The organism is Robbsia andropogonis (genome assembly GCF_000970345.1).
Lineage (GTDB): Bacteria > Pseudomonadota > Gammaproteobacteria > Burkholderiales > Burkholderiaceae > Robbsia > Robbsia andropogonis.
Map to the genome: position 1 here is coordinate 1 of NZ_LAQU01000003.1, position 115,343 is coordinate 115,343.

Below are 115,343 nucleotides of genomic sequence, written 5' to 3' on the forward strand. Positions count from 1 at the left end.
TATCTTTCGATTCGCTACAGTAAGCGTCTGAGCACTGCTGGCATCGAGCCGTCTGTTGGAAGTCGCGGCGATAGCTACGATAATGCGCTGGCCGAGACCATCAACGGATGGTACAAAGCCGAGGTAATTCACCGACGCAGCGCGTGGAAAACGCGCGAATCGGTGGAAGTCGCCACGTTGGAATGGGTCGTTTGGTTCAATCATCGTCGTCTGATGGGGCCACTCGGATATATCCCTCCAGCCGAAGCTGAGGCAAACTATCACCGCCACGGCAAAATTAACGTAACCGAGGCAGCGTTAACTTAAACCAACCCGCCTCCACAAATCCCGGCGGGGTTCAGCATGCCTTGTATCTGAAACAATAGCAGACACAATATCGAAATGGACTACTGCAACGCTACCTCGGTCGCACATTGACAGATGCCTACCTGAGCGGAGCCATCAGTTGGAAATCATCGTTGAGACGTATGTGCCGTTTGGGGAACGTTCATCGGCGGGCTTGCGCGTCAGACCCCTTCCAGGTCAGGGCGTAGACCCAAGCCTCAAAGTAGAGTGCAGTCGCTCAATGCGACAACAGCATCCCGCTGGTTCGCTGTTTCGACTATCCGTGAAGCTGACCGACCGAAAAGGAACGCAATTCTTATATGCTCCCCCTAATGCACCATTCGAGCATGTGACCTACGAGGAAGCAGAGCGATTTATCTCAACCATGTTCGGCACTTAATCGACCGGCGTGCTCCCTCAAGAATGCTACAGCCCGCGTAGCCAAACCGTCATAGAGAACGGTACTGCGTCACTCACAATCTTCAAAAGTAACGTTACGAAGCGGAAATATTATATGGGGCAAGCGGGAGATGATCCGAGGGGCGTCATGATGTGGCAGATGACCTGCGTATGGCCACACTGAAGCCGCTCCCGCACGTGCATATCCGGCACGCAGCAATCGACAAGACATCGCCCGACCGGATGTGCCATTAAAGCAAAGTGGAAGGTCCTAGAGTAGGACCTTCGTGCGGACATTTTGAAAAAACGCGACGCGAAATTGGGGGCTAGTCGCCTCTCGCCGATTTTCAAAAACCATCGGAAACAGATATTTTTTAACCACTTATTTTATTGGGGTTTTCGGAAATCTCCCCCCCAATCTAGCCATCCAAGCTATTTTAAAAAGCTTTCTATTTCCGGCCTACACACACGCCTCGTGAAGTGCCCCCCCTTTCACTCCACCGTAACCGACTTCGCCAGATTCCGTGGCTTATCCACATCAGTCCCTCTAGCACACGCCGTATGATAAGCAAGCAATTGCAGCGGCACGGTATGCAGAATCGGCGACAACAGCCCGTAGTGTTCCGGCATCCGGATCACATGCACGCCCTCATCGCTTTCAATGTGCGTATCGGCATCGGCAAACACATAAAGCTGCCCGCCTCGGGCGCGCACTTCCTGCATATTCGACTTCAGCTTTTCCAGAAGCGAGTCATTCGGCGCCACGGTCACCACTGGCATCGCTTCGGTCACCAGCGCCAGCGGTCCATGCTTCAGCTCTCCTGCGGGATAGGCTTCAGCATGAATATAAGAAATCTCCTTCAGCTTCAACGCCCCTTCCAGCGCAATCGGGTAATGCAAACCACGCCCCAAAAACAGTGCATTTTCCTTACGTGAAAACTCTTCCGCCCAGGAAATGATCTGCGGTTCCAGCGCGAGCACGCTATTCAGCGCCGCCGGCAAGTGACGCAATTGCGCCAGATACTTCGCCTCAGCCTTAGCGTCCACATGACCCCGCAACTTGCCAAGCGTCGCAGCGAGAATAAACAACCCCACCAACTGCGTCGTAAATGCCTTGGTCGACGCCACGCCGATCTCGGTGCCCGCGTGCGTCAGGAACTTCATCTTCGTCAGCCGCACCATGGCGCTGGACGCAACGTTGCAAATAGCCAGCGTATTCTGATGCCCCAGCTCCTGCGCGTATTTCAGCGCGGCAAGCGTATCGGCCGTCTCCCCCGACTGCGAGATCGTCATCACCAGCGCATTCGGATTTGGCACGGACTCACGATAGCGATATTCGCTGGCCACTTCCACATCCGCGGGAATCTTCGCAACCGACTCCAACCAATACTTCGCCGTCAAACCGGCGTAATAGCTGGTACCACACGCCAGAATCAGCACCCGATCGATCTTTGACAGAATCGCCGGAGCGGCCTCGCCAAACAGCTTGGCATCAAAGCCATCAATGGCCGGAATCGTGTCATTGATCGCGCGCGGTTGCTCGAAGATTTCCTTCTGCATGAAGTGGCGATACGGCCCGAGCTCGACGGCACTACCATACGCTGCCACCGTACGCACTTCCCGTTCGACCGTTTGATCGTGCGCATCGACAATCGTCACGCCGTTCAATTGCACGTCGACCACATCGCCTTCTTCCAGGAAGATGAAGCGATCGGTACTACCCGCCAGCGCCAGCGCATCGGACGCGATGAAGTTCTCATGCTTCCCTGACGCGCCAATACCCACCACCAATGGCGATCCGGCACGCGCACCCACGACCCGATGCGGCTCGTCTTTATGAATCACACCAATCGCATAAGCACCGCGCAGCAGCTTCACTACTTTCCGCACAGCCGCGAACAGATCGCCCGCATAATGCAGATGCACCAGATGCGCGATGACCTCCGTATCCGTCTGCGATACGAAGGTGTAACCTTTCGCGATTAAATCCTGACGCAGCGGCTCGAAGTTCTCGATGATCCCGTTGTGTACCACGCCCACCGTGTCATGCGAGAAAATCGGATGCGCGTTGTGCGTGACAGGTGCACCATGCGTCGCCCATCGCGTATGCGAGATACCCGTTTCCGCTTGCAGATGTTGCTCGCGCACTTGTGCATCGAGTTCCGCAACCCGCGCCGTGCTGCGTGCACGGGCCAGTTGCGCATCTTTGATGATGGCCACGCCGCAGGAATCATAACCGCGGTATTCAAGCCGCCGCAGACCTTCCACCAGTACATCGACGATATTCCGCTGCGCTACCGCGCCTACAATCCCACACATGGTTTGTCCTCGATATCACACGTCAATCCGCTTCCGCGGCAAGCCGATGGCCCGCATGCCGGAAGCGGGCGGCGTTACGCCTTCCTCTGTTTTACCGGCCGCTGATAACCGGCCTTCGCAAGCTGCGTCTTCTCGTTCAGCGTCAGCGACGCGGCGGGCACATCTTTCCACACCGTCGTTCCAGCGGCCAGCGTGGCACCTTTGCCAATCCGTACCGGTGCGACCAGGCTTGCATTCGATCCCACGAAGACGTCGTCCTCGATGATGGTTCGATGCTTGTTGGCACCATCGTAGTTGCACGTGATCGTACCCGCGCCCACATTCACGCCACTGCCGATATCCGCATCGCCGATATACGTCAGATGGTTGGCCTTCGACCCCTTGGCGATGGTCGCGTTTTTCACTTCTACAAAATTGCCGATATGCACATCGTCGGACAATGCCGCGCCGGGACGCAGACGCGCATACGGTCCGATAACCGCTCCCGCACCGATCTTTGCACCTTCCAGGTGGCAGAACGCATCGATGCGGGTGCCCGCGGCAATCTCGACATCACGCAGCACGCAGTTCGGCCCGATACGCACGTCATCACCCAACACCACGCTGCCTTCGAACACACAGTTCACATCGATCGATACATCGCGGCCGGTTTTCAAGACACCACGCACGTCCACTCGTGCCGGATCAGCCAGCGTCACACCGTCGTCCAACAGCGTAGCCGCAATCCGCGCTTGAAACGCCCGTTCCAACACGGCAAGCTGCGCACGGCTGTTGACGCCAAGCGTCTCGGTCTCGTCGGACGAGGACACGGCGTGCACAGCCAAGCCATCGGCAATGGCGGATTCGACAAGATCGGTCAGGTAATACTCGCCTTGCGCATTGTCGTTGCGCAGCGCCTCGAGCCAGCCGCCCAGCTTTGCAGTAGGCAGCACGACAATGCCCGTGTTGACTTCCTGGATGGCCTTGGTTGCCGCATCGGCATCCTTCTCTTCAACGATCTTCGTCACGGCACCGGATGCGTTGCGCACGATACGACCATACCCCGTGGGGTTGTCCAACGTGACGGTCAACAGCCCATAGCCTTGCGGTCCGGCGGCATCAATCAAACGTTGGAGCGTAGCGCCGGTCGTCAACGGCACATCACCGTATAAAACAAGTGTCGGAACGGAAGGATCGAGCGCATCGAGGGCTTGCTTTACAGCGTGCCCGGTACCCAGTTGCTGGGTCTGCTCGGCAAAGACGATATCGGAAGCGGTCACGGCGTCTCGTACCACAGGGGCGCCGTGCCCCACCACCACCACGATACGCGTGGGCCGCAACGTGCGTGCCGTGTCGATCACATGGGTCAACAGCGGTCGCCCCGCCAGTGGATGCAGGACCTTCGGCAAGGCGGAACGCATCCGCTTACCCGAACCCGCGGCCAGAATCACGATGTTCACGTGGCACCCTTCGGTCAGAATGAGCGCTCCATTCTAGCACGCGAAGGGGATGGCAAAACCGTTCGGCGGGGCCCAAACCGGCCCCCTCGAACCCGCAAATCGCGGTGCAAACAACGGTTCGCCCAACCGCCGCGAACCCGTCACGCACCAGTCAATAATCGATCAGGCGCATTGCTTGATCGCACTGCGCATCGCCTCGGCCAATTCCGCCGCAACGAATTTCGCGACATAGCCGTTCGCGCCTACCTTGCGTACGTGCTCTTCATTAGCCGATCCAGACAAGGACGAGTGGATGACCACGGGAATGCGCTGTAGCCCTTCCTCCGCCTTGATACGGCGCGTCAACGTGAAACCATCCATCTCGGGCATTTCGAGATCAGTCAAGACCAGGGCGATTTCGTCGCTGATATTCCGGCCTTCGGAGCGCGCCTTCTGGTTCATCGCATCCAGCACGTTCCAGGCTTCCTGCCCGGTCTTGGTCATGATGAACGGCACGCCCATTGCGGTCAGGCTCTGTTCCAACAGACCACGTGCCACGGCGGAATCATCGGCCGCCAGCACCTTCGCGCCCTTGCGCAGCTTCAACGCACCGGTCTCCTGCTGGTCGATTGGCGGACGTTCTTCCGGCATCACGTCACGCAGAATCTGCTCGACGTCCAACACCTGCGCCAGCAAATTCTGATCGCCGGGCAAGCGGGCGAAGCTGGTCACCGTCTTGCTGCGCGAATGTGATTCAGCCGACAACACGTTGCTCCATTCCAGGCGCACGATATCGTCTACCTCTTCCACCGCAAAGCCCTGCGTGGTCCGCGCAAACTCGGTCACCAGCAAGATCTTCAAGCCATTACGCGGTTCGCATCCGGTGATACGCGCCAGATCGATCACCGGAATGATTTGGCCACGGATATCGGCAACACCGAGCATTTCGGGACCGGCCCCCACCAGGGCGGTCAGCTTCGGCATGGCCATGATCTCACGGATCTTGAACACATTGATGCCGTACAGCTCGCGCTGATCCGTGCCCGGCGATTCGCCAAGCCGGAACAGCAGCAGCTCGAACATATTGTTACCGGCCAATCGGACCCGTTGTTCGATGTCCTGTTGCGTCGTATCCATGCTTTTCTCCCCCACCGCCTTGAAATGCGCCTGGTGCCGCCAGCAACCTGATATCGCACATCATGCGGCGGCAGGTTTCCGAGGCGTGCCACGCACGCTATATCTGAAAACAGAAATTAAGACACTAATGAACGATGCAAAATCCGGCTTAGAAGGTTTCCCACTCATCCGCCGAAGCCGGCTTCGGCACTGCCACGGAACGCGTGCCCGTCTGCATTGGCGCAGGCGTGCGCAACACTTCCTCCGCCACGGCAACGGACGCCGTTGCCGCCACCGGTGCGGCCGCCGCCATCGATGTGCGCGGCGCGGTTCGCGCCGGGGCCTTGTTCACGCCTTTCGACCGTGAACCCACCGGCGTTTTCCGTGCGCGCGTTGCCGTCGTCCCGGCAGCAGATGCTTTCGGGCGCGACGCACTACTGATCGCCACCGGCGATGACGACACAGGTATCGATGCCAGCACCTTCGCGGCAACCTCGACGTTGCGATCGACCTTGAACGTGGCGACGAGCGACTTCAATGCACTCGACTGCGCGGCCATCGACTGCGCCGCCGCCGATGCCTGCTCGACCAGTGCCGCGTTCTGCTGCGTCACTTCGTCCATCTGCGCCACTGCTTGGTTGACCTGCTCGATACCCGTTTGCTGCTCGGTCGACGCGGCGGAGACTTCGCCCATCAGGTCGGTCACGCGCCGCACGGACTTCACGACGTCCTTCATCGTCGCACCGGCTTCATCAACCAACGCCGAGCCGGCTTTCACGCCCTCCACCGATTGGTTGATCAGCCCGGTGATTTCCTTCGCGGCCGCGGCACTACGCTGCGCCAGCGTGCGCACTTCGCCGGCCACCACCGCAAAGCCACGCCCCTGCTCGCCGGCACGAGCGGCTTCCACCGCCGCGTTCAAGGCGAGAATATTGGTCTGGAATGCAATGCCTTCAATCACCGAGATGATCTCGGCAACTTTCTCGGAACTGGTGGTGATGCCGCGCATCGTACCCACAACCTTCTCGACCACGTCACCGCCGCGCTCGGCAATTTCCGATGCATCACGCGCCAACATATTGCCTTGCTTCGCGTTCTCCGCGTTCTGACGCACGGCGGCAGTCAGTTGCTCCATGCTGGCCGCGGTCTCTTCCAATGCGGAGGCCTGCTCTTCCGTCCGCTGACTCAGGTCGCTGTTACCCGCGGCGATTTCCGAAGAACCGGTGGCAATACTTTCGCTGCTATCGCGTACACGGCTGACCATCGATGCCAACTTTTCGTTCATGTTCGACAGCGCGCCAAGCAATTGCGCCATCTCATCACGGCCGCGCACCTCGATGCGCCGGGTCAAGTCGCCACGTGCAACGGTCTCCGCCACGTCCACAGCCTCACGTACCGGCGCGGTGATCGAGCGCGTGATCAGCACGGCAATGACGCTGCCGCCCAGGAAGGCCAGCAGGACGATCACCACCGTGGTCGTCAGCGTTTCGCTGAACGCACCTTCGGCGTCCGCGACGGCGGCATCGCCGCCCTTCCGGTTGAATTCGATATCCTCAGCGATAGCGTCGACCAAGGTGCCAAACGCCACTGTCGCGCCATTAAGCGCCAATTCACGGGCTTGCATCATCCCCGCATCACCGGTAGCAGCGAGATCGGCGACCTGCTTGTCGACCTCGCGATACACCGTCCACGCCTGCTGAACCTTGTCAGAGAGTACTTTTTCGTCGCCGTTGGCCGAGAGCTTTACATAGTCTGCCCAGGCACTGTCATACGCCTTGAGTGAAGCGTCACGCGTCTTGTTGTCTTTCGCGCGCCCGGCGTCACTCGTTTGCAGCAAAATCTTCAACTGCGTCCGACGCACGGTGTTGGCGGTATTCTGAAGTGTTCCCAGCGCCTGGATACTTGGCAACCAATCCTTTGCCAGGCTCTCCGTGCCGCGATACACACGCGATGTCTGCATATAGGACAAAACGCCCATCAACGCGATCAACAGCAGCGTGATGCCGAATCCCAATCCCAAGCGGGCGCCAATCTTCAAGTTGCTCAGAAACTTCACGACAGCTCTCCATGAGTATGCAGTACGGTGAACGGCCGCCAGAAAGCTTACTGAAGGTCTTGAGCGATATTTATTTAGCCATGCCGGGGCTTTCACTGCCGATGCATCGAAAAAAAACCAGCCATTAAGCGGTTTTTACCGATTTCGCACCACCTCCGTCATACCAACTATTAATATCAATCATGCCGCGCCGCCGGGGCGTCGTTATCGATGCAATGCCGCGATCACACGCTGGCGGCGCGATCGCCTTATCGTATTTTTATTTAGTGGAAAGCTTGCCGAAAATGGATAGAAAAAAGCGCCGCCATCATCGATGGAGACGCTTTTTTAAACGCATCGAGACGTACCGGTCTGTCTTGTAAAGACCGTCAACCCTCTCGCTTGCCGAAGCGAATCACCTGCTCACGGAGCCCAGACGACGGGGTAGTGCGTATCGATGCCTCGTTCGTCGCGCGGGTAACGGCGTCAACATCAGCATCCTCTTCATCATCGGCAAGCATCAAGGGCCGCGCCACGTCGCTGCCACAGGGATCTTCATCGAAAGCGATATCGCCATCCGGATCAGGGCTGCCGCTGGCACGCAAGCCGGTGAAGTTGAACAGATCCCGATCCATCAGATGCGATGGCACCACGCTCGACAGCGCGTTGAACATATTGTCGACGCGCCCTGGAAAACGTTTATCCCAATCGCGGATCAGCGCCTTCATCTCGGCGCGCTTCAAATTCGGCTGGCTGCCACACAGATTGCAAGGAATGATCGGGAACGCACGCAGAACCGCGTATTTTTCAAGATCAACTTCCTTCACATACGCGAGCGGACGGATGACGATATTGCGGCCGTCGTCCGATTGGAGCTTGGGCGGCATGCCCTTGAGCTTGCCGCCATAGAACATGTTCAGGAACATCGTCTGCAGAATGTCATCACGGTGATGGCCGAGTGCGATCTTCGTTGCGCCCAGTTCGCCCGCCACGCGATACAGGATGCCTCGACGCAGTCGCGAACATAGCGAACACGTGGTCTTGCCTTCCGGCACCAGCCGCTTGACGATGCTGTAGGTATCCTGGTTTTCGATGTGAAACGGCACACCGCGCTGCGTCAGGTACGCAGGCAGGATGTCCTCCGGAAAACCAGGCTGCTTCTGGTCAAGGTTGACGGCGATGATCTCGAAGTCGATCGGCGCGCGCTCACGCAGCCGCATCAGAATGTCGAGCATCGCATAGCTATCCTTGCCGCCGGACAGGCACACCATGACCCGATCCCCGTCCTCGATCATGTTGTAGTCGCCAATGGCTTGGCCGACCTGACGCGCCAGACGCTTGAAGAGCTTGTTGTTCTCGTACGCGTCGCGTTCCTCGCGCCGCGTGGCCGCACGTTCTGCACGAATCACGGCACCGGGGCTAGCGTCCGGCGTGGTCTGGTCCACCGTCATGTCGGCGGGAATATCGTCAGGCATTTACGCCTCCTTGAATCGGAATACCTCAACGCCCACGGACTGGCAGTCCGGATAGACGTCGATCTTCTCAGTGATGACACGCACCGCGCGCACACGCGCATCGGCCAGCAATCGCGCCGCCAGTCCATCACACAGCGTTTCCTGCAAATGCACATGCCCGTCGCCGATCGCCTCGGTAATGGCGTCACGAATGATGTCCGTGTTGACGATCTCTTCGAGCGCGTCGCGTTGTGGTGTTGAGATGGCCAGTGGCACAAACAGCTCGACATTGAAACGAACCTTTTGCGGTCCGTGCTTTTCCCGCTCGTAGGCGCCAATATGCATTCGGACTTCATAGTCGCGAACGAACAAGCGGCGGCAGTCGGCAAGACGAGGGTCGATCAGCACGCTGGTCATCGCGCGGCTCCACAGGAAACTTATCGGCGGCGGACGTAAGACCACGAAGCCGAAGGCCGGCAATGATCGGAAACATCCAGCGTAAAAACGAAAAACTTCAATAATATCAATCGCAACCGCATTTCGGCAAACAGGCATGGCCGCCGCCGCGGTAAATCAATCTGAATCGAAGCGATTGCACCAGACGACGCTTCACGCTGACGCGTTTGCACCACAGCGCGCCGCTTGGAAGCGCCAGCGAGCGTCTGGCAACCGCAGCACCATCAAGGAACATTCGCGTAGCATCACGCGGCGTAGCCAAAACCCGTTTGCAACCACGCCGGGGGACACCGGGCCGCCAGTTTACTCGCTCCTGGCAACTTGGGTTGGCACGCCGCCTAGTCGCAACGTTGCACCCGTGATCGTGCTGGCTTGCGCGCCATAGTACAAGGCTTGCGCCAACGCCGCGTCCGCACCGGCCCGTTCGTCGCGATCACCACCATCATGCAACGGCGCACTGACCGCGCTGACGCGCATCCCCGGCGCATATGCCCGTGCCAGGCTCGGCACCGTCGCATGCAAGCCGGCTTGCGACGCCGCGTACGGCACGGTCTCGATATCGACGAGCCGCTGCAACCCGGCTGTATCGAGCAGCACCAGGATCGACGCATCCTCCACCGCGAATCGCTCCGCATCAGCGTCCGCCGGAGGCGACTTTTGCCCCCGCCAAGCCTGCCACGCCGCGTGCTGCGCGCTCATCAGACACAAGGGGATGGTCAAGTTCGCCTTTTGAAAGCGGCTTACTTCCTCGCCGTCCGTGCCATGCGCGGTGTCGGAACGCGGACCTGCGGATGCGGGACGGCCGCCCTGTTCCACCGCGTGCCGCGGGTCCACAAACGCCGATGGGGCAACGATCAGACAACGTGCCGGCGCACCAAACCCCGTGACGGCGGTACAGGCGCCGATCGTCCCGGCCGCCGCCGCATTGGCGGAGGCGCCGCCTGAATCCAATCCGAAGTAGCGCAATTGGCATGGATGACCTGTCCGTTCGGCCAGCGCGAGAAGCGCCGCGCCACGCGGCGAGTCAGCCAACGCGACGGCCGGGACCGCCGACGCGAGCGGCGTACCGTAGAACCCGACATCCCATCCGGCCTCGACGAACGCCCCCGCCACGCGCGCCGCGCGTGCGCCGATGACATTGGCTGCCTCAATGCCGCGCCTGGCACCTCCACCGCCAGCGCCGCCGTCGCCATCCGGTTTGTCAGGCCATGATGCGGGGCAGCGCTCGTCGGCGTCCCAATCGACACCGATACGCGCAGGCAGGAGCACCACCGGTGCGCGGCTGGTGCCTCGCGATGCGGATAAAGCAGGCAAAGGCGTAGCCCCCGGGCTGTCGGAGCCGTGTGCGTGGGTCGATAAAACGGGGGAGCGGGAAGATTCGCAGGTCATTTACAATGTCGCGATGAACGCCAATCATCCTGCCAGTTTACCTGTTCCCGACGCCGCCGCCCTCGCCCGCAGCACATCGTTGCGCGCGCGCATTGCCGCGGAGGTCAGCGCGCACGGCGGCTGGCTGCCTTTTTCGCGCTATATGGAATTGGCGCTCTATACGCCAGGCCTTGGTTATTACAGCGGAAACAACGTCAAGTTCGGTCGCGGCCCCGCCGACGGCAGCGACTTCATCACCGCGCCAGAATTGACATCGCTGTTCGGCCAGGCGTTGGCCCGTCCCGTTGCCCAGGCGCTGCGGATGGCCGATGCCGATGCCGTGCTGGAGTTCGGAGCTGGCAGCGGGAAACTGGCCGCCGATCTGCTACTGGCGCTGCATGGCATGTCGAACGATGACAATGCGGGCACACCGATCTGCAGCCGTTATACGATCGTTGAGCTGTCGGGTGAACTCCGCGCCCGCCAACACGACACACTGGTCACCTTGATCGCCCGTGCCGGCGCCGGTGGCCCGGCCGCTTCGGCCGAAACGGACGCAGTATGCCGCTGGGTGGACGCGCACGTGACCTGGATCGATCGCCTCCCGGAGACATTCAGCGGTGTCGTGATCGGCAACGAGGTCCTGGACGCAATGCCGATAACGTTGCATCCGCTCACGAAGGGACGCTGGCACGAACGCGGCGTGGGGCTCGATGGGGCGCATCTGGTGCACCGCGATCGCCCCTGCGCCGCGCCGGACACACTCGCGCCCGCATTGCGCGCGCTCTTTGAACACGTCGGACGGATGGGGCAAGACTACCTGGTGGAAACGCACGGCGCCGCCAGTGCCTTTGTCGCCACCGTCTGCACAATGCTCACGAAAGGCGCGGCGATTTTCATCGATTACGGGTTTCCCGCGCACGAGTACTACCACCCGCAACGCACGGCCGGCACGGTGATGTGTCATTACCGTCACCAGACGCACGGCGACGCACTGCTGTATCCCGGACTGCAGGACATCACCGCGCACGTGGATTTCAGCGCGATGGCGCAAGCCGGGATCGACGCTGGCGCCGATATCCTCGGCTATATGTCGCAGGGCCGGTTCCTGATCAATTGCGGGATTGCGGACATCCTCGCGCGCCAGGTCAGCCCGGAACACCCTGCCGCCTATCTACCAAAGGCCAGCGCCATGCAAAAGTTGTTGTCCGAAGCGGAGATGGGGGAGCTGTTCAAGGTCATCGGCTTCTCGCGGGCACTCGACGACATTCCCGATGCCTTCCTGACCGGCGACCGCTCCTGGACGCTGCTGCCGGATGGCGATGGCGATGGCGATGGCGATGGCGATGGCGATGGCGATGGCGATGGCCGGAACGATGCATCATGATCCGCTGGTTCATCACGTCATTTATCGCGACGATGTTACTGAACGGGTGCTGGCCCTGGCTCAGCAAGATTGGCGTGGGGCGTCTGCCCGGCGATCTGCGTGTCCGGGCGTTCGGCCGCGAGTACGCATTTCCCTTCATGTCGTCGATCGTGATCACCGCGATCGGCTTCGCGCTGGCGCGAATACTCTGACACGGTTGCCGATGATGGGCACCCGCACACAGACGCAACCACATAAGCGGACCTGGCAGCATGACCGGCGCTTCCGCGTCCTTGCGCACGTCAGCGGTCAGGTACCTTTCAGCGCCTCGGCCACGGCGGCGACGCGTGCGTCGTGTACCGCATCCTTGATCCGCGCCGGTTGCGATGCAAAGTGGGCCGCAACCGCACCCGCATCGACACTGCGCGCCGCGACCAACGCCAATCTCAGACGCTCGGCCTGCGGATAGGGATGCGATTCGAAACCCAATCGCCCACGCGCATCGGACTCGCACGCTTGCAGCGCTTCCGCGAAACGCGCCGGCTTGCGCAATGCATCGCAGCGCTCCAATAAGCGCACCAACGCCGCCGCGCCGAACTCGGCGACACGATGGATATTGCCATGTTCACGCGCAACCATCAGCGCGAGGTCGCGGCATTCATTCGGCACGCGCAGGCGTTCACATAGCGGCTTCAGCAGATCGACGCTCCGCCCCTCATGACCGATATGACGCGGCAACACATCCGCCGGTGTTTGCGCCTTGCCGAGATCGTGCGTCAGCGCGGCAAACCGCACGGGCAACGCATAGCCCGCACGCGCCGCGTAGTCGGTGACCATCATCACGTGCACACCGGTATCGATCTCCGGGTGATAGTCCGCGCGTTGCGGCACGCCGAACAGCGCGTCGACCTCAGGCAGTATCCGCGCCAACGCCCCGCATTCGCGCAATACCGCGAACATCCGCGATGGTTTCGCCTCCATCAAACCGCGCGACACCTCCTGCCATATACGTTCAGGCACCAGCGCGTCCACTTCACCCGCGGCGACCATGTCGCGCATCAGCGCCATCGTTTCATCGGCCACGGTGAAATCGACAAAACGTGCGGCAAAGCGTGCCAGGCGCAGCACACGCACCGGGTCCTCCTGGAACGCCGGCCCGACATGCCGAAACACGCGCGCCGCCAGGTCGCGGCGCCCGCCGTAAGGGTCGACGATCTCGCCGGTCAAGGTACCGTCCGGCGCAACCGCACGCGCCATGGCATTGACCGTCAAGTCACGACGCGCCAAATCCTGCTCCAGCGTCACATCCGGCGCGTAATGGAATAAAAAGCCGTGATAGCCGGCGGCGGTCTTGCGTTCGGTCCGCGCAAGCGCGTATTCCGCTTGCGTCCGTGGGTGAAGAAACACCGGGAAGTCCTTGCCGACGGGCCGGAAACCTTGCGCCGTCATCTGCTCCGGGGTTGCCCCCACCACCACGTAGTCGCGGTCTTTCACTTCCAGACCCAGCAACGCATCACGGATCGCGCCGCCCACGGCGTAGATTTCCACTTACAACACCTCGTCGTAGCGTGCGATGCCCTCTTCCTGCTCGGCGGCGGCAATCCATGACTGCACGGCCGGCAATGCAATCACCCGCGCCATGTAGTCGGCCGCGGCCCGCGACAACACTGGACCATAGGTCTGAAAGCGCATGACCACGGCAACATACATCGCATCGGCGATGCTGAACTCGCCGAACAGGAAAGGACCGCCCGAATGCGCGAGTGCCTCGGACCAGATGGCATCGATGCGGCGGATGTCGGCATGCGTATCCGCATCCAGACGTTGCAGCCGATCCGCACTGGCACGTGCCCGGATGTTCATCGGCATGTTGTTGCGCAGCGCGGCGAAACCGGCATGCATCTCGGCGCTGATCGATCGAGCCCGCGCGCGCGCGACCGGATCGGTCGACCACAACGTTTTTTCTGGAAAACGCTCGGCAAGGGTTTCACAAATGGCCAGCGAATCCCAAACGGTGATCCGTCCGTCGATCAAACAGGGCAGGCGTCCACTTGGCGAGTAGCGACGGATGATTTCGGCCGTATCCGGCTTCGCAAGCATCACGAGTGTTTCCTGGAACGGCAGGTCGAAGTGCGTCATCAGCACCCAGGGCCGCATGGACCAGGACGAATAATTCTTGTTGGCGATTACCAATTGCATCATTGCACCACGCTCCCCGATGTATATAGGCGATTCACCCCGCGGCTCAGGCGGACGGTGTCCATCGCTGTCCCACCGGCAGCCCACGCAGATACGCGCCGGCAACCGATTCCAGCGAGGCCGGCGTCAGCCGTAACAGCGGATCGAGCGGGCCGCTGAGCACGGAATCCTCTCGCATAGAATCAATATTGTCGCGGGTGATCGGCGGGTTGGGAAGATGTTCGAAGATGGCACCCTGCAAACGGCCGGCCCAGTAAGGCAAACCGATGACCGGACGGCGATGTCCGCTGGCCTCCCCGGCAAAGCGTACCAACTCCGCCAGCGTATAGACATGCGGACCGCCCAGTTCGAAAACCCGCGGCACGGTGGGCGCATCCAGTTCAATCGCATTGACCAGCGCCTGAGCGACGTCCTCGACATAGATAGGCTGGTAGCGCGCATGCGCACACGCAAGCGGCATGAACGGTGCGAATTTCAGCACCTGCGCGAACAGGTTCAGGAATTGATCGCCCGGCCCGAAAATCACCGATGGTCGGAAAATCGTCGCCCGGAACGGCGCACCGCCCTCGGCCTGACTGGCCGCGACAGCAGCATTGATCCGCTGTTCGCCGTCCCCCTTCGAGCGCAGATACATGCTGGGCCCGTTCGAATCGGCATGCAGCGCGCTGACATGCAGAAAACGCTCGATACCAAGGGCGCGACTCGCGGTGCAGATCTTCTCCGGCAGCGCGACATGCGCACGTTCGAAGCCGGGACCGTATGGCATCGCCCGCTTGTCCTGCAACACGCCCACCAGATTGATCACGACATCGGCACCATCGAGAAAAGCCGATAGCTGCGCGGGCGCGTGCACGTCGCACTCGGTGATCGAAATCGGCAACATTTGAATCGGACGAGCCCGCGTGCGATAGCGCGTTGCCACGCGCACCGCGTACCCAAGCGTCAGGAGCTTGGGTATCAACGACCGGCCGATAAAGCCGGTTCCCCCAATGACCGCGACCGTTTGATAACGCATGTCACCTCTCCTTGTCAGACGCAGCGCATGGGCGCGGCACTCAGGGCGCGATGATGCCCAGGCGCTCGCGCAACGACTTCGGCCGGTTTTCAAACAACGCGCCGTAGTAGACGGTGTTCGACAACACGTTCTCCACATAATCGCGCGTCTCGTTGAACGGAATCGTCTCCGCAAAAATCGCGCCTTCTTCCGGCCGCGTCAACGCCGCGCGCCATTGCCGTGAACGCCCCGGTCCGGCGTTATAGCCAGCCGACGCCAGCACCGGCGATTGGTCGAACTGGTTATATACCATCGACAGGTAATTGGTACCCAGCTTGATGTTGGTATCGAGCTCATTGACCTGTGCACGCGTGAGCTTGCCCATGCCCAGCTTTCGTGCCACCAGATCCGCGGTACCCGGCATCAACTGCATTAATCCCGATGCGCCCACACCTGAACGCGCGTCATAGATAAAGCGCGATTCCTGTCGCATCAGTCCGTACGCCCACTCGACGTCCAGGCCCGTGCTGGCTGCATAGCGGTCGACAATCGGGCGGAACGGCGCGAGGTAGCGCAGTGTGAAATCATGCTCGACACGCGTCCGATCGGCAGTGTTCACGGCACGATCGAACAGTTGAATCGAATTCGCGTAATTCGCGGCCGCCAGCAACTGACGATCGGTCATCCCGCGCAACTGCCAGTTCCATTCACGGTTGCCTTCGAAACGCATATTCAAATCGTAGAAACGGCGCGCCAGTGCAAAACCTGGATTCTTTCCGGCATCGGCGATCTCCTGCGCGCTGACAACCGTGCGCGGCGGCACCGTAATCAGCCCGCCCAGCGCTTCCGTCGCCAACTGACCGTAAAAGTTGTACTGGTTCGAGATCGATTGATACAAGGTCTGTGCGCTCGCGGCATCGCCGCCCTGTTGCATTGCACGGGCACGCCAGTAAACCCATACGGGCTGATCCCGGAGCACCGGCGGCATCTGCTCGATCGACCAGCGGACCATTGTCCAATCCTGCACGCTCAACGCCGCACGGGTGCGCCATTCGTACTCACCCAGCGTCAACGGGGCGTTGGCTGTCAGCCGATACCAATCGACAGCCGCCGGCATCTGCTTCAACGCCGCCCGGTAGGCAATCGCGCCCCAGCCGATGCCACGTTCGATGGCCGTGAGACGCGGCTCTACGTTCGCGTACGCGACCGCCGCCTGCGCCGGATCATTCGCCGCCATCCGGATTATGGCCAGCAAGGCGAGCTGATGCGCCGGGTCGTTGATGCGGATTGGTTGCGCGAGATAAATCGGCGGCTTGTCCGTCGCCATCGACAAAGTCTGATCGCTTGGCTTGACCGGTCCCAGCGCATCGGCAATGCGGCGGCCCAGCGAGGTGTAATTGCCCTCGTAGGCCAGGCGCATCTGCGCCCAGACATCGTCGGAAGTGAACTGCCCGGACGACGCCAGCGCCATGATCAGGTCGACACACCCATCGCCATACCAGCGCGGATTGGTGAGCAGTTGTCGCGCGGCATCGGCGACGTTCTCGTTACGTGACGCGCGCGCTTCCAACGCATAGCACTTGACCTGCGTGTCGTCGTCGAGCGCGAAACGCGGATACTGGGCCATGAACGTCCGCCAATCGTGGCGCGCGCCCAGTACGGTCAGGTAGTCGTTGCGAAGCCGGTCCGCGATCGCGGTACCGTCGTATTGCTGCAGAAACGCCAGGATCTGATCGTCAGGTGCGTCGAGACGCGCCTTGCCCGATTGATCGAACATCTGCGGTTTGATCCGGTAATACGCTACATAGCTCGGGACCGGATAATCCGGAATCTGCGCGGACAATTGCGCCGCCGCCGCGGCGTCGTTGCGGCGTGCCGCATCACGCAGTTGCAAGAAGATCCTATCCGCCACGTCCGGCGTCATGGTCGCGGACTGCGCGCGAACCGCCCCTGGAGAACTGCATGCCGCCAACACGACCGCGACGAGACCCGCCGCCATCGCGCGATATACTCGCACCATTATCTCTGCCATCTTGTGTTCTTTTGAATATGAACAGCATATCACGCGACCCTGCCCCTATAGCCATGCTCGCGCGCACGCGCGGCATGTCGTGCCCGACGACATGACCGCCGACACGCCGTCACCGACCGCACGTGGGAGTGCCGGGCCCACTCGTGCGGAAACCGTCCACCTTGAAAAACAGGCGCTACGTGCGCGCCTGCTTCCTTTGCGACAACAGGCCTTGTCGTCAAATCCGGAAACTTCGCGGGCAATCACCGCAGGCGTGCGGGCATGGCTCGATGAACAGAGGGTGCGTTGCGTTGGCTTCTATTGGCCGTTGGCGGGCGAACCGGATGTGCGTGCCGCGGTGACAGATTGGCTCGCCGCCGATACTGATCGCCGCGCCGCCCTGCCTGAGGTCGTACACGCCGCGACAGCGTTGCGATATGTGGCGTGGACGCCAGAAACCGCCATGCGCAAGGGCCGGTACGGCATCGCCGTTCCGGAAAGCGGCACAGAAGACGCCTCGACAAATAACATGACGCCCGATGCCCTGCTGATCCCCTGCGTCGGTTTTGACGGGCGCGGCTTTCGACTGGGCTATGGCGGCGGCTACTACGACCGGACGTTGGCGAGCGCCGCCTGTCGACCTGCCACCTTAGGCGTTGCGCTGGACGCCACCCGCGTGGTCACATTACCCACCGATGCATTCGATATACCACTGGATGCGATACAAACTGAGCGGCAACGTTATTATCGGTGAATTCAAGCCAGAAATGGCAGTTGTGCCTGTCGATTTCGTTGGACGCGTTGACTGTGCCGGTCTCACAGGCGCCCCCTCTTTCCGCCCAGACGTTCGCGCATCGCCCCACGTTCACCGCTTCGTTACTGATTGCAACGGCGCGGCGGGACGCATTGCGACACATCTCATTGCGCCGTCGTTACGCTCCGCTATCCTCATGGTAGGGCATTGGGGGAAAACCAGAATCAGTGCGTGCTATGTAAGCCTCGGTCCTCCAGGCACCTTGATGCCTGTCCTAACCTAAGCACGCCAGTTTTACGCAATGTTCACTACGACAAACATCCAGCGTCATCAAAGGCCATCGATTCATGTCAGATTTCGGCTCAAACCGCACGGTTCTTTCGAGCGCTCTCTTTCGCTCTTCGCCATTGGTTGATCTTGTCCACGAGTTGAAACCACTCGCGCAATGGTTAAGTGAGACCAGTGTTTCATTCGGATCTCGCCCCAACGATTTGCGGGTGGTCGACAACGCCTATGGCGCGCTGATAGCGGCCGATCGGGGTGCTGCCGCAGAGGGAGACCTGAGGTCGCGGGCCATCGAACTGCACGGAAAACTCGAAATCTATATTAATCAGCGCAAGAAGCGCGATAGCCATCTCGCGAACATCAAGCGCGATTCTAAAGGTCTCGTGACAGACCTCTACAAAAAGTTGACTGATGTGCTGGATCTTCACCTGCGCCCTGTCGACGTAAACAGAATAAACAACGCAATCGAGCGCGACACCGTTCACGCACGATTTGGCATTCTGTATCTCCTTCAAGACACCGACATACGTTACTCGACAGCCTCCATTATCCAAACCGTTTTCAAAAGTTCAATGGCGGCGGGAAATGCTGTCTTGGAAGGATTCAACATTTCGTCGTGGCAAGCGCCGAAACCGGCATTCCTGGGGTCTTCCAATCAAATCGAGACGCCCCTCATCGCCGAACTAGTTCACAGCAATGGATCATCGGCAGGAAATCTCATATCAGCAAAGCTGAAAAAACAACTCGCTGCTGACGCGCTGCTATCCACCATAGAAAACCCCGTGAGCGATATACTGCGGAAGAGCCGAATCGCACAGGAGCGCCCTTCAGGGCAATCTCTTTTTAAAAAAATAGTTAAATACATCTGGGACCAGTTGCTTGCGTTTATCAAGCACATTCCTGGAGCGTGCGCTAATTTTGTCGTAGCGGAAATGCGTGCGCTGGTGTTTTATATCGCTGAAAAGATCGCCGGCCATGCAATACCTTTTCTGAAAGACAGCTACGAACTCGTCAAGGACATTTACGCAGTGATCAAGGAAACGTGCAATACCCTGGCGCAGCGGGCCCAGTTTGCCACGTTCAGACTAAAGCCCGGGTATTCGACTACGCTGGCGAATGTGTGCGCCAGCTTGCGTAAATGGTCGAAGCTACAGACGCCCCTTGCCAGTGCCGGCTGGCATACCATTGGCATTGCAAGTAGTATCGCCCTTCCCGGATTCGGCGGATTGCTAGCCAGCATTGGCAAGGCTATCACGTTACTGTGCGACGTTGCCGCGCAGATGGTAGAGGCCCGTCGAATTCGCGCGTTCCTGCGCCAAGCGCAAGCTCGCTTCGCCGAAGAACCTCGTGAGAGTGAACACGCGGAATATAAACCGGGAACAAGCGGTGGGCTCAGCAACGACGGCGATGCGTTTGCAAAGTTTTTCTCAGAGGCATGCAAGGCCAGTCCCGCAGTGGCCTTTCTTATCCTCAACAGCGCTCTTGCCGGCCCTTTATTCACCCGCATAGAAACGCAAAACGAAAACAATACCCAACTCATTAGTGCGCATGTTTATAACGAGGCGTCGAAATGGTTCTCGGAACTGAAAGTGTTTGGGGCCGAATATCTACGCACGCGCATTTATTATTTTAAAAGCTTTACGGAACGCGACGCCCGGCGAAAGGGCGACGCCATCCCCCCAAGCTTTCAGGCGCTGGCAGCAAACTACGGTGCTAGCCTTCCAAGCTAATACCAAGCAACGCGGCGTACTGCCGTGTCGATATGTCGTCGCGCAAGACCTCACTCATGATTTCGTCAAGCGGCTCGTTCTCCCAGCGAACCGCTTTCTCGATCAGGTAAGGGACCGGGCTATGAGGCTCCTGGCGTCGCAGGAATGCCGCAATCTCCGCAAGCATGCGGTAGGCGCCCGCCCGCGTCCATTCACTCCGTGTCGTGCGCATGGAAGCCACGGGTTCCGTCGATGCATGTAACCCGGCAATGTCCGCGGCCACACCGCCCGATTCTGCCTCCATGGACAATCCCGCCGCCATTTCAGCCCGTACAGTCTCATCGATGCCCTCCGCATGCATCATTTCCCACGAGGCGTGACGGCCGTCGAGAATACCGCTTATCGCGAGACAAACCGCCTCGATGGCACGCTCTCCCTGACGCAATGCCGGCGCCTGCATTGACGCATCTGCTGGCGCATGAGCCGCGACACAAACGTCCAGCGCCGCACGCAACGCCTGCCAATGCTTACCAAGCGCCGTTAATGTCGCGCGAAGCCGGTGTAGCGCATCAACCCCGTCAGCATCGGTCTTAGCCCGCCATGTAGCCGCATCGGGCATACCAGCCCCGCCCTCCCCGGCAGTTACCTGCTGCCAGCGCTGCGCGGTCAACTCACGCGCCATGTCGCTCTCCGCCCCCCCGGTGTCGTCTTTGAAGTCTACGGAAAACGTCATCGCAGGACGCAATGTCAGTTCGCTGCGCAACAGACGCGCCATTTCCTCGTCCAGCCAATCGAACACATTGAACCGCGCGTCGCAATCGTCCCGCGAAATGGTAGGAAACGCGTCGCGCCAGTAACGCGATACGAGCGCCGTCATCGTCGCGATACCGGCCTGCAATCCAGGAACGCCCGACGTATGGAACCACCCCTCGCACAGCCAAGCGGCCACTTGATAGTCTTTTCCAGTTTCGCCGAGCGCACGCTGGCACAGTGTCACCACCTTGCCCCAATCCGCTTTCTTTAGCGCTCTCACCCATTCGCCCTGCGGTAACGACGGATCATCCGAAGCACGCGCCACATTGATCTCGCGAAAGATCGGGTGGTAGCGTAAAGACACGCCAGCCGGCGCACCATCGCCAAGTGGAGCGACAACGGCCGCCATTGCAGCGGCAAAAGGCGCAATCGCCTCATCGTCGTGCCATGCCGCGATCATCCGTGTCACGCAGTCCTGCAACGCGTTAGGCGGCAAGGTCGGTTCCACTGTTGATTCCGATATTTGTTCCACGATCCGCTCCGATGACGCGCCCCGCATAGGCGCACCTTCACCATGCCGGTGCATGTGATGGACGCTGCGCTGGCCAGTCGACAGCGCGTGGCGTTGCTACGGACCGCGATCCATCGCCTGCGCGAAGTCCGGCAATGGACCCTGAGCCATCCGGCGGCAGTCCGCCCGCTTGCAACAACGTCAAACCGATGAAGACGCGCGCGTTAAGTACCGATGAAGGCCCGGAGGGCGCGTCTTGCCGTAGCGCATCCGCCGCCGCCAATGCGGCCTTGGACAGCGGCGCACGGCAGCCCATCGTCTCGTCGCGCACGCAGGGCGTCACCGGGAAACTGAATGCCAATGTGATGCCGTCCGTCCCGGTGGATGCACGGTGGCGATCGATCATCGACAACAGCGCCCATGTGTCGTCGAAACGGAAGATGACGGTCCTGCCATCGGTTGCCATCGCCGATTGACGAGGGTCTGCGCCTATCCGTATCTGCGCCTCGTCGGCCAATCGTAGCGTTAAGACGATGGGGTCACCTGGTCGCCAAGCGAGCGAGGCGGACGCCTTTGCTGGAAGGGCATCACGTTGTTTGGACACACGCTGCGCACCAGATGCGAACGTCCAGTCTATGATCTGGTTACCGTACTGCTCCAACTGCTTGTTCACGCGAAACGCTACCTTCAGGCCGAGGCCGCCTGGCGTGCCGGTGTCTGCCGATACCAATGCGGACATATCGTTGCCCCCCGCCGTGGCAGCGCTGGCCAACGATGGTTCCCGCGGTCCGTCATTGGCAGGTAATCCGTCTTTCCCACGGAGCCCGGAACCGGACGACTTCGACTCTGCGCCCCCCGTCAACGGCGTGAGTATCCTTGACATCATGTCGAACTGCCGCGCGAAAGCGCTCACCGAGGAAGGCATGACAGACGAACCGCGATTGCCATCGAACACTCCCGCGCCGGCTGAAACGGTCGCCCCTTTGAAACGCCGGAAAAGCATAAGGGCTTGCGCCACCTGTGACGGGTTCGCCGCCTCTGGCTGCCGCTCCCCGGATCCTCGCAACGGCGACGCAAACGGCGAATGCCCTGCGAGGTAGGTATTGAAAACAGTTTGAAAAGCCCGCCAATCGGCACGGCGCCGCATCGAGGAAGCGGCCTGACATTGTGTGGATAGCCAGCGATAAAGTCGCCACTGCGTTTCGCTGAAATAGTCTTGCGACGCTGACCTGGGTGCGGTGGAGGCGAGGCGCGCACAGGCGCCCCCATCGATCGGGGCGCCCGCCCCAGGCGGCCCCGCGGCGAGGATGAATTGCTCGAGTTGGAGTAGCGACGACATCGGGCTGCGCACTGCATAGCGGGCCAGATCCTCGACGATCCCGCGCCATTTGCGCGCCAGCGCGGTGTTCGCATCGGCAGTCGTCAATAGCGGCAACAGCGTCGTCGCTTGCCCGCCCCAATCGACTATCGTTGCGGACTGCTCACCCACGAAGGATGCCAATGCCGACTGCGTACGCACGGCAAACGCACAGGCCATCGAGGGCACCGGCACGACGCGATCGCTCTCGACGCGCGCGTTCATAGGCCCGCACGGGCCGTCCGCCGCTGTCACACGCGCCACGGCATACAAGTCCGATGCATTCAAACGCTGATCGAGCATTTGCAGCCAGCTCATTGCATCTGCCGACAAGCGCTCCTGTAACTGCTGCACAGCGGGTGTTGCATCCAGCAAGGTGAGTGAATCCGCAATCTGCTTCAGCGCGATCTGCACCGCGGGCGCCGAGGAACGCCCCGCCGCGCTGGCGGGGTCGGCCATCACGGAAACCGGCACGAGCTGCGCGGCGTCAGCTAACCGACGCAACAACAATGCCGCGAGCTGCTTATCAGCGCCGCGCGTAACGTCCTGCGCGAGGTCGGGCGACAGGGGCAGTACCGTTTTTGCGAGGAGTTGCTTACGTGCGTCGTCCAGCGCCTCGGGTCCGGCCAGCCTATCCAAGCGCCACCGCAGCACCTGTCCTGGCGCTGGCGCCGGCAGGTCACGCGCCGGCACCGATGTCATAAACGACTGTTCCATCAAATTCCCAAGCGCGCCCCGTAATGCAATACGTGCGGGCTTCAGATGCCATGTCGCATCGCTTGCATTCCACAACAGGCCGCTCTTCGGGTTCGCCAACCATTGCCTCAAATCCGACTGCAATCCGCGCTGCGCCCGCCACCAATCATCGCGCCATGCAGACGCCGTCGCCGCCCCTAACATCGTAGAAGCGGACACGCGCCCGGCGATCTCATCGATCTCGTCGGACATCCGACGGGGCACACCAACGGGCGGTAAGGCCAGCGTCTCGCCCTGCTCGTTGGCACTGCCCGGTCCAGTCCGGTTTGCCGACTCGCCCGAGGAGATCGGTTGCCCCGCTCGGCCTGCATCATCGAGGATCCAGCGCCAGCCCCCCCCGGCCACCATGGTGGCCTCATCGTCCAGTAGGGAGACGATGTGCGCGTACTGTACGGGCCAGTTGATCGGCCCGCCGTCGGGAGACACGCCCTGACCAAGCGCTTGCAGCATTGCCTGAACCCGCTTATCGGTCGACAACAAGCAATTTGCCGACAACAAGTCGTGTCTCACCGTCACGGCGTGTATTTGCCAGCGGCGTTGCACGGCCGCCCGCAACGCGGGGTTTTTCAGCGACGGCACGAACTGGGTCTTGTTCGAGTATCGACTGAAGCGCCGCAGACTATGGGCGACATCACCGCGCACCTCAACGTTCATCAGATAGCGAATGACTGAACGGAAATCCTCGTCAGCATCCTCGCTGGCATTATCGCCCATGCGTAGCCGCTTCCAGGCACCCAACGCCTGCTCCAATGCCTCGACGCCCTTCAAATAGGCCAACAAGTCCCGCATCGCGGGCCGGTCGAAGGGCGCCAGCGTGGCGGCGGCGACTGCGGGTAGCGCCGCGTTGCATGCTGACGCCATGCCAACCATGTCACCGGCATCCAGTGACGCATCACATCGCGTCGCCTGTGCCATTGGCAGGATTTCCCCGGTTAAAGGATCCATCGGGGCGCCTGTCAACGCGTGCACTTTGCGGCCCAGCTCTCGTTCGAACGCAACCACCGCCATCGCGCCAAAAACCAGGTGAAAGCGGTCCGAGATCCGCGCGTCCAAGCGATCGAACGGCAGCCATACGCCGGGCATCGTCACCCGCGCTAGCGGACCCGCCAACGTCTCATCCAACGCCAGCAAGGAAAGCGTCTTACTTGAGTACCAGCCCACCGGCAACCATTCCTGGCGTTGCGCCGCCGCCGCCATCATCCGCTGATCGCCTCGCAAGCCTCGCAACACGTCCGCGAGTACTTTCCCACGCGCCGCCGTTTGCCACGTCGCGACGCCCAAACCGGCCGCCCAGCCGCACAGCAACGCCGTCGCACCCCATCGCATGAGACGGTGCCCCGATCGCGACCTCAGCGCTACCGTCGCGGAGGCGCGTGTCAGGCCAATTTCAGCAAACGCCTTCCTGAGCAGGAGATCCCGGTAGAAAACGGGTTCGGAGCGAGCATTATCCGACTCCGCGCCGGCCGCGTCGCCGGCAATGTCGCCGCCCCAATACAGGCCGCGCAACAAGAAGGGGTCGTGGTAAGCGTTGGGACGCATCAACGCTTCCATATAACGGTGCAGCGGCTGACGCAACGCCGACAACGCGTCCAACAGCGCGAGCCATCTCACCGCCGCCCTGTCACAGCCGCCGACGATCCGCTCCATTTCTCCACGGTCGATGGAAGCGGCAAAATGCGCCACTACTGAAGCATTCACCACGTCACCCAGATGGTTCAACGCTTCGTCCACCCATTTCTCGTCCCACAATCTGTCCGGGGAATAGGGGGACGACCAACCCACCATGCTTTGCCGGGCCGGTTCCGAAAGGCTGCGCGCGAAAGCATCAAATCCCGGGATCGATTCGCATTCGCTGATAACCACATACACGGTTACCCGCATCGCAAACAGGCGCTGCAGATGCCATAGCCGTTGATGGGCGAGTTGCGCCGCCTCTTGAAGGGCCAGATGCCCCTGCACCGAATCATCGCGTAACAGGTGCACCGGTAGCACTAGCACGACGGCATCTAGCGGACGCCGTGGCCGGTAGCGACTGCTACAACGCAGGAATGTGTCCCAGACCGGTTGTGGCTGGCCCGGCATGCCGGAAGACGGCACGAAATCAATCAGGGGCTGACGTAGTTCAATCACCACGCCACGGTCCGCAAAGGTCCAGGTCATGCCGGGCAGGGCCGGCGTCTCGGGGCCTTCTCGGAACGCCTTTGCCCTTTGCCAGCGTTTCCAACGCCACAGCAGGCGGGACGAAAGGCTGACGTTCTCAGCCGCCAACGGGTCAGTTGCCGAGTTAGGCACCCAGGGCGTTACATCCAGGTTCGACAGCGGCAACGGCTTTGCATCCGGGGAGGCATTCAACACCACGAGGCATGGCACGTCATAGCGCATGTAAGGCGTGCCGGTGCGGGCGTCCAACGTACCGGCGCGAGCGCGAAAATCCCGTCGCAGTCCGCGAAGCACATGCGCGAGCGGTGTTTCACCAGGCTTGCTCCCCGCGGCGGCGGGCGGGCGTTCCCCCTCAGAGGGTGTAGGTTCCCTCTTTGGTGCCGCCTCCACCTTCTGCGCGGCACGGCTTTCACGCCGCTTTTTACGATACGCGAGCATTGCCACGATCACTGCAGCGAGCAAGACAATGCCGCTGACGACCGCCCCGATCACTACGGTGTGTGATACCCCCGGCAACGACGACAGCAACGGCACGGCGCTTACGCTATTCATATCCCTCTGCCCGATATACTTTCAACCTATTGCCGCCTTACCGCAATACGCGGAACGCGCGATTCATACTCATCCGCACTGCGTTCAAATGTCTGAGCAGATGGCTGCATGGTTTCGCGCAGCGCCTTGCGCACCGGCCAGCTACTTGCAAACCAGGCAAACTGTGAAAGGACCAGGAGCGCGCCCGCGCACAGGAGCGCGATAACGGCCCAGCGCGCGGGCCGGCGAAAGCTTGTCGGCCTTATCGCGTTCAGCGTATGCGCATACGCATGCGGATCCACGACGCTCGGTGCTGCCGAGCCTTCAGGAAGCGGCTGTTGCATCACCGCCTCATAGAGTTGCCTCCGATAACGCGTAAGCTGTTCCTGCCCACTAAGGCCATTGGGCGTCAGGCGTTGCGCCGACGCGCTGGTTTCTGACGGTTCTGGTTCGCGTTCGGTCTGGCGATAGGCGTCCACTGCGTCGCGTTGCAATGGCTGCCCGTGATAGCGGCCGCTATAGCCCACTCCCAGCATCAGTAGGTAGACTCGGGCCAACATCGGCTTCGCCCGGCGTTGTGAGCACACGAGTCGTTCGATACTTTCAAAGACCGCGTCGCCGGCAACGTGGCTGCCGAATTGTCGTGCCTCGAGGAGGTAGCCGATCCAGGCAGATTTTCCAAGCCACTCGGTATTCAGCAATAGATCGTCGGCCAACGCCGCAAACAGGTAAAGCAGCTCTTGTCTGGCCTCCCCGATCTCGGCATACGCGCTCATTTGCCACCGTGCACCGTAGACACGCAGTTGTCGCAGCAGTCGATCGCTGACCTCTCGCGCCGCATCCTCCGCCCGCGCAAGATGTTCCGCGCGCGTCGCCACGGTCGACGGCTCGTTCCCCGCAGATGCCAGGGGGCCCTGCAGCCACGGGCCGGCAGCCGCTCCGCTATCAGACACCGCGCGTCGATCTTCCAAGGGCGCGCCCAAATCAACGGCCGCATCACTAAACTGGCGCCACGCCGACGCCACCGTCGGTGCCTGATCAGGCAGCGTGGGAACAACAAAGGCTTCGCCCGTCGTCCGCGGATAGGCCGCACCAACATGATCGGAAGGTTGCATCGCCCGACCGTTACCGCCGAAGGAAGACAATGGGCTTTGCGAAGGGGGCGCCATCGACCGCAACGCTGCGTCAATCTCCGCGACAAACGCGCGAAACGGTGCAAACACCGCTGATTCCTGCCAGTGAGGAATACTCATCATAGCGGCGTACCATCCTCGCCGTTAGCGCGCCAGTACGGGTCGACCGGTCGCATTGTTTCAGCCCGCTGTTTCGACTCGTCCCGTCCTGCCCTGTACACCTCAGCCGCGCCCCCCGCCGGCGCCTCCTCGCTGCGGACTTCGGTATCTTCCAATAGCACAAGCGTTGGATTGCATAACGCCTGACCTGGGCCGCGAGGACTATAAACAACCAACGGGGTCCCGGCCCGTAGCGGCGCATTACGTGCATCGATGCGGAACACCACGCTATTCTCACCGTCTCCGCCAATACGTGCGGCCGCTCCGTTGACGCGCTCGCGCGCCAACCCAAGGACGCGGCGCGAGACGAGAGTAGGCAAGTCGGCCTTTCGTCCAATCACCGCGCCTGCCATCCACGCCTCGAGTGCTTGCGTCGAACCACCCTGCGCGACGATGAAACAAATGTCCCGAAGATCTTGCTGCAAGAGGGCTTCGTAGCGTCCCTCCGTGAAGACGAATGAGCGTTCACGATAGCGCAAGCTCACTTTCTGCATGGCGAGATCGATATCATCGAGCAGTGGACTTAGTGCTCCTTCCGGGTTGTTGTGGTCGTAGCGGTCCAACAATCCGGGTACCATGTCTTCGCGCAGCAGCGCCACTGCGCCGCGCACGCTGGCCAGCGCGACGAACAGCGCGTGCGGATGCACGTTCTGCGTTTGTAGTACGGCCTCCAGCTGCGGCAACGCCAAGGTCAGACACCGCAACTTTTCCCGCATCGCAAAGCGCGCGAGCCCGCCATCGTCGGATGAGCGATGTAGCGGCGCCTTGTTGGCGTCTTTGCTGTCGATCCACTCCGGGTGAATGGTTGCCGGAACGTCCTGCCCCATCGGTCCCGACGACAGCAATTGCCGTGCTAGAAACAATGCCTTGGCCCGCATCTGCACGGCAATCCCGCGCACGCGCACCAGGATGCGACCTTGATCACGCAGGCGCAGCGACGGGGGCAAACGTTCGGCGAGCGTCACGACATCGGCGTTCCGCCGCAGTGTACCGATGCGCAATACGTCATAACGTGCATCGGGAATGGCCCCCACGGCCAAGCCGAGTTGCGGGACCTGCCGCGGCACCGCGATGGCGTCGCTACCGGAGACGGCATCCATCACCAGCGGACCTGCCACGGAGCAGAAGCGCCGGACGGGACGATCTTGCGGATCGCCTTGGACGCCGCTGCCTCGCATCGTGTGAATGGACGGCAGCGTCAGGTACAAATCGACTTCCGCACCGCTTAGCAGCGCCGCATGGTGTCGCAGATCCAGTTCGAGTGGCGCGTTGAGCGAATCTGTGGCGTCATAGGTCAACACGGTGCCGTCGGGCATCACGGCCTCCAGTGTTGTTACCCTGATATGCCCCGACGCGAATTGCATTCGCTCAAAATGGCATGACCAGACGCCCCAGGCGTAAGGATTCGTGCGTAGTAAATGCCAGCGCACCAATTGTTCCAAGCGAGCATCTAACAACTGAAAGTGCTGCGGCGACAGCAACATACCCTCATGCCACTCGACCCGCTCGGATATCCGTTCAACGCGCTCGTGCGTGCCCTCGAATTCCTGTTCATCGTGCACGCTAACGGTCTCCTACGATTTCAATATTTTCCCGCGTCAACCGGATCGTCACCGGCCCTTTCCGTGCCGTAATCCGTGCGCGATGAACGCCAGGGGTGCCATAGCGGGCAAAAACGAGCGCCGCATTGACTCGCCGTGGCGCCATCACCGAGCGCGGCATATGCAACGTCTGTCCAGACACCATCTCCCAACTGAAGTAATGAAGCCGATCCGGGAACAGTGCCTGCAAGGCTTCACGCTGTGCATACCATTGCGCCGCAGACATAGCCGCGATCCGCTCAGTCATTGCCACGTCACTGCTCAGAACCAGATCCACCGCTACAGGGTTATCGCCATTTGCATCTGACGTGGCACTCAAGGTCAGGCCTGACCAATGAATCCGATACTGTGGATTGCTGTTTGCACAGCCACAGACGAGCGCCGCCAGCGCCAGAAGCACGATCGAAAGAATGGCGCGCGGAATGGTCACGGCAATTCGACTCACTATGCGCCCCCTTTCATCTAACGGTTTAACTCATGAACGTCGCAATAACGTGGCGGCATTTTTTCAGGCCACGGTAATGGTGGCTTGGCTGGCAGAAACAACCTGGATGATGCCTCCCCACTGGCACATTAATTTACTGCTTACATCCAGCGCTGGTGTGTTGCCGATCATCGTTCGCAATGCCCCCGGCATCCATGGCGCGCCACAAACAGGCACACACGGCATGGGCGTCAGTACGCCGAATGCCGCGGCGGTTGCAGCAGCGACCACTGGATTCGCCGGACAAGAACAGACACCAAATGGCGGCACGTTCACGAATGGCAAATTGTCAGTCACGGTGGCGACCGGGGTACCCGCGACTACACGTTTTATTGGAATGACGTTCAACACAGAAGGGGCCGCGCCGAACGAGCATTGCAGCGGCGCTCCAGCTATCGCGAGAAAAGTCATCACCGCTCCTCGACGAATTGCAACACGCCAGCGTGCCATTTTTCGTCGCGCAAGAGGGAGCCGTCCGGACGCCAATATCGTGTCCACCCATGCAACAACCCATTTTCGTAATGGAATAGTGCAACGGCACGGGCGCTCACTTGATCAAAGCACAACGCATTTCCGTGCAATTTCCCTTGCTGGTAGGTCAATATCGACACGGTTTGACCGTGGACTAACTGAAGGCAAGGGCCATGCAACAGTCCGCTTTGGTAGCTTGCGCGCATTGTCATAACACCATCTTCGTTAAAAACCCGCATCTCACCATGGGGCTGCCCGTCAACGAAAGCGGCCAGCAACTGCCTGTTTCCATTTGGCCAAAATTGCCGCACGACACCCTCGACACGCCCTGCCACAAGCGTCACGTGCGTGGCATTAGGCGCTGCGCAATCGCCACTGACCTGATCGTGCGCCGGCGCACCGATCAATGGGCAATTAGCACCGCCGGTCATGCCACCTTCAACGTCATGCATGCGATTATCCGCCGCGAATCGCATCGTCAATTTATCGACACCATGCCCCCCTTCAAGGTCAGCATGCCACCACCATCCACAGTCTGCGTGGTGGATGCTCTCGACGACACCGACAATCCTTCGTTTGACAATGTCGTAGTCGCCTTATTGGTCAGCGACATGCCCGCTTCATTCGTAAGATCTGTACCCGCCTTATTTGTCAATGCAGTGGCGGCTTCGTTTGAAAGCGTGCCACCCGCATGTAGCGCGATATTGCCCCCCACCTTGATGGTCAGATTTCCGTCGATCTGCAGGGTATAGTCGCCCGATACACTATGCCGATATGTCGCTTCGTCGTAAAGCGCGTGATCGCCTGACACGGTTTCCGTTCGCTTGCCTTTCACTTTTTGCGTATCGTTGCCTTCGGCAATTTCGAAGAGCCGGTTCCCCTTGCGCACACTATGGGTCTCGTCACCTTCGGCGATCGTCGTTGACATCGAATTGGCAACATCGATATGCATTGCCCTGCTGGCTTGCAGCGCAAGCAATTGCGCGTCCGTCTTATCGTCAAATACCAACGCGTTGCCATCAACGGCGTTCTGTCCGAAAGTGCGCGAACGTAGCACTGTCTGTGTCTGGTCACGCGGCAACGTTACCGGCGGCGTCTGCACGTCGTTATAGACCGACCCCGTTACGACAGGCCGGTCGGGATCTCCTTCGACACAGGTCACCAACACTTCCTGACCGATTCGCGGCAGGAACCATTGCCCCCACCCCTGTCCGGCCGTCCCTTGCGCCACCCGCATCCAGCACGACGCGTGCTCGTCCGCCGCGCGCTTTCGGTCCCAATGCATGCGCACCTTAATACGACCGTGTTCATCCACCCACACCGTTTCGCCTGAGGGACCAACGACGGTCCCCGTTTGGGGACCGGCCAAACGCGGCTTGGCGATGGCTTTCGGGCGGAACGAGCGATCTGCCGGCAACGACGAAAAGTCCGCCCAGTATTGACCGTCCTGAATGCGATGGCGAACCGTAAGGACGTGGTACCGTGCGCCCGCCTGTGTATCCGTCGCGTCATCATCGCTGGATATTTCCAATAACGACCACGCCGATAATGCATGGCAACGGGTCAGTCCGGACATCGTAGCGTCCTGCGTGCCCAACGCGTCTAACAACCGTCGCGCCAAATTTTTGCCTTCATTTGCGTCATGCTGTCCGCCGGGGTAGACGTAACGCGTTCCCCATACGGCTGCGTCGCCAGACTGCGCCAGTGCCGGCGTTGCCGACGTCATTGGGTGATAGTCATTCACAATGACCTGCCGAGGCACGACCGCACGCAACAACTGACGTCGCCAAACGGTATCAAACACGGCTCGTTCCGTCGGTCGCCGCGCATAACGCAATACCTGGCTCGTACTGCGTGGCAATTCGTAAGAAGCCGCGTCGGCAAGTATCACTGGCAGGGAATCCGCTGCCGTATCGAAACAAAAGAAAATACCCGTTTCGGCCATCAGACGCGCGATAAAAGCAAACGCGCTCTCGTCGTATTGGACGCAGTAATCACGAACCGGATACGTTTCGGTCAGACGATTTTCATAAGTGATGTCATGTCCACGTAAAACACTTTCAATGATGGCTGGCACACTCTGCGCCTGATAGATGGAGCGGTCTGAATCCAACGTCAGTAGCCATAGTTTCGGTACAATCTTAGCCGTATAACAATGCACCTTATCACGCTCGTTGCCCGGAGCCGTCCGCTCGTCTTCCTCGACGATCTCACTTACAATGCCGCGCAAGATGCGGTCGGCTTGTCCCTCAAAGCGCATCGTGATGGACGCGACCCTGCCCGTCAGTGTCACCGCGTCCAGCGGCGCGCCACTCACCGTGAAAGCAATCGAAAATGCGTATAGCCACGACACTGCCTCTTCACCATCCAGCGTCTCTAACACTAGGTGCTGATTGACACTTTCGATAGCAAGCATGGCCGTGAATGCGGCGTCGCTTCCAATGTCAGACATTGCAGATCTCCACGCCAACATTCTCTGTCGTGTCACTGAAACGGAATCGGAAATTCCCGTCTTGATCGACGTCCATCCATATTGATGCCAGCGCAATGCCCGTGGCAACGCGCTCAAGAATGCACTGCGATAGGTCCGGCAAAACGGTCTGAGTTAAGAGATGATCGATATTGCGCGCGCCGCTTTCCACCTCCACGCAACGCGCCGCGATCGTCTGCGCGGCACTGTCAGACCACTGAAAGCGTGCACGATGCTGCAATTTGATCCGATCCGCCAACGTCGACAACTTCATCGTCACGATTTGCCGCACTTGTTTATCGGTCAGCGAAAAGTAAGGAACGATGACGGTACGGCCAATGAAAGCAGCGCTGAACCGGTGCAACAACGCATCACGCAGCACGGGCATCAGAGACGCGGCATCCTGCAACGCCTCCGGTCTGCCCTGGATATGCCCGTCTTCTTCAGGCGCGACCCGCACAGTTTTGCGCATGACCTCTTCATGGTCCGTGATGACGCTTTGCGCCGCATTGGACGTCATCAGGATGATCGTATTGCGAAAATCGATTGGTACGCCTTCGCCATCTTCCAACGTTCCTTTGTCGAACACCTGGAAGAACACTTCCAGAACGTCGGGATGCGCTTTCTCCATTTCATCAAGCAGGACGACGCTATAGGGCTTGCGCCGTACGGCCTCGGTCAGGACGCCACCGCGTCCATATCCAACATAACCTGGCGGCGCGCCCTTCAACGATGAGACGGTATGCGCCTCTTGAAACTCGGACATATTCACGGTGATGACATTGCGCTCACCGCCATAAAGCAGTTCTGCCAGGGCCAAAGCGGTGCCAGTCTTTCCGACGCCGCTCGGTCCGACCAGTAGAAATACGCCAATCGGCTTCGACGGGTCTTCCAATCCAGCGCGCGACGTTCGTATCCGTCGGGCCAGTGCATCCAGCGCCGCATCCTGCCCCACGATGTACTGTCCCATCCGCGCCTTCAGATCTAGCACGGAATGAATCTCATCCGCCATCATGCGTCCCACCGGGATACCGGTCCAGCCGGATACCACTTCTGCCACGGCAGAGGCGTTGACGCGGACGGACACCAAGGGATCATCCTGCTGAATTGCCTCAAGCCCCTTCTCCAGCCGCTGCAGCAGTGCTCGGTCGCTGCAAAACTGATCGTCGGCCCATTCCGCCGGCGGGTAGGCGGAAGCCACTGGAGACGCATCGCGTTGTGCCGATCTCTTACCGCAGGAGGAGGCGTCCTGCCCATCGCTTCCATCCTTACCCTTCTGCAGCTCTGCGGCGATGCGCGCTCTGCAAGCATTGATCCGCGCGGCCACGTCGCGTTCCGTTTCCAGCTTCTCCTGCAGCTTCCGGCGCGCGCCACGCTGTTCGATCAATTGCGCCTCAAGCGCTGCCATCTTCTCTGCAAGCGCCGTATGGGCGAGTGCGTCACTAGCCGGTGCGCAGGCGGCTTCGTACCGATGCAGTCCCAACGCATGTTCATCTTGCGCGATTTCGCGATCTAACGACTCGATACGCGGCGACACGCCTGCGAGGACAACCGCAACGCGCGCGCAGGCCGTGTCTAGTACGCTCACTGCTTTGTCCGGCAATTGTCGGCCTGTTATGTAGCGGTGTGACAGACGAACCGCGTCGCGCACGGCGTCGTCGCCGATCTCGACCCCGTGATGCTCGGCAAGTTTGCGCACGACACCGCGCAACATCTGAATGGCAGCCTCTTCTGTTGGCTCGTCCACTTTAACGACCTGAAACCGCCGCGCCAACGCCGGATCACGCTCGACGTAGCGTTTGTATTCCGCCCAGGTGGTTGCCGCGATCGTCCTCAGTTCACCGCGCGCCAGTGCCGGCTTCAGCAAATTCGCCGCATCGCCTTGCCCCTCCGCTCCACCTGCACCAATGATCTGGTGCGCTTCATCGATGAATAGCACTATCGGCTGCGGCGACGCATGTACCTGCGCAATCACCCCTTTCAACCTGTTTTCAAACTCCCCTTTGACGCCCGCTCCCGCCTGCAACAACGCCAGGTCCAGTGACAATAATCGAACCTGGCGTAGCGCAGCCGGAACCTGCCCTCGTGCAATACGCTGCGCGAATCCTTCGACGACGGCGGTCTTCCCCACTCCCGCTTCTCCGGTGAGGATTGGATTGTTTTGTCGCCGCCGCATCAACACATCGATCAGTTGCCGAATTTCCGGATCACGCCCGGTGACGGGATCCAGCCGGCCCTCCCGAGCCTGGCGCGTAATATCGATCGTAAAGCGTGCCAGGCCGTCAGTGGAACGATCAGACGTTGGCCAAAACCCCGCCGGCGTTCCCCCGCCGGAGGACAGACCGTTGTCACTATGGTCTGTCTGCAATAGGGGCAGATCCCGCGCGCCGACGGATTTGTCCGCGCCTTGTGCAACCATTACTGCTTGTGATGCCGCATCGCGTGAAATATTCAACAACGCCGGCGCAGCGTCGATCAGACGGCCCCGCAAACTGTTCAGCGCAAGCAGCGCGAGCAGCAACGCGCCAGCATCAATCTTTTGAAGACCACACGTGACGGTTGCCAACACCCAGCCCTCACGAAACCAATCAGCGAAGTCCGGCGCCAGCGCGGGCGTCCTGGCATTTCCACGTGTGAAGCCATCGATCGCTTTTTGCAACTGGCGCGCCACAAGATCGGCGTCCACGCCACACTCCTGTAGCACACCTCGCCAAGCGGCGTCCGGTGCCTGGGCGAACTGCATTAACAAGTGCTCGGGCTCCACGCTGTAATGCGTCTGCTGCACGCATAATGCGGCGGCCTGCTCCATCGCTGATAAGCACCGCGGGTCAAGCCGGCTCAGCCAAGTACGGATATTGGTGTCCATTGCTTTCGGTTCTCGAACTCGTTAAAGAAAGGCAACCCCTTTAGGCATCACCTCAGCGCCGCTCTCGCACCGTACCGCCGTTGTCAACTTGGCTGACTCGAAGACCGGTCCGATTCATTGCCTAACGCTTCTCCATCTCGCTATCACTAAGCATCACTGAAAATCTAACCGTGCCAAGGGATGCGGCACCCGCATGGCCGCGACGCGATGGATTGGCCATCAATCGCGTTGTCCACCCCAATCGTGCCGTCGCTGTCGATATGCGCGCCGGCGCAGCGCTTTCCCCTAACAGCTGCAACGTGACTTGCACAAAGGGGCGCGATGGAAGGTAACGCTGTAACATGTTGACCAGCACGGCGTGGGCACGCCCCCCTGGCAGCAGGTCACGCATTGCCGCATTCCCTGTGATGCGGCATCGCAACCCAATACCAGCCGATTGATCCCATGCGCGCCGTCCAAGCGCCGACCGCCCATCCAATCGTGCGCCTCGCCCGTCGCGCTCCCGCAGCCGACACCGCTGCCCTACATCAATCGGCAACCAAGTGCCGATAAATTGCTGCGCGTCCACGCGAATACCCAGCCGATGTTGCATCAGCGTCTCAAGACCTCGCAACGAGCGCGGCGCTCCAGCCAACAATCCGGCATGCGCTAACCACGCTACCTCCGGCTGCGGAGACGCACCAACCCGCACCGATCGCAATGCGTCGTCATGTGCGGCTACAACGGCGTTACGCGATGCAACACCTTTGTGCCGCGCATCGAACGCACCGTCTCGCATAAACGCGCGAAGCACTATCTGCAGTGGAGGGCCATCGGGATCACCCAAGGCCGAGAGCGCCCCGAACCGTCGCTTTTTGCTGCGATAAAGCAAGGTGAGCAAGCGATGATGGAAAATATCGAGAAAATCGTGCGTCGCGTAATCTCTGCGGGATGCACGTTCAAACAGTCGGCGTGCAAATGGCTCGGGCAGTGGCCCATGCGCGCCGGCCAGCGCCATAATCGGTGTACGTAGCAAGGGCCTATCGCGCAACGCATCAGCAGGTTCGACCGAGGTGATGTCCCGCGGCTCGAATTTCATCGATGTTATCGCGCCCAGGCGCAGGGCTTCAAACCTGCCATCGCCCTTTCCCAGCGGCACGCATCCAAGAGCCGCACGTTCGATCAGCCAAATCGCTTGAAACAGGTTGTAGCACTGCGGCGCATCCTGCAGACGCGCGACTACATCATCGGATAGGTCCCGGCGGCTGGTGCCCACTGATGCCATGTCTCCCCTCCCTTATTTACCACGAGACACACGAATGTGTTCACCGACGTGTACATTGCAAATACCCGGAACAGTACTGCAGCGAGCAGCAGTGGCGATGTGCCCGCGAACGCCGCTTCGTCGAATTCGATCGTGATACGCGTGCCGCGACAGAAGCCGCGCCACCCATCGTTACCGATATGTCCTGTCATCGGCGCGGAACGGACGGCACGCACGCCATCGATTTGTGCTTTCTCCCGAGCGCTTCCATGTGAAAACACCGTGAGAAGATCATGAACATATCTGACTGCATTCCCCGCTGAAAACGTTTGGTAATGCAAGGTCAACAGAGAAACAAGGCGCCATAACGCTTCACTTTCGAGTGGCGGCAACTGCGCGGCAGTAGGCGAGGTCAGGCTTTGCGCTTGCACGTGCTGCGATCCGCGCGTCAGTGTCATCCGTGCATCTGCCGGCATTCGCTCCGCCAAACGTCGATTCGAACACAGGACCCGCGCATATACCGTCCAGCCAGACGACTGCGCGCGCCCCTCATCGGCATCGATGAAATAGATATAGGTATCCGTACCTGAGCGGTTTGGACGGATCGACCGTTCGATCCGCGCCCCCCAGAACAACGTATCGTCATATAACGGGCGAGATCCGGACACGCGATCAGCCGTCGTATCCGCTGCTTGCTTCGGTTCTTTCCCGGTGTGTAAATCATCGGAGTGCGCCACGTCCGCAGGTTGCGCACCCATCGCATAGTGCGGCATCTGTACCGTGCGACCACTGGTGCCATCGACATACCACATTGTGTCCACGGAAACGATCTCTGTATGGGCATCGTGTCGATGGTCTGCAACTAGAGGATATTCATAATGCTGACCTTTCACTGTTACCGGCTCGCTGGTGCGCTCGAAAAGATTGACCACCGGCACGCAAGCGAGATCGAAATGATCAGTTCGTAAAGCGGGGAGATGTTTTATAGAGCGGCTGTATTGGAACGTCAGACGCGCCTTGTTTCCTTGACCGAACACACCAGGCGGCAAGAACAGATCGAAAAAGTGAAATTTATTGGGAAAAGCAAAATACTCCTGCAGCAGCACATACGGCAGATAAGCGGGTGCGGATGTCGTCAGCAACGACTCATCCGCGTCGAACCCCACCTCCCGCCATGCGCTTGACGCCAAGTGCTGCGTGATGCCCGCATCGGTGGACACCGTCACACGCGACACCGCCGCTACCATTAATTCATACAGCGGCACCACCTCGGTCCAGTCACCGCACAGATGAATACGGAGACGTCGAATATCGCACTGTGGAAATGTGATACCCGGTGTGGTTTCCAACGTTAAGGTGATCGTGTCATCTTGGGTTTTCGACGCCGCACTAATATGTAACGGCAATAAAGTCGTATCCCAGGCAGTACGGAAATGACAGGCTATATCGTCGACAGTGCGAGCAAGCAACGCGGTATGACGTGGCAACCGATAGCCCGATGTCACATTCCCCTGCCTTGGGTCCAGTGACATCCGCACGATCGCCATGGACGGCAGGGACTGTGCAAGGGACGGGCAGACTTGAAAAAGCAGCGTAGTCGCGAGTTCGGGCGCGGCCTGATCCAGATCTCGATGGACACGAGCAGTCAGGAAGGCGACCGCCTCGATCAGCCGCTCGGTATGCGGATCCTGCGACTCTGTTCCCGACAGCGACAGCCGCGCAGCCACATTGGGGTACCGCGCGGCAAACGTCGCACCCTGCTGGCGCAGGTAGCCCATCTCGCGCTTGTAGTATTGCAAAACGTCGTCGGACATGGGGCCACCTCGTCTTATTCAGTTAGTCAAACCCGTCGGGCCGCGCGCACTCCCTTTGCACGTTGTATCGTCTTCCGACTCTAGCGTGACAGGCAATACGCGCGATAGCCCCTGAGAGGAGCGTGTCAGGACGAAAAGGACATCCTCTCGCGCAGTCCCTGTACGAATCCTGGCATAGATAGATAAGCGAAGCGCTTCCCCTCCCGCAGGGTCCGCGTGCAACGTAATATGCACATCTGTCAAACGCGGCTCGAAGCGGGTAATCGCGAGAACCATCACACGGGAGAGCAGTTGCCGATCAGGCTCCGACCGCATCGACAAGCCCCGTATATCAGGTAGTCCATAGTCGAGCAAATCCAATGATCGCGCTTCGTAATGCCGAATCGGCACACGCGACGTGGTCTGAAACAGATCGGATAGCTCATTGGCAATTGATTCACACCACGCTTGTGATGGTTCGACGCACGGCCGATCACCCCTACTACGCACTTTTTCAGGCGTGCGCATGTCGTCGATAAGAGGATCGCCATTGCGCGAATTCAGCCGCCCCGCGTCGCCAGGGTCTTCAGACACAAGCCGATCGAACAGCAGCCTCGGTGCGTTGCCGTCACCCTCTGCCCCGCGCCGCTGCGCAGGGCATTCTGAATGGGCTACCGTGCGCCGAGAGATCGACATACCTGTTTCGCCTAGGATGCCTTATTCGTCGTGAAGTCCCATTTAGCTGATGTGTTGCCCTTACCTGTCGCATCTTTATTCTGCGTCTTATAGGTAATCTCAATTGCAGAGAAGCTCAGCAGAATGGAATCCGATCCCTCCATATCCATTGCGTTGCACCCTACGTTTACGACTATCACATTCGTCAACTTATAGACCATATCAGCGGTCGGCTTGTCCGCGTTACGCACAATACTAATCGTCGCCTCCGCGTGTGATTTGCCGTCCGCGCAGGCTTGGTACAACGGGGGTGTCGACATGTCCATCCGCTTCGTGATCGAGATTGTGTTGCCGCTGGGGATTCCCGATCCACGCCCAGAATTCGACGGATCCACATTGCCATGATTAGAGATACCGAAGGATATCGCTTCGAGCTCGATCGTGTCGGCGAAACCGTCCATCGTACTGTTACCTTTTACGCCGTCCAATTTCAGTAAAATCGCCATATTTAATTCTCCTTGCAGCACATATCAGTGCACATTCATTTGGTAAAAAAAGGAAAAGTGGATGCTGTAAAATTCCCCCTCCAACATTGGCAGCCTATGGACTAAACGACCCCGTACTCCGACCGTTTTCACGCCCTCCGGGCTCATCCGCTTCACGCGGCCGACTCTGGCAAATCTGCCACGAGTCGCATCGACGCCGTCATCTCCTCCATCTGGAAATGCGGCTTGATAAAGCACGTTGCACGGAAGGCTCCCGGCCGCCCCGGCACTTCCGTTACATCGATCCGAGCAGAACTAAGCGGAAATTTCGCTTTCATTTCCTGTGGCGCCGATTCATTTAGTAGTACAAATGATGATATCCAATCGTTTAGATAGCGACTGATGGCCTCCTTGGACTGGAAACTTCCCACCTTGTCGCGCATCATGACTTTCATATAATGCGCAAAGCGGGATGCGGCCATGACATAGGGCAGTCGACTTGAAAGCGCCGCGTTAGCATTGGCCGCATCGGTGCTGTACATCGCTGGCTTGTTTACTGTCTGGCTTCCGAAAAATGTTGCGGAGTTCTCGCCTTTCGCGCTGACAAGCGCCACAAATCCCATGTCGCTTAGTTCTTTTTCCCGGCGATCAGTGATGGCGACCTCGGCTGGACATTTCAGTGCCATATCGCCTTCATCGGTCTTAAAAACGTGTGCTGCGAGCCCGCCTACCTTGCCGCCGCCCTCCACCCCGCGAATGGCAGTTGGCCAGCTGTGCTGCGCGAAGGCATTGGTAATGCGCAGCCCCATTTGATAGGCTGCATTCGACCACAGGTACTTATTGTGATCGCTGCCATCCACGTCCTCCTCGAACTGGAACGTTTCCACCGGTTGCGTCTTCGCGCCGTAAGGCAACCTGGCCGCGTAGCGGGGCAGGACAAGCGCAACGTAGCGCGAATCGTCGGTTTCCCGAAATGCGCGCCAAGGCGCCAGCTCCTCACTCTCGAAAGTCTTCGAAAGATCGCGCGGAACACCCAGTTCCGTGTAGGACTTCAGATCGAACAGCGAAGGCGCAGCCGCTGCAATAAATGGTGCATGCGCTGCCGCCGCGACCTTGGACATGCCCTCGAGCAGCGCAATATCCTGTGGATGACGCCCAAACTGATAATCGCCAATCAACATGGAATAAGGTGCACCACCAAACGTGCCGTACTCTTCCTCGTATAGCTTTTTAAACAACACGCTCATGTCGTAATCGACCGCGCTCTCAAGATCCTTCAGCAATTCCGCCTTTGTCACGTTTAACACACGCAGCTTTAATCGCGCGCTCGTTTCCGTTCCGTGCACAAGATCGGATAGACCACGCCACGAGCCCTCCAGCGCCTGAAATGCAGGATCATGCATGACGGCGTTCAATTGATCGGTCAAGATCGCATCGATCTGCGCGACGCGTTCGTTAATCATGGCAACCACGCCCTTATCGGGGCTCGCCCGCATGCCTTCGTCCAGAATCTGCGACGCGAGTTGCCCGATCAGTCGCCGGGCATAGCCACCCTGCGAAGGCTCGACTGCCATATTGCCTTCGAGCACGATGCGGTCAAGCAACGATGTCGGTTCCGATGCGTCGTCCATTGTCTGTACGGCGGCGGTACTTGTGTGTGTTTCAGCGCTCATCGCCTTACTCCGATTGGTTTTCAACGTCAGATACGGAATCCGCGGCGTCAGCTTTCGCCCCCGCGTCGTGCCGCAACGTCTTCAGTGCGTCATCGTTACTAATGACACTCTCAAGCAAGGCGTCCAATTCGTCATTCCCGTCGAGTTTCGCGAGTAGATCTCGCAGCTGCTGACGCGCCTCCAACAGTTTTTTCAGACGGGGCACCTGATTGACGAGCGCATCGGGATGAAAATCACGCATGTGGGAAAAGTGCAGTTCCAGCGCGAGGCTACCCTCTCCCTTCATCGTGTCCGGCACGGACAGCATCAAGCGCGGTGCCACACGCGCCATCACATCATTAAAGTTGTCTCGATCTATCTCAGTGAGACGCCTGTCCTTTAACTTAGGGAGTGGCTTCTCCGGCATACCGGCCAAATCAGACATCACGCCGACCACCATGGGCAATTCACGCCGCTCCACAGCATCGCCAACTTCTACGTCGTAAGTAATCTGAACGCGTGGTGCACGATTACGTCCTACCCACTTCTGTAAACTATTTGACATACTATGCTCCCAAAAGGACGCCGGTCTATACGACATGCAGAATCAAGTGGTCGCACTCGGTGCGCTTGCGGGATCGGCCGTCATCCTCCGTAAGCGCTGCCACTTGGTTTATAAAGACCATCTACTGTTAAAAGATCATAGACCGTTGCCATTCGCATTCCCACTCGGAACCGTCCTAAACGCCAGAGACTACTTAGGAGCTTCGCCACCCCAACGCTTACTTCGCCCGACTTTCTTGTACGGATGCGATGACACAAAATATTTGAGACTTGGTACGATGCTAAGTCTCACATGCCGTAAATCCATTCACGGGAAGCGGTATGATCGACTCCTATAACGTCTGCTACCCCATCCTATGGTTCGATATCTGCTGCGACGGTTAGGCGTGTTGCTCCCCACCTTTATCGGCATCACCTTGCTGGCGTTCGCCTTGATCCATCTCATACCCGGCGATCCTGTGGAAGTGATGATGGGTGAGCGCGGCATCGATCCAGCCTCGCACGCCGCCGCGTTGCACCGGCTTGGGCTGGACCAACCGCTGGCACTGCAGTACTGGCACTTCGTCTCGCACGCAGTGCGCCGCGATCTCGGCCTGTCAATCGTTACAAACACCCCAGTCCTACAGGAATTCTGGGCGCGTTTTCCGGCTACCTTGGAACTGTCTATTTGCGCCATGATCTTCGCCTTGCTGGTGGGCTTGCCCGCCGGCGTCGCTGCCTCGTTGAAGCGCGGATCGACGCTGGATCATGGCGTGATGGGCGCGGCGCTGACCGGCTACTCGATGCCGATCTTCTGGTGGGGACTGATCCTGATCATGTTTTTCTCCGTCAAACTGGGCTGGACACCGGTATCAGGGCGCATAGCGGTTGAATATGATATCCCGCACATTACCGGCTTCATGTTGATCGATGCCGCCTTCTCCGACGACGAAGGCGCTTGGCGCTCCGCCGTCAGCCATCTGATCCTGCCCGCCGTCGTTCTCGGTACGATTCCTCTCGCGGTAATAGCGCGCATGACCCGCTCGTCGATGCTTGAAGTGCTGCGCGAAGACTACATCCGTACAGCTCGGGCGAAGGGCTTGTCGCGAACGCGGGTGATCGTCGTGCACGCACTGCGCAACGCGCTGATTCCGGTCTCGACGGTCATCGGACTCCAGGTAGGCACGCTGCTGGCCGGTGCGGTGCTTACGGAGACGATCTTTTCCTGGCCTGGCATCGGCAAATGGCTGATCGATGCGATCGGTCGCCGCGATTATCCCGTCGTACAAGGCGGGATTCTTTTGATCGCGTTGTTGGTGATCTTCGTCAACCTGGTGGTGGATCTGCTGTATGGCGTGCTCGATCCGCGCATCCGTCACCACCGCTAGGAGCGAACCAAGATGAGTCGATTACAACCCAGCGTCGATGCTGCCTTTCCTGCGGCAGAGCAAGGCGGCCTGCGCTTGCGCGCGCGGGATTTCGTACGGCAGTTCTCGACCAATCGAGGAGCAGTCGTCGCCTGCCTGCTATTGGTGTTATTGGTGCTGGCCGCCGTGTTTGCACCATGGATCGTGCCACATGATCCGATCGTGCAATATCGAGAAGCGATCCAGCAGCCCCCAGTCTGGGAGGTGCATGGCAGTACCCGCTTCCTTCTGGGCACCGATGAAGCAGGCCGCGATATCCTCTCACGCCTGCTGTATGGCGCCAGGCTCAGCCTGCTGATTGGCTTATTATCGGTATTCATGGCGATGATTCCCGGAACGATACTGGGCTTGATCGCCGCCTTCTATCCGCGCTGGATGGACGCGCCGGTGATGCGGCTGATGGATATCTTGCTCGCACTGCCGTCGCTGCTGCTCGCCGTTGCCGTGGTCGCCGTGCTGGGCCCCGGTCTTGTGAATACGATGATGGCGATCGGCATCGTCGGCTTGCCAGCCTTCACCCGACTGACACGTGCAGCCGCACAGTCGGAACTGCAGAAGGACTATGTCACGGCATCGCGTCTTGCCGGCGCGGGCACATTGCGCCTGATGTTCTCGCAGGTATTGCCGAACTGCGCAGCACCATTACTAGTGCAGGCCGCGCTCAGTTTTTCCACGGCGATCCTGGATGCCGCGGCGTTGGGTTTCCTCGGCCTTGGCGTTCAACCGCCTTCCGCCGAATGGGGAGCCATGCTTTCGTCGGCACGCGATTACATCGACAGCGCATGGTGGATCGTGACGATGCCAGGCCTTGCCATTCTGGTCACCGTGTTGGCAATCAACCTGTTCGGCGATGGCTTGCGTGACGCGCTCGATCCAAAATTGCGGAGGTTGCGTTGAATTCATTGCTTGACGTGCAGGACGGCCGAGTCGGCACGGGCGGTACAGGAGAGACACTGCTCGATATCCAAAACCTGAGTGTCGCGTTCGATGGCGCACCTGCGGTGCAACGGGTGAACTTCACGGTCAGCGCTGGCGAAGTCGTCGGTGTCGTAGGAGAATCCGGCTCCGGCAAGAGTGTGACGATGTTGGCCTTGATGGGGCTGATCGATGCGCCCGGCAAAGTGACGGCGGACCGGGTCGCGTTTAACGGTCAGGACCTTCTGACAATGTCGGCACGCCAGCAACGGCAGATCATCGGTCGCGATGTGGCGATGATTTTTCAGGATGCGCAATCGAGCCTGAATCCAAGCTATACAATCGGCTTTCAGATTGCCGAGGTCTTGAAACGACACGAGGGCCTGCGAGGCCGGGCCTTGGAGCAACGGATTCTCGCCCTGCTGGAGCAGGTCGAAATCCCGGATGCAAAGAACCGGCTGAAGTCCTATCCGCACCAGATGTCGGGCGGAATGAACCAGCGGGTCATGATCGCGATCGCCGTGGCCTGCAATCCCAGGCTATTGATTGCCGACGAGCCCACGACCGCGCTCGACGTCACCGTACAGGCGCAGATCATGAGCCTGCTGCGCAGCCTCCAACGCGATCGTGGCATGGCGATGGTACTGATCTCACACGATCTGGCCGTGGTTTCCGAAATGGCTGACCGCGTCGCGGTCATGTACGCAGGCGAGCTGATCGAGCGGCAGGCGGTGCCGGCGATTTTCCAGGCGCCGCGACATCCCTATACCTCGGCGTTATTGGCCGCCATCCCCGAGCATAATCGCGGTGCCTTGCGCCTAACGGCCTTAGGCGGCACGGTGCCCGGCAAGGACGATCGCCCCACTGGCTGCTTATTCGCGCCGCGCTGTGCCTTTGTCGAACCGGCCTGCCAAACGGCGCGCCCGGCATTGTTGCCGCCGGATTCACAGCGTGCTTTACCGCCAACGTTGCAGGGCGAGGTACCGCCCGTGTCAGAGACTGCTGCACCGCTTGCTTCGCGTCCGCATTCGCAGTCTGCATCGAACGTCGCTGTAGGCGCTGCGGCAACGCAACCGGCGCGGCCGTCCGCGTCGGTTACGACCGAGGCGGAAGCAAACCGACTCGATCCGATGACGCCACTGGTCCGATGCATCAAACCACTGCCGGTGCGGGCCACAGGAGATGCAGCATGATCGAAAGCCCTCACGCAACGTCCATTGACGGGGAGTGCACGCAAGGCACGGTCGCCGATGCGCTGGACATCGCCTTGCAAGCGCACGCGCTATCGAAGCTTTACCCGGTGCGCAGTGGCTGGTTCGGCGGCAACAAGACCTTACGTGCGTTGAACGGCGTTTCCTTATCGCTCGAACGGGGTCGGACGCTGGGGGTCGTTGGTGAATCCGGTTGCGGCAAGTCGACGTTGGCGCGCCAGTTGACGATGGTAGAGACACCGACGGATGGCCGTCTCGTCATCGACGGTCGCACCATCTCCGAAAACGGAAAACGTCTATCCAACACTCAGGATGCCGACTTACGCCGACGCGTCCAGATGGTCTTCCAAAATCCGTATGCCTCGCTGAATCCGCGCAAGACGATCGAACAAGCCTTGGGCGAGCCGCTTCGGATCAACACCGACCTGAGCGCGACGGACCGGCTCTCGCGCATTCGCGACATGATGCAAACGGTGGGATTACGTCCCGAGCATCTGCGGCGCTACCCGCATATGTTCTCCGGCGGCCAGCGTCAACGCATCGCCATCGCGCGTGCGATGATCGTCGAGCCCTCGATCGTCGTGGCGGACGAGCCGACATCGGCGCTCGACGTCTCCGTGCAGGCGCAGATTCTGAACCTGTTCCTCGATCTGCAGGAGCAGTTCCGGACGAGCTACGTTTTCATCTCGCACAACCTGTCGGTCATCGAGCACGTGGCACACGACATGATGGTGATGTATCTGGGCGCCGTCGTGGAGACAGGTGAGAAATCGCGTATCTTCAGTCGTGCACGACACCCCTATACCCGCGTACTGATGTCCGCCACGCCGGCGTTGCGCGCGGAAAACCGACGCGACAGGATCGCCATCGAAGGCGAATTGCCGTCGCCGCTGGCGCCCCCGCCAGGCTGCACCTTCCATCGGCGCTGCCCTTATGCGGTCGAACGGTGCCGTAGCGAGGTACCGATACTACGTCCCGTGGACGGTCGCCAAGTGGCATGTCATCGCGCTGAAGAAATAGCGTGATGCGGGTTGGCACCGGCCCCGCTCTCACGCCATCGGCACCGCGGGGATAGTTACGCGTACTCGGCCAAGCCACCACGCCCTTGGCCCCGTTCACACGGCGTTTCAAAACCGTCACGCGGTAGGACCTGGTGCCTGGCGGTCAGCGAAGCAGGGAAAACCCCTGGATATCCCCGTCCAGCACTCCAGCCCGGTCCCATCACGGTGTCGGCGTTCACGTCGAACGATCATTACTCTCGTGATAACGGATACACCCCGAGCGTCATTGAAATGGCGTACCTCGCTCCCTAGACTTGCCTCATGTCCATTAAGAGCCAGGCCCAGTCATGCTCCACGCGATGGGCAAGGAATTGGCGGCACGGGCCACGCGCCGCTCGCTTGCCGATCTCGACGCGTTCGCCGCGCGAGTCCCGCCGATGGCCTACAACATCGACAATGACGCATCACTCGGGCTACTCTGGAAGCTCCTGAGCGTAACCACCGCCGATGCACCGACCCGCGCCGATCAGACTACCGTTGAGAAGGCGCTGCGCGCCGCTTTCGACGACATCCACAACGACCCGTCGCGCGGTCTGGAACATCAGCTCGGCAGCAGGCACCGCGCGGCCTCCACAACCGTTGGCCGCAAGCTACGGGAGCAATGGCGGTAGCGCCTCACTTCTCAAGCCGGCTCGTCAGAAGCCGATAAAGATATTAAAGGAGACAGTAATGATCATCTATGGAACTGCACTTCTCGCGTTCTGTCATCTCGCGGGACTTTTTCTTGGCGACCTGCTAGGCGCCGCGATAGGCGTGAAGACGAACGTCGGCGGTGTCGGCATCGCGATGCTGCTGCTGATTTTCCTCAAGCTCTATTTGCATAAGAAAGGACTGTTGCCGAAGGAGACGGAAGCAGGCGTGGCTTTCTGGGGCGCGATGTACATTCCTGTCGTGGTGGCGATGTCCGCCAACCAGAACGTCGTGGCTGCACTCAAGGGCGGCCCCGTCGCCCTGCTTTCTGCATTGGCCGCCGTGGCCGTCTGCGCATGCTGCATCGCCGTTCTCTCCCGCACCGGTCGCGACAACACGTCGTTCGCGAACGCTCCGCACCTTGAAGAAACCTGAATCAGGAGTGAATCATGTTGGAAATTCTCAATAAAAACCTGGTTCAAAATGGCCTCATCACCGCGTTCGCGTTGGTGGGCCTGATCATGTGGGCATCGTCGCTGTTATCGCGCAAACTGACTTTCGGGCGCGTGCACGGCTCGGCAATCGCAATCGTGATCGGTCTCGTGCTCGCCTATGTCGGCGGCGCATTCACCGGCGGACAGAAGGGTATCGCCGACCTGCCGCTCTTCACCGGCATAGGCCTGATGGGCGGCGCGATGCTGCGTGATTTCGCCATTGTCGCGACCGCGTTCGAGGTACAAGCCACCGAGGCGCGCAAGGCGGGGATGATCGGCGTGGTGTCGTTGCTGCTCGGTACCTTGCTGCCGTTCATCGTCGGCGCAAGCATTGCTTACGCATTCGGATATACCGATCCCGTCAGCATGACGACCATCGGCGCGGGCGCGGTCACCTATATCGTGGGACCGGTAACAGGCGCGGCGATCGGCGCGAGCTCGGATGTGATCGCGCTCAGCATCGCCACAGGCCTGATCAAAGCGATCATCGTGATGATCGGCACGCCGCTCGCGGCCGGTTTCATGGGACTGAAGACGCCGCGCTCCGCAATGATCTTCGGCGGCCTTGCGGGGACGGTGAGCGGGGTCAGCGCGGGGCTCGCCGCGACCGATCGTCGGCTCGTGCCCTATGGGGCGCTGATCGCGACGTTCCATACCGGCATTGGCTGCTTGCTCGGACCTTCGCTGTTGTTTTTTCGACGAAGGCTTTGATGGGCGCTTGATACGCCTGGAAGTATCCGCTTTTTGTCTACGGTTTACATGGCACGCGAGCGCATCCGTCTTAGCGTCACGCCAGAAGGGCTCGCCTCGCCATCGAGATGTCGCCGGTCAACGGGCTACACCCGATTGACCAGCGTGATTTATAGGGAAATCGTGACGCATTGCAGCAATATGGCACTGCCAAACCTTGCCGCGCTGATTGAACGGTAACAGGTGAGGGAGAAAGGGCCGGCACTCAGCCAGCCCTTCTCGTGCAAAGACGGCAGACAGCCATCAGCGCCAACAGGTTCGGGTCACGCTCGCGCGCGTGCAAAAAGCTGACACCGATCGACTGGCGCATCAGATATTGCGGCTTGAGAGGAATAAATTGCACCTTGTCGCCGAACACTCCGCGCACGCGGCCAGGTAACAGCGTATATCCGACCCCACCACTCACAAGATTCATCAGTGAAAAAATATCGCCGACTTTCATGGTGACGTTCGGCGTGAATTCCGCGACCCGAAACGCTTCCATGAAGCCCCGATAGGTTGCAAATCCCTCGCCAAGGGAAACGAAGGTCTGGTCGCGGCAGTGCCGCAAATCGATTGCTTCCTGGTTCGCATACACTGAATCGGCGGGCGCCGCGAAAAAGATGTCGTCTTCGAAAAGGGGGATGAATTCGACTTCGGGCTCGGCGTCCGGCGATGCCATGAGAGCCGCATCGATGGTGCCCTGCCTCAGCCTGTCGAGCAGTTCTGCATTCGAACCAAGCACGAGTTCGACCTGGAGCGTTGGTCGCCGTACCTTGAGGTCGACGACAATGTCAGGCACGGTCTTGATAGTCAGCGAGTACAGCGAGCCGATCTTCAGCCGATCCGACGAATACCCCGCCGCCTCACGGGTCGCGTGAATGCCGGCGGACATCAGCGTGAGCACCTCCTGCGCTACATCGGCCAGCATTCGCGCTGCATCCGTCGACTTGAGATTGCGGCCTTCATGCCGGAACAGCGCACATCGTACGCCCTGTTCGAGCGAGTGCAGCGCGCGATGCACGCTGACCGTGCTGACATTCAGCGCTTCGGCCGCCTTCGACAAGCTTCCAGTCTTCATGAACGCGAGCAGGAACTCAAGCTTGCGAAAGGTAATCTCGTCGTCGATTCGGTCGCGCATGTTGATGCAGGGAGTGATGGAAATGGACGATTATCGGCGTATGCGACCGCTGGACAAGTAGCGATAAACCCGCGACACGCGGGCTGCGGGCTGCGGGCTGCGGGCTGCGGGCTGCGGGCTGCGGGCTGCGGCCGTTATAGTAATGAAATCACCCTCACGCGATGAAAACGCTCTCACGCTGACGCGTTCCCTTGCAGGGCGAGCAGATAACAACGTAGCGCGTCAAGTGATTGCCCAGCGGGGCAGGCAATGGAAAAACGCAGGGCGCTCGGTTGAGCGTCCTGCGTTTATTAGGCGATACCCGACGATATCAGGCCGAAATGATGTTCCTGCAGATATCACTGGTTGCCGCGGCGGTATTCAACGTATAAAAATGCAAGCCCGGGACGCCGCCGTCAATCAGACGTCGACACATCGCACTGATGACATCCACGCCAAATGCCCGGATTGATGGCAGATCATCACCATACGATTCCAGCCGTCGCACGATCCAGCGTGGAATCTCCGCACCGCACATCTCGGAGAAACGCACCAATTGCGAGAAATTGGTGATCGGCATGATACCCGGTACGATCGGCAGCGTTGCACCCGCCGCGCGTGCATCATCAACGAAGCGGAAATACGCATCCGCGTTGAAAAAGTACTGTGTGATCGCCGAATCCGCACCCGCATCGACCTTGGTCATGAAATGCTTCAGGTCTTGCCGGGCATTTCGAGACTGCGGATGGCATTCCGGATAAGCCGCCACTTCGATGTGAAATGCGTTACCCGCATGCTGGCGAATGAAGGCAACCAGATCCGACGCATAGCGGAACTCGCCCGTGTCGACCATGCCTGACGGCAGGTCGCCACGCAATGCGACGACGCGACGGATACCGGCTGCACGGAACGTATCCAGCGTCTGCGTCAGACTCTCGCGCGACGCGCCCACACAAGACAGATGCGGCGCCGCCTCGACACCCTCGGCGGCAATGGCCTTGACGGTATCCAGCGTACCTTGCTGCGTGGACCCGCCCGCGCCATACGTCACCGACATGAAACGAGGATGGAATTCGCGCAAGGCTGCGCGAGTGGCGGCCAACTTTGCCACCCCTTCCTCGGACTTAGGCGGGAAAAACTCGAACGAAATTTCGATGGCAGCCATCGATGACACCTGTCAGAAGACCGCGCCCGCGGTCAGACGAAGCCCGAACCCGAAGCGCCATTGCTGACGCCCCAGCTCAACCCATGCCCGAGAACGAGCGCGGACAGTAGCCACGAAATAATGCTGTACAGCAGGGAGCCGAAAAACGCCGACCAGAATCCGCTGACCTCGAAGCCCTTGAGCAACCAGGCGGCGAATTGGAACAGCAAGGCGTTGATCACGAGGATGAACAAACCCAGCGTAATCAAGGTCACCGGTAGCGTCAGCAAGACCAGGATCGGACGGAGCAGGATATTGATCAGACCCAGCACCAGCGCCACGACCAATGCGGTCCCGAATCCCCGGATCTTGATCGAGGGGATCACATACGGCAGGATCAACAGCGAAACTGCATTGATCAGCCAAGCCAGCAGCCAGTCCATGTAAAACTCCTTCGGTGAACGCGCCGACTTGAATCGCTGCCGATCACGACGAGGCGACCCTGCTCCGGCGCACACGCTCCCCGCGTGCAACGCGGATTAGTAGCGATAGTGCGCCGGTTTGAACGGCCCTGCCTTCGACACGTCGATGTACTTCGCTTGTGTGTCCGACAGTTCCGTCAATTCGGCGCCAATGCGGCCCAGGTGCAGACGAGCAACCTTCTCATCCAGATGCTTTGGCAGCACGTACACCTTGTTTTCGTACTTGTCGCCTTGCGTGAACAATTCGATTTGTGCCAGCACCTGGTTCGTGAACGAATTCGACATGACGAACGACGGGTGCCCCGTGCCGCAGCCCAGGTTCACCAGGCGACCTTCGGCCAGCATGATGATGCGCTTGCCGTCCGGGAACACAATGTGATCGACTTGCGGCTTGATGTTGTCCCACTCGTACTGACGCGTGGAAGCCACATCGATTTCTGAATCGAAGTGACCGATATTGCAGACGATTGCCTGGTTGCGCATCGCCTTCATGTGATCGTGGTTGATCACGTGCAGGTTACCGGTGGCCGTCACGAAGATGTCCGCACGCGATGCCGCGTAGTCCATCGTCACGACCCGATAGCCTTCCATCGCCGCTTGCAGTGCGCAGATCGGATCGATTTCCGTCACCCAGACCGTGGCGCCCAAGCCACGCAACGACTGTGCGCACCCCTTGCCAACATCACCGTAGCCGGCCACCACCGCGATCTTACCGGCGATCATCACGTCGGTTGCGCGCTTAATGCCGTCGACCAGCGACTCACGGCAACCATACAGGTTGTCGAACTTCGATTTCGTGACCGAGTCATTGACGTTGATCGCTGGGAACGGCAGACGGTTTTCGCGCTCCATCTGGTACAAACGATGTACGCCCGTCGTGGTTTCTTCGGTCACGCCCTGAATGGCCTTCAGACGCACCGAATACCAGTGTGGATCCTTCGCCAACCAGGTCTTGATCGACTTGTAGAGGGCGGTTTCTTCTTCATTCGTCGGGTTGGCGATCACCGAAGGGTCCGTTTCCGCGCGCGTGCCCAGGACCAGCAATAACGTGGCGTCGCCACCGTCATCGAGGATCATGTTCGCGTATTCACCGTTCGGCCATTCGAAAATGCGGTGCGCATAATCCCAATACTCGTCGAGTGTCTCGCCTTTCACCGCAAACACGGCGGTGCCGTTCGCGGCGATAGCGGCGGCGGCGTGATCTTGCGTCGAGAAAATATTGCACGATGCCCAGCGGACATCCGCGCCCAGTGCTTCGAGCGTTTCGATCAGGACCGCGGTCTGGATTGTCATATGCAGCGAGCCGGCGATACGTGCGCCCTTCAACGGCTGCGCGCCGCGAAATTCGTCGCGAATCGACACCAGACCGGGCATTTCTGTCTCGGCGATCGCGATTTCTTTCTTGCCCCAGCCGGCCAGTGCGATATCGGCAATGACGGCTTCGGTGTTCGGGGAGGATTTCAATACGGCAGCGTTCATCACGCCTCCTTTTCTAAAGTGGATAGAAATCAAGACGTGAGCGCCGTTGCGGCCATTTCCTGGCCGTTGACCCGGGCGGTATAGGCAGCACCATGTAGAGTGCCGCCGGGCCGGAAACCCCGTTTTCCGAGCCTGGCGGGCAAAACCCGTCGCAACGCTCCTCGGAAGGTCCCCGATTGTAGCAAAGTTTTTGTGACGAAAGCGTTTATTCAGGTGCGGGCCGACTAAGTGTTAACGTCGGATAACGACCACTTGGACCTGGCTGATACGGCGGCTCCTCTGGCAATATTGCGCGACTGGAGAGTGGCCGCTCCGACATCAAACCATTCCGGTATCGCGTGTGTTCGCTTATGTCACTGCGTCCATGGCTAAAAATGACGTTTTCCCTATTGGTGCCGGGAGGAAGGAGGTTATGTCCCGCGATACGCTCGGACGGCGACCATTCACCCCCGGGCATTCGTTTTCGTTGATCGATCCTGGTGCGGTTGATGACAGCGTGGGTATATCGATGTTCAAACTGCATTGTTTGGACATGCCTAAGCGTGATGTCAACCGCGTTCTTCCAGTAGGCGCACTGGAAAATCGTATCGCTCGTGAAGCGCGGCTTGACTTTTGTCAGATCATGAACGATGTCGCCGAGGAAGGGGAGTACTGCGTGGAAAGTCGCTATACCCACCGCCCGTCGATATCGGCTTTCCTCACGCGCGTGATCCGAGGCGGCACGCCTTGCGGCTTTTTCCGCCTCCGCCACCACATATTTATACTGCGATCGACTTGGCGCGACACTACTTATCACTGCGCCGAACACGAAACAGATCGACCACAGTTGCTCGTCACGTCTTTGTTCTTTCCTGAATTTATCGTATTCCTCGCGCTGATCAGGCCTTTTTTCGTAAGTAGCGGCATAACGCGCTGGATCGTATTTGAAGTCGGCTCGAAATCTCGTGGCGAAAATATCGGCAGGATGTTTCAGGATCGCACACGCCAAATTCGCCAACTCCCAGGGATCACTGATGCCGAGTCGCGAAAGTGGAAGCAATCCGTCTATATAACGCAAAGGCGCGCCGACGACCAAGAACTCCCTGTACGAACACTCTGTCGAACGTTCCTCGTTAAATATGGCCCGTGACGAAAACGTCGATTTCCCCTGGTTTTTAGTCTTTTCGTTATTTTGCCTCAGCCTCTCGATGGCATCGGCAATCTCTTTTTCCTTCTCGCCGTATCGGGCGATGAATGCCATATTAAACAGACTAAAAATGGTTGTGATCGCGTGTTCGCGTAGCGACGAATAACGATCGAACGCGTGCTCCTCTTCATCATTGGCTCCCCGCGCCTCCGCTTTCGCAAGGTCACGCAATCGACGGAATATTTTATCAATCAAGCCAATCTTTAACATCGGCCAATCTTTGTCCGTATCGATACTTTCCTTCAGCTGCTCCAAAGCGTCAGCATACATGGCCGAAAAATCGAGAGGATCATTGCCCAAGGCTCGCGGCACACATAGCCAATCATTTTGAACAACACCACGCAGACGGATTGCGCCAGCCTCTGCCGGAATGCTGACGGAAAAACGCGACAACGCATAGAAATCCGACTCCGCCATATAGTCAGTCTCTGGGTGTGTCGACCGAGCCTTAGCCACATTATCTTTGGCAACCCGGCAAATTCCGCGTCGTCTGGCATGATCCTCGACATGATGAAAAGCGTAATTTTTTAGTCGCTCAAAGGCAATCAATGACAACGTTAAATCGTGATCAAGCAGAAGGACACCAAAAGCGCGCTTTAGGCCCAAACGATAGCGCACAGGAATTTGCGAGATGAAATATTCCTCTGAATCAGCCTCACCTGCGGATCCACCGCAAGAAAAAACAGCCATTCAACCAAGCGTCGACTTCGTCCGCGCTTATTTTTCTGCTTCCTGAGTTCGGCTTTGGCTTTGATGTAAGAAAAACCGCGAGATCGCTATCCAAGTTACGAAAAAACACAGCCTCATACGCCGCGATTACTCGCAACCCAAGATAGTAGCGCGACACCTCATCGTCCTCGAATGAATCAAATACCAATGGCGTTGTCATGCGGTGCGTCTTGCGCAGTAAATCCTCGATGCCCAAGGTAAACACGTTTGAACCAGTATTGGAAACATGCACGCCGTTTTTATCAAGAAACTGCTTCACATCGTCCCACGTCGGATCAGCCTCAACTGACTCCTCTACCCCATCTCGACTGGAGACATCATCCGCCAGCCCGCTGAAAACACCAGAATCGGGCATCGGCAACGTATCAATCTCCGTATGTCCACTGCCGCTCTCACAGCGCCTTAACAGCGTTTGTGTCTCACTCCCGGAATACGTCTTATACATCAGCCCCCACCAAAGCACTTACTTTCCGAAATAAGACGACAAACATCGAACGGTGTCACCAATAAGCATTTCCACATCCCGTTTCGCAGAAACACATGGTTATCTTGTCGCCCTGCTTCATTATCGAGACCGCATGTCCGGCGCTACATCGCATGCCGTATTCAACGTCGAGTAGCGAGACTCGCATGGTTTGCTCGCCCCGAACGGCTTTCCACATAGACGTTCCGTGAATCGTCTGTTGTCGAATTCATGTTCGAGAAAGTGTGCGCGCGTAAATGATCACTTGGCGCTGAAAACATATCTTGTCCGTATCGGGTATCAAGTCCGAGATTTAGCCGCGGATAAGATAACGGCGTGCCCTCGAAAGGCGAATCGTTAAACGAACCGAATTCGTAGCGCCCCCGACCTGTAACGAGCGCGGAGATCCGTTCAGCCGCGCTGAACCTGGATCGATGATCTGCCTGATACCCGGACCCGCTCATATCTTCCCGATACCGACCCACGTCATGGCCATCGCTCCCGCGTCCATGGCGCCGCACCTTCGGTATCGCTCCCGTTGACGCCCCCCCTTCCTTTTGCCCACTCAGCGGCGCTGTCGCGCTGGCGCGCTGCTGGGCGCGTCTTGCCCGAGCGGCGCTATTCGGGCGCCCAAACTTTGGCAGGGCCGCGCTGGCGGCAGACTGCATATGCGCCGCGGTCACCCTCGCACGGTATTGCTGAAACTCGGAAGATATTTCTTTATGATCGTTCAAAATATCCCGCCGGTGCGCTGCGACCTTCATAGCGGCCGTCTTTAAAGGCTTCGCCGCAACTTGGCCGACGGTACTTGCAATTCCATTCACCGTCGGTACGATCTCATTGTCGAGAATCCGTGTGGCCTCCGCGATCTGAGCAGGCTCGGCGAGCGGCGTCGGTGCGTGCATATCCCACGTGGCTTGCGTCAATCTCTCGATCAACTTATCGAGGGGTGGACCACCAGCGTCTTTTATTTTTCCGGCGGCGTCCAGAAACGCTGCGATATGATCCAGGAAATCGCAAAACCTGCTGCGGCCATCGCCCTCCTTCCATTCCATCCCTGTATGGCGCCACGCACGACTTGCCTCGAGTTGAAGCAAGGCGGCATCATTGTCGACATTCCAATCGTATTCCTTAATCCTGGCTGCAGTACATTCCTCGCACTTTTCGCAACTTCCATTTGTAGCAGAATTTCGACAGCTCACCTCGCCCTCCGTTTATCTAGCCACCCCTTATTCCGTTCCCTAAAAATAACCAATCCAGACGCAATCCGACAGTCGTCCGCATGACCTAACATTTGATCTTGCAACGTTGCGCTTTGCAGTAAGGGACAACGGGACAATGACTTAATCAATAGGGGAGCACGATGGATTCGATGATCCGGATTTCGACCGCTATCTTTCTCGCTTTGCAAGATGCAAGATGCAATATGTAATATGCATTGCGAAACACTTAGAATCTTCCAAGCGACGATCATCTTCCTTCCACCACTTCATTCTTTAACGGCGAGTGCAATGTATTTTTTGTCGCAACTGCTCAGGACAAAGCCTGTTGGAGAGGCATCGGGGCATCAACACCCAAACAACGCGGCGCGGCCTTGCCTGCAGCGCTCCCTTGGAGCGCTTGACCTTGTCATGCTTGGCATTGGTGCCATTGTCGGCACAGGGATATTCGTCTTGACAGGTACCGGTGCGATGATGGCCGGTCCGGGCCTAAGCCTTTCATTTATTGTCGCAGCATTGGCTTGCGGCTTGGCGGCACTGTCTTACGCTGAGTTCGCGTCTTCGATTCCGGTAGCGGGCTCGATCTACACCTATACCTATATCGCCATAGGAGAATTGGCTGCTTGGCTAATGGGTTGGATCCTTGCACTAGAATATGGCCTCGCAGTCTCAGCGGTTTCAATCGGGTGGTCCGGCTACTTCCAATCCTTGCTCAGCGGCTTTGGTATCTCGGTGCCTATCGCATTGCAGGCTGCACCGGGGTCAATCCCTGGTGTAGCGACACTCTTTAATCTGCCCGCATTTCTAGTAGTAATGTTGATTACGTCGCTATTAGCTATTGGTATCCATAGCACGTCTAAAGTCAACAACGTAATGGTCGCCATAAAGATCGGCGTCGTACTGCTCGTGATCGGTGTTGGCGCGTTTCATGTGCGGCCTGAAAACTGGCGCCCGTTCCTGCCCATGGGCATTTCCGGGGTGTTCCAAGCCGCTGCCATCATGTTTTTTGCCTATATCGGATTTGATGCGGTAAGCGGTGCATCGGAAGAGGTAAAAAACCCGAAACGAGACTTGCCGATTGGCATCATCGGATCGCTGCTCGTATGCACGATCTTATACATCGGAGTTACCACAGTCCTGACAGGCATCACACCTTGGCAGAATTTTGCTGGCATTGCCCACCCGGTTTCCCTTTCTTTTCAGCAAATCGGGGTGAACTGGATGGCCGGATGTATCGATTTAGCCGCCGTCGTGGGAATGCTGACAGTCATGTTGGTCATGGCTTACGGACAGACCCGTTTGTTATTCGCCATGTCGCGCGACGGACTGCTGCCGCCGGCCCTTTCGACAGTCCACCACCGTTTTAAGACGCCCTATCTGGCAACTTGGCTTGTTGGTCTTGTGTTTGGCCTCATCGGCGCCCTAGTGCCTTTGCAAAAACTTGCTGAGTTAGTCAATTTCGGTACGTTGTCTGCTTTTGCAATGGTATCCGTATCAGTCATCGTAATGCGCCATACGCATAAAGATCTTCATCGCGGCTTCCGATGCCCAGGCGTGCCCTGGATTCCCGGCGTGTCCATTGTGATGTGCTTGTTTTTACTCATGCAGTTACAGACACTGACCTGGATCGCTTTTGCAATCTGGGTGTTAGCGGGGCTGTTCGTTTATTTCGGCTATGCACGTAAGCGCGCACATATCGGCCGTCGATGACTTGACTCACGCTGCCTGAACAGTACGACAGCGCTCAGGCTTGTCACACTGCGCGTGTTCCGCGAGTCGTTTTTTTATCCTGTCCACATGGCTAGGTGCCCGACGATACGGTCATAAGGATGCCTTTATCATCAATAATAAAGTAATGATCTGACCCTGCATTGCAGGGGCATGTGCTGCAGTTAGCAGTGCTTGATCTGCCTGGAACAGGCATCGTTCATGTCACCTTACTGTACGCCGAGGATCCAGAATATTGTCTTATTTTTGGGTCGCTGTCCGAACACGGCGTCAGCCAGCAAGACCTGACTCATATGAGTAAGAGGGCGTTCGGGAAATACCTCCGGCATTACCGCGAAGTATCGGTATTGTTGGAACCATGGGGCGATACCAGGGTGCTGGATCTCGCAAGCTTTCCATCGGTAAGTGCTCTGATAACAGCGTTGGAAGACAATCTGCGTCTAGCCGGATTCACCGTGGGAACGCATCACGATTTCCGTGTCCAGGCGATTGTTCCGGTGCGTCGCTGAGGCGATCCCCAAAGTGGGCAGCGGCAGCCCGATCGTCGCCCCTGCCCCTTAAAGCAAATGCGCCATGCTAAATAGTCACATGGCGCACAAACATTCCCGCCGCCCCTGCGATGGGAACAAAACCGCATGACAAAATCAGCGCTTGGTACCTGCGGCCTCCGCCAGAGCGGCTGCCTTGTCTGTTGCTTCCCAGGTGAATTCCGGTTCTTCACGTCCAAAGTGACCATACGCGGCGGTCTTTTGATAAATCGGTCGCAGCAGGTCGAGCATCTTGACGATACCCTTTGGACGCAGATCGAAGTGCTCGCGCACCAGCTTCGTGATGATCTCGTCAGCGACCTTGCCTGTCCCAAACGTATTTACCATGACCGACGTCGGCTCAGCCACACCGATCGCGTACGATACCTGGATCAAAGCCTTCGACGCCAAGCCTGCGGCAACGATATTTTTTGCCACGTAACGGCCAGCATACGCTGCCGAGCGATCCACCTTCGACGGATCCTTTCCGGAAAACGCGCCGCCACCATGGGGCGCCGCACCACCGTATGTATCCACGATGATTTTACGGCCGGTCAAACCGCAATCGCCCTGCGGACCGCCAATGACAAAACGGCCGGTTGGATTAACCAGGAACTTTATATCGCCCTTGATCAATTCTTTCGGCATGACCGGCTTGATGATTTCTTCGATGACCGCTTCTCTCAGACGACCGAGCTCGATGTCTGGAGAGTGTTGCGTCGACAACACAACCGTATCGATGGAGTGGGGCTTGCCGTCGACATAACGCACGGTAACCTGCGACTTTGCATCCGGGCGGAGCCAGTTCAGCCGACCATCGCGACGCAGGTCCGCCTGGCGCTCGACCAAACGATGCGATAGATAAATCGGCAAAGGCATCAGTTCCGGGGTTTCATCACATGCATAGCCGAACATCAAGCCTTGGTCGCCCGCGCCTTGATCAAGGTTATTGTCGTGCGCCCGGTCCACGCCCTGGGCAATATCCGGGGATTGCTTGTCGTACGCAACCAACACCGCGCAGCCTTTGTAGTCAATACCGAAATCGGTATTGTCGTAACCAATCTTTCGGATCGTATCGCGGGCAATCTGGATGTAGTCAATATTAGCCGTGGTGGTAATTTCGCCGGCAAGGACCACCAAACCAGTGTTACACAGCGTTTCCGCAGCAACGCGTGCGTATTTATCCTGTGCAAGGATGCCATCCAGGATCGCATCGGATATCTGGTCGGCAACTTTGTCGGGATGACCTTCAGAGACGGATTCGGAAGTAAACAGATAATCGTTTGACACTTTGCAACGCTCCATAAAGCATTAATCGGTTACGAGAGGACATTTGGTGCATCACGTAGCCGACTTTTTTACTTTACGAGAGAGCTAAATCCTCGTGAGGCTGCAAAGCGGCGACGCTTTAGCGGTTTTTTCGCGATCCGTGGGATGCCGACAATATGACATTGCTCGACCCCATGGACCGCCTTCGCCCCGCAAGTTGTCCGTTAACTCGGCGAAGATGGTGTTAGGCATTATTATAGCGACTTTGCTTTTTCTGCGCTCGATCCGGCTGACTTAATTATCCCGCAGGCCGGACGGTCACCAATTTTGCCACTATGTTTACACGCCTTGGCACTTCATTCGCGATCGGATTGCTTCGCTTTCTCGCCGTATTGCCATATGGCCTCGTCGCCCGATTTGGCGCTGGACTGGGGACTTTGCTGTACCTGATCCCGAGCCGCCGGCGTCAAGTCGTTCACATCAACCTTAAATTGTGCTTCCCGGAGTGGGATGACGCTCACCGGGAACGTATCGCGCGGCAAACTTTTCAGCATGCCATCCGAAGCTATATCGAGCGGAGCGTGCAGTGGTTCGGCAGTGCACGCAAACTGGAGAAATTAATTCAGATTGACAGCGCCATCGATTTGGCCAATCCCGACATGCCACCGACGATTTTTTTAGGGATGCACTTCGTCGGAATCGAGGCTGGTTCGATTTTCCTCAATCACGCGCTTAATCGCCCATGCGGGGCGCTCTATCAGCCGCTCTCAAATCCAGAGGTCAATCGTATCGCCAAGGAAGCGCGCGGACGTTTCAACGCGGAAATGGTGTCACGCGCCGATAGCGCGCGTGCCGTCATGAGGATGCTCCGCGCTCGGAAGCCGGTCATGCTCGGGGCGGATATGGACTATGGCGAGCGGAATTCGGCGTTCGTACCCTTCTTTGGTGTCGAGGCGTGCACGCTCACCAGCGTGTCCCGGATGGCCAAGGCAGGCCATGCGCAGGTTTTGCCGTTTATTTGCGAGGTGTTGCCGAACTACCACGGTTACCGGCTCAAAATTTTCGCGCCGTGGCAGAATTATCCGACGGATAACGATGTAGCGGATGCCCGCCGGATGAATGCGTTCCTCGAGGAACACATTCCCGCCATGGCCGAACAATATTACTGGGTGCACAAACGCTTCAAGACGCGCCCGCCCGGCGAGCCCGGATTTTATTAATTTGCATTCGGCCATGTGATAATACGACGCGTTTGAGATTGCGCCATAGACGTATCTCTTAACCGTCAGTATCCGTCGGCGCATCTTCGCCCTCCTCCAACCAGGCCACCACAAGTGCCACGGTTACAGCAACCTGGGATTTCGTACGGCAGGTCGCCAGCAACAGGTAGGCCAGCATCGACTCCTTATCGGGTTGCCCCTTCCTCAACCGCGCTGAACGCTCCGCCTGCGTGAGCAGGAGCCTACGAGGACGCTCGTTTTTAAAAACGGAAATGAGCTTGGTGGCAAAAAGCAACATAGCGTAATCCGCATCGTCGTTGGAATCCGTTTCCGCAACCAGCGCGTCATCCGCCATGTTGTGCGTGGGGGACGGCGTGTTGCTCTCAGCCATGTCAAGATGCAATTGACGTATTGATTGCAATAGCCTTTCAGCCAGCGGTTGGGGGTCGGCAATCTGTTCGCATCCGTCGTTCAGCGCAATTGGATCAATCGTCCTGGCTAGGGCAATAAAGGAAGTCATTAGCACAGTCAGCGAGGCAAGCATGCCGGCAAACGGCCCCTCGTCGTTACGTAAGGCATCACGGATTCGCAAAAAATCGCGCTTGTCGAAGCGCCTAGGAGCGCCCATCTTCCATCCGGCCTCGATGCCCAAACGCGCACCCACCGTCTCAAGCGCTCGCTCCCAGGCAGCAAGGAACGGTCGGTCGATGCTAACGGTGCCATCGATCTCGACAACGGGCCAGACCGGTTCTGCCGCGGCACCGACAGGAATCTCCACCGGTACGGTGACAGCGTAGCTCATGCACAGGCGAGGATTATTGCCTTTTAGCGCTTGCCAGAATTGCCCGAGTGCATCGAGATTTTCGGACTGGGGCAGTACGCGGCAGAATGCACCCGGTATTGTCTTGAGCGTTCTGTGCCGTAGCAATGCATCGAGCACGATTTGCGGAATCCGAAGTGCGGGCGAGTCGCGATCCGTCGCCACAGGGTCCAGCTCCACGCCCCCTTCATCGTTTTTTGTCCGCCAGCAGGTAATCAGATAAGAAAATCGCAGGAATATTCGGGAAGGCTTCCAGTGGGTTGTACTTCCCTCGGATTCTCGGGCCTCACCGAGACGAACATCCAAGTCCTCATGCACGTCATACAGAAATACGCTGACTTTCTGCTTTGTCACCGTAGTAGGGACGCGAAAGGTCACACAACTGTCGGAATGACACACAATTTTCTTTTCGGCTAACGCCGAATTGATAATTTCTTCCACCGCTTTCGTGACTGTCGTCAACGCCCGGCCCATCACATTGTTCGCCATCAATGGCCTCCTTCCTGGTTCAGACGCGATGCCTCACCCAACGGCACGCCCAAGCTTTGCGCCAGTGCCACGCATCCGAACAAACCAGCCAGAGCCATAACGTCAAGAGCGGATAAATACACATTGTCGGACGTGGAAACGATGTCGTTTCGCACGGTAGACCCGGCGGCTAAAGTGGGCTCGCCAATCGCCCCGTCGACGTCTGCTGGCATACGGTCAGCACGCCCCTGACACCACGCTGTCCAGGCGTGCGTCGCCAGATTCGACAATATCGGTGTAATTACCTCGGGGATATCCGCCGCCCGCAAGCCAACGCGGGTAAGCGCCCGTTTTACCGCAACATCCCAAGGCAACACGCCTTCGACATCCGAATTGCGCCATCGCACGGTGTTGGCACGGTTTTCCAAATGTCGGATAAACGCGTCGTAATCAATCGCGTCTTTCAGGGAAATAGAACGGAGACCAAGCAAGCTGTGCGCCTCAGAAGGATCACGCCATTGCTTTGCCTCCTGGGACAAAACGTCCAGCAATTGCCGTTCTGCGTCTTTGAGGGTAGTTGCAGTTTTAAACGGCAGATTACGTTTGTCACTCTGTATGTCATGAGACCCGGAATTTTTAGAAAACTCCAGTACATTCAGAATCAAGCGCGCCGTGTATTCCGCTTCAGCAGTCACTTGCGGCGTCAGGCCATTCTCCGTCATGCCCTTCAGAACGATTTGACCAACCTCGCCCGGCGTCGCCGGCTGCTGCGCGGGTGCATACGGCACGGTAATCGTCAGGCCGAACGTCAAGCGCGGATGTGAATCCTCTAACGCCTGCCAAAATTGGCCAAGGCTGAACAGTTTTTCAGAAGGTGGCAGAATGCGACAGTAGGCGTCGGGAATCAGCGGATCACCGCGCAAGCCGATCAGCGCGGTCAAAAGCGCATCGCTAATGCGCATCGCGTACGCTTCATCGGACTGGATCTGAGCATTCTCGATGCTCACGGGAAACCAACACGTGATCAAATAGCACAATCTGATTGGCCGCTTTCCCGCCGAGAGAGGATATCGCGTACGGCCAATCGGCATCGCACTATGGCGCAACGCGCTATCTTCATGAACATCGTACAAAAACAAACTAATCAGCGTGTTTTTGCCTTGTGCCTTGCTACTTGGGATTTCGAATGTATATTTAATCTCAGTATTCGTGGCGCCCGCTAGCCTATCACCGCGCCCCTCATACAAATCGCTTTTCAGTTGATCTTTCATTCGGCGTATCACGCGATCGGCGAGGCGATAACTCACTGACGACAACAAATTCTCCGATGCCCCCCCCAATGGGTCTACTTTTTCCTTTATCATTGCTCAAGCTCTCCTGTCGTTCCATCTTGTTTGCATCGTGCGCGTCTGGAAAAACTGCTTCGGATACGCAGCGCTCCCAATCCAGGCAGCATGCCGGTGCTATCTGAACCAGAGCCGTCCGAGTTTCTCGAACTCCCGAGCAATCGCCGTGAACACTACATCGCGCCCAACCGAAGGCGCGCCAGACTCCATCGACATCCATGTCGACAGTAATGCAACGTTCTTGATATTCCCGCCGACTAGATCGGTTATGTCCGCTAGCTCATCAAACGAAACCTCGTCGGACACCGTCACGCCTGCCGGCCAGGCTGACGCCCATAATCGACGGCGCGTTTCTCTATCAGGATGCTTAAACTCGATCATGAACGCTATTCGCCGAGAAAACGCCTCGTCCAAATGGTCGGGGTGATTCGTCGACATCACGATCAGACCAGGAAAGCTTTCCATTCTCTGCAATAAGTAGGAAACCTCAATATTTGCATGTCGATCATGCGCATCTTTTGTTTCCGAACGTTTGCCAAATAACGCATCAGCTTCATCGAAGAAAAGCACGCCTGCATCAGCGCTCGCCAAATCAAAAATGCGCGATAGATTCTTCTCCGTCTCACCAATAAATTTATTCACCACCGTCGACAAATCGATTTTTATCAAGTCCACACCCAAATGATGCGCCAGGGCTTCCGCAGTCAATGTTTTACCCGTGCCGGAGCCGCCGTGGAACATTGCCGCAATCCCGGTTGCTCGACCAACCTTGCGCGCGAACCCTTTTGCCAACGCTGCTTCGCGCTGACGAACCGCGCATAGCAACTCCTCCACTCTCTGGCGCACGTCCACCGACAGCATGACCTCCGACAGTCCAAGACGCGGAACAATACGCTGCGCCAGCTTTCCAAAATGGCGCTGTGAACGCAAGGAAAACGCGCGCCGCAACGCGTCTGTCGTCAACGGCGTTTTCGCGCCTTCTCTTGTGTGATATAGCAATGCCTCTTGAACCGCTGGCCCGGCGGTCTGCGGCGAAGGCCTGAAACGCGCGGCCAATGACATACATGTTTCCTCGGACACCGGACAATCGCCAGCCGCCGCCGCAATCGTCCGCTCAAGCATGCGCGCGATGTCAACCACTTCTACTTGCGGCAGTGCCTCGATTTGATGTGGACGTTGTCCCAACCACACAAGGCTATCGCTAGCAGAAAGCGAAAGCGCTAGCGGTCCTGCGTATTGCTCCAAGCCTTGCGCCGCGTATTGCCAGTTGCCTGGCTTTCTGTTCTCGAGTACATCGGCATTTCGTACCCACAGCCATGCGCCGTACATTGTCGCCTCACGGCAGCATTGTTTTATCAGACGCACCAGATCGAGATCGCCCTCAGGCAATAACTCACAATCCAACGCCAGCGCACGCTGACCAGCCCTTTCGGCAGCTTTGATCCATGCCGCGCATGCGTCCTGGTGCAGGTCGCCGCGGTATACGAGTATCGGGCTTGCCTGATTGGCGTCTCTGGAAACATCCATGGCCTCGGACATACGCGCGACCATGGGGCCGTGGTGAAAATCATCGTATCTATAACGCGCAGCATCGAGCCAGCTCGCCGCCGGGTCCTGCCATGTGGATTTGCCACCTATAAGGAACGCAAAAACAGCCGGATCGCAACGCAACTCCACCGCCCAGGCAGCACTCTTCGGTGCGCTGCCCACGATGAGTTGATGCAAAAAAATGGGTGCGTCCACGCCCAGTGAAGTACGTGCGGTAATACGGGCTTCACCTTCAATACCTAACAGCGTAAGGGCCAAATCCAAGGTGGGCCATTCCAGATTTGGTTTGTCCTGCTGCGCGAAACTGAACAACGCGGCGTAACGTCTGTCGATCATCGGCATCGCGCTAAGCAACAGCAAGTTAACCTGTAACGCATCAAGCCTGAAGCGACTTACCAACTGTCCTAGCGGGGTGTCTGGGTCGATCGAACTCAGTGCGTCTTGCGACAGTACCGAACTAAAGCGATCGTGCTTCGGCGCATCCAGACCATCGCCGAGTTGTCGCGCCCAAAATGGGCAACCGTTGAGCTTGACTAACTGTTGATCGACGATATGTGGCGGCATGACCATCGTCCGCAGGCCCAACTTGTCGTCCGGCGCGGCATCCACGCGGTGTACCGCGCGCTGCAGCAGCAGATCCAGCGGTTCGATATATCGCAGTAGCGCCGCGACGTTCTCTTGATCTCGTTTTCGCCCGCCTAAAATCGGGTTGGAGGCATCAGAAAATCGTTCCGTTTTTTTTCGGACCGTTCATCGATAGGTGGGACCGAGCACGACTCGCCATGCCCGGCTTGCGTGCGTATATTCGCCATAGTAGGCACCACAGTTTTGTGATGCCTACTACCGTGGTCTTCGGCCATTGCCTTCACTCCTCTCGTATTTCGCTTACCATGGCCGAGTGCCGTGGGAATCACGCAAACCGCGTGCCGCTGCGTCCGCAGCACGCCACATACACCGACGTGTCGTTCGATAGCGCACGTTTTCCAACGCTTTCGAGCTGAATGTCAGGACTTTTGCAGCTTTTCACTGAACCGCAGAATGATGAACTCAGCCGGACGGGCCGGTGCTACAGCGACTTCGGCAATCATTTTCCCTTGCTTGATATCGTCGTCACTCATCGTAATGCCTCGTCCGATCGAAATACGGTATGCGTCTTCCGGCTTGACGCCCATCAAACCGCCCTGCCGCCAAATCTCGTGCAGATAATTGTCAATCGAAGAACGGACCTTTTCCCACGTGGCGGATGTATTCGGCTCGAACACGGCCAGCTTCATCGCGCGTTTGATATCACGCTGCAACGCGTTGAATAGACGGCGTACTGGCACGTACTTCAGTTCGGAGGTGCTGTCAGCTACCCTGGCGCCCCATACGGTTGGTGCACCGTTACCAAAGCGACGGATGACGTTCACTGGGGTCGTATGGGTGTTCAGCTGAGCTTGATCCAGGTCGGACACGTCCCGCGCCAGACTGAGGCCTTCCACCGCGATGTTTGCCGGGGCCTTCCACACGCCGCGCTCGCCATCGACCTTTGCATAGATGCCCGCCATGACCGCGCTAGGTGGGACGAGCGCGCTCGAATCGGGACCGTATTTGAACCAGGGGTAATAGAATGCGGCGCTTTCGTTCTTTACTGGCGTCAGCCCCAACATGGTCAACTCCGAATTTATCTTTTCTCTCGTTATCGGAGCCATATCAATGGCGCCATTACCGGCATCCAGGATAACAAAGAGACCGACGGATTCTTTAAGTACGGATGTGAGTTGCCCCCCTTTCAACTCATCTCCTACGCCGGACTGCACCAAAAGCGTAACATCTGGCAAACAGGGAACAACCGCCTCAAGTTTAGAAGCCTCGCACACGTAAGCACGCCCGCCACCGTTTGCGAAATATGCTTGCAAGCTCCTATACAGCAAAGACGCAAAGACAGTCCTCGCGGCAGCGGAGCCCGTCATCGCGGTGGGGAACGCACCATCCGCCAAAGTGTTCGCCCTGTGCACCACAGCCAGCCAGGATTCAACCTCGAAATACGAATCCCCACCGTCTGCGTCTTTTTTAAAATATTTAAAATCCTCACTTTTCGCCGCAAACACCGGAATTGCAGTCTCACCACTGGTAACGCTCAGTGATACGCTTTTCATTTCCTCGACGTATACGCCGGGCACCTTGTAATTGGTCATGTCTTATCTCGTCATCTCTTTAAGGTATGTCATCTTCATCGACCCAGTGCCCGAATGTCACACGGACATGCATGCAATAGCATGCATGGCATGCGCGAAACCGATCGTCGTCGCACTGGCTGCCAAAAGCCTCAGTTTGCAACCTGCACAGTCAGTCGATCGGCCATTAACGACAGCTCCGCAACGGCGATTTCGTTACTCGTCGCATCAAAGCTAGGCGCACTCAGTTTGGTTGGAAACGCATTTGCCACGTTCCACGTCACCAACACGTCCGTTCCAGTTTCATTGGTCAGGCTGACCGAAATATCCCGCTTGTCAACGCGATTCAGAGAGATGCTGTTGATCCATTCGTATAACTTCTTATCGCCCTTGAAGAGACCGCGCCGCAATGTCATGTTGATGGTTTGACGCTGCCCGGGCATACGAAACCAGCCGCCGGTACCGTCCCTGTACTCAATCGTATCGAAGGCCAGCTCCAAACCGGACACTGCGGCAAACGCCATATCCCCCAGGTCGCCTACCGTTACCTTGAATCGATAAAGTGGAATGGGGTATTGATTTTCGATATCGTCCTGCGTAGCACTCATACATCACTCCAGCTATAAAATTTCGAAAATATCCCGCTTCGATATTTCATGTCATTTTTGCTATTTATACATTCAGTATATTTAGCATGACTTATCATAAAAAAAATATTGAGAGAAAGAAAATCTTTCAATCCGTCAAATGCTTTGCATCTTCTCGCTGAAGCGCAGAACGACAAACTCTGCTGGACGCGTTGGAGCAACGGCAACTTCCGCGATCATCTGGCCCTGTTGAATCTGCGTGGCGGTCATCGTGACGCCTTCTCCAATCGAGATACGATAAGCGTCGCCTGGCTTTTCGCCCATCAATCCGCCCTGGCGCCAAATCTCATGCAAATAGTTGTCGATGGCCGAGCGCACTTTCTCCCAAGTGGCAGACGTATTGGGCTCGAACACGGCTTGTTTCATTGTCTTCTTGATGTCGCGCTCCATGGCATTGAACAGTCGCCGCACAGGGATATAGCGGAACGGAGACGCCTTTTTCCCAGTCCGTGCGCCCCAAACCAGCGGCGTGCCTGCGCCGAAGCTTCGGATAACATTGATCGGCGTCGTGTGGTCATTCAGTTTCGCTTGTTGATTGTCCGTGACGACGTATTTAGGCACGACGCCCTGAACCGCTACATTCGCCGGCGCCTTCCACACGCCTCGCTCGGCATCCACTTTCGCGTAAATGCCCGCCATCACGGCGCTGGGAGCCGTGTCGTGCTGCGAGGCCGATTTAAACCATGGATAATAGAATGCAACGTTATCGTTTTCGCCTATGTCGGTTGGTAGAACACTAGTGACGTCGCTGGAAGGCGGGACATTTCTCGCATCAAGCACACCAAAAATTCCGCTTTTCTCGGTGCAGACTCGCGCGACAACCTGTTTATTCAGGTTCGCTCCTGCCTCGACTAACAACGTTACGTCGGATAAGAGACCTACAGCTGTTCCCACGCTGTCTGCCTTGCAGACATAGGCCCTACCGCCGCCATTGACGAAGAACGCTTCCAAAGACTGCCCGAGCGTGGTCTTTTTCAAATCTGCAATGCCATCCTCGGTCGCGGCTGCCTTATTAGCCAAGTCCTTGGCCGGTTTAACCTTTTCCGCCCAGTTTGCCTGCCCCAACTGGCGCGTCGCTACAGACGCAATGTACTTCTCGCCCGCCTCTGTTACCGCGTCAATTTCACGCCCCGATGCCGGGTTCCCCGCTTCCACCTTCGCCATTGCAACGCGCACCGCCGACGCATTACCGCCCGCGCGCGCGGTAACATCAAGCCAACTGTTCACCTCAAAGTAATCGATCCCCGCCCCCGCTTCTAAAAGCGTAAAGTCTTCAGTAGATGCCGCAATGACCGGGATCGCCGTTTCACCACTTGCGATTGAAAGCGACAGGTTCTTTACTTCTTCGACAAACACGCCAGGCGTCGAGTACTTATCCATATATTCCCTCAATAAAAATATTTTTTTCATCACGCGAACGCGCAACGTGGCGCACGCTTTTTCAGCGATATTACAAAGGCACACCGCATTTGCGCGGCGGCAGAGGCGAAATTACTGAGGCAATGCGTCAGGGCATTGACATCGTTACCCGATCCGCCATCAAAGACATCTCAGCCACCGCAATTTCGTTACTTGTCGCATCGAAACTCGGCGCGCTGAGCTTGGTCGGAAACGCATTGGCTACGTTCCATGCCACCAATATCTCGGTTCCCACCTCGTTGGTAAGGCTGACCGAGATGTCGCGCTTTTCCACGCGATTCAGCGTGATGCTGTTAATCCAGTCGTAGAGCTTCTTATCGCCTTTGAACAACCCTCGCCGCAATGTCAAATTAATAGTTTGCCGTTGACCCGGCATCCGAAACCACCCCCCCGCACCGTCGCGATATTCGATCGTGTCGAACGCCAATTCCAGGCCGGAAACGCCTGCAAAGGCCATGTCACCAAGATCGCCGACGGTTACCTTGAAGCGATACAGCGGGATAGGGTATTGGTTTTCAATGTCCATCTGCGTTGCACTCATCCGTTCTCTCCTAACAGTTTTTTCCTATTTCCCTGCCATGCAGGTATTTCTGAATCTCTTTCGCATTCAATTTGCATAACAAAATTTTCAACGTCACTCACCAATATCGGCTTTACTGCAAAAACCGCCGCGTGATCGCCATTCAATGAAGGAGCCGTAGTGCACGGAATAACAATATAGAAATCAAAGCCGGCGCGTCAGTTAACCGAAGGTTATAAGGAATGCTTTTTATTTTGGCTGCCTCTGGAGGCACCGGCTTCGGTTGAACAACAGTCATGCCGCAGCCCGCATGCCATCTCGACCGTTCACGTAAGGAATACACGCCACCAACAAAAGCCTGCCGGAAAAGCGAGCCCCAAGCTATCGACCATTCGACCAACCTCGCCGACATGCGCCGCTGCCATTGTGTTTATTTCGGCGCATCTGATGATCTTATTTGCCTACGTCACATTACGTCGATGCAAAGACATTTAATGTATGAGGTCTGTCATGTACCGCTACGGTCGGCGTCAATTTTCGTTTGAACGACCTTTTCTGAATGATGGATTGCGATATGTCTCTGAGTCCGCTCTGCATCGACGATGCATTCCGTTTAAAGAGATTCAGCCGTCCACGATTGCGGAAGCGCCACGCTTGCCACGTGGTTGATGAGAAGCAACGCGCCACAATGCGCCATTCCGCTCGAGCGGAATTGGCGGCAAAGGGGGTCGACCAAAAGGACTCTCGTCTGGATCGACTATGAAAATGCGTCCAGGCGTAATCTCTCTCACGGCATAGTACAGACCGTCGGGCATCCACACGCGAGTGAGGTTGCCGAAAAACGGAATCGCTGAATGATCATTCCCATCAGGGGCGACGGCAGGCTTGTACGCACGCAATTGGGGATCGATGGCATCAGTGGCATCAGTGGCATCAGTGGCATCAGTGGCATCAGTGGCATCAGTGGCATCAGTCGCATCAACGGCATCAGTCGCATCAGTGGCCTCAGTGGCATTCGTGGTAGCGATACCTGCCCGCTTAGGCAACGCCAGCAGCGCCAGCGCCGCGTGCCCGATTATCTTCAACCTCCTGCGATCAATGCCTTGAACCGCTGTCCCATTTCGGGAACCGATGTCGATCTCCGCCGCCAGCGTACGAAATTGCGTCCGTCGCCAGCCATCCAGCGCGGGAATATCGCCGGCGGCGCGCAAATCGCCGCTCAATGCCGCGGCTGACGCCCCCTGGGGTATCTGTCCCGTCACCGCCCACTGCGCGAGTAGCTCCCACGACGCGTGCGCGGCAGGTAATACACGATCGCTGTCAACCGCACGTTTTGGTCTCGGCATGTCAAGTGGACGCAGCGGCAATACCGCTTTAGCATAAAAATTTGGCGGCCGAAAATGCGGGTCAAATCCCGCTTCCACTAGATTGGGCAGCAATTCATTGCGCACCACTGCGGCCGAAGTCGCTTCACTGATATCAAGCAGCTTGTTTGTCGCCCATGCATCGATCACCAAAACATCGTCCTTATGCGCCAGCAACCAATCGTAGAAGAATGCCTCATTCAATTCAGTCCTTAGCCGTTGGATGCGAACGTCCCGCGTCGCAAGATCGCCAAATACACTTAGCGAGGCAGGATCGTCGGCATAGACCAGCATGACGTGTGTATTTCGTGCCGGGCTTCGATCGTACAAGGCCACTTGCATCAAGTTTTCACGAAGCTTCGGCCTGACCCTCGTCAACGAACTCAACACCACATCCGCAATTTCGTTGCAATATCCAGTAAGGCAAGGCCACATGCCAGCCGCTGCTTTTTTATAAGCCACGCGTACCATCTCCGCAACTTCGAACTGTTTTTCCTGAATCGTCATGCTGTACCAACGCTCGGCCGATGGATAAAGGCCGATGAGCCGACGCCTTAACCCCAGTACCAAAGGCGTTAATTCCGCTTTGACATCCGCGTCCATCCGGTTTGCCGCAATCATCGATGTCGCTTTCAAGCCATCGAAGGTGTCGCGTAATGCCCGCCGTAATTTGCGCCGTATCTGGACTGCCATGCGTGGATTTCGCGATGAGAAAAATGGGAAGCGCTTTATATGCTTGGCATAGTGTCCAAATAAAGCAAACTCCCTTTCGAGCCCCGTTTCTCTGGAAACGTAAAGGGGAAAGGGCGATCGACTCAACGAGTCATGCCCACTGCGGTCGCGTGGCGAGCTTTGTGCGCCAAGCGATTGCTCAAAGGAAGACGGTGCGCTTGCATCCCCCCTATCCGGTTCGACTTCGTCAGTGCCTTCCGAGCGCTCCTCTACTTGCAAATAGCGCGTGGTCAGGAAATCTTCGTAACCAACCTCTCGTCGTTCCACATAAGCCGTCCATCGATGCCGGTGCACATCGAAATCGACCAAGGCGCGGCGTGGCGGCGCTCCTGCCGACGAACGGTCCGGTGCGATTACATAGAACTCGCTAATGTCGAGATCGAAGCGCAACTGGTAATAGCCGAGTTCTCCTTCTATCCAGCAAGTCCCATCGGCTAATCGTATTATTTGCATTGCGTCAGCACCAGGCAGGGCGTCGGGCACGTTGCGCGCGAAATCGGCAATCCCATATTCACCATCGATACGCCTGAGCGATGTCTCTATCCGCTTGCCATTCATTTCAATGAATTTTCGCCCCTGATACCGGATATACCCGTCGTCGCCAACGGGCGCATCGTGCGCGGCCTGAACGTCCTGCATTGCCGGTTGTTCCAGCGCCCATCGACCGGCAACCTCGCGCAATGGCAAAGGGGGAAATCGGTCTGCGGCACGCCCCGACGACTCCGCGTGCCAATGATTATCGACAACCCGCCACTCCCCTGGAAGCAGCTCCCTCACCGCGATCGCATACCCCGACAGTAAAAGATAGGTTTTGCCATTTTCAGTAAAAAACTCACCTTCGGCCCGCCCACGCGGATCTACGCCATGTGCAACGTAGTCAATCAGAGAGAACATTTCCCATTGCGGATTGGGCCCCACGCCCCTACGCATGGGGACCGATTGCACGCTGGTCCATTGCACGACCGCAGGGCGAACACTTTCGGAGATACGGCGCATGACCTGCATCTCCCTCGTGACGACGTCCGTCACATCGTCGAAGGATGATGACGGATCGTTTCGTCCGAAAGGCGCGCCTCCCCGTACGCGTTCCCCTCCATAGGACGAAGCGACGCTTGGCTCGTTCGGTTCCTCCTCATGCTCCTCATGCTCCTCATGCACTGACTCGTCGACTTGCTCGTCGTCGAAGGGCGGTTCTTCGGCATCCGGATCATTGATCACATGCGGCTCCTCGGCACCAGCGACCGGCGCGGTCAGCAACGTCTCTCCTGGTTCGCGATAGAACAGATCCAATGATGTGATTCCCGCTTCCACGTCCGGCACGTTTGCGTTATCCCAGGTAGCCAGACCGTTGCCCTGCGTTTTCACGGGATGGACTTCCCGCGCTTTACCCGCAAGCTGTGCCGTGTATCCTTCAGCTCCAGTGGTCGTGCCTTTGCTTTTTTCATTTCCACCGGCATACAGCGGAGATGCCATTCGCTCGATGGAGGTCAGGCTGCGGCTCAAGGTATTGATGTCAATGACATCGCCGGGCAACATCGGCTTGCCTTCCAGGAGGTTGGCTGCAATGCCAAACATCTTGCAGACGCTTTGCATGCGGAAAGCATTCGTTGCCAATCCGGCGAGTTGATCCGTCATACTGCCAATCTTGCGCAGCATTTCACGGTTCGCCGGCGTGAACCGCGGATGCTCGGATACCGCGAACAGATCGTCAGCAATCTGCGCGGCGTGCGTAAAGGGCGCACTGCAAGAGCTCAGACCGCGCAACACTTCCGTCAGGCTGTACTCCGTTTGGAAGCGCCATTCTCGTGGGACGGCCTGGGAGACCACGTCCAAATACGATACGGTAGTGGTGGACGAAGGCGCTACGTCTCGATTAGCTGGAACGCGCCGCCGCACGCGCGCCAGATACGCCGCAACGGGAGCATGTGGCTGCGCTGGCGGCGCACGCCGCTCATCGGACTTACGGCATTGCTTGGACTGCACCGCGCCAATATCCCATTTCTCGCGATCAGCGGCGCGCAAGGCGTCATGCCACTGTCGATCCACCGCGCCAACACGCTGTTCGGGACTGACATCCATATCCTCCTGAGGCGGTGGTCCGCCAAATAGATGGCGCACCGTGTCAGGCCGATACGTTCGCGTCAGCGCCCCGGTGCCCGGAGAGCGTATGTTCTGATGCATGGTTGTCAGTTTCCCGCGTTGACCAACCTTGAATGTAAGGCACCACCACGAGACCCTTCATTGTGCTTGTAACGATTTAACCGAGAGGACGAGGTTTGCCGACAACGCGCCACGCCCGCAGCGTGGTTTGGCGTACAATCTCCTGAATCGGCTGTAATTTCGGCCATGCTTGCGTGGTATCGCACGTCGATGACGTTCCTGTCGCACCAGGCACGCCACCGATGCAGCCCATCCCACTCGTCTTTCGCTCCTTTTTCGTCTCATCATCGTGAAACTGCCTTTCAGCAAGATGCACGGCGCCGGAAACGATTTTGTCGTTTTCGATGCGACTCACGACGCGCTATCTCTCACCGAGGCACAAATTCGCGCCATCGCGGATCGGCATTTCGGCGTGGGCGCGGACCAGATTCTGTTCGTCGAACAACCAACCATCGATGGCGTGGATTTTCGCTATCGCATTTTCAATAGCGACGGCGGCGAAGTAGAGCATTGTGGCAACGGTGCCCGATGCTTCTATCGCTTCGTGAAAGACCATGGCCTGACGGACAAGGACCAGGTTCGCGTTCAGGTGCGGCGCGGCGTGATCGTATTGACGATGCAAGAGAATGGCGACGTGGTGGTGGACATGGGCGTGCCCGAACGCCACCCCGCCGAGGTCCCGTTCGAAATTCGGGACCTGCTGGCGCGCCCGACCGTGCACGATGTGTTGTGGCCCGTGGAGATCAATGGACGTGAGGCGGAACTGTCCGTCGTATCGATGGGCAATCCACATGCAGTGCAATTGGTGGAAGATGTCGAGGCTTGGCCCGTCGAAAAAGATGGGCCAGTCATTGAATCCCATCCACGCTTCCCTGAGCGCGTCAATGCGGGATTCATGGAGATCATAGATCGGGGCTCGATCCGGCTGCGGGTCTACGAGCGCGGTGCGGGCGAAACGCTGGCCTGTGGTACTGGGGCCTGTGCCGCCGTTGTCGCGGGCATTTCGCGAGGGCTGCTGGACAGTCCGGTTACCGTGCTTACGCACGGCGGCAGGTTGACCATCCGCTGGGAAGGTCCGAACGTCCAGAATGCCCACGTCTTCATGGCCGGACCCGCCGTCACCGTATTCCAGGGCGAGCTTGAACTTGATGTCTTCACACCCGCTCCGGACGCGCACGATGCCGTTGCGACGGCCAACGCCGATACAGATGATGCCGCGGCGTCCTCCGTGCGCGCCGACTAGTCCATGTTGAACCTGGTATGCCGATGAACGAATCAGACGTCGCCGATTTCCTGCTTGCCAATCCGCAGTTCCTTGAACGACACCCGGACGTGCTCGCTCGGCAGCAACTCGGGAATCCGCACGGCGGGCGTGTTGTTTCGCTCCCGCAACGGCAGATCGAAATTGTCCGTGAGAAGAACCGGCAGTTGGAACGACGGTTGAACGAACTGGTCCGCTATGGGCACGAAAACGACGGCTATGCGGCGCGGCTGGATCGCCTGGCCTGCCAATTACTGCTGACCGACGACGCAAACACGTTGCCGGATATCGTCCGCGACGGATTGCGTACCGGCTTCGACGTGCCGTCGGTGGCTGTGCGTATCTGGCCGGTTTTTTCGTCGCAGGCCGTCTCAAGCAGTGCCGACGCACCGGATGGCAGAACGTCCGGCACCGCTGCCCCCCGCCAGCCCATTGGCGGCACCGGCGATGCACCTGCCGCGGATGGTACCGTCACCGGTTACAGCAGTTTTCATCTGCCCGCCGGGTGGTCGGCACCGGTGGACAACACGATCCGGGCATTCGCAACCGGACTAGGCAAGCCATATTGCGGCAAGAACACCGGGTTCGCGGCGGCGGCCTGGCTCGATGCGGTGGCGCCCGCCGCACCGGCGTCGGCGCCATCGGTGCCGGCGACGAGTCCTTATCTGCAACCCGTTGTGGCGACCAGTGGCGCAATGACGGCGGATGACGCCTCGCGCCAGGCGATGGATCGGCCCCCCCCATCAGGGTCGCTTTTGCGCAGCATCGCGCCGAATGAGGCCGCGACGCAAAATGGGAGCGCCGACGCGCCGCTATCGACCCCGCCCGGCGAAGTGGCGATGGCGCCGGGTGGCATTGCGTCGATCGCGATGATTCCGCTGCGGGTGCCGAATGCCGACGGCTATGTCGACCCCGATACCGAGGCATTCGGACTGATCGTGCTTGGCTCGCCCGACCCGCAGCGCTTTCACTCGGCGATGGCGACCGATCTACTGTCCCGCATCGGCGCGCTCGCAAGCGCCGCGCTGAGCCGTGTCGACGTCCGCTGACCACGTCGACGCGACGGCGAAGGCCGAGACCGGCGCACCGCCGTGCGTCGACATTGAACCGGTAGCGCCTTTTGCCGCCGCCGCGCCGTCGGACCGGGCGGCGTTGCAAAGCTATGTGACCATGCTGGCACGCGAGCGCCAATATTCGCCACACACGCTACGGGGTTACCAGCACGCGTTGAACGCACTCGCGACGTTATCGGCCGGCAGGCTGCTCAGCACCTTGATACCAACCGATATCCGCGGCGCCGTGTCTCGTGCGCATGCCGGTGGCCTGCACCCGAGGTCAATCGCACATCTGCTGTCCGTATGGCGCGGCTTCTATAAATGGCGCGCGCTGGACGGCGACCTCCACCTCAATCCAGTCGAAGGCATCCGCGCACCCAAGCAAGCCCACACGTTGCCAAAAGCGTTGTCCGCCGATGACGCCGCGCGCCTGATGCAGGCGGTGCCGCCCCCCGGCGCGACGCGCGCCAAGCAATCCGCCACGCCGGCGGACATTGACGGCGCAACCACCATCACGACGCACGCCGGATCCAGGCCGCGGGGCGCCGAGGCCGACGCGACCCCGCGGGGCGCCAGGGCACGGCGCCCCGCCCCCGCTTCCGCCGCCACGCCCCTGGGCGACGGAAGCCCCGTGCCATCGACAGAAGACCCGCAAACGCAGGCGCGCGACCGCGCCATACTCGAACTGCTCTACTCGTCTGGCCTGCGCCTGGCGGAGTTGATCAGTCTCGATCATCAATACGCGGAAGCGCCGGGCTATCGGTCGATCAGTTGGCTCAATCTTCCCGAATCCGAAGTCATCGTGACGGGCAAGGGCGGCAAACGGCGAGCCGTGCCGGTTGGCAGCAAGGCGCTGGCAGCATTGCAAGACTGGCTGGCGGTCCGCACGCAGTGGGTCAAGGACGACGCGAACGCCCTCTTCCTGTCGGCCCGCGGCGCGCGGGTATCGCCCACGCTAGTGCGGCGCGTCGTCAAAGCCGTCGCATTGCGCGCGGGCATTCCGACGAATGTGCATCCGCACGTGTTGCGACATTCATTTGCCACGCATGTGCTGCAATCCAGCGGCGACCTTCGCGCGGTGCAGGAAATGCTCGGGCACGCGAGCATTGCCGCAACGCAGGTGTATACATCACTTGATTTTCAGTATTTAGCCAAAATATATGATGCCGCGCACCCGCGTGCACGGAAAAAACCAGACTGAAAGTCTGGTCTGCGGGGCTCGCTGACACTTGGGCGCATTTTGTGCTTCAATGGGCGATTCGCCGCATGCGGGGTGCCCCGCATCGCGATGCGCACTCAACTGTATCGATAGAGGCAACGCATCATCATGAATCAGATTCCCGTCACCATCCTGACCGGTTTCCTCGGCAGCGGCAAGACGACGCTGCTGAATCGCATCCTGTCCGATGCGCACGGCATGAAAATCGCCGTTATCGAAAATGAATTCGGCGAGGAGAATATCGACAACGACATTCTGGTTCGCGACGCCGGCGAACAGATCGTGCAAATGAGCAATGGCTGCATCTGCTGCACGATCCGCGGTGATCTGGCGAATGCGTTGACGGATCTCGCCGAGCGCCGCAAGTCCAAGGCGATTCATTTCGACCGCGTGGTCATTGAAACCACGGGTCTCGCGAATCCGGGTCCGGTCGCGCAGACGTTTTTCATGGATGACAAGGTGGCGGAGCATTTCCTGCTCGACGCCGTCATCACGCTGGTGGACGCGAAGCATGCGAACCAGCAGTTGGACACGCACGAAGTGGTGCAGCGCCAGGTCGGATTTGCCGATCGCCTGTTCATCACAAAGGCGGATCTCGTCGATGCCGAGGTGCTGCACGCGCTGAAGCATCGCCTGGTACAGATGAATCCCCGGGCGCCGATCGCCGAAGTCAATTTCGGTGAAGCCTCGATCAAGCAGATCTTCGATCTGCGCGGCTTCAACCTGAACGACAAGCTGGAGATCGACCCGGCTTTCCTGGAAGAAGACGATCACGATCACGCCGATTGCGACCACGATCATGGCCATTGCGAACATGATCACGATCATGCGCACGATCACGGCCACGACCATGGTCATGCCCATCATCATCATGCGCACCACGACGACAAGATCAAAAGCTTCGCGTTCCGCAGCGACAAGGCGTTCGACCCCCGGAAACTGGAGGACTTCCTGGGCGGCGTCCTGCAGATCTACGGCGAGCAATTACTCCGTTACAAGGGCGTGCTGTGGATGAAGGGGGTGGACCGCCGGGTGGTATTCCAGGGCGTCCACCAGATGATGGGAACCGATTTAGCCACACGTTGGCTGCCGTCTGAAAAGAAGCATTCCAAGATGGTTTTCATCGGTATAGACTTGCCGCAGGATTTGATTACGGATGGCTTGGAACGTTGTTTGGTGTAAAGCCGTACACTACATGAGTGCTTAGTGTACAAGACGCATCCGCTGCCGGCGTCAGCCGTGGAGTGGTTGCGGACCCTGGTTCACTCGCAGGCCGCTCGCGCGCGCTATGTCACTGAATCGAAAAAGATAACGCGCCTGAGTGACAAATCACTGGAGCGGGTCGACGTTTCAGTTACAATACTTCGCCGCTAGAAACGACATATCGACCCAATAGCGCCACCCGGATCTGCACAGCCGTTTTGCAGCAGTCGGGAGCCCCCTCCCGCCACGAAGACAGTACGCCAGATGACGACGACACGAATCTTGACTGAAGAAGAAATCCTTGCCGCGGACGACAAGGATTATATGAACGATGCGCAGCTCGCGTTCTTCCGGGATCGGCTCGAAAAATTGCAGGCGGAAATCCTCCATAACGCCGGCCAGACGACCGAAAACCTCCGTGAAACCGTGATCGTGCCGGACCCGGCAGACCGCGCGACCATCGAGGAAGAGCACGCACTGGAATTGCGCACGCGTGACCGCGAGCGCAAACTGCTCAAAAAGGTGCAGCAATCGCTGGCGCGGATCGAAAGCGGCGAATACGGCTGGTGCGAGGAAACGGGCGAGCCGATCGGCGTACCGCGTCTGATTGCCCGTCCGACGGCTACGCTGTCGCTCGAAGCGCAGCAACGCCGCGAATTGCGCCAAAAGCTGTTCGGCGACTGATTTGCCTTGTGGGCGCCCGGGTCCTTGCGCCGCCACCGCGGCGGGACAGGCTGTCCGCGGCTACTCCTGCCGGGTTGCCGACTCCGGCGCCCCGACGATACGTGCCATTGCGGCACCGGTGTGCTTCCCCATGCCCTTTCGGGCGCTCTCGCCACGCCGCCGCTCCGATCCTCCCGGCTGCCGACGCCATTACGTCGCGGCTATTTACCTGAATCACCCCCGCCAAACCCGTTTTTTGCCGCACGCCTACCGTTGCCGCTGCAATTTCGCTTTCGACCTTGATTTCTGTCAGTACGCGCTCATATAAGAACGAATAGCGTCCGCGTTCGTCGTTTCCGCAACGGTTGACGCCGTCCCGTGCGGATGCCCCCCTGACTTTTAGAGGAATCGTATGGAGCAATACCACGGCACGACCATCGTCTCGGTGCGCAGCAAGGACGGCAAATCGGTCGCCTTGGGCGGCGACGGCCAGGTGACGCTCGGCAATATCGTGATGAAGGGCTCCGCGCGGAAGGTCCGCCGGATTTACCACGGCAAGGTGCTGGTGGGCTTTGCCGGCGGTACAGCGGACGCCTTCTCGCTGCTGGATCGCTTCGAAGCCAAACTGGAGAAGCATCAGGGGCACCTGACACGCGCCGCGGTGGAACTGGCCAAGGACTGGCGCACCGACAGAATGCTGCGGCGCCTGGAGGCCATGCTGATTACCGCCGATGCGGAAACCACGCTCGTCATCACCGGGAACGGCGATGTGCTCGATCCCGAGGACGGAATCTGCGCCATAGGCTCAGGTGGCAGTTATGCCCAGGCCGCCGCGGTCGCCTTGACGGAAAACACGGAATTGAATCCGCGCGACATCGTCGAGAAATCGCTGAAGATAGCGGGTGATATGTGTATCTACACGAATCACAGCCGCATTATCGAGACGATTGGTTTGGAATGATTTCAGGACAAGACATGAGCAATATGACCCCACCCGAGATCGTCTCGGAACTCGACAAGCACATCATCGGTCAACACAAGGCAAAACGCGCCGTCGCGGTGGCGTTGCGGAATCGCTGGCGCCGCCAGCAGGTTGATGAACAGTTGCGTCATGAAATCACGCCGAAGAACATCTTGATGATCGGTCCGACGGGCGTGGGCAAGACGGAAATCGCTCGCCGCCTCGCCAAGCTGGCCGACGCCCCCTTCATCAAGATCGAGGCGACGAAGTTCACCGAGGTCGGCTACGTCGGCCGGGACGTCGATAGCATCATTCGCGACCTTGCCGAGATCGCCATCAAGCAGACGCGTGATTCGGAAATGCGCAAAGTACGGGCAAAGGCCGAGGATGCCGCGGAGGACCGGATTCTGGATCTGCTGTTGCCGAATACACGCACGGCCTACTCAGCGGACAACGAGACCCAGGGCAGCACGGACACGGCCACACGGCAGACGTTTCGCAAGCGCCTGCGGGAAGGCACGCTGGACGACAAGGAAGTCGAGCTCGACATCGATGCGCCTACACCATCGATGGACATCATGGGCCCACCCGGCATGGAGGAAATGACCGAGCAGATTCGCGGCATGTTCGCCAATATCGGTAGCGGCAAGAAGACCCGGCGCAAGGTCAAGATCAAGGAAGCCTATAAGCTGCTGATCGATGAAGAGGCCGGGCGGATGCTGAACCAGGATGAGGTGAAAACGAAGGCGATCGCCAATATCGAACAGAACGGCATCGTGTTCCTGGACGAGATCGACAAGATCGCCTCCCGCGGCGAGGGCGGCGGCGGTGAAGTGTCGCGCCAGGGCGTGCAACGCGACTTGCTGCCGCTAGTGGAAGGTACGACCGTGAATACGAAATACGGGATGGTGAAGACCGATCACGTCCTGTTTATCTGCAGCGGCGCCTTTCATCTGGCCAAGCCGAGCGATCTGATCCCGGAACTGCAGGGGCGCTTGCCGATCCGCGTCGAACTGGACTCCCTGTCCGTTGACGATTTCGAATCGATCCTGGTCAGCACCGACGCCAGCCTGACCAAGCAATATCAAGCCTTGCTGCAAACGGAAGGGGTCACGCTGACGTTCACGAACGACGGCATTCGACGCCTCGCCGAGATCGCGTTTTCGGTCAACGAGAAGACCGAGAATATCGGTGCGCGCCGCTTGTACACGGTCATGGAAAAGCTACTGGAAGAGGTGTCTTTCACCGCTGGTACCACCGATCAGCCGACCGTGGAAATCAACGGCAGCTATGTCGATGCGGCGTTGGGCGAAGTGGCAGGCAACGAAGACTTGTCGCGCTACGTCTTGTAGCCCTCTTGATGAAGGCAGCGGGTACGTAACCCGCTCCGGAGATCAGCGTCCGACTGGTCGCTTGCTCAATTTCCGTTGCAGCGTGCGGCGGTGCATGTTCAGCGCGCGAGCGGTCGCGGAAATATTGCCTTCATGCTCGGCCAGCACGCGCTGGATATGCTCCCATTCGAGTCGCGCAACCGACAGCGGCGCCGGATTTTCCAACGCGGCATCCGCTTGCTCCAGGGTCGCGTTCTCATTCATCGCAGCCAGGATCGTCTCGACGTTTGCCGGCTTGGATACATAGTTATCGGCGCCGTCCTTGACCGCCTGCACGGCGGTTGCGATGCTGGCATAGCCGGTCAGTACCAGGATCAGCGCGTCAGGCTGCAATTCGCGCAGCTTCGCGATCAGCGTCAGGCCCGAATCCTGGCCCAGATGCAAGTCGACTGTAATCCGACCGAAATCCATCTCGTCCGCCAGTTCCAGCGCGCGGGCAGCGTCATTCGCTTGATGAACGGTATACCCACGACGTGTCAGGGAACGCCCGAGAATATCGGCGAACGTCGTGTCGTCGTCGATGATCAGGAAATGCTGGTTACTCATCTGGAGCCTCGGCCCGCATCGCGGGTAGTGTCAAAATAGCGCGGGTGCCACGCCCCGGCGCATCGCCAATGTCGATCGTGCCATTCAGCCGGGCCGCTGTCACGAACGCCAGATACAAACCAACGCCCGCGCCACCCTGAGTACTCCGTACCGGTGTCGCGCCAATCTGGCCACGCAGCGCCGCAGGAATACCGGGGCCATGATCGGAGACGGTGAACGCGATCACCCCCTCCCGGCCATCGCCTGCCGAAACCGCCGCCCCATCGGCGGCATACCCGCCATCCCGCACCTCGATTGAGATGTGGCCCGGGCTAGCACGCGCGGCATTGTCGAGCAGGATCGTCAGGATCTGGCCTACCGCGACCGTATCCTCGATGACCATAGACTCGGAGCCCAGCGACCCGGTCTCCAGACCTGCCTGCGGATGACGCAGCCGCCATTGCTCGATAAAGCTTTCCAACCATGGCTTCAAGCGTCTGCGATTTGGCGATGCCGCTCGCGACTGTAGCCGCTTCAGCGCTTCCTTGCAAAGCGTGATCTGCTGCTCCAGCACGGTGAAATCGCCCCGATAGGGCGCCAACGACTGATCGGCTGCGGCGCTTTCCCGCAACTCTTCGGATAAAAGCGCAATTGTCGAGAGTGGCGTGCCCATTTCATGCGCGATACTCGCAGCCTGTGCGCCAAGGGCCACGACACGCTCGTCGCGTAGCAAACGCTGCTGAGCCTCCGCCAGTGCGGCCTCCCTGCGACGCAATGCCCGGGACATCCGCGCAACGAACCAGGCGATCAGCGCCACGCTGATCAGGAAATTGATCAGGTTGCCGGTACGGTACAAGTCGAAGAGGTCGCGCGGATGACGCGCTTCCAGCGGCCAGGAATAGACGGCCAGCAAAAGATAGCCGAGCACCGCAAAGCTGGCCAGCACCAGCGCCGACCGCCACGGGAGTACCGCCGCGCCAATCGCCAATGCCGGCAAATACAACGAAAAAAATGGATTCATCGTGCCGCCGGACATGATCAGGAGCGCGGTCAACGCACCCAGATCGACACAGAGCTGCCCGAACAATTCGCCGTTGCTTTCCTCGCCGGGACGCGCGATGCGCATCAGCGTGGCGGCGTTGAATGCGATCTCCAGGATGATCACGGCAGCCATCGGCAGTAGCGGCAGCCGGATGCCTAATCCAACATCCACGACGATGATCGCCAGCGCTTGTCCTGTAATTGCAACACAACGGAGCCAGAATAAATGGCTCAGGTTCAAATGCCCAGTTTGAGAAATGTCGTTCATGGGCAGGAGTGTAGCGCGTTCCTGTACAATTCCGCGTTAGCAATGCATTAATGCATAGGCAGCGCACCGCTGGCTCATCAGCGCCAAAAACCGTCGCCACCGCCGCCAGCCCTTTGACTCTTGCGGCGATGTTTTTGCACCCCGTTTCCGGATTTTCAGGCCGCCATGCCCGACTCCCTCGATATCGCGCAACTTGCCCCCTCTCTCAAGGCCGAACTGCTTTCGGAGGCATTGCCTTATATCCGCCAGTATCACGGCAAGACCGTGGTGATCAAATACGGCGGCAATGCCATGACCGAAGAGCGATTGAAGCAAGGCTTCGCGCGCGACGTGGTGCTGCTGAAACTGGTCGGCATCAATCCGGTGATCGTCCATGGTGGCGGCCCGCAAATCGACCAGGCCCTGAAAAAGATCGGCAAACAAGGCACGTTCATCCAGGGGATGCGTGTGACCGACGATGAGACGATGGAAGTGGTCGAGTGGGTGCTCGGCGGTGAAGTCCAGCAGGACATCGTCATGCTGATCAATCACTTCGGCGGACAGGCAGTGGGCCTGACCGGCAAGGATGGCGGCCTGATCCACGCCCGCAAGATGATGATCCCGGATCGCGAGCACCCAGGCGCGTTCCTCGACATCGGTCATGTCGGCGAAGTCGAGGCGATCAATCCGGCGGTGGTGAAAGCGTTGCAGGATGACGCCTTCATTCCGGTAATCTCGCCGATCGGTTTCGACAGCGAAGGCCAGTCATACAACATCAACGCCGACCTCGTGGCTGGCAAGCTCGCCGTTGTCCTCAACGCCGAGAAGCTCGTGATGATGACGAATATCCCGGGCGTGATGGACAAGGCCGGCACGCTGTTGACCGATCTGACCGCCCGCGAAATCGATTCGCTGTTCGAGGACGGCACGATTTCCGGCGGCATGATGCCGAAGATCGCATCGGCGCTGGATGCGGCAAAGAGCGGCGTGCGCTCGGTGCACATCGTCGACGGCCGTATCGAGCACTCGGTGCTGCTTGAAATCCTGACCGAACAACCGTTCGGCACGATGATCCGCTCGTATTGATGGCCCCTCGCCGCCTCGGGCGGCCCTCGCCACTCGGCTTGGACGCGTCCCTCGATCCTGCCCGCGCCAAGGCGTCCGGGCGTTTTCGCGACACCCGCCGCCGCCGGACGCGTAAGGGTACCGGCACGATCGGGCGCCCTCGCGCAGGGCCGGTCTGGTTGTTCGATCTCGACAACACCCTCCATCACGCATCGCACGCCATTTTCCCGTATATCAATCGCGAGATGACGGCATTTATCGAGCGCGCGTTGGCCGTCGACCGTGAAACGGCAAACCGTCTGCGCGTGGCCTATACGCGGCGCTACGGCGCAGCGTTATTGGGATTGGTACGTCGTCATGGGATCGATGCGCATGCCTTCCTGCGCGAGGTCCATCCTTCCGACACCCTGATGGAAATGGTGCGCGGTGAACGGGGTTTGCGCCGCACGCTGTCCGCGCTGCCAGGGCGCAAGATCGTGTTGACCAATGGCCCTTCCGCCTACGCACAGACGATTCTCGCGGCATTGGGCATTCGCGGTTATTTCGAGCGCGTCATTGCCATCGAGGATATGCGACGCGGCAATCAATGGCAGGCCAAGCCGGAACGCACGGTCATGCGACGTGTGTTGCGTCAGGTAGGCGTGCCGCTCGCGCATGCGTCAAGGGCGACATTGGTCGAGGATACGCACGGACATCTGAAGCGCTATCGCCGGCTCGGCATCCGCACCGTCTGGATCACCGGCTTCATCCCGGTACGCGATACGCCGGCACGCCGCGCATCGCAGGCAGCGCTGCTGCTGGCGCGGCCAGCGCCCGACGCAACCGCCGACGGCACGGCAGTCACGTATCCCGTCACGCCCTCCGCGGGCAGCGAGGCATCGCTGCGGCAGCATATGGTCGCACCGGCGCGGATCACGGCAAGCCGCCCCCATTACGTCGATCACCGTGTGCGGACGTTGGCACGATTGCGCCGGCATTGACGCTGTTCGGTCGCCGCGGTGCGGTGCTATACTGGCGTCCTTTCTCACGCGCCGATTTGCTGACTCGATTGCGGGCGCGCGAGCTGGCGCCGGAATGCCTCCGTGGCGTCTTGTCCTGTTCGCCCGTGGTATGTGCGATGCCAGGATAAGCCGCCGCGGGGACAACCTGGTGCCGGTTCACTATAAATCCGGCTAAAGCGGTCGTCAGCGCAGGCGGTCCCGGTACCCGGCGGAAGGCTTTTCCATTCCGCGATGTACCGTGCAACGACAAGCCCATGCCGACCGTTTCGCCACCCTTGGTGGATTCATGAAATCGCTCGGCTTTGTCACACCGGTCTCGTTGCACTTCGACCACCCGCTAGCCCTCGATAGCGGCCAAACCCTTCGCGCGTACGACCTGTTGGTCGAAACCTATGGCACGTTGCATGCCGACCGCTCGAACGCGGTGCTGGTGTGCCACGCGCTGAATGCATCGCATCATGTGGCCGGCATCCACGCGGATACAGAGGAAGTGGGCTGGTGGGACAACATGATCGGCCCGGGCAAGCCGCTGGATACCGATCGCTTCTTCGTGATCTGCGTTAACAATCTTGGTTCGTGCTTCGGCTCGACCGGACCGATGAGCCTCGACCCCGAGACCGGTACCCCCTACGGTGCGCGCTTTCCGCTGGTGACGGTGGAGGACTGGGTGCGTACCCAGGCACGGGTCGCCGATCATTTCGGGATTTATCGCTTCGCCGCGGTGATCGGCGGCAGCCTGGGCGGCATGCAGGCCCTTGCATGGAGCCTTCTCTATCCGGATCGACTCGGGCACTGCATCGTCATCGCCTCCGCACCGAAGCTGTCGGCGCAGAACATTGCGTTCAACGAAGTAGCGCGCTCGGCGATTCGCTCGGACCCCGATTTCCATGGCGGCGATTACTACGCGCATGGTGTCAAACCACGCGGCGGCCTGCGCGTCGCGCGGATGATCGGTCATATCACCTATCTATCCGACGACGACATGGCGAACAAGTTCGGCCGGGCGCTGCGTCGCGCGGAAGACCAGGGCCAGTCTCCGATCGCGGCGGTGGCCACGGCTGCGGCCGAAATCGATCCGGCCGCCGTCAGCCCCGAGAGCGCGGCGGCCATCGCCGCGACGGCGGCAGCATCGGCCTATCGTTATAGCTTCGATGTCGAGTTCGAGGTGGAGTCCTATCTACGGTACCAGGGCAACAAGTTTGCCGAATACTTCGATGCGAACACTTACCTGCTGATCACCCGTGCGCTCGATTATTTCGATCCGGCAAAGTCGCACGGCGGCGACCTGACCGCCGCGCTCGACGCCACCCGCGCCAAATTCCTCGTGGTGTCGTTCACCACGGACTGGCGGTTCGCGCCGGCACGGTCGCGTGAAATCGTGCAGGCCCTGCTCAAATTGAAGCGCGACGTCAGCTATGCCGAAATCGATGCGCCGCACGGCCATGACGCGTTCCTCTTGAGCGACGTCCGCTACCACAATCTGATTCGCGCACGCTTCGCCCGGATCGCCGAGGAGATTCAGGCATGAAGACCGTGCAACCAGACAGCCGCATCCCGTCGCAGCCGTCGCCCCCTCCGTCGGAGGCACACGCGGACCGTGCGATCGACGCGCCGCGCGACGCCGCGGCAGCCACCGCGGCGGCCTACGCGGCGCGACCGCCCCGCGCTGCGCCGGCCTTGCATACGCACTCCGCCTCGCTGGCTGACCACCTGTCAGGGCGCGAGGACTTCCGGGCCATCGCACGATGGGTGGAACCGGGTGCCAGCGTCCTCGACCTCGGGTGCGGTGACGGCGCGTTGCTCGCGCTCCTGTCAGACGAGTTGGAAGTGCAAGGCTATGGGATCGAGATCGACGATGCCGGCGTGTTGTCCTGCGCGAAACGCGGGGTCAACGTCATCCAGCGAAATCTGGAAGACGGTCTGAAACTGTTTGATGACAATAGCTTCGATTTCGCGATCCTGTCACAGACACTCCAGACGATCCACGAAACGGCGGCCATCCTGCACGAGACGGTTCGCGTGGCCAGACAGGCCATTGTCTCGTTCCCTAACTTCGGTTATTGGCCGCATCGGCTGTCCGTGTTGCAAGGCCGCATGCCCGTGTCGACATCGTTGCCCTATCAGTGGCATAACACACCGAATGTGCGCGTCCTGACAATCGCGGACTTCGAGGCACTGGCACCCGAAGTCGGCATCCGTATTTGCGAACGCGTGGTACTGCATGGCGGCCGCCCGATCCATTGGGGGGCGAACTGGCGTGGTAGTCTTGCGGTTTATCGAGTGGAAAAGCGGTGAATGGCGAGCAAATGCGTACATCGAAAGAGGAACTCGCGGTATCGGGCTGGCGTGTTTATTTCAACACGCGGATGCTGGTCTGCGCGTTTCTCGGTTTCACATCGGGCCTGCCGCTTTACGTTCTGATCACGCTGGTCCAGGCCTGGTTGCGTTCATCCGGGGTGGACCTGAAGCAGATCGGCCTGTTCGCGTTGATTGGCATTCCCTACACCTGGAAGTTTGTCTGGGCACCGCTGCTGGACCGCTTTTCCCCGGGCATAGGCCGTTGGCAACCGGGGCGGCGGCGCGGCTGGATGCTGGTGGCGCAATTATCGGTGGCGGCGGGCATCGCGGCGATGGGTTGGCTGCAACCGCAGCTGGAACTCTGGACCGTGGCCGCATTTGCCTTCGCACTCGCGTTCTTCAGCGCCAGCGCGGATATCGCCATCGATGCCTACCGTCGCGAATTGCTGTCGGACGCGCAACAGGGGCTGGGCACTGCCATTCACGTCAATGCCTACAAGATCGCATCACTGGTCCCCGGTTCACTGTCCCTCGTGCTGGCCGACCACCTGCCTTGGTCCACGGTGTTTGCGATCACCGCGGCGTTCATGCTGCCAGGCATCATCCTGACATTTCTCGCGCCCGCCCCCACCGTGGCCGCATTGGCGCCACGTAACCTGACCGATGCCATCGTATTGCCCTTCAAGGAATTCATCGCGCGAAGCGGCTGGCGACACGCAATCTTAATTCTTGCCTTTATCTTCCTGTATAAACTTGGCGACAGTATGACCACGGCGTTAGCCACCCCGTTCTACCTCGATCTCGGCTTTACCAAAACGCAGATCGGACTGGTCGCCAAGGTGAGTAGCCTGTGGGCAAGCGTTGCAGGCGGTATCCTTGGTGGTATCTGGCTGGTACGGTTGGGAATTGCCCGCGGGCTATGGGTTTTCGGCATCGCCCAAATCGTATCGACGCTGACGTTCGCGTGGCTCGCGGCACTTGGCACGCACGCGAGCACATTCGATCTCGGCTGGGCGATCGCGGCGGAGGCCTTCGGCGCCGGCTTGGGAACCGCAGCGTTCACGGCGTATATCGCGACAACGACGGACCCGCGATACACCGCGACGCAGTTCGCGCTGTTCACGAGTCTGGCATCGGTACCACGCGTATTCATTAATGCGGGGACCGGATGGATCGTCGACACGCTCGGATGGTTTGATTTTTACTTGGTATGCGCGGTGCTGGCGCTCCCTGGCATGGCGCTGCTGCTGAAAGTGGCACCCTGGAACACACGAACACGATGACACCCTCCGAGAGGACCCGCTTTGCCGCGCTTGTTGCCGTCTCCGCGGTGTCCGCCTTGTCGCTTACGCTGACGTTCGTCGCCAGTCACGCTGGGGCGAGCGCGCCGGTGCTCGCCAGCAACCGCTCGTCGCTGGGCATGGCCGAGGGGTCATCGCCGGTTCAGGAAGGGGAGCTGGCGATTGGCGATCCGGCGGCGCCGTTGCCAGGCTCGGCGGCACTGACTGCCGGCGGGACCTTCGGTCAAGGCACACGCATTGCCGGCGCCCCTGGCGGCCCGTTGACATTCCGTGCCATGGTGCCCTCGGACTGGCTGGAAATCCAGGGAGAGCTTGCCTACGAGCATGCACTGGCTATTGCGGCGCAGCAAGGGCAATCGCTGCCCGACGACAATCCGACAGTCGTTCGAACGCGGGCGATCCTCGCAAGGCTCGAACCGTTCGCACTCAAATGGAACGATCGCGCGAAGGGGTGGAAGTGGGAACTCAGCATTATCCACTCGCCGGACCTGGACGCCGTCTGCTTGCCTGGCGGCAAGGTGCTGATCAACGATGGCATGATCGAGCGCCTGGGCCTCAATGAAAACGAGACCGCGCTCTTGATCGCCCATCTGATCGCCCATGCGCTGCGCGAGCACGCACGCTCGAAGATTGGTGAACAACTGGGGCAGGCGGACCCCCGTGTCGGCAAGACCGGCCGCGCCGTCGCAGGGACCAAGGCGCTCGCGGCGGCACCGTCGCCCGGTGCCCGATCGGCAAGGGATCCCGGCGACACCTCCCTCTTCGGCTCTTCCGGTCTTGCCCAGGCCGACACCCGCGACGGCCTGCCGGTGGATCCGGCAGACGGCGGTGCCACGCCACGCAAGGTATCGTCATCATCGCGCAACGGCACCCACGCCATTGACGCCAATGACACGCAGCGCGCCGTACCGGGCGCCCCCATCATCGGCGCGCCCGGTGCGGCGCCGGTCGATGGCCTGGCGCTGTCCGGCACCAGCTTGAATGTGGTGCCGGCGTTGTTGAATCTGCATTATGAAGCGGCCGATGAAACAGAGGCCGATGTGATTGGCGCGGACATGGCGTCACGCGCCGGCTTTGATCCACGTGCCGGGCTGGCGCTGTGGGAAAAAATCGCGGCGATGGCACGTTGGAAGCCCTCGCTGCCCTTCGTGCAGGAACATCCCATTACCGACAAGCGGTTGGCCGATTTGAAGAAGCGGCAGAAGGATATGCTGCCGCTGTATGCCCGCGCCCTCGATGCGTCAGTGGACGACCTGCCGCCGTACCGGCCGGGGCGCTGGAATCCGCCGCGCCTGCAGCATTCGCGCGATGATGACGCAACGGCAAACGCACCGCTGCGCGAGGCGCGGCATGAACAACCGGCAACGGCATCGCCGCTGTCCTTTCTGTCGAGCCTGCCGCACCGGCTTGCCGAACTGTTCAAATAGTCGCCGAACGGCAATGCGCCGTTATTTAAGCTTGTAGTCGTAGTCGATCGTCAGCGGCGCATGGTCGCTGAACTTGATGTCCTTGAAGATCTCGACCCGTTTCGCCGTGGCCGCCACGCCCGGCGTGGTCAGGTGGTAATCGATGCGCCAGCCCACGTTCTTCGCATACGCCTGTCCGCGCTGACTCCACCACGTGTACTGCTCCGGCCGATCATCGAGCGTACGAAACACATCCACATAGCCGACCTCATCGAAGAGCGTCGTCAGCCAGGCGCGCTCCTCGGGCAGGAAACCGGAGTTTTTCAGGTTGCCCTTCCAATTCTTGATGTCGATTTCCTTGTGCGCGATATTGACATCGCCACACAAGATCACTTCACGCCCTTCCGCCTTCAGCGCGGCGAGATGCGGCATGAAGACCGCCATGAAGCGGAACTTCGCCTGCTGCCGCTCTTCCGAACTCGAGCCCGACGGCACATAGACCGAGATCACAGACAGCTTGCCGTAACGCACCTCGACGTACCGTCCTTCCGCATCGAACTCCTCGCTGCCAAAGCCGATGATGAATTCATCGGGCGTATGACGTGTGTAGAGCCCGGCACCGCTATAGCCTTTTTTCACCGCATGCTGGAAATAGCCGGTGAACGCGTGCGGCGCCAGCAACTCCGGCGTCATGTCGTCCTGCGCGCACTTCAACTCCTGCACGCAGACGATATCCGCGTCCTGCTTGCCCATCCACTCGAAGAAACCTTTCTTCGCCGCCGAACGCACACCGTTCAGGTTCGCCGAAATAACCCGCATCGTCTGCCGCCTTTGTTGACCGCTTCGTGGTCGCTTGTTAAGGAGATATTGGCTGATTACCGATCGCCGAGTTTCTTGCGCAGCAGGTCGTTGACCTGCGCCGGATTGGCCTTGCCTTTCGTCGCCTTCATGGCCTGCCCCACCAGCGCGTTGAACGCCTTTTCCTTGCCAGACCGGAACTCTTCGACGGACTTGGCGTTGGCGGCCAGCACCTCGTCGATGATCCCTTCCAGCGCGCCGCTGTCGGAAATCTGCTTCAGCCCCTTCTCTTCGATAATCCGATCGGCCGCATGCTCATCGGTCGCCCGCGTCTCCCACATCAGTTGGAACACTTCCTTGGCGAGCTTGTTCGACAGCGTGCCGTCGGCAATGCGGGAAATCAACAGCGCGATCTGTACCGGCGTCAACGGTGCCTGTGCGATCTCCAGCCCGTCGCGGTTCAGTTGCGACGCCAGTTCACCCACCACCCAGTTCGCCGCGGTCTTGGCCTGCGCTTCCCCGGCTTGCGCCACGATCGCTTCATAGTAAGCGGCCAGCGCCCGCGACGACGTCAACGTCATGGCATCCTGCTTTTGCAGACCATATTGCGTCGTGAGGCGGGCCTGCATGGCTTCCGGCAATTCCGGCAACTCGCCGCGCACGCGCTCGATCCATGAAGGTTCGATCACCAGCGGCATGAGATCAGGGTCCGGGAAATAACGGTAATCCTGCGCGTCTTCCTTGCTCCGCATCGATCGCGTTTCGCGACGGTCTGGATCGTACAGGCGTGTTTCCTGGACCACGGTGCCACCGTCCTCGATCAGCTCGATCTGACGCGTGACCTCGTACTCGATGGCTTCTTCCAGGAAGCGGAACGAATTCAGGTTCTTGATTTCGGCACGGGTGCCGAAAGCTTCCTGCCCCACAGGACGCACGGATACGTTGGCATCGCACCGGAACGAGCCTTCCTGCATATTGCCGTCGCAGACACCCAGCCAGACCACAAGCGTATGCAGCGCTTTGGCATACGCCACCGCTTCAGCGGAACTGCGCATCACCGGCTCGGTGACGATTTCCAGCAGCGGCGTGCCGGCCCGGTTCAGATCAATGCCAGTCATGCCGGCGAAGTCTTCGTGCAAGCTCTTGCCCGCGTCCTCCTCGAGGTGGGCACGCGTCAATTCGATCGTTTTTTCATAGGGTGACGCGTCTTTGCCGATGCCCGGCACCAGCACCGTCAAGCTGCCGCCCACCACCACCGGAATCTCGAACTGGCTGATCTGATAGCCCTTGGGCAGATCGGGATAAAAGTAGTTCTTGCGCGCAAAAATGCTGCGCGGCGACACCGTGGCGCCAATCGCCAAGCCGAAACGGATAGCCCGCTCGACGGCGCCGCGATTCGGCACCGGCAGCGTGCCGGGAAGCGCCAGGTCAACCGGCGCGGCATGCGTGTTCGGCGCAGCGCCGAATGACGTGGGCGCGCCGGAGAAAATCTTCGATACCGTGGACAACTGCGCGTGGGTTTCCAAGCCGATGACGACTTCCCAGCCCGTGTATGTGTGATGGGCCATGTTCTTATACTCCCGTCGGCGCGCGCAGATGCCAATCCGTCGCTCGCTGGAACGCATGCGCCACCTGGAGCATTCGCGCCTCGTCAAAATAATTGCCGATGATCTGCAGCCCCACCGGCAAACCGCACGCGCCGAAACCCGCCGGTACGCTCATGCCTGGCAGACCGGCCAGGCTCGTTGACAAGGTGTAGACGTCCGCGAGGTACATCGCCAGCGGATCATCGGTCTTCTCGCCCAGCTTCCACGCCACGCTCGGCGACACCGGCCCCATGATCACGTCGCATTGACTGAACGCCTGCTGAAAATCCTGCGCGATGATGCGGCGGATTTTCTGCGCCTGCAGGTAGTAGGCATCGTAATAACCATGCGACAGCACATAGGCGCCGGTCAGGATACGGCGCTGTACTTCATCGCCGAAGCCCTCGGTACGCGACTTCTTGTACATGTCTGCAAGGTCCTTGTACGACGCGGCACGGTGCCCGTAACGCACACCGTCGAAACGCGACAGGTTCGACGACGCCTCGGCCGGTGCCAGCACGTAGTAGACCGGAATCGACAACTGCGTCTTCGGCAGCGACACATCGACCAGCGTGGCGCCGAGCTTCTTGAACTCGTCCAGCGCCGCATCGATCGCCTGACGCACGTCGGCATTGAGACCCTCTCCGAAGTACTCCGTCGGCAATCCGATGCGCAAGCCGGCCAGGGCGGCGTCTCCCGCATCGGACGCGCTCGTCGAAGCGTTCCACGGCTTGCCCAGATGCGCCGTGAAATCCTCGGCGTCGCGTTCGAGACTGGTTGCGTCGCGGGGGTCTGCGCCGGCCATCACGTTCAGGAGCAGCGCGCAATCCTCGGCCGAACGCGCCATCGGGCCCGCCTGATCGAGCGACGACGCGAACGCGATCATGCCATAGCGGGAGACGCGACCATAGGTCGGCTTGATGCCGGTGATGCCGGTCAACGCGGCAGGTTGGCGAATCGAGCCGCCCGTATCGGTGCCGGTTGCGGCGGGCGCCAGACGGGCGGCCACCGCAACCGCGGAGCCCCCCGACGAGCCACCGGGTACCGTCTGCCTATCCCAGGGATTGCGCACGGGACCAAAGAACGAATTCTCGTTCGACGAGCCCATCGCGAATTCATCCATGTTCGTCTTGCCGAGACACACTACACCGGCGTCGGCCAGGCGAGCGACAACGGTGGCGTCGAACGGGCTGCGATACGTTTCCAACATCCTCGACCCGGCTGTCGATGGCCAGTCCCGCGTGACGAACACATCCTTGTGCGCCAGTGGAATACCGAGCAGCGGCGCACGCGTCGCCCCGCCCTCGCCATTTGCCAGCCGGGCATCGGCGGCACGGGCGGCGTTCAGCGTGACCTCCCGGTCAACGCTGATGAACGCGTTCAATGTCGCTGCCGCCTCGATACGTTTGAGGTAATGCTCCGCCAATTCCACGGCGGAAGTCTCGCGCGCATCCAGTGCGGCGCGTAATTCGGTCAGGCTTTTGTCATGCATCTCAGGGATTTTCCCGAATAATTCGCTCGATCGGATCTACAACGGTTCACGCGGCGCAATCGCTTATTCGATCACGCGCGGCACCAGGTAGAGGCCTTCCTCGGTCCGCGGTGCCGAACGCTGATTGGCTTCGCGATCGATCGTTTCAGCGGCGGCGTCGTCCCGCAGTCGCAACGCCACATCCTGGATCGCTTCGATCGGATGGGCAAGCGGCGCCACGCCGGAGGTATCCACCGCCTGCATCTGCTCGACCAGCGCGAAGAATTCATTCAACTGCGTCACCATCCGCTCGCGCGCATCGGGGGCCAGTTCGAGCCGCGCAAGGTGCTCGATCCGTTGTACATCGGTCAGGGTCAGGGACATTGGCTAGGGGCGATTGCAAAAAAACGGAAAAAGGACGGAAAAGGCGCAGATACGCGGCTTGCCGCGTAGCGAGGCAGTCGCGTCAACGTGCGGAATCCGCAAGAATCGCTGCAGGGCGCATACCGCGGCACACGCGGCCAAGCCGCGGTGCAGCGGGTATGTCGCCGTACCGTTTGGGTTAGCGCGCGATTTTCGCATGGTCGAACGAAAATCCGCGCTAAAACAACGCGCTGAAACAGCACGCCGTCACGTTTGGTAACACCGTTTTTGGTGCTGGCACCCGTGAATTATAAGGTATCATTACGCCTCGACCCAATCTGGGTTGATCGTCCGCCGTCGCGCTGCCCGTACCTTGACCTTCGTGATACACATGCGCGTGCATGTAGCGTGGCAAGGCAACGCCGCGGCCGACCAACTGCAAATTCCTCCAGGCAGCTTCGTGTGCGGAAATTTGTGTGTCGCCTCGTGGTTTCGCGGTTGGAACCCGGCGGCCGCACGCGAGGCTGTTATTTTTTCGCTGCCCCGGCTGACCGCCGCGTGGCGCTGAGCGACAGGATCCTGAATGTTCGGTTTTTTTCGCAGCTACTTTTCCAATGACCTCGCCATCGATCTGGGCACGGCCAATACGCTGATCTACATGCGCGGCAAGGGCATCGTCCTCGATGAGCCTTCCGTGGTCGCCATTCGCACCGAAGGCGGTCCGAACGGCAAGAAGACGATCCAGGCAGTAGGCAAGGAAGCCAAGCAGATGCTTGGCAAGGTGCCGGGTAACATCGAGGCCATCCGCCCGATGAAAGACGGCGTGATCGCCGATTTCACGGTCACCGAGCAGATGATCAAGCAGTTCATCAAGATGGCGCATCAGTCGCGGATGCTGCGACCGTCGCCGGCGATGATCGTCTGTGTGCCGTGCGGCTCCACGCAGGTGGAACGTCGTGCCATCAAGGAAGCGGCGCATGGCGCCGGCGCCTCCCAGGTCTATCTGATCGAAGAGCCCATGGCGGCCGCGATCGGCGCGGGCCTGCCGGTGTCGGAGGCCACGGGATCGATGGTCGTCGATATCGGCGGCGGCACGACCGAAGTCGGCGTGATCTCACTGGGCGGGATCGTCTACAAGGGTTCGGTGCGCGTGGGTGGCGACAAGTTCGATGAAGCCATCGTCAACTACATTCGCCGCAACTACGGCATGCTGATTGGCGAACAGACGGCGGAAGCGATCAAGAAGGAAATCGGCTCGGCGTTCCCCGGTTCCGAAGTCAAGGAAATGGAAGTCAAGGGGCGTAACTTGTCGGAGGGTATCCCCCGCAGCTTCACGATTTCAAGCAATGAAATCCTGGAAGCATTGACGGACCCGCTGAACCAGATCGTGTCGTCGGTGAAGATCGCGCTAGAACAAACGCCGCCGGAACTGGGCGCCGATATCGCCGAGCGTGGCATGATGCTGACGGGTGGCGGTGCGCTGCTGCGCGACCTGGATCGCCTGTTGGCGGAGGAAACCGGTCTGCCGGTTCTCGTCGCGGAGGACCCGTTGACGTGCGTGGTGCGCGGTTCCGGCATGGCGCTTGAGCGTGTGGACAAGGTTCGCAGCATTTTTTCCTACGAATAACGCCTCTCGGCGGCGCGGCGCTGCCCGCCAGGGTAGCGTAGCCCTTTCGTATTTTTCTAGGCTGGGACGCCGTTCATGGATCACAGTCCACCGCCGCTCTTCAGGCAAGGTCCTTCCGCGCTGGTCCGCCTGATCGTCTGCATGTCGCTGGCGATCGGCCTGCTGGTGACCGATGCGCATTTCCATACGCTGACGCTGTTCCGGCAGGTCATCGTGACCGCGCTCTACCCGCTGCAACGCGCCGCGCTGGCACCACGCGACCTGATCGCGGATGTGTTTTCCTTCGCCGTCTCGAATGAGACACTGCGCGCGCAGGTGTCGCAATTGCAGGCGCGCAACCTGCAATTGGGTCTGGAAGCATCGCGTGCCGCCGAGATGCAGGTGGAAAACAGCCACCTTCGCAGCTTGCTGCAATTGACGCAACGCGCGCCGATCACGCCGATTCCGGCGGAAATCCAGTACGACACCCGCGACCCGTTCTCACAGAAAGTCATCATCGACCACGGCCTGCAAGCCGGCGTGGAAAATGGTGCGCCGGTCATTACCGAAGATGGCCTGATGGGACAGATCACTCGTGTCTTCCCACTGCAATCGGAAGTGACGCTGCTGACCGATCGCGATCAAGCGGTGCCGGTGCAGATCGTGCGTACCGGCGTGCGCAGCGTCGTCTATGGCAGCGCGGACACCGGCATGCTTGACATGCGTTTCGTGCCATCGGGCGCCGATGTGAAACCGGGCGACGAACTGGTGACCAGTGGACTCGATGGGCTGTATCCGCCTGGCTTGCCCGTAGCGCGGATCGTTCGCGTCGACAAACAGTCGGATTCCGCGTTCGCGAAGGTCTGGGCGTCACCCATCGCGAAGATCCGCGGCGTGCGGCAGTTGTTGGTCCTGCATTATCGCGAGGCGCTTCCTACCAATCCGGTGGAAGAGGAAAAAGCCGAACAGGCGAAGAATGGGAAAGGCGCGAAGAAGAGCAAGTCGGCCAGCGCCACGAAAGCGGGCGCGACTGAGAGTGCCTCGGCGCCTGACGCGGCCAGCGCCGCCAGCACGGCGGAAGTGACGCCGGCCGAGGCCACCGCCGCGGCATTGGCGGCGTCCGGGCGGCCTGCGGCGCCGGCAATGGAAGCCTCGGCTCCAGCGGCGGCAGCGGCACGCCATGGCGCGATAAAGGATGCGGCCCCCGGCACGACGAACCATAAACGATGAATCCTCCGCAATACATCCTGCAGCCAGTTCGCCCCTGGTTCATCGTTATGAGTCTGGTGGTGTCGCTGTTCCTGGACATGCTGCCATGGGGACGCCTGCCGGGCGTGCCCGATTTCCTCGCGCTGACACTGCTCTACTGGAATATTCGCGCACCCCGGCGGGTCGGCATCGGCTCGGCCTTTCTGCTTGGCCTTCTGGTGGATGTCAACAACACCGGCCTCGTGGGCGAACATGCATTGGCCTATACGGTGATGTCCTACACGGCGATCACGCTGCATCGGCGCATCCTGGCCTATCCGCTGTGGTCGCAGACCTTTTATATCCTGCCGCTGCTGCTGGGTGTCGAACTGCTGCCGTTCATTGCCCATTGGGTGATGACCGGCGAGCTGCCCGCCTGGGGGTACTTGAGCAACGGCCTGGTGGGCGCGCTGATCTGGCCGATCGTGAGCATCCTGTTGATCGCACCGCAAAAGCGGGCGGTCGATCCGGACGACACCCGGCCGATCTGACGGAATAGCGGGATGACCGACTTTCATAACGCCGAAACCGAAGCCCGACGTTTCCGCTTGCGCATCTTCGCCGCGGCGGCCTTCGTGCTGATCTGTTTCGGCCTGCTCGCCAGCCGCTTCTTTTACCTGCAGGTCATGCGCTATCCGCATTACGCCTTGCAGGCACGGGAAAACCGTATCTCGGTTGCGCCCATCGTGCCTAACCGCGGCATCATCACGGACCGTAACGGCGTCATCCTGGCGCGCAATTACTCCGCCTACACGCTGGAAATCACGCCATCGAAGCTGGATCGGCCGCTGCCCGAGGTCATTGACGAACTCGCTGCCTTCGAACCGATCGATGCACGGGCGCGGAGACGCTTCCGTAAATTGCAGGAAGACTCGAAGAATTTCGAGAGTTTACCGATCCTGACTCGGCTCAGCGATGACGACGTCGCGCGCTTCGTGGCGCAGCGCTATCGCTTTCCCGGCGTCGAGGTGCGCGCGCGGCTGTTCCGGCAATATCCACTCGGGCCCACCGCCGCGCATGTAATCGGGTATATCGGCCGCATTTCGCAGCGCGATCAGGAACGGATCGAACAGCGCAGCGAGGAGAATGACAACGACCCCGATCACTACGATCCGCGGCTTGATGCGAACAACTATCGCGGCACCGACTACATCGGCAAGATCGGTGTCGAGCAAAGCTACGAAACCCAGTTGCATGGGACGACCGGTTTCGAGGAAGTGGAAGTCACAGCAGGCGGCCGCCCCGTGCGCACGCTGTCGCGTTCGCCGGCAAAGCCCGGTGACAATCTGGTGCTGTCACTCGATATCGGCCTGCAGCAGGTGGCCGAACAGGCCTTCGCCGGCCGGCGTGGTGCACTGGTGGCCATCGAACCCAAAACCGGCGACATCCTGGCGTTCGTCTCCGCACCGAGTTTTGATCCGAACCTGTTCGTCGATGGCATCGATCAGCAGAATTGGGACGAACTGAACAATTCGCCGGACCATCCCTTGCTCGACCGGCCGTTGCGCGGGACCTACCCGCCGGGCTCCACGTATAAGCCGTTCATGGCGCTGGCCGCGCTGGGCTTGCACAAGCGCACGCCGGACTGGGGGTTCCAGGACCCCGGCTTTTACATGCTGGGCGGCCACAAGTTCCGCAACGACGTGATTACCGGCCAGGGCTGGGTCAATATGTATCGCGCGCTGGTGGTATCGAACGATACGTACTTCTTCATGCTCGCGCATGACCTGGGCGTCAACGCGATCGCCGACTTCATGCGACCGTGGGGCTTCGGCCAGAAGACAGGTATCGATATTCAAGGCGAGGCCACTGGCGTGCTGCCCTCCACCGACTGGAAGATGAAAGCCTACCGAAAGCCAGCGCAGCAACGTTGGTACGACGGTGAAACGGTCAGCCTGGGCATTGGCCAGGGCTATAACTCGTTCACGATCCTGCAGCTAGCCCATGCCATCTCGACTCTGGCGAACGACGGCGTGGTGATGAAACCCCACCTCGTGAAAGAGATCGAGGACCCCATCACGCATCAGGTCACGCTGACGGTGCCCAAGCCGAGCTACAAGATCAACCTGCCGCAATCCGACTTTGATATCGTCAAACGCGCGCTACAGGGCGTGGTCACTGAAGGGACGGCGAAGGCGGTATTCGTGGGCGCGCCGTACACCGTGGCGGCAAAGACCGGTACCGCGCAAGTATTCACGGTCGCGCAGGATTCGAAGTACAAGGCGCATATGGTCCCGGAACGGCTACGGGACCACGCATTGTTCGTGGCGTACGCGCCTGCCAAGGATCCGCAGATCGCGCTGGCGCTGATCGTCGAGAACGGTGGCTGGGGTGCGCAAACGGCGGGACCGGTGGCGCGCAAGGTGCTGGACTACTATATGGTGGACCGCTTCAAGCCGGGTGCCGAGGCGGCCGCTGTTGTCGCCGCGGCATCCGCGACCGTCGGCGGGACCACCCCTGTCATCGGCGGACAGGAAGAGTCGCCGGCAGCCGCGGCGTTGCCGGCCTCGCTCGCCGCGGCTTCGCCCGCCTTCAACCTGGATGCCGCATCGGATGCCGCGGCGCTATCAGCCGCCTCCGCTGCGGGTGAGCACGACGTGGATCGACCGCAGAAAGAGCCACCACCCGCCCCGCCGAAGCCGGCGGAACAAAAACCCGAAGGCGTTGCCGACTAAGCACCATTCCGGCGAGGCCCATCGCTTCGCCCATCGAGAGGATTTCGCGCATGTCTCCCGAAGTTCGTGCCTGGTTCGACCGCGGTTGGCGGTCCCTGATGGCCTTCGACAAGCCGCTGGCACTGTTCGTGTTCCTACTGGTATGCACCGGTCTGATCACCCTCTATAGCGCCAGTATCGACATGCCGTCGCGTGTCACCGACCAGGTCCGCAATGTCCTGCTGACCTTTATCCTGATGTGGGCGATTGCGCACGTACCGCCCCAGACACTGATGCGTTTCGCGGTACCGCTGTATACGTTCGGGGTCGCCTTATTGGTCGCCGTGGCCCTGTTCGGACTAACCCGCAAAGGGGCAAAACGCTGGTTGAACGTGGGCGTGGTGATTCAGCCTTCGGAGTTGATGAAGATCGGCATGCCATTGATGCTGGCCTGGTACTACCAATTGCGTGAGGGGGCCATCCGATGGTGGGATCACGGCGTCGCGCTGTTATTGCTGGCGCTACCGGTCGGCCTGATTGCGAAACAGCCCGATCTGGGTACGGCGATGCTGGTCTTTGCAGCCGGCCTGTTTGTCATCTACTTTGCAGGACTGAGCTGGAAGCTGATTTTGCCCGTGATGCTGGTCGGGGTCGTTGCCATCGGCGCAGTACTGATCAACGAGGATCGTATCTGCCAGCCCGGTGTGAATTGGCCGATGATGCATGACTACCAGAAACATCGTGTCTGTACGCTGCTTGATCCGACGTCCGATCCGCTTGGCAGGGGTTTCCACACAATCCAGGCCGTGATCGCCATCGGCTCGGGCGGTCCTCGCGGGGAAGGCTGGCTAAAGGGTACGCAGGCGCATCTGGAGTTCATTCCAGAAAAACACACGGACTTCATTTTCGCCGTGTATTCGGAAGAATTTGGCCTGGTTGGTGGTCTGCTGCTGTTGGCGATGTACACCCTGCTGATCGTCCGAAGCCTGATTGTCGCCTCGCGTGGCGCGACAATGTTCGGACGATTGCTGGCCGGGGCGCTGTCGTTGACGTTCTTTACCTATGCCTTCGTCAATATCGGGATGGTAAGCGGCATCTTGCCGGTTGTCGGCGTGCCGCTGCCATTCATGAGTTATGGCGGGACGGCGCTGGTCACGCTGGGCGTTGCGGTCGGCATGGTGATGAGCGTAGCCAATCAGCGCAAGAACATCCGGCGCTAGACGGGCACCAAGCGACGCGGACGGAAACGCACGCCGCCCAGACCTAGCGCAATTGTGCGCGGCTGCGGGTCCGGCAGGCCGCAACAGATGCCACCCGTCACGGCTCCGAGCGGGGCGACTTCACGTCCGTGTCCGGCTCGAACTTGATGTTGTGACCCACGCGCGTATGGTTTTGCGGGATATGTTCGAGACGCTTCCTCGCGCCTTCCGTTGCATCGGTATCGGAGTCATCACCGGCTGTTTCGTACAACCCTGACGCTTCGACGAACCCAACGTCCACCACATGGCTACCAGGCGCCGCGAGCACGCCAGCAGACGCGCCATCCGGACGACTATCGATCCCCGCTAATCCTGTTGGCGGGGTCCGCACCGCGTTTTGCAACGTCGCGTTGCTCACCACTTCGTTATCATGCTGGCGGTCCAGGCCGCCGCCCGTTCCCGACGCCGCGTCAGCCGCCTGGCGGCGTGCGTCGCGATTCTTGCCATCCGTGTCGACAGTGCTGTCGCTGCCGACATCATTGTCCAGGTCGACACCGCGTGGCACGACGTCCTCCGGCAGCTCGGACGGCACGCTCTTGGAGTGTGAATGCGTCGTGCCCATTACGCGCTCCGTCCAGCCTTTTTCTCGTCCTGATGGCGCGGCTTGCCGGTTTCCTCACCATCGGTGCCGATCTTGGTCACGCCACCCGTGGCCGGGGCGTCGCTTGCCGGGAACGTCTCCTCCAAGTCCTTATCCAAGCGGTGATCTGTACTCAGATTGTCGCGATCCGGGTTTTCATGCTTGTTCGGGTCGATTTCGTCTTTCTTCAAGGCCGCGGCTATATTGCGGGCGTGATCCTGCTTCGTCGATTGCGTCGTCGCGTAGGTCATTATTGCCTCCATGTGTGGGCCTGCTTAAACAAGCACGCCGCGTGCCCGGCATGGAAGGAATCGATCACCCCGCCAAATAGAATACGCTCGTCGAACCGCGCCCGGCCTGGGACTGTCCATGGACCACTATCTGAACCACATGATCAACTGACGGGGCAATGCGTCAGGGAAGCCGTCTGGCGATCAACCCTCCAGCTTCGGTCCGGCGTCAGCCCAGCAATTCGGCGTTTCATAGAGACGCACGCGGATCAGGCGCAGTGCCCGCCCGTAATGGCCATCGTAGACCGGTGCCAATGTTTCATAGGCCCACTGCGCCAGGTTTTCGACCGTCGGAATACGATCGATGACCACCGTCTTATGACCGGGCAGCGTCTCGAGGAACCGCATCACTGCCTCGTCGCCTTGGTAGACGAGAAAAGCGTGGTCCCAGCGGTCCACCAGATGCGCGTTGGCCAATGACTTGACGTCGGCGAAATCCATGACCATCCCGCATTCCGGAGACCCGCTTTCCTCGACGACCTCGCCTTCCAGCGTCAGTTCGAGGACGTAGCGATGGCCATGCAGATTACGGCACTGGCTGCGATGATCCGGAATCCGATGACCGGCATCAAATTCCAAACGGCGTGTAATTCGTATCACAATGGGTATCCGTCGATTCGCCGCGCCAGCATGCGCTCAGGCGATATTCAAGTATTTGTGCGTTTGCATCGACAGCCACCAGCGCGGATGTCGCTTGCACCAGTCGATTGCCAGACGCGTATTCATGTCACGTGATGGCCCGTCCATCGGCTGGACCAGAAAATAGGTGAAATCCAGCGCCAGGTATTGCGCCAACACCTGGTTCGGCTGGGGCACCACCACTTTCAGCTCATCGCCGCGCGTAACGACCAGGGTCGATCCCATCTTCGGGCTGACACAGACCCAATCTATCCCGTCAGGCACCGGAATCGTGCCGTTGGTCTCGATGGCGATCGTAAAACCGGCCTGATGCAATGCATCGATCAATGCGGCATCCAATTGCAACAGCGGTTCGCCGCCGGTGCATACGATAAAGCGCTGCCCCTCTCCCTCGGGCCACAGCCCGGCAACGACGGCGACCAGATCGGCAGGCGTGCGGTATTTGCCCCCATTTTCGCCATCGGTTCCGACGAAATCCGTATCACAGAACTGGCAGACCGCCTCCGCGCGATCCGCTTCGCGGCCCGTCCAGAGATTGCAGCCGGAAAAACGGCAGAACACCGCCGGACGACCGGCATTCGCCCCTTCGCCCTGCAAGGTATGGAAAACTTCCTTGACCGAGTACGTCATTTAATGGCCCTGACCGTCCTGTCGTGAAACGGCGCGCTCGGCCTGGTAGGCCGCATAACCGTTTGCGCGCAACTGGCACGCGGGGCAGTTGCCGCACCCATAGCCCCACGGATGAAAATGCGTCCGGTCCCCCACATAGCAGGTGTGCGTATGATCCCGCACCAGCTCGACCAGCGGCGTGCCGCCCATCTGCTCGGCAAGGGCCCACGTGGCGGCTTTGTCGAGCCACATCAGCGGCGTCTGCAGCACCATGCGGCGATCCATGCCCAGGTTCAACGCGATCTGCAGTGCCTTCAGCGTATCGTCGCGGCAGTCGGGGTAGCCGGAGTAGTCGGTCTCGCACATGCCGCCCACCAGCACCCGCAGACCGCGCCGGTAGGCGATCGTGGCCGCCACCGTCAAGAACAGCAGGTTGCGTCCTGGCACGAAGGTATTCGGCAAGCCGTCATCCCGGGCCTCGATCGCGATGTCCCGCGTCATCGCGGTGTCGCTGATCTGACCGAGCATCGACAAGTCGATCATATGGTCAACGCCCAGGCGCCCGGTCCAGCCGTCAAACGCCCTCATGGCGACCGGGGCGACGGATGCCGCCGCGTTGGATCCAGTCATGCTGTTCAAGCCGGACGCGCTGGCGGTATCGAGCCCGCCACCGGCGGTCGTCGTTGCCGCATCCGCTTTCGCCGCCCCTTCCACATCGCCGGCGGTCGTTTCACGCACGCCGGCGGCCAGCAATTGGGCCCGGAAGGCGCTGCGACAAGTCAGTTCGATCTTATGGCGTTGGCCGTAGTCGAAACCAATCGTCTCCACGCGGGCAAAGCGCTGCAATGCCCAGGCCAGGCAGGTTGCCGAATCCTGACCACCGGAAAACAGCACCAGCGCCCCCTCGTTTGCGAGGCCATCGGTTCCCCGAACGGGGCGCAAGGCCACGTCGGACGAATCGGACCGGCGCGGGGCGGGAGCAGTGTCAGTCTTCGGCATGGGTATCGATTTTATTTGGCGGTCCGGCCCACGGTCCACCATGGCGGAAGGGCTGGCAATGTCGTCGCGATCGGTGGACGAATTGCAGGACGTTCGAGAGGAATGGCACGCGAGGCGAACCTGTAATTATAGGGAAATCCCGGCTGATTTCAAATGTTTAGCGTCGTAAGACGGACTGAGGGGCACACCACTGCGGTAAAATGTCGACATCATCCCAGTGCTTCGGGCCTGCCGTTCATGCTCGCATTGCCGCGCTGGCCACCGTTTTCCGATAAGGCTCGCCCCATGCCCGACACGTTTCAGCCGCTTGACGTCCCCCGCGATTTCGTTACATCACGCACCCAGCAGCTCCTGTCCTCGGCACCTCGCCTGAAATGCGTCCTGTTGACGAACGATGACGGCATCGATGCCCCTGGCTTGGCGGTCATGACTGATATCGCGGCGCAGATCGCCGATGAGGTCTGGGTGGTTGCCCCGGAAACGGATCAGAGCGGCACCTCGCACTCGGTCAGTCTGCATGCGCCGTTGCGGGCCATCCCGCGCGGCGAGCGGCGCTTTGGCGTGACGGGCACGCCAGGAGACTGCGTGGTGATGGCACAGGCGCTGATGGGCGGCGTGAAACCGGATCTGGTGTTGTCGGGAGTAAACCGCGGCGGCAACCTTGGTGTGGAGACGGTGTTTTCCGGCACCGTGGGCGCGGCAATGACGGCGACGCTACTGGGTCTGCGCGCCTTTGCAATGAGCCAGACGTATCGGCAACCGAATCCGCTGAGTTGGGACACGGCACGCACCTTGGGCGCCGATGTCGTCCGACAGTTGCTGGCATTGCCGTGGCAGCCTGGCGTGTGCCTGAATGTGAACTTCCCGGCCGTGCGTCCCGAGCAGGCGAAAGGCATCCGCCTGACCCGCCAGGGCGCGGGACTGGTGCGCGGCATGGAAGTAGAGGTGAAGGAGGACCCACGCCTCGTCCCTTATTATTGGCTGCGCTTCCGCCGCAACGGCGAGGACGCGCTGCCCGATAGCGAAACCGCCTCGGTACACGAGGGGTATGTATCGGTCACGCCTTTGCGTTTCGAGCGCACCGATACCGATGCACTCGACCAATTGCGTCGCGCGTTTGCCGAATCACAAACGCCCGGCAAGCCCCATCCCGCTTCCACACCATCGTGAGCCAGGCCATGCATTCCTCCCTCGACAGTACGTCCACGACCATCGATGCCGCGCATGCACCCGTGGCATCGCACGCCCCGGCGATACAAGCACGCACCGCCGAGATTGTCGCCACGGCAAAACGCATCCTGCGTGACCTCGTCGCGTTTCCCACCATCAGCCGCCAGCCGAATCTCCCGCTGATCACGTATATCCGCGACTACCTGGAAAGCCAGGGCATCACCAGCCGCCTCGTGGCGCATGCCGACGGCACCCGCGCGAATTTATACGCGACAATCGGACCGACCGACCGCGGCGGCATCTGCCTTTCGGGTCACGCCGATGTGGTGCCGGTCACCGGCCAGCCCTGGACGAGCGACCCGTTCACGCTGATCGAACGCGATGGCCTGCTCGTCGGACGGGGCGCTGCCGACATGAAAGGGTATATCGCTTGCGTGCTGGCATGCGTGCCGTTCTTCAAGGACACGATCAACGCGATTCCGCTGCATATCGCAGTCAGCTATGACGAGGAGATCGGGTGCGTCGGTATTCGCGACCTGTTGGCGGAATTGGCCGTCGATGCGGCAAAACCGATCGGTTGCATCATCGGTGAGCCCACCGGCATGCGGGTTGCGATGGCGCACAAGGGCAAACACAGCTATCGCTGCGGCGTACGCGGTCTGGCCGGACATTCGTCGCAACCCGAGACCGGCGTCAACGCCATCGAATACGCGGCGGAACTGGTCAGTCATCTACGCGGCATTGGCGCCGGCATCCGGCGTGACGGGCCGTTCAACGACGCATTCGCACCATCCTACACAACGATCCAGACCGGCACGATCCGCGGCGGCGTAGCTGTCAATGTCGTACCCGACCAATGCGATTTCGATTTTGAGATCCGCTACTTGCCCGAGGACAGTGCCGATACCCATGTCGCCAAGCTGAAGGCATTCGCTTTGAAGCAATTACTGGCCGACATGCAGGCCACCTATAACGGGGCCGATATCGCCTTCACGCAGTTGTCCGCCTACCCTGGCTTGCGTAACGACAACGATGCGCCGGCGCGCCAGTTGAAGTCCTTGTGCTCGCATGCGCTCGGCTTCGCGGCGCTCGCCGATCACACCGTTGCGTTCGGCACCGAAGGCGGTTTGTATCAGGAGATCGGCGTGCCGACACTGATCTGCGGACCGGGCTCGATCGACCAGGCGCACAAGGCCGACGAGTTTGTCGCCATCTCGCAAATGGAAGCCTGCTGCGTGTTCCTGCAACGTCTCGCCAACGGACTGGCGCGGGACTAAGGGATCATGGGCCGTATCCATCCCCCCTTTAAAGTCTTCCCCAAGGCGGCGTGAGCAAGGCTGCGTTATCTCACTATGCTACATTGGATTAATTGTGGATCTCGCCGGGACGTCGCCTTGCCCGCTCAGGAAAACGAACCATGCTAGACGCGATCAATCAGCGCCTTTTCGCTCTGTACTCCCGCGACCCAAGGACTTTCCGGCTCTATGCGCTGGTCGCCGGCGCGAGCGTGCAGGAAGTCACGGGCAGCGTGCCGGTGCACGATGCAGGTAGCGTGGCGTTGTTCGATCAGACAGTTGACACGGCAATTGCCGATGCCGGACCCTGGCTGCTGAAAATCGATCAGGCATCGGCGCCGAATATCGCGCTGCTGCAAAAACTCGGTGAAACCGCGATCGGCCTGGTCTGGCTGATCAGTGCACGCGAATTCGCCGACCTGAAAGAAGACCTGACATCACGTCTCGACGTCGCGCTGCCTGATGGTTCCATTTCCTTACTGCGGTATTACGATCCCACCTGCCTGCTGGACCTGGCGCAATCGTTGCAGCCGAATCAACGCGCGGAATTCTTCGCGCCGGCGCATGAGTGGCTTGTCTATCGTGACGGCAGCCTGACTGTGGTGCACGCGGTGGAGACGCCGCCGTCGGACCATGGCTAACGTGCGCGGCGCGCCTCGGGCGACAACGACATGCGCGACGGATACCCGCGCCCCGCTTACCGTACCGTTGCTGCTGTGGTCATCGGAACACGACGACAGCCCCCCGCGAGACACGGCCCCCATTCCCCCGCTGTTCTGGACCTATTGGCATGACGCGTCGTTGCCGCTCGTGGTCCAGGCGTGCTTGCGAAGTTGGCGTCATCACCATCCCGATAAGCGCATCACCATACTGCATCCGGATACATTGCCGGACGAACTGCCTGCATTACCGGAGGGATTTCGCCACTGGCCGCCGCAGGTACAGTCCGACTGGGTGCGGCTCGCCGTGTTGGCAACGCATGGCGGCGTATGGCTGGATGCCAGCACGTTGATGCACGCGCCTCTCCATTTCATCGATACGCTTGCCGCGCGGCATCGACCAGACCTGATCGGTTATTTCAATCGCGAACGCACACAGGATGCGGCGTTTCCGATGCTGGAGAACTGGTTTCTGGCAGCCCCTGCGAATAGCGCTTTCGTGCGCCGATGGTGGGCCATGTTCGACGGTGCGCTGCATCGCGACGGTACCGCCGATATGGCGTCACTCTCCAATGGCACGGGGTTGCCGACGTTGCTCCAGGGCTTCAGTCACGCACCGGCGTACTTTACGTGCCACGCCGCCGCCCAACGAGTGATGCGAGACGGCATCGCAGAGGGTAACACCGACCGATTTGGCCGGCATGACGGCGCGACGGCGGCGGAAAACCAGGCCGCTTGCCTGTTTCGCACGCACCACTCGGACCACGGGCGCGGGATCGCCTCCACCGACGCAGCGGTCCTGCCCTATCGCTTGGCGTTGATGCCGGCGGAACTCGACGCTTTTTACGAGACGCATTCGCGCGGCTGGGAGCCGGACCGCGTCTGTTCGTGGCTTTGCGATGCGCCGGGAGGTCCGGCGGCGGCGATATGCATGGCACCGGACGCACCGGACCGTGCGCCGGTGGCTCTCTTCGCGGCGCGATGGTCGACCAGCGCGCGGCTGACAAAACTGATCGGCTTGCTGTGGCGCCCATTGGAGGCGCGTTTGCAAAGAGGCGACGTCCACCCGGCATCGATCATCGGATGCCTGCTGCCTTGACCAGCGTGGGCCATACGTTTCCCAGTACACTAGGATAGGTGGCGCTTTTCGTCGTTCGCGCGCTGTACCCATTACCTATTCTAATAAATGACAGACGCATTCGATATTGAGACGGCACGCCTCGCCGGGCAGCGCGACACGCCGGACACACGGACCGAGACATCCGGGGACCGCGCGTTGGTGAGCGCCGCGGCGGAACGCGCACGTCATCGCGCGATCGTCGACAGTGCCAGCGACTACGCGATTATCGTGACCGATCTTTCCGGCGCCATCACGGATTGGAGTGCCGGTGCGACGTCCGTTTTCGGATGGACCAGCGCCGAGATGATCGGCAAGCCGCTTGCGATGATCTTCACGAAAGAGGATCGCGCGGCAGGCACGCCTGAACGAGAAATGCGTGCGGCCCTTGCCCAGGACAGCGGCAAGGACGAGCGCTGGCACGAGCGGCGTGGCGGTACGCGCTTCTGGGCGAGCGGCGAGATTTCGCCGCTACGTGATGACACCGGGCAGCATCACGGTTACGTCAAGGTGCTGCGTGACCGAACGACCGAACATACCGCCACGCAAGCGCTCGATCTCGCGGAGGCGCGTTATCGGGCCTTGTTCGACTCGATTGACGAAGGCTTCTGCATCATCGAATTCTTCGATGGACCGCATGGCCCACTGAGCGACTACCGGCACGTGCAGGCGAACTCAGGCTATGAAAGGCACACCGGCATTGCCAATGTGCTGGGCAAGACGCTACGCGAAATCGACCCGGTCGACGCCGATCAATGGCTTGCACTTTATGGCGGCGTCCTGCGTACCGGCACGCCGATCCGCTTCGAGCGATATTTCAAGACAGCGGGACGACATATCGAAGTCTCGGCGGTCCGGGTGGAACCGGAAAGCGACAAGCAGGTGTCGGTGCTATTTCGCGATATCACCGCACGCAAGCAAAGCGAAGCGGCGCTGCGGGCAAGTGAGGCCATTGCACGGGAAAACATCGAGCGCGTGCAATTGGCGCTGTCGGCCGGCGCGATCATTGGCACCTGGTTATGGGATTTGCCGAACGACCGCTTCACCGTGGACCAGGCATTTGCCGAGGCCTGCGGTCTGGATCCGGCGCTCGGCCGTAGCGGCCTGAGGCGTGCGCAGATCGTCGCATCCGTACACCCCGATGACCAGACCGGCCTTGCCGACGCCATCAATTCGGCCATCCGACGCGGCGGCCCTTATGCCCATCAGTACCGTGTACGGCGTCGCGATGGAAAGTATCACTGGATCGAGGCGAACGGGCGCGTGGATCACGGGCCGGATGGCACGCCGTTGAGTTTTCCGGGCGTGTTGCTGGACGTCGGGCAACGGCGTGCGGTGGAAGAAGAGCGCGATCGGGCGTCGGCATCGCTTCGTGCGCTGAACGAAACGCTTGAACAACGCGTGGCGGAGCGCACCGCGGAACTGATGCGGGCAGAGGAACAACTTCGCCAGTCGCAGAAGATGGAAGCGGTCGGGCATCTGACCGGCGGACTTGCGCACGACTTCAACAATCTACTAGCGGGCATCTCGGGCTCATTGCAGATGCTCTCGATACGATTAAGCCAGGGCCGCCTCGCGGATGTCGACAAATACGTGGTCGCGGCGCAAGGTGCGGTCCGCCGCGCCGCGGCGTTGACGCATCGTCTTCTGGCCTTCTCGCGCAGACAGACGCTCGATCCACGGCCCACCGACGTCAACGCGCTGGTCAATGGCATGACCGACCTGATCCAACGTACCGTGGGTCCCGGCATCATTGTCGAGGCGGTGGGCGCCACGGCATTGTGGCCGGCGCTGGTGGACGCCGGGCAGTTGGAAAATGCGTTGCTGAACCTCTGCATCAATGCGCGAGACGCCATGCCGGAAGGTGGCCGCATCACCGTGGAGACCGCCAACAAATGGCTCGACCGCAATGCCGCGCAGACGCATGACATGCCGGAGGGTCAGTACCTGTCCCTGTGCGTGACCGATACCGGCACCGGCATGACGCCCGATGTGATGGCGAAGGCCTTCGATCCGTTCTTCACCACCAAGCCGATCGGCCAGGGTACCGGCCTCGGCTTGTCGATGATCTACGGCTTTGCGAAGCAGTCCGGAGGACAGGTCCGGATTTATTCGGAAGTAGGGCAAGGCACGACCGTCTGCATCTATCTGCCACGCTTTTATGGCGATGTGCTTGATGAGACGGTGACGCCCACGACGGAGCCGATCGAAACGGCCGAGGCGGGAGAAACCGTGTTGATCGTCGACGATGAACCAAGCGTTCGCATGCTGATCACCGATGTGCTCGACGACCTCGGCTATACGGTTATCGAAGCCGCGGACAGTGCGGCGGGTCTGAAGATCTTGCAGTCGAACGTCCGTATCGATCTGCTGGTCAGCGATGTCGGCCTGCCTGGTGGCATGAATGGCCGGCAGATGGCCGACGCGGGGCGTCAATCGCGTCCTGATCTGCAGGTATTGTTCATCACCGGTTATGCGGAGAACTCGGTGATTGGCAATGGTCACCTGGAGCCCGGCATGCAAGTGATGACCAAGCCGTTCACGGTCGAAGCACTCATGGCGCGGATTCGGGAAATGGTGGCGGCGGGAACGAAGTCTTGAGGTGGCGCAGCGACGGCTGCTGCCATCGACATCGACATCGACATCGACATCGACATCGACATCGACATCGACATCGACGCCCTGCTGAAAACAAAAAGGCGACCTTTTCGGGTCGCCTTTTTTACCATCCGCCCTTCGAAAAGAGCATCAGAAATTTCGTGGTGGCCTGGGACGGAATCGAACCATCGACACGCGGATTTTCAATCCGCTGCTCTACCAACTGAGCTACCGGGCCACGAGAGAAAAGAGTATATGCGCAATACCCGTAACCGTCAAGTAATTCCATGCAAAATGCCGTCCGGATTGCCTATGCGGCGCTTGTCGCGGCATAGGCAATCCTGCGTGCTCCGCGCATCACTCCTGACCGCCGCCCTTGTTCCGTGACAGGTCCACGCCCAAGTGCCGCATCTTCCGGTACAAGTGTGTTCGCTCCAGACCGGTCTTTTCGGCGACGCGCGTCATGCTGCCGTTCTCACGAGCCAGGTGATATTCGAAATAGGCCCGTTCAAACGCGTCGCGCGCCTCCCGTAACGGGATATCGAACGTCATGGCCGCGAGCCGAGTCTGCTGTGGCGTCAGCGGCTCGCCCTGCAACAGAGGCGTCCCGCTCGAGGTGCCACCCAAGCCCGGTGTCTGCCCGGATGCACCGGACGCCAACGCATGCCCCGAGCCAATCGTTCCGTTGCCGACCAGCGATGCAGAAGCGGGCGCGGGCGATGCCGACGCGTATGCAGGCGACGCTGGTGCAAAGGACGGCACCGTCGTCGGGGCTGCCGTAGGCGAAGCGGGCGCGGGAGTCGGCGCGGCACCCCGCGCAAGCCCCTGTTCCACCGCCTTCAGCAGCTTCTGCAATGCAATCGGCTTCTCGAGGAAGTTCAGCGCACCGATCTTCGTCGCCTCCACGGCCGTATCAATCGTCGCGTGACCGGACATCATGATGACCGGCATGGTCAATTGCCCTTGCGCCGCCCATTCCTTCAGCAACGTCACGCCATCCGTATCGGGCATCCAGATGTCCAGCAGCACCAAGTCCGGCGTCGATTTTTGCCGATACAAACGTGCTTGCTGAGCATTCTCGGCCTGGTCTACTGCATGACCTTCGTCGCCAAGAATTTCCGAGAGCAATTCCCGGATACCCATTTCGTCATCCACTACCAGAATGGTTGCCATTTACCCTACCCTTGTATGCGCAATTGCTTTCGCCTGCGATGCATGCCCATCCTCACTGCCATGCTGCCTGGGTTCAGACGCCGCGTCGTCCAATTGCAGGAACAGGATCGACACCTGCGCCCCAGCCACGCCTTCTTGCCCCATGCGGCCACGATTTCGAATATCGATACGGCCACCATGCTCATCGACGATCTTCTTGACCATCGCCAATCCAAGACCCGTGCCTTTTGCCTTCGTTGTCACGTAGGGCTCGAAGGCACGCGTCAGGATACGCGCAGGGAAACCGGGACCGTTGTCCGATACGGCAAGACGTACGGCCATTCTGCGGTTGCCATGCTCATCCGCGTCTCCATATTCTACCGGGCGCGTCTCAATTGTGACTTGCGGCCGTGGGGCATCCGCCACCGCGTCCTGAGCATTCTGCAATAGATTATGAATCACTTGCCGAAGCTGCGTTGCGTCGCCTTTAATTGCAGGTAACTGCTCCAGCGAAACCGTGATGGCGCCTTTGCCATCATCAACGCCATAGAGCGTCATGACTTCGGCTACGAGATCGTTCAATTGAAGCGGTTGCAACACAGCCGGTGGGGTACGTGCGTATTCGCGGAAGTCATCGACCATGCGCTTCATCGCAGCCACTTGATTGACGATTGTCGTGGCACCTCGCTTCAAAACGTCCGCATCCGTCTGATCCAATTTGGGCGACAGCTTCATCTGCAAACGCTCGGCTGACAGTTGAATGGGCGTCAACGGATTCTTGATCTCATGTGCAAGACGCCGCGCGACCTCACCCCATGCCACGGAACGCTGTGCCGAAATCACGTCCGAAATATCGTCGAACACCACCACATAGCCGGCGGTCGCGGCGTTACCCAACGCGCTCAACAGACGCGTACCACGTACCAGCAGCGTCAACGGCTCGGTTTCCCCGGCCACCGGAATGGCGAATTGCTGCTGCCAGTGGCCAACGGGACCACGCGGGTCCAATCCCACACGCGGACGATCCTCTGCCGCCATCGACACCGCGACTGCCGCGGCGGCCTGGGCGAGGTGATCACCGCCAAGCTGGCCGCCGTCCGCATCCGATTCCGCCGTGGCGGTATGGCCATCTATCTCGACGCCGTCGCGGTTATCGCCGTATTTGTCCTTGCGGCTGCCATCGTGATTGCCATCATTGCCGGTCTCGCGCTCCATCGCCACGCGATCCGCCGCCTCGCGATCAGCAAACGCCTTGCGTACCATCACGCCGAAGTCTGCCAGACCTTCGATCTCAAACAGCGTCTTGCCCAGTTGCTCCTGGAAGGGTTTGCGGAAAATACGATCCGCGCCTGGGTTGGCGGTCGTCAGACGGAACTGCCAATCAAACACGAATACGCCGGCCGTGAGGTTCGCCAGGATGCTTTCCAGATAGGCTTTGGACTCCTCCAGCGCGAGACGATTCGCCTCGACCGCCCCCTGCGCTTCCGACAACTGGCGTGTCATTGCATTGAACATCTGTGTCAGAAAGCCCAGCTCGTCGTTGGACTTGATCTCATGCTTCGGTGTGTAGTCGCCGCGCGCCACTTCCTCTGTACCCCGCGCCAGCAGGAACAAGGGGCGCGCCAACTGATTGCCGAGCACGAGCGCCAACATGATGCCGATAAAGGTGGCAAGGAACAGCGCCAGCGTCAGCGTGCCGATATACATTTTGCGCAAGCCGGTACGGCCCAACGACTTTTCCTGATATTCCCGATACGCTCGTTGGACCGCTTCTGCATTACGTGCCAAGGTAGGCGAAACCGGCTGGATCAGTTGCAGATATCGGTCGTCCCCCTGCGTCTGGCGCTGATAATACGGGATGCGCATCAACACGCGCATCCGCAGCACGCCCTTTTCACTGGCCGCATCGATGTCGCCTTCGGTGGCCGCGTAAACCTTGCCGCTGCTCACCACCGCCAGCATTTGCTGGTTCGGTAATTCATCAATGCGCGGCGGCTGGATCGTCTGGTTCGCCTCGGCCAAGATCCGCAGCGCGGGTTGCTGCACATAATGCAGGGACAGGGGCTGCGTCGACATCGGCGTGGACATCGGCACCGCGCGTGAGATGACCTGCGCCTGCTGAATATTGAATTGATCCCGCAGGCGTAGCAGCGTCAACGTCGTGTTCGACTCGCCGGCAGCCGCCAACTGGTCCGCCATCGTGCGGCCCTTTGCCTGCAGATCGCTCAGCGAGTTGTCCAGCATGCCGCGCCCCAGCGCCAGTCCCGAATCGAGCGCGGTCTCTACATTGACGTCAAACCAGGACTCGATACTGCGCGACGCGAATTGCAATGACACAAGGTAGATGATGCCACCTGGCAGGACACCCACCAGTGCAAAAAAGATCGCGATTTTGGCCAGCAGGCGGGTACCGAATTTCCCCTGCCGCAAGCGTACGGCAATCAGGCACACCAGCGCCACCGTCACCACCAGGAAGACGAAGGCGACCGCGACGTTTGCCGTGTAGAGCCACGAATAGTATCGATCGAAGAATTCGGTGTTCGCGCTCG

General features: G+C 59.6%; 88 protein-coding genes, 1 tRNA gene, 6 pseudogenes and 1 riboswitch (1 of these 96 running past the window's edge). Of the genes and pseudogenes, 38 read left to right on the top strand and 57 right to left on the bottom strand.

Annotated elements, in window-relative coordinates:
• Positions 1 to 306, top strand: a 306-nt coding sequence (locus WM40_RS03655; RefSeq protein ID WP_046152207.1) for an integrase core domain-containing protein, incomplete at its 5' end; no start/stop codon positions are given.
• Between the two features lie 909 nt (positions 307 to 1,215).
• Here the strand turns inward: WM40_RS03655 and glmS are convergent.
• The 7 genes and pseudogenes from glmS to WM40_RS03690 all read right to left on the bottom strand — a co-directional run bounded on the left by glmS (position 1,216) and on the right by WM40_RS03690 (position 10,835).
• The gene (gene glmS, locus WM40_RS03660) at positions 1,216 to 3,042 is read right to left on the bottom strand and encodes a glutamine--fructose-6-phosphate transaminase (isomerizing) (RefSeq protein ID WP_046152208.1); all 1,827 of its coding nucleotides are present in this window, start codon (positions 3,040 to 3,042) and stop codon (positions 1,216 to 1,218) included.
• Positions 3,043 to 3,116: 74 nt separating this feature from the next.
• Positions 3,117 to 4,481 carry a bifunctional UDP-N-acetylglucosamine diphosphorylase/glucosamine-1-phosphate N-acetyltransferase GlmU gene (gene glmU / locus WM40_RS03665; protein ID WP_046152209.1) on the bottom strand — a complete coding sequence of 455 codons (1,365 nt, stop codon included), beginning with the start codon at positions 4,479 to 4,481 and terminating at the stop codon, positions 3,117 to 3,119.
• Positions 4,482 to 4,643: 162 nt separating this feature from the next.
• Positions 4,644 to 5,597 carry a chemotaxis protein gene (locus tag WM40_RS03670; RefSeq protein ID WP_024903377.1) on the bottom strand — a complete coding sequence of 318 codons (954 nt, stop codon included), beginning with the start codon at positions 5,595 to 5,597 and terminating at the stop codon, positions 4,644 to 4,646.
• Between the two features lie 148 nt (positions 5,598 to 5,745).
• The gene (locus WM40_RS32035; RefSeq protein WP_052738152.1) at positions 5,746 to 7,632 is read right to left on the bottom strand and encodes a methyl-accepting chemotaxis protein; all 1,887 of its coding nucleotides are present in this window, start codon (positions 7,630 to 7,632) and stop codon (positions 5,746 to 5,748) included.
• 503 nt (positions 7,633 to 8,135) lie between these two features.
• Positions 8,136 to 9,062: pseudogene (ttcA, locus tag WM40_RS03680) on the bottom strand (tRNA 2-thiocytidine(32) synthetase TtcA); the annotation flags it as partial.
• A gap of 24 nt (positions 9,063 to 9,086) precedes the next feature.
• Positions 9,087 to 9,482, bottom strand: a complete 396-nt coding sequence (locus tag WM40_RS03685; RefSeq protein ID WP_046152298.1) for a dihydroneopterin aldolase — start codon at positions 9,480 to 9,482, stop codon at positions 9,087 to 9,089.
• A 342-nt stretch (positions 9,483 to 9,824) separates the two neighbouring features.
• Positions 9,825 to 10,835, bottom strand: a complete 1,011-nt coding sequence (locus WM40_RS03690; protein WP_157685694.1) for a hypothetical protein — start codon at positions 10,833 to 10,835, stop codon at positions 9,825 to 9,827.
• An 88-nt stretch (positions 10,836 to 10,923) separates the two neighbouring features.
• Between WM40_RS03690 and WM40_RS03695 the strand changes: the two are divergent.
• A pseudogene (locus WM40_RS03695) lies at positions 10,924 to 12,198 on the top strand (class I SAM-dependent methyltransferase); the annotation flags it as partial.
• 74 nt (positions 12,199 to 12,272) lie between these two features.
• Positions 12,273 to 12,467 carry a DUF2905 domain-containing protein gene (locus WM40_RS03700; RefSeq protein WP_024903383.1) on the top strand — a complete coding sequence of 65 codons (195 nt, stop codon included), beginning with the start codon at positions 12,273 to 12,275 and terminating at the stop codon, positions 12,465 to 12,467.
• A 97-nt stretch (positions 12,468 to 12,564) separates the two neighbouring features.
• On the opposite strand, the gene WM40_RS03705 is transcribed toward WM40_RS03700, so the two are convergent.
• Genes WM40_RS03705 through WM40_RS03720 form a run of 4 tightly spaced genes read right to left on the bottom strand, consistent with a single transcriptional unit; the run spans position 12,565 to position 17,480 of the window.
• On the bottom strand, positions 12,565 to 13,803 hold the full coding sequence (locus tag WM40_RS03705; RefSeq protein ID WP_046152211.1) for a multifunctional CCA addition/repair protein: 1,239 nt from the start codon (positions 13,801 to 13,803) through the stop codon (positions 12,565 to 12,567).
• Positions 13,804 to 14,454, bottom strand: coding sequence for a glutathione S-transferase family protein (locus WM40_RS03710; protein ID WP_046152300.1), 651 nt, complete (start codon positions 14,452 to 14,454; stop codon positions 13,804 to 13,806).
• Positions 14,455 to 14,500: 46 nt separating this feature from the next.
• Complete coding sequence (locus tag WM40_RS03715; RefSeq protein ID WP_046152212.1) at positions 14,501 to 15,469, bottom strand: complex I NDUFA9 subunit family protein; 969 nt, start codon at positions 15,467 to 15,469, stop codon at positions 14,501 to 14,503.
• 40 nt (positions 15,470 to 15,509) lie between these two features.
• Positions 15,510 to 17,480 (bottom strand): lytic transglycosylase domain-containing protein, encoded by a 1,971-nt coding sequence (locus WM40_RS03720; RefSeq protein WP_024903387.1) that lies wholly within the window; start codon positions 17,478 to 17,480, stop codon positions 15,510 to 15,512.
• A 91-nt stretch (positions 17,481 to 17,571) separates the two neighbouring features.
• On the opposite strand from WM40_RS03720, the gene WM40_RS03725 reads away from it, so the two are divergent.
• Both WM40_RS03725 and WM40_RS03730 read left to right on the top strand, forming a co-directional pair.
• Positions 17,572 to 18,213 (top strand): 5-formyltetrahydrofolate cyclo-ligase, encoded by a 642-nt coding sequence (locus WM40_RS03725; RefSeq protein ID WP_082102436.1) that lies wholly within the window; start codon positions 17,572 to 17,574, stop codon positions 18,211 to 18,213.
• A 347-nt stretch (positions 18,214 to 18,560) separates the two neighbouring features.
• A complete protein-coding gene (locus WM40_RS03730) occupies positions 18,561 to 20,228 on the top strand; it encodes a hypothetical protein (protein WP_157685012.1) in 1,668 nt (555 codons plus the stop codon).
• Here WM40_RS03730 and tssA read toward each other — a convergent pair.
• The 15 genes from tssA to tssB all read right to left on the bottom strand — a co-directional run bounded on the left by tssA (position 20,212) and on the right by tssB (position 41,872).
• Complete coding sequence (gene tssA, locus WM40_RS03735) at positions 20,212 to 21,492, bottom strand: type VI secretion system protein TssA (RefSeq protein WP_157685695.1); 1,281 nt, start codon at positions 21,490 to 21,492, stop codon at positions 20,212 to 20,214. The genes WM40_RS03730 and tssA overlap by 17 nt on opposite strands.
• A gap of 37 nt (positions 21,493 to 21,529) precedes the next feature.
• Positions 21,530 to 26,296 carry a type VI secretion system protein gene (locus tag WM40_RS03740; RefSeq protein WP_046152214.1) on the bottom strand — a complete coding sequence of 1,589 codons (4,767 nt, stop codon included), beginning with the start codon at positions 26,294 to 26,296 and terminating at the stop codon, positions 21,530 to 21,532.
• Positions 26,297 to 26,322: 26 nt separating this feature from the next.
• The gene (locus WM40_RS03745; protein ID WP_082102416.1) at positions 26,323 to 27,531 is read right to left on the bottom strand and encodes a DotU family type IV/VI secretion system protein; all 1,209 of its coding nucleotides are present in this window, start codon (positions 27,529 to 27,531) and stop codon (positions 26,323 to 26,325) included.
• The gene (tssK, locus tag WM40_RS03750; protein ID WP_046152216.1) at positions 27,528 to 29,129 is read right to left on the bottom strand and encodes a type VI secretion system baseplate subunit TssK; all 1,602 of its coding nucleotides are present in this window, start codon (positions 29,127 to 29,129) and stop codon (positions 27,528 to 27,530) included. The genes WM40_RS03745 and tssK overlap by 4 nt, the downstream gene beginning before the upstream one ends.
• 1 nt (position 29,130) lies before the next feature.
• Complete coding sequence (locus WM40_RS03755; RefSeq protein ID WP_046152217.1) at positions 29,131 to 29,613, bottom strand: hypothetical protein; 483 nt, start codon at positions 29,611 to 29,613, stop codon at positions 29,131 to 29,133.
• A 63-nt stretch (positions 29,614 to 29,676) separates the two neighbouring features.
• Positions 29,677 to 30,063 (bottom strand): DUF4280 domain-containing protein, encoded by a 387-nt coding sequence (locus tag WM40_RS03760; RefSeq protein WP_046152218.1) that lies wholly within the window; start codon positions 30,061 to 30,063, stop codon positions 29,677 to 29,679.
• Complete coding sequence (locus WM40_RS27645; RefSeq protein ID WP_157685696.1) at positions 30,063 to 30,575, bottom strand: toxin-antitoxin system YwqK family antitoxin; 513 nt, start codon at positions 30,573 to 30,575, stop codon at positions 30,063 to 30,065. Before WM40_RS27645 ends, WM40_RS03760 begins: the two co-directional genes overlap by 1 nt.
• A gap of 26 nt (positions 30,576 to 30,601) precedes the next feature.
• Entirely contained in the window at positions 30,602 to 32,575 is a 1,974-nt protein-coding gene (locus tag WM40_RS03770; RefSeq protein ID WP_157685697.1) for a type VI secretion system Vgr family protein, read from the bottom strand.
• Entirely contained in the window at positions 32,568 to 35,459 is a 2,892-nt protein-coding gene (gene tssH / locus WM40_RS03775; RefSeq protein WP_046152219.1) for a type VI secretion system ATPase TssH, read from the bottom strand. The genes WM40_RS03770 and tssH overlap by 8 nt, the downstream gene beginning before the upstream one ends.
• 121 nt (positions 35,460 to 35,580) lie before the next feature.
• Positions 35,581 to 36,723 carry a type VI secretion system baseplate subunit TssG gene (tssG, locus tag WM40_RS03780; protein ID WP_046152220.1) on the bottom strand — a complete coding sequence of 381 codons (1,143 nt, stop codon included), beginning with the start codon at positions 36,721 to 36,723 and terminating at the stop codon, positions 35,581 to 35,583.
• Positions 36,678 to 38,516 carry a type VI secretion system baseplate subunit TssF gene (gene tssF, locus WM40_RS03785; protein ID WP_046152221.1) on the bottom strand — a complete coding sequence of 613 codons (1,839 nt, stop codon included), beginning with the start codon at positions 38,514 to 38,516 and terminating at the stop codon, positions 36,678 to 36,680. The genes tssG and tssF overlap by 46 nt, the downstream gene beginning before the upstream one ends.
• An 18-nt stretch (positions 38,517 to 38,534) precedes the next feature.
• Positions 38,535 to 39,191: a type VI secretion system baseplate subunit TssE gene (gene tssE / locus WM40_RS27650; protein WP_052738156.1), complete on the bottom strand. Its 657-nt coding sequence runs from the start codon at positions 39,189 to 39,191 to the stop codon at positions 38,535 to 38,537.
• An 11-nt stretch (positions 39,192 to 39,202) separates the two neighbouring features.
• Entirely contained in the window at positions 39,203 to 39,676 is a 474-nt protein-coding gene (locus WM40_RS03795) for an Hcp family type VI secretion system effector (protein ID WP_046152222.1), read from the bottom strand.
• Between the two features lie 152 nt (positions 39,677 to 39,828).
• Positions 39,829 to 41,328, bottom strand: a complete 1,500-nt coding sequence (gene tssC, locus WM40_RS03800) for a type VI secretion system contractile sheath large subunit (RefSeq protein ID WP_046152223.1) — start codon at positions 41,326 to 41,328, stop codon at positions 39,829 to 39,831.
• Between the two features lie 4 nt (positions 41,329 to 41,332).
• Entirely contained in the window at positions 41,333 to 41,872 is a 540-nt protein-coding gene (gene tssB, locus WM40_RS03805; protein WP_046152305.1) for a type VI secretion system contractile sheath small subunit, read from the bottom strand.
• Positions 41,873 to 42,227: 355 nt separating this feature from the next.
• Here tssB and WM40_RS03810 point away from each other — a divergent pair, with 355 nt between their 5' ends.
• From WM40_RS03810 to madM, 7 genes and pseudogenes are all read left to right on the top strand, one after another.
• Entirely contained in the window at positions 42,228 to 43,238 is a 1,011-nt protein-coding gene (locus WM40_RS03810) for an ABC transporter permease subunit (protein WP_046152224.1), read from the top strand.
• 12 nt (positions 43,239 to 43,250) lie between these two features.
• Positions 43,251 to 44,174: an ABC transporter permease subunit gene (locus WM40_RS03815; protein ID WP_024903406.1), complete on the top strand. Its 924-nt coding sequence runs from the start codon at positions 43,251 to 43,253 to the stop codon at positions 44,172 to 44,174.
• Between the two features lie 5 nt (positions 44,175 to 44,179).
• The gene (locus WM40_RS03820) at positions 44,180 to 45,385 is read left to right on the top strand and encodes an ABC transporter ATP-binding protein (protein ID WP_413783795.1); all 1,206 of its coding nucleotides are present in this window, start codon (positions 44,180 to 44,182) and stop codon (positions 45,383 to 45,385) included.
• Entirely contained in the window at positions 45,382 to 46,428 is a 1,047-nt protein-coding gene (locus WM40_RS03825; protein ID WP_024903408.1) for a dipeptide ABC transporter ATP-binding protein, read from the top strand. Before WM40_RS03820 ends, WM40_RS03825 begins: the two co-directional genes overlap by 4 nt.
• 323 nt (positions 46,429 to 46,751) lie before the next feature.
• Positions 46,752 to 47,075 (top strand): biotin-independent malonate decarboxylase subunit gamma, encoded by a 324-nt coding sequence (locus WM40_RS03830; protein WP_051504383.1) that lies wholly within the window; start codon positions 46,752 to 46,754, stop codon positions 47,073 to 47,075.
• 58 nt (positions 47,076 to 47,133) lie between these two features.
• The gene (gene madL / locus WM40_RS03835) at positions 47,134 to 47,529 is read left to right on the top strand and encodes a malonate transporter subunit MadL (RefSeq protein WP_024903409.1); all 396 of its coding nucleotides are present in this window, start codon (positions 47,134 to 47,136) and stop codon (positions 47,527 to 47,529) included.
• 14 nt (positions 47,530 to 47,543) lie between these two features.
• Positions 47,544 to 48,310, top strand: a pseudogene (gene madM / locus WM40_RS03840) (malonate transporter subunit MadM).
• Positions 48,311 to 48,543: 233 nt separating this feature from the next.
• Here the strand turns inward: madM and WM40_RS03845 are convergent.
• The 7 genes from WM40_RS03845 to WM40_RS03875 form a co-directional block, all read right to left on the bottom strand.
• Positions 48,544 to 49,458 (bottom strand): LysR family transcriptional regulator, encoded by a 915-nt coding sequence (locus tag WM40_RS03845; protein ID WP_024903411.1) that lies wholly within the window; start codon positions 49,456 to 49,458, stop codon positions 48,544 to 48,546.
• A 310-nt stretch (positions 49,459 to 49,768) separates the two neighbouring features.
• Entirely contained in the window at positions 49,769 to 50,602 is an 834-nt protein-coding gene (gene metF, locus WM40_RS03850; RefSeq protein WP_024903412.1) for a methylenetetrahydrofolate reductase [NAD(P)H], read from the bottom strand.
• Positions 50,603 to 50,634: 32 nt separating this feature from the next.
• The gene (locus WM40_RS03855) at positions 50,635 to 51,024 is read right to left on the bottom strand and encodes a phage holin family protein (protein WP_024903413.1); all 390 of its coding nucleotides are present in this window, start codon (positions 51,022 to 51,024) and stop codon (positions 50,635 to 50,637) included.
• Between the two features lie 96 nt (positions 51,025 to 51,120).
• Positions 51,121 to 52,542, bottom strand: a complete 1,422-nt coding sequence (ahcY, locus tag WM40_RS03860; protein WP_024903414.1) for an adenosylhomocysteinase — start codon at positions 52,540 to 52,542, stop codon at positions 51,121 to 51,123.
• A gap of 31 nt (positions 52,543 to 52,573) precedes the next feature.
• A riboswitch (S-adenosyl-L-homocysteine riboswitch) is annotated at positions 52,574 to 52,711 on the bottom strand.
• A 36-nt stretch (positions 52,712 to 52,747) separates the two neighbouring features.
• Positions 52,748 to 54,418 carry a hypothetical protein gene (locus WM40_RS03865; protein WP_157685698.1) on the bottom strand — a complete coding sequence of 557 codons (1,671 nt, stop codon included), beginning with the start codon at positions 54,416 to 54,418 and terminating at the stop codon, positions 52,748 to 52,750.
• A complete protein-coding gene (locus WM40_RS03870; RefSeq protein ID WP_157685699.1) occupies positions 54,384 to 54,818 on the bottom strand; it encodes a hypothetical protein in 435 nt (144 codons plus the stop codon). The genes WM40_RS03865 and WM40_RS03870 overlap by 35 nt, the downstream gene beginning before the upstream one ends.
• Positions 54,819 to 55,063: 245 nt before the next feature.
• The gene (locus WM40_RS03875) at positions 55,064 to 56,017 is read right to left on the bottom strand and encodes a hypothetical protein (protein WP_157685700.1); all 954 of its coding nucleotides are present in this window, start codon (positions 56,015 to 56,017) and stop codon (positions 55,064 to 55,066) included.
• Between the two features lie 414 nt (positions 56,018 to 56,431).
• Between WM40_RS03875 and WM40_RS03880 the strand changes: the two genes are divergently transcribed.
• Positions 56,432 to 57,850 (top strand): amino acid permease, encoded by a 1,419-nt coding sequence (locus tag WM40_RS03880; protein ID WP_024903417.1) that lies wholly within the window; start codon positions 56,432 to 56,434, stop codon positions 57,848 to 57,850.
• Positions 57,851 to 58,023: 173 nt separating this feature from the next.
• Positions 58,024 to 58,377, top strand: coding sequence for a hypothetical protein (locus WM40_RS03885; RefSeq protein WP_024903418.1), 354 nt, complete (start codon positions 58,024 to 58,026; stop codon positions 58,375 to 58,377).
• A gap of 135 nt (positions 58,378 to 58,512) precedes the next feature.
• Here the strand turns inward: WM40_RS03885 and metK are convergent, their stop codons facing one another.
• The gene (metK, locus tag WM40_RS03890) at positions 58,513 to 59,685 is read right to left on the bottom strand and encodes a methionine adenosyltransferase (protein ID WP_024903419.1); all 1,173 of its coding nucleotides are present in this window, start codon (positions 59,683 to 59,685) and stop codon (positions 58,513 to 58,515) included.
• Between the two features lie 314 nt (positions 59,686 to 59,999).
• Here metK and WM40_RS03895 point away from each other — a divergent pair, with 314 nt between their 5' ends.
• A complete protein-coding gene (locus tag WM40_RS03895; protein ID WP_024903420.1) occupies positions 60,000 to 60,884 on the top strand; it encodes a lipid A biosynthesis lauroyl acyltransferase in 885 nt (294 codons plus the stop codon).
• A gap of 58 nt (positions 60,885 to 60,942) precedes the next feature.
• On the opposite strand, the gene WM40_RS03900 is transcribed toward WM40_RS03895, so the two are convergent.
• The 8 genes from WM40_RS03900 to WM40_RS03935 all read right to left on the bottom strand — a co-directional run bounded on the left by WM40_RS03900 (position 60,943) and on the right by WM40_RS03935 (position 74,085).
• Positions 60,943 to 62,193, bottom strand: coding sequence for a Pvc16 family protein (locus WM40_RS03900; protein ID WP_024903421.1), 1,251 nt, complete (start codon positions 62,191 to 62,193; stop codon positions 60,943 to 60,945).
• Positions 62,193 to 63,536 (bottom strand): Pvc16 family protein, encoded by a 1,344-nt coding sequence (locus WM40_RS27655; RefSeq protein WP_082102417.1) that lies wholly within the window; start codon positions 63,534 to 63,536, stop codon positions 62,193 to 62,195. The genes WM40_RS03900 and WM40_RS27655 overlap by 1 nt, the downstream gene beginning before the upstream one ends.
• 99 nt (positions 63,537 to 63,635) lie before the next feature.
• On the bottom strand, positions 63,636 to 65,675 hold the full coding sequence (locus WM40_RS03910) for an ATP-binding protein (protein WP_052738158.1): 2,040 nt from the start codon (positions 65,673 to 65,675) through the stop codon (positions 63,636 to 63,638).
• 395 nt (positions 65,676 to 66,070) lie between these two features.
• Positions 66,071 to 67,243, bottom strand: a complete 1,173-nt coding sequence (locus WM40_RS03915) for a phage tail sheath family protein (protein ID WP_046152228.1) — start codon at positions 67,241 to 67,243, stop codon at positions 66,071 to 66,073.
• Between the two features lie 131 nt (positions 67,244 to 67,374).
• On the bottom strand, positions 67,375 to 67,830 hold the full coding sequence (locus tag WM40_RS03920; protein ID WP_024903425.1) for a phage tail protein: 456 nt from the start codon (positions 67,828 to 67,830) through the stop codon (positions 67,375 to 67,377).
• A 135-nt stretch (positions 67,831 to 67,965) separates the two neighbouring features.
• Positions 67,966 to 69,279 (bottom strand): phage tail sheath family protein, encoded by a 1,314-nt coding sequence (locus WM40_RS03925; protein WP_082102418.1) that lies wholly within the window; start codon positions 69,277 to 69,279, stop codon positions 67,966 to 67,968.
• A gap of 97 nt (positions 69,280 to 69,376) precedes the next feature.
• On the bottom strand, positions 69,377 to 69,829 hold the full coding sequence (locus tag WM40_RS03930) for a phage tail protein (RefSeq protein ID WP_024903427.1): 453 nt from the start codon (positions 69,827 to 69,829) through the stop codon (positions 69,377 to 69,379).
• Positions 69,830 to 70,431: 602 nt separating this feature from the next.
• Positions 70,432 to 74,085, bottom strand: coding sequence for a hypothetical protein (locus tag WM40_RS03935; protein WP_052738160.1), 3,654 nt, complete (start codon positions 74,083 to 74,085; stop codon positions 70,432 to 70,434).
• A gap of 268 nt (positions 74,086 to 74,353) precedes the next feature.
• Between WM40_RS03935 and dapF the strand changes: the two are divergent.
• The 7 genes and pseudogenes from dapF to hslU all read left to right on the top strand — a co-directional run.
• A pseudogene (gene dapF, locus WM40_RS03950) lies at positions 74,354 to 75,211 on the top strand (diaminopimelate epimerase); the annotation flags it as partial.
• Positions 75,212 to 75,330: 119 nt separating this feature from the next.
• Positions 75,331 to 76,374: a DUF484 family protein gene (locus WM40_RS03955; protein ID WP_036009717.1), complete on the top strand. Its 1,044-nt coding sequence runs from the start codon at positions 75,331 to 75,333 to the stop codon at positions 76,372 to 76,374.
• Positions 76,358 to 77,581 (top strand): tyrosine recombinase XerC, encoded by a 1,224-nt coding sequence (locus WM40_RS03960; protein WP_082102420.1) that lies wholly within the window; start codon positions 76,358 to 76,360, stop codon positions 77,579 to 77,581. Before WM40_RS03955 ends, WM40_RS03960 begins: the two co-directional genes overlap by 17 nt.
• Before the next feature lie 126 nt (positions 77,582 to 77,707).
• Positions 77,708 to 78,781 (top strand): CobW family GTP-binding protein, encoded by a 1,074-nt coding sequence (locus WM40_RS03965; protein WP_036009718.1) that lies wholly within the window; start codon positions 77,708 to 77,710, stop codon positions 78,779 to 78,781.
• Between the two features lie 285 nt (positions 78,782 to 79,066).
• A complete protein-coding gene (gene dksA / locus WM40_RS03970; RefSeq protein WP_024903433.1) occupies positions 79,067 to 79,486 on the top strand; it encodes an RNA polymerase-binding protein DksA in 420 nt (139 codons plus the stop codon).
• A 391-nt stretch (positions 79,487 to 79,877) separates the two neighbouring features.
• Positions 79,878 to 80,426, top strand: a complete 549-nt coding sequence (gene hslV, locus WM40_RS03975) for an ATP-dependent protease subunit HslV (RefSeq protein ID WP_024903434.1) — start codon at positions 79,878 to 79,880, stop codon at positions 80,424 to 80,426.
• A gap of 14 nt (positions 80,427 to 80,440) precedes the next feature.
• Positions 80,441 to 81,778 carry an ATP-dependent protease ATPase subunit HslU gene (gene hslU / locus WM40_RS03980; RefSeq protein ID WP_024903435.1) on the top strand — a complete coding sequence of 446 codons (1,338 nt, stop codon included), beginning with the start codon at positions 80,441 to 80,443 and terminating at the stop codon, positions 81,776 to 81,778.
• 42 nt (positions 81,779 to 81,820) lie between these two features.
• Here the strand turns inward: hslU and WM40_RS03985 are convergent, their stop codons facing one another.
• Complete coding sequence (locus WM40_RS03985) at positions 81,821 to 82,363, bottom strand: response regulator transcription factor (RefSeq protein WP_046152232.1); 543 nt, start codon at positions 82,361 to 82,363, stop codon at positions 81,821 to 81,823.
• Positions 82,356 to 83,651 (bottom strand): ATP-binding protein, encoded by a 1,296-nt coding sequence (locus tag WM40_RS03990; RefSeq protein ID WP_024903438.1) that lies wholly within the window; start codon positions 83,649 to 83,651, stop codon positions 82,356 to 82,358. Before WM40_RS03990 ends, WM40_RS03985 begins: the two co-directional genes overlap by 8 nt.
• A 165-nt stretch (positions 83,652 to 83,816) precedes the next feature.
• On the opposite strand from WM40_RS03990, the gene argB reads away from it, so the two are divergent.
• The 6 genes from argB to WM40_RS27660 all read left to right on the top strand — a co-directional run bounded on the left by argB (position 83,817) and on the right by WM40_RS27660 (position 90,722).
• On the top strand, positions 83,817 to 84,716 hold the full coding sequence (argB, locus tag WM40_RS03995) for an acetylglutamate kinase (protein ID WP_024903439.1): 900 nt from the start codon (positions 83,817 to 83,819) through the stop codon (positions 84,714 to 84,716).
• A gap of 38 nt (positions 84,717 to 84,754) precedes the next feature.
• Complete coding sequence (locus WM40_RS04000; protein ID WP_390174007.1) at positions 84,755 to 85,675, top strand: pyrimidine 5'-nucleotidase; 921 nt, start codon at positions 84,755 to 84,757, stop codon at positions 85,673 to 85,675.
• Positions 85,676 to 85,982: 307 nt separating this feature from the next.
• Positions 85,983 to 87,224: a homoserine O-acetyltransferase MetX gene (metX, locus tag WM40_RS04005; RefSeq protein ID WP_024903441.1), complete on the top strand. Its 1,242-nt coding sequence runs from the start codon at positions 85,983 to 85,985 to the stop codon at positions 87,222 to 87,224.
• Positions 87,225 to 87,394: 170 nt separating this feature from the next.
• Complete coding sequence (metW, locus tag WM40_RS04010; RefSeq protein ID WP_096335567.1) at positions 87,395 to 87,991, top strand: methionine biosynthesis protein MetW; 597 nt, start codon at positions 87,395 to 87,397, stop codon at positions 87,989 to 87,991.
• A gap of 11 nt (positions 87,992 to 88,002) precedes the next feature.
• Complete coding sequence (locus tag WM40_RS04015; RefSeq protein ID WP_036009733.1) at positions 88,003 to 89,277, top strand: AmpG family muropeptide MFS transporter; 1,275 nt, start codon at positions 88,003 to 88,005, stop codon at positions 89,275 to 89,277.
• A complete protein-coding gene (locus tag WM40_RS27660; protein WP_157685701.1) occupies positions 89,274 to 90,722 on the top strand; it encodes a M48 family metalloprotease in 1,449 nt (482 codons plus the stop codon). The genes WM40_RS04015 and WM40_RS27660 overlap by 4 nt, the downstream gene beginning before the upstream one ends.
• A 21-nt stretch (positions 90,723 to 90,743) precedes the next feature.
• Here the strand turns inward: WM40_RS27660 and WM40_RS04030 are convergent, their stop codons facing one another.
• From WM40_RS04030 to gatC, 4 genes are all read right to left on the bottom strand, one after another.
• Positions 90,744 to 91,520, bottom strand: a complete 777-nt coding sequence (locus WM40_RS04030; protein ID WP_024903445.1) for an exodeoxyribonuclease III — start codon at positions 91,518 to 91,520, stop codon at positions 90,744 to 90,746.
• A 56-nt stretch (positions 91,521 to 91,576) separates the two neighbouring features.
• On the bottom strand, positions 91,577 to 93,067 hold the full coding sequence (gene gatB, locus WM40_RS04035; RefSeq protein ID WP_046152234.1) for an Asp-tRNA(Asn)/Glu-tRNA(Gln) amidotransferase subunit GatB: 1,491 nt from the start codon (positions 93,065 to 93,067) through the stop codon (positions 91,577 to 91,579).
• A 4-nt stretch (positions 93,068 to 93,071) separates the two neighbouring features.
• Positions 93,072 to 94,577, bottom strand: coding sequence for an Asp-tRNA(Asn)/Glu-tRNA(Gln) amidotransferase subunit GatA (gene gatA, locus WM40_RS04040; RefSeq protein ID WP_024903447.1), 1,506 nt, complete (start codon positions 94,575 to 94,577; stop codon positions 93,072 to 93,074).
• 63 nt (positions 94,578 to 94,640) lie between these two features.
• Entirely contained in the window at positions 94,641 to 94,940 is a 300-nt protein-coding gene (gene gatC, locus WM40_RS04045; protein WP_024903448.1) for an Asp-tRNA(Asn)/Glu-tRNA(Gln) amidotransferase subunit GatC, read from the bottom strand.
• Positions 94,941 to 95,502: 562 nt separating this feature from the next.
• Here gatC and WM40_RS04060 point away from each other — a divergent pair.
• From WM40_RS04060 to rodA, 5 genes are all read left to right on the top strand, one after another.
• Positions 95,503 to 96,546 (top strand): rod shape-determining protein, encoded by a 1,044-nt coding sequence (locus WM40_RS04060; RefSeq protein ID WP_024903450.1) that lies wholly within the window; start codon positions 95,503 to 95,505, stop codon positions 96,544 to 96,546.
• Between the two features lie 75 nt (positions 96,547 to 96,621).
• The gene (mreC, locus tag WM40_RS04065; RefSeq protein WP_046152236.1) at positions 96,622 to 97,755 is read left to right on the top strand and encodes a rod shape-determining protein MreC; all 1,134 of its coding nucleotides are present in this window, start codon (positions 96,622 to 96,624) and stop codon (positions 97,753 to 97,755) included.
• A complete protein-coding gene (mreD, locus tag WM40_RS04070; protein ID WP_024903452.1) occupies positions 97,752 to 98,264 on the top strand; it encodes a rod shape-determining protein MreD in 513 nt (170 codons plus the stop codon). Before mreC ends, mreD begins: the two co-directional genes overlap by 4 nt.
• 12 nt (positions 98,265 to 98,276) lie before the next feature.
• On the top strand, positions 98,277 to 100,448 hold the full coding sequence (mrdA, locus tag WM40_RS04075; RefSeq protein ID WP_082102422.1) for a penicillin-binding protein 2: 2,172 nt from the start codon (positions 98,277 to 98,279) through the stop codon (positions 100,446 to 100,448).
• 50 nt (positions 100,449 to 100,498) lie between these two features.
• Positions 100,499 to 101,647 (top strand): rod shape-determining protein RodA, encoded by a 1,149-nt coding sequence (gene rodA, locus WM40_RS04080; protein WP_024903454.1) that lies wholly within the window; start codon positions 100,499 to 100,501, stop codon positions 101,645 to 101,647.
• Between the two features lie 97 nt (positions 101,648 to 101,744).
• On the opposite strand, the gene WM40_RS04085 is transcribed toward rodA, so the two are convergent.
• From WM40_RS04085 to WM40_RS32400, 6 genes and pseudogenes are all read right to left on the bottom strand, one after another.
• Entirely contained in the window at positions 101,745 to 102,248 is a 504-nt protein-coding gene (locus tag WM40_RS04085; protein WP_024903455.1) for a DUF3005 domain-containing protein, read from the bottom strand.
• The gene (locus WM40_RS04090; protein WP_024903456.1) at positions 102,248 to 102,517 is read right to left on the bottom strand and encodes a hypothetical protein; all 270 of its coding nucleotides are present in this window, start codon (positions 102,515 to 102,517) and stop codon (positions 102,248 to 102,250) included. Before WM40_RS04090 ends, WM40_RS04085 begins: the two co-directional genes overlap by 1 nt.
• 183 nt (positions 102,518 to 102,700) lie before the next feature.
• Positions 102,701 to 103,156 (bottom strand): 6-carboxytetrahydropterin synthase QueD, encoded by a 456-nt coding sequence (gene queD / locus WM40_RS04095; protein WP_024903457.1) that lies wholly within the window; start codon positions 103,154 to 103,156, stop codon positions 102,701 to 102,703.
• Between the two features lie 36 nt (positions 103,157 to 103,192).
• Complete coding sequence (gene queE, locus WM40_RS04100; RefSeq protein ID WP_024903458.1) at positions 103,193 to 103,825, bottom strand: 7-carboxy-7-deazaguanine synthase; 633 nt, start codon at positions 103,823 to 103,825, stop codon at positions 103,193 to 103,195.
• Positions 103,826 to 104,383, bottom strand: a pseudogene (locus WM40_RS32395) (7-cyano-7-deazaguanine synthase); the annotation flags it as partial.
• Between the two features lie 150 nt (positions 104,384 to 104,533).
• Positions 104,534 to 104,746, bottom strand: a pseudogene (locus tag WM40_RS32400) (7-cyano-7-deazaguanine synthase); the annotation flags it as partial.
• A gap of 342 nt (positions 104,747 to 105,088) precedes the next feature.
• On the opposite strand from WM40_RS32400, the gene surE reads away from it, so the two are divergent.
• The 5 genes from surE (at position 105,089) to WM40_RS04130 (ending at position 111,645) form a co-directional block, all read left to right on the top strand.
• Positions 105,089 to 105,973, top strand: a complete 885-nt coding sequence (gene surE, locus WM40_RS04110) for a 5'/3'-nucleotidase SurE (protein WP_082102423.1) — start codon at positions 105,089 to 105,091, stop codon at positions 105,971 to 105,973.
• 8 nt (positions 105,974 to 105,981) lie between these two features.
• Positions 105,982 to 107,250, top strand: a complete 1,269-nt coding sequence (gene argE, locus WM40_RS04115; RefSeq protein WP_024903461.1) for an acetylornithine deacetylase — start codon at positions 105,982 to 105,984, stop codon at positions 107,248 to 107,250.
• 140 nt (positions 107,251 to 107,390) lie between these two features.
• Complete coding sequence (locus WM40_RS04120; RefSeq protein WP_024903462.1) at positions 107,391 to 107,909, top strand: DUF4123 domain-containing protein; 519 nt, start codon at positions 107,391 to 107,393, stop codon at positions 107,907 to 107,909.
• Positions 107,902 to 109,026, top strand: a complete 1,125-nt coding sequence (locus WM40_RS04125; protein WP_024903463.1) for a glycosyltransferase family 32 protein — start codon at positions 107,902 to 107,904, stop codon at positions 109,024 to 109,026. The genes WM40_RS04120 and WM40_RS04125 overlap by 8 nt, the downstream gene beginning before the upstream one ends.
• An 87-nt stretch (positions 109,027 to 109,113) precedes the next feature.
• A complete protein-coding gene (locus WM40_RS04130; RefSeq protein ID WP_024903464.1) occupies positions 109,114 to 111,645 on the top strand; it encodes a PAS domain S-box protein in 2,532 nt (843 codons plus the stop codon).
• A 159-nt stretch (positions 111,646 to 111,804) separates the two neighbouring features.
• Here WM40_RS04130 and WM40_RS04135 read toward each other — a convergent pair.
• The 3 genes from WM40_RS04135 to WM40_RS31125 form a co-directional block, all read right to left on the bottom strand.
• Positions 111,805 to 111,880: transfer RNA gene (locus WM40_RS04135), tRNA-Phe, on the bottom strand.
• Positions 111,881 to 111,999: 119 nt separating this feature from the next.
• On the bottom strand, positions 112,000 to 112,815 hold the full coding sequence (locus WM40_RS04140; RefSeq protein ID WP_046152238.1) for a response regulator: 816 nt from the start codon (positions 112,813 to 112,815) through the stop codon (positions 112,000 to 112,002).
• Positions 112,816 to 115,343: the 3' portion of a sensor histidine kinase gene (locus WM40_RS31125; protein ID WP_024903466.1), read on the bottom strand. The gene runs 97 nt beyond the window's last position; the window shows 2,528 of its 2,625 coding nt (coding positions 98-2,625); its start codon lies beyond the right edge, outside the window; it ends in the stop codon at positions 112,816 to 112,818.

Coding starts and splice junctions, on each gene's coding strand:
- WM40_RS03855 (WP_024903413.1), bottom strand. CDS start 51,024: ATGGACTGGCTGCTGGCTTGGCTGATCAATGCAGTTTCGCTGTTGATC.
- WM40_RS03795 (WP_046152222.1), bottom strand. CDS start 39,676: ATGGCGATTTTACTGAAATTGGACGGCGTAAAAGGTAACAGTACGATG.
- tssG (WP_046152220.1), bottom strand. CDS start 36,723: ATGGCATCAGTGGGCACCAGCCGCCGGGACCTATCCGATGATGTAGTC.
- WM40_RS03985 (WP_046152232.1), bottom strand. CDS start 82,363: ATGAGTAACCAGCATTTCCTGATCATCGACGACGACACGACGTTCGCC.
- WM40_RS03895 (WP_024903420.1), top strand. CDS start 60,000: ATGTTTACACGCCTTGGCACTTCATTCGCGATCGGATTGCTTCGCTTT.
- WM40_RS03880 (WP_024903417.1), top strand. CDS start 56,432: ATGTATTTTTTGTCGCAACTGCTCAGGACAAAGCCTGTTGGAGAGGCA.
- WM40_RS03810 (WP_046152224.1), top strand. CDS start 42,228: ATGGTTCGATATCTGCTGCGACGGTTAGGCGTGTTGCTCCCCACCTTT.
- WM40_RS03955 (WP_036009717.1), top strand. CDS start 75,331: ATGAACGAATCAGACGTCGCCGATTTCCTGCTTGCCAATCCGCAGTTC.
- dksA (WP_024903433.1), top strand. CDS start 79,067: ATGACGACGACACGAATCTTGACTGAAGAAGAAATCCTTGCCGCGGAC.
- glmS (WP_046152208.1), bottom strand. CDS start 3,042: ATGTGTGGGATTGTAGGCGCGGTAGCGCAGCGGAATATCGTCGATGTA.
- WM40_RS04125 (WP_024903463.1), top strand. CDS start 107,902: ATGGCTAACGTGCGCGGCGCGCCTCGGGCGACAACGACATGCGCGACG.
- tssH (WP_046152219.1), bottom strand. CDS start 35,459: ATGGACACCAATATCCGTACTTGGCTGAGCCGGCTTGACCCGCGGTGC.
- WM40_RS03670 (WP_024903377.1), bottom strand. CDS start 5,597: ATGGATACGACGCAACAGGACATCGAACAACGGGTCCGATTGGCCGGT.
- gatC (WP_024903448.1), bottom strand. CDS start 94,940: ATGTCCCTGACCCTGACCGATGTACAACGGATCGAGCACCTTGCGCGG.
- WM40_RS03965 (WP_036009718.1), top strand. CDS start 77,708: ATGAATCAGATTCCCGTCACCATCCTGACCGGTTTCCTCGGCAGCGGC.
- WM40_RS04130 (WP_024903464.1), top strand. CDS start 109,114: ATGACAGACGCATTCGATATTGAGACGGCACGCCTCGCCGGGCAGCGC.
- WM40_RS03745 (WP_082102416.1), bottom strand. CDS start 27,531: ATGATGAGTATTCCTCACTGGCAGGAATCAGCGGTGTTTGCACCGTTT.
- WM40_RS27660 (WP_157685701.1), top strand. CDS start 89,274: ATGACACCCTCCGAGAGGACCCGCTTTGCCGCGCTTGTTGCCGTCTCC.
- WM40_RS04140 (WP_046152238.1), bottom strand. CDS start 112,815: ATGGCAACCATTCTGGTAGTGGATGACGAAATGGGTATCCGGGAATTG.
- WM40_RS03725 (WP_082102436.1), top strand. CDS start 17,572: ATGACCGCCGACACGCCGTCACCGACCGCACGTGGGAGTGCCGGGCCC.
- argB (WP_024903439.1), top strand. CDS start 83,817: ATGCCCGACTCCCTCGATATCGCGCAACTTGCCCCCTCTCTCAAGGCC.
- mrdA (WP_082102422.1), top strand. CDS start 98,277: ATGACCGACTTTCATAACGCCGAAACCGAAGCCCGACGTTTCCGCTTG.
- WM40_RS04085 (WP_024903455.1), bottom strand. CDS start 102,248: ATGGGCACGACGCATTCACACTCCAAGAGCGTGCCGTCCGAGCTGCCG.
- WM40_RS04060 (WP_024903450.1), top strand. CDS start 95,503: ATGTTCGGTTTTTTTCGCAGCTACTTTTCCAATGACCTCGCCATCGAT.
- WM40_RS03930 (WP_024903427.1), bottom strand. CDS start 69,829: ATGAGTGCAACGCAGATGGACATTGAAAACCAATACCCTATCCCGCTG.
- WM40_RS03685 (WP_046152298.1), bottom strand. CDS start 9,482: ATGACCAGCGTGCTGATCGACCCTCGTCTTGCCGACTGCCGCCGCTTG.
- WM40_RS03925 (WP_082102418.1), bottom strand. CDS start 69,279: ATGAAAAAAATATTTTTATTGAGGGAATATATGGATAAGTACTCGACG.
- tssE (WP_052738156.1), bottom strand. CDS start 39,191: ATGTCGATCTCTCGGCGCACGGTAGCCCATTCAGAATGCCCTGCGCAG.
- ahcY (WP_024903414.1), bottom strand. CDS start 52,542: ATGAACGCTGCCGTATTGAAATCCTCCCCGAACACCGAAGCCGTCATT.
- WM40_RS04030 (WP_024903445.1), bottom strand. CDS start 91,520: ATGCGGGTTATTTCGGCGAACCTGAACGGTGTGCGTTCGGCGGCGAAG.
- WM40_RS03700 (WP_024903383.1), top strand. CDS start 12,273: ATGATCCGCTGGTTCATCACGTCATTTATCGCGACGATGTTACTGAAC.
- gatA (WP_024903447.1), bottom strand. CDS start 94,577: ATGCATGACAAAAGCCTGACCGAATTACGCGCCGCACTGGATGCGCGC.
- hslV (WP_024903434.1), top strand. CDS start 79,878: ATGGAGCAATACCACGGCACGACCATCGTCTCGGTGCGCAGCAAGGAC.
- WM40_RS03730 (WP_157685012.1), top strand. CDS start 18,561: ATGTCAGATTTCGGCTCAAACCGCACGGTTCTTTCGAGCGCTCTCTTT.
- WM40_RS03830 (WP_051504383.1), top strand. CDS start 46,752: ATGCTCCACGCGATGGGCAAGGAATTGGCGGCACGGGCCACGCGCCGC.
- rodA (WP_024903454.1), top strand. CDS start 100,499: ATGTCTCCCGAAGTTCGTGCCTGGTTCGACCGCGGTTGGCGGTCCCTG.
- queE (WP_024903458.1), bottom strand. CDS start 103,825: ATGACGTACTCGGTCAAGGAAGTTTTCCATACCTTGCAGGGCGAAGGG.
- WM40_RS03815 (WP_024903406.1), top strand. CDS start 43,251: ATGAGTCGATTACAACCCAGCGTCGATGCTGCCTTTCCTGCGGCAGAG.
- surE (WP_082102423.1), top strand. CDS start 105,089: ATGCCCGACACGTTTCAGCCGCTTGACGTCCCCCGCGATTTCGTTACA.
- WM40_RS03990 (WP_024903438.1), bottom strand. CDS start 83,651: ATGAACGACATTTCTCAAACTGGGCATTTGAACCTGAGCCATTTATTC.
- WM40_RS03760 (WP_046152218.1), bottom strand. CDS start 30,063: ATGACTTTTCTCGCGATAGCTGGAGCGCCGCTGCAATGCTCGTTCGGC.
- gatB (WP_046152234.1), bottom strand. CDS start 93,067: ATGGCCCATCACACATACACGGGCTGGGAAGTCGTCATCGGCTTGGAA.
- WM40_RS03900 (WP_024903421.1), bottom strand. CDS start 62,193: ATGGCGAACAATGTGATGGGCCGGGCGTTGACGACAGTCACGAAAGCG.
- WM40_RS04120 (WP_024903462.1), top strand. CDS start 107,391: ATGCTAGACGCGATCAATCAGCGCCTTTTCGCTCTGTACTCCCGCGAC.
- tssB (WP_046152305.1), bottom strand. CDS start 41,872: ATGTCAAATAGTTTACAGAAGTGGGTAGGACGTAATCGTGCACCACGC.
- WM40_RS03715 (WP_046152212.1), bottom strand. CDS start 15,469: ATGCGTTATCAAACGGTCGCGGTCATTGGGGGAACCGGCTTTATCGGC.
- WM40_RS03710 (WP_046152300.1), bottom strand. CDS start 14,454: ATGCAATTGGTAATCGCCAACAAGAATTATTCGTCCTGGTCCATGCGG.
- WM40_RS03920 (WP_024903425.1), bottom strand. CDS start 67,830: ATGAGTGCTACGCAGGACGATATCGAAAATCAATACCCCATTCCACTT.
- WM40_RS03865 (WP_157685698.1), bottom strand. CDS start 54,418: ATGGCTGTTTTTTCTTGCGGTGGATCCGCAGGTGAGGCTGATTCAGAG.
- WM40_RS03770 (WP_157685697.1), bottom strand. CDS start 32,575: ATGTCTGACATTGGAAGCGACGCCGCATTCACGGCCATGCTTGCTATC.
- tssC (WP_046152223.1), bottom strand. CDS start 41,328: ATGAGCGCTGAAACACACACAAGTACCGCCGCCGTACAGACAATGGAC.
- WM40_RS27645 (WP_157685696.1), bottom strand. CDS start 30,575: ATGCATGACGTTGAAGGTGGCATGACCGGCGGTGCTAATTGCCCATTG.
- tssF (WP_046152221.1), bottom strand. CDS start 38,516: ATGTCCGACGACGTTTTGCAATACTACAAGCGCGAGATGGGCTACCTG.
- WM40_RS04090 (WP_024903456.1), bottom strand. CDS start 102,517: ATGACCTACGCGACGACGCAATCGACGAAGCAGGATCACGCCCGCAAT.
- WM40_RS27655 (WP_082102417.1), bottom strand. CDS start 63,536: ATGATAAAGGAAAAAGTAGACCCATTGGGGGGGGCATCGGAGAATTTG.
- WM40_RS03935 (WP_052738160.1), bottom strand. CDS start 74,085: ATGCATCAGAACATACGCTCTCCGGGCACCGGGGCGCTGACGCGAACG.
- argE (WP_024903461.1), top strand. CDS start 105,982: ATGCATTCCTCCCTCGACAGTACGTCCACGACCATCGATGCCGCGCAT.
- WM40_RS03740 (WP_046152214.1), bottom strand. CDS start 26,296: ATGAATAGCGTAAGCGCCGTGCCGTTGCTGTCGTCGTTGCCGGGGGTA.
- mreD (WP_024903452.1), top strand. CDS start 97,752: ATGAATCCTCCGCAATACATCCTGCAGCCAGTTCGCCCCTGGTTCATC.
- mreC (WP_046152236.1), top strand. CDS start 96,622: ATGGATCACAGTCCACCGCCGCTCTTCAGGCAAGGTCCTTCCGCGCTG.
- WM40_RS04015 (WP_036009733.1), top strand. CDS start 88,003: ATGCGTACATCGAAAGAGGAACTCGCGGTATCGGGCTGGCGTGTTTAT.
- metX (WP_024903441.1), top strand. CDS start 85,983: ATGAAATCGCTCGGCTTTGTCACACCGGTCTCGTTGCACTTCGACCAC.
- WM40_RS03825 (WP_024903408.1), top strand. CDS start 45,382: ATGATCGAAAGCCCTCACGCAACGTCCATTGACGGGGAGTGCACGCAA.
- hslU (WP_024903435.1), top strand. CDS start 80,441: ATGAGCAATATGACCCCACCCGAGATCGTCTCGGAACTCGACAAGCAC.
- madL (WP_024903409.1), top strand. CDS start 47,134: ATGATCATCTATGGAACTGCACTTCTCGCGTTCTGTCATCTCGCGGGA.
- metF (WP_024903412.1), bottom strand. CDS start 50,602: ATGGCTGCCATCGAAATTTCGTTCGAGTTTTTCCCGCCTAAGTCCGAG.
- WM40_RS03720 (WP_024903387.1), bottom strand. CDS start 17,480: ATGGCAGAGATAATGGTGCGAGTATATCGCGCGATGGCGGCGGGTCTC.
- WM40_RS03845 (WP_024903411.1), bottom strand. CDS start 49,458: ATGCGCGACCGAATCGACGACGAGATTACCTTTCGCAAGCTTGAGTTC.
- WM40_RS03915 (WP_046152228.1), bottom strand. CDS start 67,243: ATGACCAATTACAAGGTGCCCGGCGTATACGTCGAGGAAATGAAAAGC.